This is a genomic window from Halosolutus halophilus (assembly GCF_022869805.1).
GTDB lineage: Archaea > Halobacteriota > Halobacteria > Halobacteriales > Natrialbaceae > Halosolutus > Halosolutus halophilus.
The window spans coordinates 3,618,727-3,732,783 of sequence record NZ_CP094974.1 but is presented as its reverse complement, the minus strand read 5'-3'; the positions used below and the strand labels follow the sequence as shown (position 1 = coordinate 3,732,783).

The following is a 114,057-nucleotide window of genomic DNA, read 5'->3' as shown; positions in this document are numbered from 1 at the left end:
CGCCACGTCGAATCCGTCAGATGGTTCGAGCAGCACTTCGGACGGCGATCGGTGTTCGTTTTCGAATACGAAGCCGGTGTCGATGAACTTCGTCGACGATCCGACGACCGTTACCGGCACGTCCGAATCGGCGGCGGTTGCGATGATCGGGTACGTCCCCACGCGGTTGTAGACGGTCCCTTCGATGACACAGTTCATGCCGACCATGACTCGATCACACGTGGGGAGAAAGTGTCCCGCAGCACTGTCGGTAATGAGCGTTACCGCTACACCATCGCGGTCGGATAGCTGGCGGGCGGTTCGCCGCCCGATGAACCGGGGCCGAGATTCCGTCACGTACAACTCGAACTGTTTGTTCGCATCGAGAGCGTACTCGAGAGTTGCCATCACCGTCGAGGAGTTCTCGTGGGTCAACAGCACGTCACCGTCCTCGATGACCGTCGCTGCTCGCTCCGCGGCATGGTCCTTGCTCGACTCGACGTCCGTGACGACGGCCTGGATAGCGGTCAGCGTTCGCTCTTTCGCTTCGTCGACGGCAGCAGGATTCGACTCGGTAACTTCGGTGACGATACGCCGTTGTGTCGTGTACAGCGTTGCGTGCGACGGACTCGCCCGATGGAGAGCCGCACTGTTCCGGCTCAGCGACCGGAGGTATTCTTCGACAGTATAGTACTCCCGTTCGGTCAACTCGCGGAGCGCTCTGGCAGCCTTCACCGCGACGATCGAGGCGCTTTGCGTCTGCATTTCCTCGATCTCGGTCACCGTCTCGTCTATCATACCGCTGACTATGGTACCCTCCTACATGGAGTTTCTCCTGGGCGACAAGGGATCGTGCTCTCGGGCAGATAGCCTCATCCGGATCCTTCCTGCGAGTCCGCAGCGAACACGAATTTGCCAGCAACGCCCTTTTTGCGAGAGGAGCGGTGAGAGCGGATAACCCGTTTCGGTCCGAGTTCTGCGACGCGTTCGTGGACTCGGAACGTGACTCGAGGAGGCTGAACGGAGACCCGTCCCAGCGATTCACACCGGAAAGAATCCTCGAAATCGGACTGTCGAGCTCGGCGTCACAAATATCATTTCCGTGATGTGAAAACTACATACGACGCGGCGTAAATTATGGACTATCGTGAATGGGTTGTGATAGCCGACCGCAATAGTGTTGTGGTGGTGATATGAGCGACAGTGATTTACATAGGTACTATTGTAATATATTTCGGATCAGTAAGTAGTCGTTATGTGCCACGACGGGGCTCACGCCCGCGAACGGGAGTCCTAGACACCTGACAACCGGAGCAGTCACGTGAACCCCGCTCCATTCCGGTGTGAGGTTCTGTCGTCGTGACCGATCGGCGAAGAGAGACCCTCCGCTGTCGACGCCACTGGCAGTCGAGGCTACAAACACCGGTGTGCAATGGACTCCGAGACGCAATTCGTACCGCGAGGCGGACCTGAACTACCGAACGAAACGAAGAGGCGGTGGAGTTACGGCTCGACACTCGGTCGAGACACGTCTGCGATCAACGTCAGATAGTCGGAAACCAGACGGGGAAGCAGAAATCGCTCACGGATCGTCTCGCGTCCCCGTTCACCGAACTGGCGGTTCCGCTCGTCGTCGAGCAGTCGGGTGACGCGATCGGCAGTCGCGGCGATGTCATCCGGTTCGACGAGGTATCCGTTGGCCCCGTCCTCGATCTGGAGTGGAATGCCACCGACGTTCGATCCGACGACGGGTGTCTCCTTCCACAGCGCCTCCGCGACAGTTAGCGCGAATCCTTCGCGTAACGACTTCTGAAGGACGACGTCGGCACCCCGCTGCAGGGCGTTGATCCCGGCGTCGGGAAGATCCGACAAGAGATGAACGTCAGGATCGTCGGACGTCGCCTCCTCCACCTCGCGATACACCACGATCCCTTCGGGATCGTCGTCGGGCCTGCTCCCGACGAGCGCGAGCTGGGTGTCGGGAATCGTCTCCGTCACGTCTCGATAGGCGTCTACCACACCCAGCGGATCCTTCCAGGGGTCGAATCGCGAGATCTGTACGATCAACGGTCTGTCCGTATCGAACGGATAGCGCTCGGGATCGGCCGCTTCAGCGGCCTCGCCCGATAGCTCTTCGAGCGGTCGGTTCTTCTCGGTAAACGGGTCGATCGCTGGGTGGACTACCACCTTTTCGACACCCGTTATCGACTCACCGTACTCCGGGAGGGTGAATACCGCTCGGTCGATCGGATCGAGGTACGACTGGAGGAATTCGAGGAACGCCGGCGCTGCCGCCGTAAGATCGATGTGGCACCGCCAGACGAAGGCCGTCTCCGGGAACCGCTCGGCCAGCGTCGGTGCCATCCCGAGCGTCTGTGGGTCGTGCAAGACGATCACGTCGTACGTCTCGCCGAGGGCCTCCGCGTTCTCGACGGTAACGGGCCGATAGGTCTCGCGCATGTCGTCGGTGAATTCGCTCTGTTCGCCCTGAAGGCCGTTGTGAATGGCCTTCGTCACGTCGAAGAATTCGGCCGTGGCGTCCATGACCAGCCAATCCGTCTCGACACCGACGTCGTTCAGGAGCGGCACCAGCGACTGGACGATCTCCGCGACCCCACCACCACTCGCCGTCGAGTTGACGTGGGCCACCCGCACGTTTGTGAGCTCCTCCGCTACTTCGCGGATCTTTTGGCGCTGTTGATCGTCGATATCCGACACGTAGGCTTCGATGGTCTTGTCTTCAAGGACTACGTTCTGCATCCACGATCACTGTTAGTCATTCACACCCGAGCGTTATTATTGTATGGTCGCACTGACGTCTGACGGACGATTCGCGGACGGGTAACCGTGCGCCGATTCACCGGAACCGATCGTGATCGTCGAATCTGGACCCACGTTTATTTTACTGCCAATCGTGGGTTTCGTATGGAACGATACGAACAACTCTATCGACTGTACGAGGACCACGACACCGACACCCTTCGCGCCCTGCAGGACCTCGTCGATCTCTTTCCCGCGATCGATTCCCGCGTCGCGCTCGATCGGTGGCAGGAGGTCAACGAGGAACTCGTCGACGGCAAGACGGAAGTCCGTGAATCCTTCCCCGGCGTCGGGGCGACGTTCGCGGACCTCGCTACCCGCGCGACGCGGGACCAGGCGTTTACCGCGCTCGACCTCTACGGCAAGTACGGCCGCGCAGTGAACGTGTTCGTCCTCGACGTCGACGAGACGCTGCGCTCGACGGGGAGCACCGACAACGAAATTCCGCGTGACACGCTTCATCTCCTGACCGAATTCCACGAGGAGGGCGTTCCGATCGTCATCTGCACCGGTCAGACCCTGGAAAACGTCAAAGGGTTCGCCATCCAGGGATTGGGCAGCGAACTCGTCCACTCGGGAAACGTAAGCATCGTGTACGAAACCGGGACGGGCGTGTTCACACCGGGACACGGCAGCGATACCAAGCAGTTGCTCTACGCGGAACTGGACGACGAGATCCAGGCCGTGTTCGACGACATCCGATCGCGCATCCTCTCGGCGGCCCCAGATCGGCTGCGCAAGGGCTGTCACCTCCAGGGAAACGAGTTCAACATCACGATGAAACCCAACTTCGAGACGGGATCGACCGCTGCACGGGAGATCATCGACGAAGCGCTGGTCTACGAACTCGATCTCCTCGGCGACGCCGTCACCGCTCTCGAACACGTCGATGACGTCGAGGACGAGACGTCTCGCGATTGGGCGCGCGCCTACTACGCCGAGCAGGACTCCGAAATTCGTCTGGTTCTCGAGCAGGAAGGAGCGATACCGGCTGCCGCTGCGGATGACGCTCCCGAGGACGTACGGAGCGTGTTCGATCGGATCGACGTCGGCTACTACGAGGGCGACGCCGCCGAAATCGGCAGCCTCGAACTGAGCAAGGTGGTCGGCGTCGAAGCGGCGTTCGACGTGCTCGGGATCGACGACCCGTTCGCGATCGTCATGGGTGACTCCAAGAGTGACCTGCGAGTCATGCGCTGGGTCGCCGAAAACGATGCAGGCCTCGCTGCTGCCCCGGATCACGCGTCACAGTCCGTCCTGAATCACGTTCTCGCGGCGGACGAACTCGTTTTCGACCAGGGATCTGCAAGCGACGTCCTCCGGATCGTGTACGCGCTGAACCGACTGGCGCGTGACCGGTGACGCCTCCAGTCGTCAGTCCAGCGCAGCTTCGAGCCTATCGACGTACTCGGTCGTTCCGATGTGAACGGGAACGCGCTGGTGCAGGTCGTCCGCGGGCACGGCGAGGATCGATCGTTCGCCGTCCGAGGAACGCCCATCGGCAGCCTCCGCAATGTAGCCGATGGGATTGCCCTCGTACAACAGGCGGAGCTTACTCTCGGGTGCCGATCGGAGTGGAGGGTACGCGAAGATCCCGCCGTAGGTGAGCACCTGGTTCACGTCGCCGATCATCGCACCACTGTAGCGGAGTTTGAGTTCCTGCTCGATCTCGCGGACGAAGGCTTCGACGTCGGCGGGCCACTCGGGGACGCGACCGCCGAACCCGTACACGCCGTGGTCGCCGAGCTCGTCAGGAATACGGACGTCCTCCCGGACAGTGTTCCGTTCACCGTTCTCGATGACGTACTCGGTAACGGTCCCCTCGGCGGCAGTGACCATCGTCGTTCGTGGCCCGTAGAGAACGTACGCGGCGCCGACGAGCCGATCACCGCTGGCGGGGAGCGGAGCATCGTAGACGCCGGCGATGGTCCCGGCCGCGTTGTTGGTCTCGATGTTCGACGAGCCGTCGACCGGATCGACTGCGACGCCGTACCCCTCGCCGTCGGTAACGAGTTCGTCGCGTTCTTCGCTGGCGTACTGGCCCACACCGTCGATGGGGAGCAATCGCTCCTCGAGCAGCCGGTCGGCGTAGACGTCGGCCGCAATCTGTTCCTCACCGCTCGGATTCTCCTCGCTCTCGAACTCGACGCGATCGACGAGCGTCGCGCGAATTTCGGGGGCGGTCGCGGCGACGACGTCGAACACCTCCTCGACAGTGGGGTCACTCATCGGCGTGTCCATCGTCGATTCCCGCGTTCGTCAGTGCGGTATCGACGGTTGCGTCCTCGAAGACGACCGCCTCCAGTGCGTCGAGAATCGTCATGGGTTCTTCGTGTTGCCAGACGTTCCTGCCGACTGCGACGATCCCCGCCAGCGTTCATCGTGGCCTTCACCTCCTCGAGGAAGTCACGATCGGTGGTCTTCGATCCGCCGAACATGACGACTTTCGAGCCCGCGGCTATCTGGACGACGTCCTCCATCGCGCTCTGTGAGCCGGGGTACTTGACCTTCGTCACGTCTGCGCCGAGTTCGAGTCCCAGTCGTGCGGCGTACTCGATGACCTTCGGCTTCGAGGCGTTTTTGACGCCCTGGCCGCGCGGGTACCCCCACATCACTACCGGGAGGTCGTACTCGCGGGCGCGCTCCTGGGCCTCGCGGAACTCCTCTGCCATGCCGACCTCGTTGTTCGCTCCGGCGTAGATCGTGAATCCGACCGACGAAGCGCCAACCTCGGTAGCGTAGTCCACGGAGCAGTTGACCGCAGTGTCGGGTTCGCCCATCCAGAGGCTCGAGGTCCCGTTGAGTTTCATCAGCAGGTCCACGTCATCCTCGTAGGAGGGGTAATACCCCTCGGCGATTCCCTTCTGGACGGCGAGCGAGGTCACAGCTGGATGCGTGGCGGCCTCGAACACCGGATCTGGATCCGCGCGTTCCGGCATCTCGGTGAAGTCCGCCGGCCCGTGCTCTATTCCGTGATCGTACGCCAGGATGACGATCTTGCCATCGCTCGCGAGGGGCTTGTCATCTATCGGGTACATCCCCTCTAGATTTGATACGCAACAGTATTATTCTATCGACGTTAATAATTTTTATATCATCGCCCAAAGAAAAACTCAAGAAAACGTAATTTATGGAGTGACTGATGGATATCGATCGTCCATCGTCAGCACCAGCGAGTTCTACCGTGACGACGAGGTCGAACTATCGTAAGGAAATTATTTACGTCTACAAAACATCTCACTTTCGAGTACAAAATAGTCTTTAGAGAGTTCTGGAGTCAAGTAAGTTCACTGATCAGATCGGAAGTGAGGACATAGAGCCGACCAACAACCGGGACGGAGACGGATCACGTTGCGATCGGCGAAACCGTGGTTCGGATCGACGGTCGACTAATACTGGCAGTACGCCGTTGTCGATCCAGAATCGAATAAACCGCTTTGCACACGGTTTTCCACGATAATGACTCCCTGATGGAAATCCTCTTGCGAGATCAAACCGAGAACCATGACGACGCAGACGTCGTGTTTCTCGTTGATGATGCGACGCATGTTCCGACTGCGTTCTGCCGACGCGGGCTCCGATCTCGGTACGGCAAACGGGAAAACTAAAATCTCGCTGAACATATATTCTAAAGTATGGAACGACCTACATACCTATTATTATATAATTCGAGTGGCATGGAAAACGGTCGGCGGATTGTGGCTCCATGCCTTCGCCGTCCGCCACGATGCTACAAACTACACACGACCTGCGTGGGTCTTCGACGGGTAGAGGGCAGCCACGGATTCGGAATCGTGGAAAGCCCGGAGCGAATTCGAGGTGACGATCACCGAGACGAACGATCCCGTGAGCCCGGATGAGACGTTCGAAGTGAGTGTTGCGATCGAAAACAGAAGCGAGATGAGAGACCGCCAGGAGATCGTCCTCGACGACAACGGTCAGGAGGGTGTCGTCGGCGAGTGGGTCGACCTCGCGAGCGGCGATTCAGACAGCGTGACGCTGCGGTGCGACACGGACGAGGACGATATCGGCGACGTATCCACAATGAGGACTCCACACAGGCAACCGTCGGGGAGATCGAGGGCGTACTCGAGGCGCCCATTCTCGTCGTCGAGCGTGTAGAGCCCGATGTATCGGTGCAGGACGTGGAGATTTACGACTTTGAACTGACGGTGGAAGTCGAGAACACCGGCCCAACGGAGACGATCTAGGACATTGTTCTACTAATCGGTGAACGGACTAACGAGGATCGGGATACGGAGACGGTCGACGTTACTGGTGAGGGAACGGAAACTGTGACGCTCGAGGGGGTTGCAGTACGGGCAGGTATCGGATGGGTATTTGGAGGAAAAGTCACTCTCATTCGGGGTAGAAAGCGACGTTTCAGCGTCGGTTGTTCGACATTAGTGGGCGGAGAGAGGCTTGTCAAGAACGAGCACGAGGGGATCGAAGAGGGGCACAACGAGTGTATTTGACCGGCCAGACAGGTTTATTTCGATATCTCTCCAGACCCGGTCACACCCGGGTCTGGAAATCGGTTCGGGCGACGGCGACTACAGTTCGCTATCAGGGACGACGACGACCTTGCCGAAGCCCTCGCGGTTCTCGAGCATCTCGTGGGCACGTTTGATCTCGCTCATCGGGAGCGTCTCGCGGATACGCGGCTGGAAAGTACCGTCCCAGACGAGTTCGAGCGCTTCCTCGGCCTGGCCTGGCGTTGCCATCGTCGAACCGATGACCGTAAGCTGGTTCCAGAAGATGCGGTTGAGGTCGGTTTCGAGGTTGCCGCCCGTGGTCGCCCCGCACGTGACGACCCGTCCGCCTTTCACGAGGCTTTTGAGCGAAGACTGCCAGGTCTGAGCGCCGACGTGGTCGACCACCATGTCGACACCGCGACCACCAGTTAACTCGCGGATTTCGCTGGCGAAGTCAGCCTCCTCGTAATTAATAGTGTGGTCGGCGCCGACTTCCTCCGCGTAGGCCAGTTTCTCGTCGGTGCTCGCCGTCGCGAACACCTCTGCTCCAGCGTGGGCTGCGACCTGGACGGCAGCGTGGCCGACACCGCCCGACGCACCGAGGACGAGGACTGATTCACCGGATTTCAGCCCACCACGATCCCTGATCATGCGCCACGCGGTCTGGAACACCAGCGGAGCGGCCGCGGCCGTCTCCCAGTCGATACCCTCGGGAACGGGTGCGAGGTTCGCCGCCGGCAGCGCGGCGTACTCGCTGTGGACGCCGCGAACGTGCTCACCGATGATGTGGAAGTCCGGCGCGAGCGTCGGATCACCTTTCCGGCTGAACTCGTCGTTCCCGCCGCTTTTTCCCGCGATCACACAGACCCGGTCGCCGGGTTCGAACCGCGTCACGCCCTCGCCGACCGCTTCGACGACCCCTGCGGCGTCGCTCCCTGGGACGTGGGGCATGTCGAGATCGACTCCCGGCAGTCCCCGGCGCGTCCAGATGTCCAGATGGTTGAGCGCGCCGGCCTTCACGTTGACCAGTACCTCATCACGATCGATCTCGGGGTCAGGAAACTCGCCGTATTCGAGAACGTCGCGGTCTCCATGCGTCTCAAATTGGACTGCTTGCATCACGTGAGGGGACCTACTCGACAATAATAAAACTAAGTATCGTCAATTGACGAATCCCTTCACGGAAAGTCGGTCAATTCGTCGACGTCTCCCGACTCTGGACGACAATCGATGCCAGTGAGCGGCAGGTTCAGTGTGAAACGAGTGAAATAATCGAACCACCCGTACTGCATACTGTATGCAGCACGCCCCCTCTTGACAGCAGTTCTGTGGTTCGTTCAGTTTCTGCTGAATAGAGGGCGCGTGTGTAGTACAGAGGTCACGTGAAAACCGCGTAATATAAATTGGTCGATACAGGTAGCAGGCCGTGCAGAGGGGCACACTGACGGTTCTTTATCCACGGAAACTGACAAAAGGTTCGGTTGCAGGGCAATCCGTCCGCTGGTCCTCCATCAGTTCGAGAGAGGGTTTTAATTCGTCGAACCGAGGACCTCTCGTTACAAGACGGTCCTCTGGATGCCACTCGACAAAACCATACTCTGCCAGTTTGGGAAGGTGAACGCGGCGTTTCTGGATGAGTTCCCTGTCTACTCCGGGTATCTCCAACTGCCCCGATAAAAACTGATCGAGGAGTGCCTCGTGGGCTTCGATCAGTTCCCGAGACGCGTCGGATAGGTCTGATACCCGTAGCGGTTCGCTGTCCAGTAAGTCGACGAGCAGTTGACGCCGCTGATCGTCCGACAACGCATCAAATACGTCACCGTTTTCCACCACGTCGTCCCGGACATTTTGGTCTGAGGAATGCGCAATCATGTGTGCTACCACGTTCCACACGCGGAAGAGTGACTGTTGTGTCCACAGTTACAGGCGCTTCGGATTAAACAGGTTGTCGCCGAGATGTGCGGGAAATAACAGCGTGGGATGATCTCGATCGTTCAGTTTCACCGACTTACCCGACGCTACTCCCGTGTCGCACCCGGTAGCTGTTCTTCGACACGTACGTCTCCCGGTCTATCAACGAGACAAACTCTTGCTGTGATCTGGCACGATACCCGGATAGGATCTATCCAAAAGGATACGGCAGGATATACGTGCCGGGTGATCAGTCCTCAAATAAATCCATTCCGAAGTGGTCGAACGGTTGAACGTGATAATCTTTGATGATCTGGCTGGAGATTATTTCGAGATCGAGGTCCTCGATACCCGTGAGGGTCTCGTCCGCCATATCGGAATCGACGGCCACAGACTCAATGTGGATGTTGTGGCTGCCGGTTGTCATCTCACGAACGTTGATCACACCGGGGAGATCTAACGCCTTCTTGGCCAGTTCGGTTCGTTTCGCAGTCGGCGCTCGACACACGATGAACAGATGGAGTTCGAATCCGGCCTCCTCGTAGTCGATCTCGGGGTGATAGCCACGAATCACGCCCTCCTCAAGGTACTCGATACGGTTTCGCACTGTGCTGGCCGAGGTTCCAACCATATCGGCCATCTCTGTAGCTGTGGCTCCTCGCGCGCTCTCTTGGAGAAGGTGGAGAATACCTCGGTCGACATCGTCGAGATTGTGAACCATGGGTACTGATACGGTCTCCCACTCCAAAGAGGTTTTTTCCAGCCATGGTGTACGATGGATACTTCCAGCAAGCAGGTGATTCGGCGTGGAATGGGGAGGAACAAATGTGGAGAGCCTCCGGCATACATCCTCTGTATTCAGCACCGTAAAACCATCCCAATTTTGAATAGTTTCTCTGAGAACCGCGCACACTTCCGGCCGTGATGACACAGCATCAGTCTGCGCCATCGACGTGGGCGGAACGACATCGACGAGAATACAAGGCGCGAGTAACCCGCAGTGCTAACTACTAACACACTCCGCTGTGTATTCCGACATAGGTGGGTTTGACACAGATGAGTGATACTGATGGCGACGAGAAAGAACCGACGACAGTCCACTTCATCGATGGAACAGCGGAAGTGTATAACGTCGTCGTGAGGCGATACGACTCAAAGTGGCTCTACGCATTGCGCCCGGAGACGGCGGCGAATCACTGCATATTAAATAGTGAGAACGTAACCCGAATCGAGGCCCAGACTGTTATCCAAATTGATGAGGGTGTCGGGTACTGTGATTTCGACTGGCGTGATAATGTCGAGACGTGGGTTGAACAGGAAAACTGGATCGCCACGCCGAATGACGTCGATTGATCGTCGGTCGTCGATCGCAAACACGGCCGTGAATTCGGTGACCTCCGCTGGAAAGACGAACGGTCTATCTACATCACTCGTGTACACGTTCTCTCTATTTAGCACGCCCTTCTTGACAGCAGTTCGGCAGTTCGATCAAGGTCTGCTGAATAGAAGACGCGTATCGGTCACGACACTGATTTCTCACTCGAAGACCGAACTATAGACGCGTCTGAAGACCAGTTCAAGTACGAGTCGATCGGAGTGATCCGGACGCCTTTCGAATCGCCGGACGGAATGCCGATCCAACCGGTTGGGGCAGATGCCGCAGTGGGAACTGTCGAGGTTGACGAGTCATACGCGGACGGTTTGCAGGATCTGGACGGGTTTACTCACTGTATCTTGCTGTATCATTTTCATGCATCTCCTGACACTGCTTCCTTGCAGGTTGAACCGTTTCTTGATGACGAAAAAAGAGGGGTCTTTGCCACGCGGGCACCACGGCGTCCGAATCCGATTGGACTCTCTGTTGTCGAGATCGATTCCGTCACAGATCACGAAGTGACTGTTAGGGGAATCGACGTAGTTGATCAGACGCCGTTGCTGGATATCAAACCGTTCGTTCCTAACTTCGATGTTCCGAGTGAGGCGGACACAGGCTGGCTCAACGCATCGAAGTCAACAGTCCAATCAAAGCAGGCCGATGAACGGTTTCTTTGATAGATCCGTCCTGACTAACTTTTCGTACGCAAAGCCAAGCTCATCGCGAACCGTGAAGTTCGCAATAAATATAATTTATGCAATATATGGGTCGGAGGGTCTTGATTGGGATCCTTCTTCCTCCACTGAGATGATCGGACAGTTCACCGCCGCGTTCGCCGCCCGAACGTTCCCGAGGAGCGAGTTGACTGGACCGTCGGCCGCGCTGGCAAGGTCTCCCGCCAGCACCAACTCGATTATCTCCTCGCGGTCGGTCAGTCGCCGACGGCGTCCTTCTTCGATCGCCGCTTCGGTCCATACGATGGGATGGACGTCCCAAAGTGGGCTGTAAAACAGCGAGCAGTCGGTCGGACCTTGTGGGTCGTGGCAGACCTGGTCGGAGCGAGTGACGTTGAGCGGACCACCCTCACCCGCAACGGCGGACCGGAGGCCCTGACGTTCCGGATTGTCTTCGCCCATCGGCCCGTTCACGATCGGGAATATCGGCTCGCGGGCGGAGCTTTCAAGATCCCGGTCGCCGGCCGCAGGAGCCCCACTGAGCGTCGGGGCGTGCGTCGCGCCTTCGAGTGCCGCCACGTCAGCAGGGTAGGCATCAGTGCTAAGGTAGAGTTCGCCACGCTCCTCGTAGAACCCCTCGACGAGCTCCAGGGTGACGGTCATCGATTCCTTGTCGATCTCGACCAGACCGTCATGCTCACCAGTGGAGTTCTCGACGTGCGGCGCGTTGAAGACGACGTTCCGACTCGGCGTCGTCACGAAGGGGCTGTACGCGTCGTCGCCCACCGAACCAGGTTGGGTGTTCTCGGCGTCAAGCGGGAAGCCGTCCGGTCCCGGTGCGACGTTCCGGTCGGAGGAGAAATCGACGGTTCCCGCGAAGCGAATTTGGGAATTGCGTGGCTCGAACTGCTCGGACATCCCCATACTCACCTCTTGGACTGCCGGCGTCTCGAGTGCATTCCTGAGTTTCGGTGCCCAGTTCAGGCCCAATCTGAGCGCGTGGTCGAGTCCAGAAGTCTCCGTGAGCACGTAGTGAACGTCTTCGTCGTCGGGTCCTCGGCCCTGAAACAGCGGGAGGGTGACGGTCTTGTCCTCGGCGTCAATTTCGATGGCGCTCGGGAGTTCTGCTGGAATCCCGTCCTGGTTCTGTGACGTGGGGGTAACTACGCTGGCTCGGGAGCTTCCCGCCACGCTGAAGCCAGCAACTCCGATTCCGAGTGCCCCGAGAAACGTTCGGCGATTCGGTTCAACCTTGTTCTGCCTCGGTGGGTTGGGTTGCGTCGTGGTCGTCCTCGAAGTCAAACCCGCAATATATTTCAGGAGTGGTTAAGAAATATAATATATGTATCGAGAACTTGCGCTTGCATCTGTGTTTATCGCGTCCGTTACTGTCGTTATGTTGATTGTCGAGGTAGCAGGGTTCTTGCTGACACTATCGGTTAGCCTCATGATTGCCGCCGTGAGCGGAGTGCTGTACCTCAACAGGTTACAGAAATCAACGATCCCCTGAGAGATTGAAGCGCACTCCGGTCACTGCTTCCCCTGTACTGAGGAGCAAGGGCCGTCCCTCTCTCTGATGGGGCTTCCACCAAAGCCAATCGGTGTAGATGTCCATCGTCTCGCTTTCGCTGTCACCGCGAATGTACTGGAGGACGTAGTCGGGCATCCCTCGCTTCCGCATCTCGGTAGTGAAGACGGTCCGGAACGTATGCGGTGTGAACTTCTTGTGGAACCGGGTTTCGCCCTCGTCCATTTCGTTGGCTTCGTCCGCAGCCTTTCGCACCGACTTCCTGATCCGCTCGCGCGTCAGTCTGGTGCCTCTGATCGGGGAGAAGACGAACTTCGTGTCTCTGCGGGATTGATCGATGTACTGGAACCGTTTCACTACGGCCACGACCTCCGCGTCAACGGGCACGACGGAACCGCATCCGTCACGAAGAGACTCGTCTCCCGATGGAGCGCGCGCACGAGTGACGCTGCATCGTCTCTGTTGAGGCGCTTGTGGGTCCTCTCGGATATGCGCGACAAGTACCGCGAGGCGCTTCGGTGGGGCGTATTCGACTCCCGCGAGGACTTCGACCTGCTCGTCCTCGCGCGGGAACTCGAACGCGGGCGTGGTCATCGAGGACCGGAGCATCATCTCGTGGGCCGACGAGTTCGGCCTCCCGTACGTACGGGGGTCTGTTCCCGACGCTGCTGACGGAGTACCTGCGCGCGACCGGCGTCGAGGGATACGAGTGAAGAGGGGTCTCGGCACGCACGACTCGCCCGGCATCCGAGTTCTGTTTTAGCCACAGGCCATTAGTGTGCTCGCGGATAACAGTCGTCCGAATGAGTGGTTCCCGGCCGAGCCGACGCAAGGAACCCGAGCTGGTGGCAGCCGAGTGCGAGGGCTCTGTCGATTTGCAGGTCGACGTCGGGGTGCTCGTCGCCCACGCGCCCGGGACCGACTCCAGCCGGCTCCGAACGTTCGCCACGCGGGCGGCCGAGGACGCAGTTGACGAACTGGCGTCGGCCACGGACGTCACCTGGCGGTTCTACCTCGAGGACTCCGCGCGGCTCGCCGACCACGACCGGCGCAGGCCGTCTGAGTTCCTCGACCGTGCCACTCACCGGATGGTCCAGGGGCCGTACGACATGGTCGTCGTCGTGACGGACGTCCCCCTCGTATCGAGCAGGGAGCGGTTCGTCTCTGGTCTGGCGTCCCCGCTCTCGCGTGTCGCCGTCGTCTCGACCCGGCACCTCCGCAGCGGACCCCGCGACCAGCCCCAGCGCTCGCTCGATCACGAGGCCGTCCGCTGGAACGCGGCGACGCTGCTGGTCCACCTCGTCGGACACGTGCTGGGCGCTCGTCACCGCGACGCCGATGGCGGAGTCATGGAGCCGTTCCGGTTCGTTCCCGACCGGCGGGCCGTCCCGCCTATGGACGCGGACGTCGAGACGCGCCTGCACCGAATCGTCGAGGAGATTCCCGCGGCCGAGGCCCGCCCGCGAGGACCACTGGCCCGGCTTGCCTTCCACGTGCGAAGCGCTATCCGGAACTCCGGACGGGTCCTGCAGGCGCTCGTCAACAGCCGGGCTCCCCTGCTGCCGCTGTCGTTGCCGAAGCTGTCGACGGCGGCGGTGGCGCCGACGCTCATCATCGTCTTTAGCGCCGAGTCTTGGGACGTTGGATTCCACATGGGGAACACGACCGCGGGGCTGTTCGCCGTCGCGAGCATCCTCACTGCCGCCGTCTACCTCCTATTCGCTCAGAACCTCACCTTCCCGCGAAAGCGCCACCAGATCGTCACCGAACACACGGCCCTGGTCAACGTCACGGTCTTTCTCGTCCTCGTGCTGGCGATGCTCGGCCTGTTCGCGCTCGTGTGGGTGATCATCCTCGTCATCGAGCTGGTCGTCTTCCCGCCGAACCTGATGTCCAACTGGCCGAGCCTCGAAGATCCGACGGTGGGATTAGTCGATCTCGTCCGGACGGGCGCGTTCATCAGCACCATCGGCGTCCTCTCGGGTGCGCTGGCAGGTGGGCTTGAGAGCCGGACTATCGTCAGTCACCTCACGCTATTTCTCGACCGACCGTAGCCCCCACCGCTCTCCCAGAGAAACGGCGCGTTGACCCGCGAGAGCGACCGACGATTCCGAGATCGGCATGTTCAGCCCACAAGACGAACACGCTGAAGTCCTCGATCATATGCTGGGGAAATGGGCGAAAGTGCATACCGGGCCCACGTCAGCGCCGACGAATCGGGATCTGGTTACGGAGGTTGCCTGTCCACAACGTGATGCCCTCGTGGAGATATCGGAGACAGATCACGAGGTCGGGCCAACAGCGAGTTCATACGTCCCGGCTTTCGGAGATCATAGCGTTGTCTACAGTTCGGTCGGGCACAAATTCCGGATCTACTACTGCGGAGGACAGACATTGTCCTCTCCGATATTCGTGATCGCACGAAGAGTATTATACTGAATATGCGAACTACTACCATGGTATGCGGCCGAGAATAGGCAGGGACAGGATCTTTCCGATCGGATCGCGGTTATCGGCGAATGAGGATACCGTCTCGAGCGCGGATCGGACTTGGGACCGCCGCAGCGATGCTGATCGACTCGGTCAGAACCCTCCGCCCGACCGATCGGGACCGAACCGCGATCGCCGTCCTCCTCGCCGCCGGCGTGTACGTCTACTACGTCGACCTCGGCGGGTCGACGCTCCAGTCCTACGACGAAGCGATCTACGCGTCGATCGCGCGGAGGCTGATCCGCGGCGGGTCGTGGTTCGTCCCTCGAGTCGACTGGGCCGCCGACGGGGCCGTCGTCGCCGAGATGCTCTTCCTGCAGAAGCCTCCGGGTGCGTTCTGGCTGCAGGCGATCTCGATGCGCGTCTTCGGTGCCACCGCGTTCGGTGCCCGCTTTCCGTCGGCGACGTTCGCGATCGCGACCGGCGTGCTCGCCTACGTTTTCGGTCGGGACCTCTTCGACCGCAGGGCGGGGTTCGTGGCCGGGCTGGTTTGGCTGACGACGCCGCAGGTGTTCGCGGGGATGAACGGCGGTCGGAACGGCGGAACCGACACCGCGCTCGTGTTCTTCGGCACCCTGTTCGTCTACCTCGTCTGGAAGGGCGTCGCCGACGATCGACGATACCTCGCGTACGCGGGGTTCCCGGCGGCGGGCGCACTCCTCGTCAAGGGACTGGCGGCCGGCACGTACTCGCTGGCGCTCCTCGCGCTCGTCCCCTTCGATCTGCTCGGGCGTCGACGGCTCCTCTCTCGAGAGGCGGCGATCGGCGCGGCGGTAACGCTCGTGCTGGCGTTGCCGTGGCCGATCCTCGCCTGGCTCCGTCACGGTAACCTGTTCCTCGAGGAACTCGTTTTCAAGCACGTGATCTATCGGGCGAGCGGCTCGTTCCCACCGTTCCACGAGACGACGTTCGGATTCATGTCCTACCCGTACTTCCGGAACCTTCCCTCGTACTTCGATCCGTGGCTGTACTTCCTGCTCCCGGCGGTCGGCGTCGTCGCCGTCGTCGCGGTCCGCCTTCGGGTTACGGAGGGGCGCTCGCAACCGCTGCGCGATACGACGTTCCTGCTGTGGTGGGCCGCGAGCGTCTTCAGCTTCTTTTCGGTCACCGGGAACCAGGCCTGGTACATCCTGCCGCTGTACGTTCCGGCGGGGCTGCTGGTCGGTCGCCTGGTCTCGCTGGTCGCGTCGCCCCGATCGATCGACCGCTCCCTCGCGGTCGGCGGCGTCGTCACGGGTTGCGTCCTCGCGGTGGTCTTTACGTTTCGACTCGACGTGACCTCGCTCGTACGGTACCGACTGCAGGACCACATTCCCGGCGGCATCGCGTTCGCGCTCGTCCTCGTCGTCGCTGCGATCGCGGTTATCGCCGAGCGGCCGCTCGACTCGACGCTGCGGCGGCGATGGCGCGACGTCGACGTCTCGCGGCTCCGGACCGTCGCGTTCGTAGCCCTCGCGCTCCTTCTCGTGTCTACAACCGCCGCACCGGTCGAAATGGGCGGCTCGGCGTTGGACGACCAACAGGAGGCCGCGGGGACGCTGATCGACCACCAGACGCCCCCGGACGCGACGGTCTTCGTCGTCCCCGAATCCACGCGGGCTGGCGGGTTTCACTCGCTGGTGTTCTACTCCGATCGGTCGATCGAGCCGGTCGAGGAGATGCGGGCCGAATCGAACGATCGAATCAGGTACCTGTTCGTCCACCGGGAAGCGGCAGCCGACCTCGATCGGGAGCGCCGCGTCGTCGCCACGCTCCACGACGAGGACGAGACGTACTACGTACTCGAGTTGGGGCCGCCCGACGGCGGATAGCCGCGGTCGTGCACCGGACGCCGGCGATCGGTCCGTCCGACTCCGACCGGCGATCGAACGGCGAGTACCGTTTCGAGAAGCGTCCGATCGATGGGGTTCGAACGAGAGAGGAGTGCGGAGTGGTGCGCTCCGAATAGAGGGGGTCAGTCCGCTACGAGTTCCGAATCCGCACCGCTCCCCGTCGTCACCACGACGTTTCCTCTGGCGTTCCGTCCTCGAGATGGGGGGCACACATATAAAGATACTAATTAGCCAATGGAAGTCGGATTCTCTTATCGTTCGGGCGCGGCACTTACGCTGTGCGCTGCTACCTGCAACCTATAATTCTCCACAGGATAAGTGAACTGAATTGTCGGTAATAGGTCGGCCTCGGCACTCAAGAAAAATTGCGGAAGTGTTAGACATAAAAATAACGGACGGTACTAGTCCTAGACACGGGTTCGCGACGGAGGTCGATCGTAGATGACGTGGAAGGATTCAATGGGGGTCTCGGAGTCGACGGCCCGGGTCCCAATCTACTGCCCCGAGGAAGAGAAGGAGACGTGGAAAGAGGAGGTCGAGAACCAGGGCTACAAATCCCTGAGTACCTACTTCTTCGAACTGATTCAGGAGGCCCGCGCCTACAGAGAGGCGGGATTCCTCTCACACCAACAGAACGAGGAACGCATCGAGGAACTCAACCAGCGGATCGAGACCCTCGAAACGCAACTGGAGAAGAAGGAGCAACGGGAGAGTGGTAAGGTACAGATAGACGATCCGGAGTTTCTCTTCCGGTTTATCGACACCCAGCACAAAACCTTAGAGGAGATTCTCAAGGCAATCGTGGAAAGCGGGGCGCTGAACGACCTGATACGGAAGCCGGTTGAGGACCAGTTGTACTTCCTCGCAGCGCAGGATCGCGTCGAGTACAAACAGGGCCACGGCTGGAAACTTAAGGGAGGTGAGGAGTAATGGCTGACGACTGGGAGCGCCAGGTCTTCGACAACAAACACAGCGAAATCCAGGAGTTCCTCACGAGCAAGCAAACGATGGGCCGGAGTCCGCGAACCCTGAACGAGTACAGCCGTGTCCTCAAGAAGGTCTACCACGAGCACTTCCCCGACCTCGCCCCGGCTGAAACCGAGGTTCGACACATCGAAGAGTACGTCGCCATCCTCGACGACCGAGGATTAGCCTCCAATACCAAACGCCGGTACCTCGAATGCCTCTCGGCCTTCTTCACATGGGCGATGAAGCGACCACGGTTCGAGGAGATCACGGGGAATCCCGCCGCGGTCGTTCTCGAAGAGTTCCCACGGGAAATCAGAACTCGACCGGACTGCGCCACCTGGGAGAACGGGAAGCAAATCATTCACAACATCACCAACCCGCGGAACAAGACTATCGCCATCGTCCTCGCGAAAACCGGGTGCCGGCTGACTGAAGCCCTCGAGATCGAGTTGGACGACCTCATGCTCGAGGAAGGGTTCATCAGGCTCAGGAAACGGAAGGGCGGCAAACAAACGGTCGTCCCTATCGACCAGGAAACCATCCGTGCGATTGAACGGTTTATGTATGTCCGCCCGGACGATCCCGGGACGGACTACCTCTTCGTATCAATCCGTGGAGACCGGGTCAGTCGGGAACGCGTCCGGAGAGTCATCAGGAAAGCCGCGGTCGACGCCGGGGTGATGCAGGAGGGCGAGAAACGGTTTCACAAGAAATTCACCCCACACACCTATCGAACGGTCTTCACCACGTTGATGCGGAACCAGGGGATGAGCGACCACGTCCTCCGGTACATTCGTGGCGACAGCAACAGCGAGACCATGGACATCTACACCCGCGTCGACAGGAACGAAGCCCGGGAAGATTACCTCGATTGCATCAAACCCTTGAACATCTGAAGGAGGTGAGAATCACCGATCGATCACGAAATCAACGAGTGGACGGATAGAGAAGGCAACCTACTCGGAGCATCAGTCTTCTTGACTCCCGAAGAAGTCGAGAAGCTTCGAGAGGGGGAACCAGTCGTCATCCGACCTTAGAACCGCCGCACAGCGTACAGTCGCTCGATTTCAAACCTGGATTCAAACCTGATTCCTCCGCTATTGGCTTCCGATTCTAACCTGGCTTCTAACCTGGCTCCGCCTATGGCCGTGGAAAAGAAGAGGGCTCTTACCGGACTCAGTGAAGCAGTAGTGTCTGAGTTGTGTCACAGTCTCTCGTGATGAATACAAGGTGCGAATGTGGCACGAGTAGGGGCCGACCAACGTGGACTGGTGGTTGTTCAACGCAGCGTATGTGATTCGCAGAGATAGGGCAATCGAGCTACTTAGCTATCGTGTTTCAACCGAGCGATTGTTGGCTGACTGTCCATTCACAGCTGTCTCGATACCAGTAAATAACCCGTGAGCGGTTATGTACAAACCAAAGATGATCAACATGCCAGAGAACAGGAAGAGGAAGAATACCTCGCGGTAGGCTGTTGCTGCCACGACGTACATTAAATAAGCAAATACAACGCCCGTCGCCGCTTGCAGAGAGGGTATTTCGTAACCCATACTCTCAATCGATACTCAACCGGGAAAAGGAATTCCTTTTGAACGAATATATGCTTTTGAATTATGAAATTCTCCTATAGTTCCGGGCATTTCAAGGCTCAATTCGCGGGTTCCCTACCGGGTAATCCAGAATCAATGGACAAAGAACCGAAGTTGCTGTGCTCCATACAACCTCTGTATCCAGCACGCATCTCTTGACAGCGACTCGGGAGTTTGGACAGAGTCTGCTGAAGAGACAGCGCGTGTCAGCCACGGGCCAAGAGCGAAATCCAGGTCGACCTGGATACTACAGTTCCTTTTTCATCTTGACGACGCGTCCTGTCACGCCGGTATCCTCGTGTCTGGAGAACTCGTGGACGTACTCGGTGACGCGGTCGTACCCATGAGCCTCGTAGAACGGAACTGCGGGCAGCGAGGCTGAGAGGCCCAGCACCGAGACGCCCTGCTCGCGGGCCCGCCGCTCAAGTTCCGCGTAGATTTCCGTCCCAATCCCTTCGCGGGCGACCCGCGGGAGTACGTAGACGGCAGTGACCTCTGCTCCGACATCAATCTCATAGTCGTCTAACGCCTCCCACTTCAGAGATCCGAACCCCACAACGACACCGTCGCGGTCGGCGACAACGTAGTCGAGTACGTCACCCTCAATCGCTGCCGTGTAATCGGCAGTCTTGCACCCGCTGGCCCATGCCTCGACCTGACGTTGACCGTACGCCTCCGGCCCGAGGCCGATGATCGACGCGTAGTGGACTATCCGCACCGCCTCAGCGTCCACTGGTTTTGCGTCACGAACGTGCATGCTGAGGTGTTAGACGAGTGGCAACAAATGAATTCGGACGCTCAGACGCCGACGCCGACCACAAAATCCGGGTTAGCGTCCTCCGGCATGACAGACCTGCTAAATCTATCCGCTGTATGCAGCACGCCAGTTCTGACAACAACTCGGTAGTTGATCCAAGCTCTGCTGAATACAGAGCGCGAATGTGGCACGAGATTGTGACCGATCTACGAACGTGGTGATCGCTCAGTACAGGGAAACAACATAGCACGCCAATTTGTATCGGACAAAATCAGCTAAGAAGAGCATCTGCCAGAGTAGATGCCACGAGCTGTAGAACAAAAGGGGGTCAAATAATGTAATGATAGAGCGTTCACAGAATATGCATCGGAGTCAAATCAAGCGTATCCTCGAGTTTTTCGTCATAGGGATCGTATTCGGTGTAACCGAAGACATTCTTGCAGTCTTGATCGCGACTGATGCAGAACTTACATTTGACATAGTTGGAGTGGTAGTCCTGATTGCAATCCCATTTGCTATTATCTCAGAACTCATTGTTGACCATCCAAAGTTCTTAGCTTTCGACAGAATATCGATGTTAGTGAATTCGTCAATTTTCGGTCGCTCTAGTATCCAAAACAGGAATACGCCCGGTAACCTTCAGGAAGAGACTGCTCCGTGGCCACACCATCAGTATCACTGTGATATCTGTAACACTGAGTTTGAAACAGGAGCATTACTCCAAGAGCATCTTGACCGCCAACATACCGGTGTACATATCTATTGGTCTATTCACGCCGATGAAGCAAGGTAGTAGCGTAGTGTGGCGTTCAGTTCGCAGATGTACTGCACAGCTGGTTCACTGATTTCAGCGTGAAACAAACGAAGCTATCGTACTGAACTCATACTCTGTATTCAGCACGCCGTTCTTGACAGCAGATCGGCAGATCATTCAGTTTCTGCTGAATAGAGGACGCGAATGCCGCACGAAGACTAACTCGATTTACGAAGGTGGTGATCGCTCAGTACAGACAGTCAACGTATCACTCGCGTTGCCAGATGTAGACCGCGAACGCTAGTAACCCGCCAAAGAACGTCGTTATCAGTAATACACCAACGGCGAGCGCCCACAGTGCAGCGTTCTCGTCCCCGCGTCCATCTGCATCGGTGTACACCCAGTAGGCCAGAACGAAGCCGAGTACGACAGGAACGACCAGAAAAATTCCGAATAAGACCAGTAGTTCGATACCACCGGGAAATCCGAACTGAAGGGGGACCATATATTCTTTTTTGCGCTAAGTTCACAAAAAATGTTCGAAGCGTCCGGTGGTCAGTTCGGATATCTACAGAACGGCTGGTTCATTGGCCTCGGAATAAAACAAACAAAGCCGTCGTGCTGAACGCATCCTCTGTATTCAGCACGCCCCTCTTGACAGCAGTTCGGTAGCTCGATCAGGTTTTGCTGAATAGAAGGCGCGGGCCGTGTTTAGACGCTAGTAATATTGCCTCTATGTCGGGAATTCTAGGAAATGAAGCGAGCACAGGTGGATGTGCACTCCAAACTGGCCCGCTTCACCGAACGATGCGTCGAATTGTCTCAAAAAGCTGTCGGAAGCGGTTCGAAAGAACCTCTCAGCAAAGGAAAGGGTGGCTACGCTGATTGGGTGATCGTAGCGATCCATGGTCTTCGGGAATACCTCGATCACTCCTACCGACGGTTGCTAGACGTTCTTCGAGAAATGCCAGCTATTGTCGCCAAACTCGGCCTTTCACCGGATGAGTTGCCGGACTTCACCACCGTTTGTGTTCGAAAACAGGATCTCAAGATGCCCGTCTGGCGGATGCTGCTGCAGCTGTCGGCGGAACTATTCGATACCGGAGAGGTACAAGCAATCGACTCAACCAGCATCGCTCATCGCTCGTCCAGCCACAACTACGCAAAGCGCGTCAAAGGAACGTTTGAGTCGGTTAAAACCGCTATTCTCGTAGACTGTTCTACGCGAGCTATTCTCGACGTACACTGCTCAATGAACCTACCACATGACACGCAGATTGCGTGGCAAGTCCTGAAAAGAAACCTCAGCAACGTGGAAACCGTCGTCGCCGACAAAGGGTTTGATTGGGATGAACTCCGGCAGATGCTGCGAAACGAGGGAATTAGACCGGTGATCAAGCATCGTGAGTTCTACTCACTCGACGCCGCACACAATGCTCGGATTGATGATGAAACCTACCATCAACGGTCTATCGCAGAATCGATGTTTTTCGCGTTACGCAAGCGATTCGGTTCAACACTTAAGGCAAGAACGTGGTTCGGACAGTTCCGCGAACTCGTCCTTAAGGCCGCCGTCAGAAACATCGAACAATCGCTCAGGGCCTAACTCAAATGATTTCGACCATCTAAACAAGACCGAAGGCGCGTATCTTTCATCCCACACTCACTGGTTGGTGAGTTCGTGGCGCGGTGTTTCGGTCATCCCGCCCATCGGGCTTCTCAAACAACCAACTCACAAAAAACACTTATTGACTATCGCACAAATCTTGTGCATGAACCGTCGTGCCCTCCTCACATCGCTCAGTGCGCTCGGTATCTCGGGTCTTCCCGGGTGTTCTAGTTTTCTAAACGACGACGTCCCCGCTGGGAGTCTCCAGTTCGAGAATCAAGATAACCTCCCACACGTCATTGGAATTTCGGTCGTAGGCGTTGGCGCTGAATCAGAGACGGACTCTGATGGATACAGCGTCTCTGGTGACGTGACCGTTCCACCTCAGCAACGAGAATTGACGGCCTCGTCGTCAGTCGCTCCCGGTGAGACGCAGACGTTCAAAAATATCTTCACTGAATCCGTCTACTACTTGGTTGAGTTCACACTCAACGGCACGGTTCCCGAGACAGGTGGGCAGATTCCATTCAATCCGTCACCGTCTACGCGAGAGTACGACAGCGTTTTAGGCGGAGTTGTATACGCATCTGGTGAGTTTTCGTGGCGAGTGAGTTCGACGGACAATGCTGGTCGATTCAAACAATAGGGCGAACACCCCTGTGGCAAGTGATAGATGCATCCTCTGTATCTTGCACGTCCATTCTGCTAACTGCTGGATAGGTCGAGCGAAGCGTGCGAGATACAAAGCGCAGATCTTGCAGAGTGGAACCGAATGAAACGGTCGGTAACTATGCACACAGAGGTACCGGCGAGACGCCCAACTCATCAGCTTCGATGGACACCACTGAGACGCGATTGATCGTGTTCTACTGGGTCTGTGTTGATGCGAGCACACGTGTAATATAGGCTCGTTTCCAGAGTAGCCAGCCTCCGTAACTGACCGCACTCAATCCAAGAACGGTGAGTCCGACCGCGTCCCAATTCGTCGTATCGAGAGCGCAAGCCAACGTTTCACGCGCACATGACCCGAACAGTTCTTGTGCAAATGCGCCCACGTATACCAGTCCAATTCCGACGGCTACTGACGTGATGGCGACCAATTTCTTCTGCATGAGGGTCCGCTTGGTAGGTGGATTGGCAATAATCGCCTCCCGAACGTCTGCCCGCGGCCCGGCCAACTGTGAGAAAATCGCAGCTCCGAGTAAGAAAAGTGCAGCAGGCGCGATCACGAATCCGATCGACATCATCCCTACAATCGAAAGTCCCGTCAACAGGAGCGCGGCCACCCAGACGAGCAGTGTCCGGTTCATCCACGCGCCAATCCCACCGACGAGGGCGAAGAGAACGCTGAGCATCACGATCCCAGCAAAGAACACATCTGCGAGTGGATTCGGAAGCAGGAGATACGTCACTGCGATGGTGGCAGAAAGGATGGCGAGCACGCTCAACAGGCGACTGACTGTTTGACTGGTGGAAGCCTGGAGTGCGGAGACCGTACACGATAGTGTCGGCCACACTACTTATATAGACGGGTTGGCAGTTCTACGATCTACCGTACCCTCCAACGGTCTTCCCATCATCAGTCACATGTTCCACGATACGTACACACTCTGTAGTTACCGATTTGCGGAACTCTCCCTCTGAGTCGGTCACGTCGTTTCTGACAAGAATCAGGTGGTTTGTTTAATGTGTGCTGAACTCAGGGCGCGAATGTAACACGAGATTCGGTTCGATTTGCGAAGGCGGTGATCGCTCAGTAGAGGAAAGACAAATAACAAATCATCACCGTCGTGCGCGAATGTGCCCGTCCAGTAGGTAAGTGTTCAACAGTTTGGACCGCAGAGGCCGTAGAACTGCGACGTATAAGCCGTGACAGCGGTGAAGACGGCGAAAGCGACAACAGCGATAACACGGGTCGTGCCACGAGCGTAGAGACGTCGAGCGACGAGCGTGGGGAACAGAGTGAGAATTAACGCGGGAACGACGGCCATAAAGACGAGATCGGGCGTGAACGTGTCGAGTCCAGTTTCATCGAAACCAATCATCGAAGCGAGTTGGATGGGAATGAGGAGGACGAATGTGAGAACCCAAGCGAGTGCAAAGCCGGTCTCCCGGAGACCGATATTATCGATGACCGATTGATGTGACGGCATGAATAACCGATAGAGAGAAGGTATTAAAAAGGAGAGGGATGATTCATCGGCCATTCAAAACGAAGTGAGGGGCTCCCATTCCTGATGCGTCTCCGCTGCTCAGTACGCATATTTACTGAACGGCTGATTCATTGGCTTTGGGATGAATCAAACAAAGCCGTCATGCTGAACTCGTCCCTGTATGCATGACAACATTCGGGTATAATTTTCAACCGTTGCTGAATAGAGAGCGCGTATCTCGCACAGAATTATTTCCTGATTCGACCAGATCGGATCGGTCAACACAGGCGGTCTAATTTGTGAGATGAGTGTCTTGGGGATTGTGCTATCGGCCTATGAGTCCCAGTATCCGTCTGCGAACGTCCTCGGCTGAGTCATATGTTTGGTCATCAGTTGAAGAGAGTACCTCCTCCAGGGGTTTCTTGCCGCCCTGAATTTCAAGTTCATAATCGCCATAGGCCTCAACCAACTCAGTTGTCGTGGTTGGATAGTCGTGCGATTTGAGCGCTTCATCAAGATCACCAAGCCGCACGCTTTCGTCATCAAACAGCGGCTCCTTTTCATCGCCGCGGGCTTTAGCCTCCTCTAATTCTCGCTCACGCTGGCGATTCTCTTCACGATCTGCTTGCTCATCTCGACCCTGTTTATCATCTGCCATATACAACAATAGGAGATCCAGACGAATATAACTCTCGGCGGTTGGTTCGCAGGCACATTCTATCGGCTAGTTCAGGATTCATTTGGAGAAAATAACGTAGCCCTTGTGCTGACTCCATCCTCTATATTCATCGATACCGAACAATCTCGATTTTGAATAGTTTCTCTGGGAACCGCGCACACTTCTGGCTGTAATGACACAGCATCAGTCTGAGTCATCAACGTGGGCGAAGCGACATCGACGAGCATTGACGACACGACATTCTCACGAAGATGTCCTCACCGACCGGGAGTTCGAGTTGTTACTCGAAGCCTGTTCGGAGTTACCCAGTCCCCGTGATTTCCAAGCACGGTTCATCTGTCTGGTCGCAGGTCGGCTCGGACTCCGTGGGGGCGAGATCTCACATCTCAATACCGACTGGTTTGACTGGGATCGAAAGCTTCTCCAGATTCCACAGTACGAGCCGTGTGCCTGTGGGTACTGTCGTCGCCAAGCAGCTTAGGAAGCGAACCACTGTGACGACCTCACCGAGAACGAGGCAGTAGAGGCCCGGTGGCACCCAAAGACGGTCTCGTCCGCGCGGGCGATCCCGTTCGACCTGTCTTTGCGTCTCGAATTGTGTCTCGAACGTTTCGCCAATCGTTACGATTCGTTTCCACATTCGCGCTCAACGATCAATAGGCGGGTGAACGAAGCAGCCGAGTCTGCCGATCTTCGAGGGCGCGTCTACCCACACTGTTTGCGAGCAACCGCTGCGAGCTATCACGCTTATCAGGGAGTTGCGCCAGTTCCTCTTCAGGCCTTGATGGGGTGGAGCAATCTCGCCACCGCCCAGAAATACATCCGGATTTCCGGAACAGCGACCGCAGATGCACTCTGGCAAGCGCATCACCGATAACTAACAGTCTACTCACGATTCTTGTAGCCTCTGCTGCATACAGGGCGCGAATGTGGCACAAGATTCAGGTCGATTTGCCACGCTGGAGATCGCTCAGTACAGGGTAAGCACGTGTCATTCAGCACGACAAAATATTTACTAAGACCAACAGAACATCGCCTCATGGATTCATTCACCCCCTATCATCTCCCCGTGATCCTTCTTGCGCTTCTCGGAGTGAGTGCTTTGGTACTGGGAGGATCGATGATGTATGGAGTTTCTGAATTTAATCCAGAATATCATTATTCAGTAAATGAGTATGGCGAATCATCGTCGAACTCTCACAGAGAGGTTATCCAATTTACTGACCTTTCCGAAACTGGCCAAGAAGTGTTCTTGGAAGCGTTAGACAAAGGAAGATATACCACGAATCAAGAGCTTTCAGAGTTCACTATTAGCTCTAAGTATCCGGATGAGAAGCGTGTAATATATCAGGATCAGACCTACGTCTTCAAGGGAAGTACGGATTACAACAGTTGGTGGGTACTCGTTTTCATAATCTACGGGTTTATTGCAGGGCTGGGTGTGATCGCTATGCTGCTTGGAGGCTTCTCGATGAAACACAATCGGTTTAAACTCCCCACTACCGCGCTCTCTGCTGCTCTTGTTATTGGTCTCCAACTGAACATAGAGTTAGAACTCATTGAACAACTACCCAGAGTCTCTGGAACAATATTTTTGGTACTCCTATGCTCCTCCGCACTGGTTTGGGGTCTTCTTTGGGGCATCGAGCGGCACTGGAGCCTGAGTTTTTCACAGCGAATGGATCAGTGATGGACCATACCGACGAAATTCCCGTCTCTTATCTCGTATCTTACGACATAATATTATCAGAGACATCTGCTACATTCGCACTCCTACGTTGCGGCTGTTTTGTTACTGACCTACTGGAACAAACGATGACCATTTGCTGAATACATCCTCTGTATTCAGCACGCTGTTCTTGACGGAGATTGGATAGCTTGCAATCCGCAGCGTTATTCACCTGACCTGAGCAATCCGCCCCGCTCTCGAACTGGGGCGCGACCGTGCCGTCAGCGCAGTGACGGCGCCGCGATCGGTGGAGGCGGTGAGCGGCCGGGTGCCGCCGTCACCACACGGTGGGGCCGGGCCTCGGCGGCACCGTTACGGCCGACCAGCAGGGTCGCCTTCCGCGCGGCGACGGCGTCCGCGCTGCTCGCGTACCAATCCGGCCCGTTCGATCGCCGTCACGACGAGGCTGTCCACGCGATCCGCCGGGAGCTCGCGGAGTGGGAGACGGTTCCGTGGCGTGATAGCCTCTGGACTGATGAAAGCGATCCACAACTCGCGGGTGAGGTCTCCAGCAACGACGAGTTCTACAACGTGATTCAGTACTGCGACATCCTCGAGGCGATCGGCCACGGCGTCGAGCAACACGATTTCGATCCAGAGGGTCACGTTTCACTTTCCGAGACACGGCACAGGATGAGCGCCAAAATTGGTCTGGAGCAATCGATCGAGCCACGGGACGGCGACCGGATCGAGTTACAGCTCCACGCTCGATCCGGTCACTCGGGATACCACGGCGTCAAGTACGATATCGGGGCCGAACGCCTCGTCTGTAGCAACGGGATGACCGCGTTCGTCGCCGAACACAGCTTTGAGCAGACCCACGGCGACCCGTTCCAACCACAGTTGGCGTACCACGCCGTCGACTCGATGGTGGACGGTGTCGACACGGTCGAACAACGCCTGGAAGAGGCCCAGGAACGCGAACTCATGAACCTGGACGAGGCATTGCTCGTGCTCTACGATCTCGGGATCGACGAGCCACTCGAGAACCCAACCCCGGATCTCCTGACCGCACTCCACGAGGAAGTCGAAGACACTGATGCGCCAACCCTGTACGAGACGTACAACGCTGCGAGCTACGCACTCACCCATCTGACCGAGGAAGCCATCCCTAAGTATGCCCTCGACGACGCCTACGAACAAGCGGCCGGACTCCTCAAGTACGGAGACGGCATCCCACACCCAGAGATTCTCGGTGAGAATGCGGTCACGAGCCGTGCAACCCAGTTGCTCGAATCCGACGATCCTCAAACGGAGGAATACTGGGAGGGCGAAACCGAGTCCATCCGTGAGCTTCTGGACGTCCACGAGGTCGACGCCTGACCGATCTACACGAGCCGGTTACAGCGTGCGAGACTCCTAGCCAGTTACTGCCAACAGCGGTGGGGAGGAAACAGGTAGCCCGCTTGGGTTACTCCATCCGAACCACCCTCTTCCCACAGATACCCGAGTCTCGGCATCGGAACAGCTCCTTGTGCGCCGAACACAGGATCATCCACGGGTAGAACGACAGGTCTTCGCCGAAATCTTCGGCCACGCGACGGCGCTGCTGTCCGGTTCCAAGAACTACCTGATGAAACACGTGGTCACGCTCTACAAGCTCTACGACCTGTTCAACGATCGGTCGCCACCGTACCCGAGCCTCCACGAACTCGAACTCCTGATATGGGACGAGAACATCAATTACGTCCGGAAGACGTCGAACTATCGCGACACCGTCCTCAACCGATTGGACGCGATGAACCTCGTTGCCGGAACTGTCTTCGACTGCAGCCACGGTCCTGCCCTGGACACGTTGCTCGAACAGAACATCGTGTTCGAGTTCGACGGCCTCAGCCGAGACCTCCAGAACTTCTTGATGGAAATCCTCTTCGCGTCCGTCTACGAGTACCGTTTGGCTCAGAACCAGCGAGACACTGGCCTCGAACACGTCTTTTTTCTCGACGAGGGAAAGCAGGTGTTCTCCATTTACAAAGAACGCCAGGATGCCGCGGGGATCCCTGAAATCGATCAACTGACCGCGAAGATGCGGGAATTCGGTGAAGGGCTCGTCGTCGCGGATCAGGAAGCGTCGAAACTCACCGACTCGATCAAGGCCAACACCGATACCAAGGTGTTGCTGCCGACTGGCGACCAGAAACAGTTTCGTGCGATCGCGGACTCGATGGCGCTGTCCGACCGCCAGCAAGAATTCGCACAACGACTCGGTGTGGGAGAGGCGATCGTTCAGGTCGGGAATAGAGATCCGGTTCCAGTACACCTCCGGAACTACAATGTGGAGAAGACGATCTCCGATCAGGACCTGGAGAAGCACCAACGCGAAGCGTGGCAGCAACTCTCACACGAACCGTGTGAAATTGCACCCCGGTTAGATCACATGCTCAGTGGTGGACGGACAGGTGATCGGACCAGGTCGGAGTCCAGCAACGATCACGGTGATGAGGGGGTGTCCAGAGACGCTGAACTCCTCCTCGAAGACGTGGTCGATCACCCGTTCAAACCGTTGCTCGAGCGATACCAGCAGTTCCCGAGCCGCTACAAGGGAAACAAGTTGAAGAACGAGCTCGTCGATCACGGCCTCGTCATCGAGAGAAAGGTCAAAGGTGGGGATCAGCGGAAGTTACTGGAGCTCACCCAGCAAGGACGGGAGTACGTCGAGAACAATCTCGACGTCGACCCCGGATTTGAGGGCCGAGGCGGTATCGTTCATCGGTACTGGCAACACCGAATCAAAGAGCGGTTCGAAGAAGCAGGCTGGACGGCCGACCTCGAAGGTGATGATGCGGATGTCTACGTCAGCATGGGAAACACAGACCTGGCAGTCGAGGTCGCGATGGAAAACAATCCACGGGAACTGGAGCACGTGGAAAAACACCTGGAGAACGATGTTGCTGTCTGGATCGTCTGTCGAACCGAGATCGTCAAAAAAGGACTACGACAACGGATAGCGGAACGCGATATCCAGAGTAAGCAGATCACGCTTCACCTGTTTCAGGACTTCAGCGAAACTAAGACACTCCCCGAATAGCCGCTCACCGAGGGTGTCATAGAACTAATCACAGCGGTTTGATTTTCCCGCGATTCGAGGAATGTTATAGTAGACTGAGCGTGCTTGTTGATCGCCGCATTCCTACCAGTTGGAGAGGGTGTTCGTAACCTCGTGCAAGATACACAGCGTAAACTGCGAATGATTTAATCGTAGAATATTTTCGGCGCAGATAGCTCTCGTTCGCGAGCCGTTTCGCTGTCGTACTCCGTGGAGTGCCGGGGAATGAGCGATTGAGGTCCTCATGGTAGATCGGGATGTAGCGCTGCTGGGCGAGAAAACCGGGCACGTTCAGTACGTGCAAACAGACAAGCGCTCCGTGGATGTCATCGGGTTCATAGTGGTCCGCGACCTCCTGAATGATTTTGATGCCGTTGAGTTCGTCGCCGTGTACCGTAGCAGTCAGAAAGACTGTCGGTCCCGCTTGCTCACCGTTGATGACTGTGACCGGAATCTCGAGCGGATCGTCGTTCCGACGGCGTACCTGAACTGCGTCTTCTCGCCCGGAGAGACCGTCTGGTCCCCAACTTCGAGCGATTGGTGGGTGTCGTCAGTCATGGGTCATCTCTCCGTGAGGCGTTGGTGTGTTCCTGTTGTACGGGCCGCTGGCTCGGACGGCCGATGAATCGAGGAACCGACTCGCGGTACGCCTCGTACGCCTCTCCGTACTGGTCTCGGAGCCACGGTTCCTCCGAGAGCGGCGCCAGCAGGAACCAGGCGATCCCGAGTAAGACCAGAACCGCTGTCATCCAAGATCCAGCGATAATCGCTCCACCGATGAGCATCGTGACGTAGCTGACGTACTGCGGATTCCGAGAATACCGATACGGTCCATCAGTGTTTAACTGCCCTTCGAGACCGGCACTCTCGCGGAATCCGAGCCGCCACACCGCCCAGAGAGAGACCAGCGCGCCAGCCAAGAGCAACAGTAGACTGGCAATCTGGAGGAGCGTCGAGGGACGGTACCAGCTCCACCAGTCGAGGTACGCCACTCCGAACAGACTTCCAACGTAGACGATCCATGCTGTCCAGCCGAGCCAGAACGTCCAGTTGCGGGTGCCGTGGGGCCAGAACCGGCCTGACTGGCTCCGGATACTCACGAGAAGCCCACCGAGCAGTATCCCTACGGACAGGAGTCCAAGGCCAAACAGCGATGTCTTGATGACGGGCATGGGTGAGATTGTGGGTTACGCAGGTACCGAGAGATCTACATTCCCTAGTCTACGGGCGTTAATCGCGACGATGATCGTCGACAGGGACATAAACACCGCGCCGATCGCCGGCGACAGGAGGATTCCAATGGGCGCGAGAATCCCCGCCGCAAGCGGGAGCGCGAACACGTTGTAGCCGGTCGCCCAGACAAGATTTTCTTGCATCTTCCGGTAGCTCGCCTTCGACAGTCGGATGAGCCGCACCACGTCCACCGGATTGTTGTCGACGAGGATGATATCGCCCGATTCGATGGCGACGTCGGTCCCCGATCCGATGGCGATACCGACGTCAGCTCTCGTGAGCGCCGGCGCGTCGTTGACACCGTCGCCGACCATCGCAACGAATTTCCCTTCCGACTGGAGCCGTTCAACCTTCGTGTCCTTCTCCTCGGGCAGCACCTCCGCGAAGTACTGGTCAATACCGAGTTCCTCGGACACAGCCCTCGCGACATCCTCGCTGTCGCCGGTGAGCATTGCCACTTCGATTCCCATCCCGTGCAGCGCCTCGATAGCCTGCCGGCTTGCTTCCCGAATGACGTCCGCCAGCGCGAACGCTGCGGCGATCTCGGATTCATCGTGGACCAGGTAGATGACCGTCTGTGCGTTCGAGCCGGCTTCCTCAGCGAAGGCAGCGATATCGTCGGGTCGTTCGATGCCGAGTTTCTCGATCAGGTTGGGGCCACCCAGATGAACCGTCTCGCCGTCGACGGTGGCTCTGACACCGAGACCGCGAAGGTTCTCGAAGTTCGAGACGCTCGCTCGCTGCACCTCCCGTTCCTCGGCAGCATCCCGGATGGCGCGAGCAATCATGTGTTCGGAGTCGCCCTCGACACCAGCGGCGATTTCGAACACGCGCTCTTCACTCCAGTCGCCTGCCGTCTCGACGCCGACGACGCCCTGTTCGCCCTTCGTGAGCGTGCCCGTCTTGTCGAACATCACCGTATCGAGGTTCCGGGATTCCTCCATAGCTATGCGGTCGCGGATGAGCATCCCGTTCTGGGCAGCGGTCGAGGTGTTGATTGCGACAACGAGCGGGACGGCCAGGCCGAGTGCGTGGGGACATGCGATGACGAGAACCGTGACCACGCGTTCGAGAACACCGATGTTGAACCCGACTGCGACGATCCACGCGACGGCCGTAATGCCCGCAACGGCGAGTGCGATGTAGAACAGCCACCCTGCTGCGCGGTCCGCCAGGAGCTGCGTGCGGGATTTGGACTGCTGGGCTTCATCAACGAGCCGCATGATGCCCGCCAACGTCGTCTCCTCGCCCGTCTTCGTGATTCTGATGCGGAGGCTCCCGTCCTGGTTGACCGTCCCGGCGACCACTTCCGAGCCGGGTTCCTTGCCCACGGACCTGGACTCGCCGGTGATCATCGATTCGTCGACGGACGACTCGCCCTCGGCGACCTCGCCGTCGGCGGGAACCGAAGCACCGGGACGAACGAGTACGACGTCGTCCTCGGAGAGTTCGGAGACTGGCACTTCCTCGGTATCCCCACTCTCGGTGACGCGCTCGGCGGTGTCGGGCATGAGCTTCGCCAGTTCGTCGAGCGCACCGGAGGCCTGTCGGACCGACCGCATCTCCATCCAGTGGCCCAGCAGCATGATGTCGATCAGCGTGACCAGTTCCCAGAAGAACGGCGTCGTCCCCTCGAGAAACAGGCTCGCGATCGAGTAGACGAACGCGACGGTGATCGCCAGCGAGATCAGCATCATCATCCCTGGCTCACGGTTCTCGAGTTCCGTTCGGGCCATCGAGAGGAACGGCACGCCACCGTACGCGAAGATCACGACTGAGAGGACGGGTGTGATCCAGACGCTTCCAGAGAACGACGGCGCCGTGTAGCCGAAGACATCCTGAATGAACTCGCTGAAGAAGATGACCGGCACCGAGAGCACGAGCGATACCCAGAACCGTCGTCGGAACATCTGCTCGTGGCCCGTGTGATCCGTATGAGCGGCGTGATCTTCGTGCCCTCCCTCGTGGACGTCCGCACCTTGGTCGTGTGCGTCGTGATCGTGTTCGCCCTCTCCAGTATGGGCGTGGCTGTGTCCGGGCTCGGCTTCGGGATCGTGGTGTGCGTGTTCGTCGGTGCTTCCGGGTTCCGTGGTAGTCTCGCCCGTCCGGTCGTGGTTCGTGTGCTCGGAGGAGTGGGGAGGCTCCGTGGTGGATGAGGGATCTGTCGCTCGCCTCCCTCCATCTGCTTCTAACTGGCAAATACGGCAGCAGTAGACGGGTCCCTCGGAATCAGTTTCCGACGAAGCGTCCCGTGTACGCACGTGGTCTAGATGGTTGATCATGGGTTGGGTGTTGGTGCCATTCCACATTATTCTGTCCGGGGCCTGATACTGCGCGGGACGATCAGGGCAGGCGGACTTGGAAGAGAACGACGGGGCGGTCGTCCGCGAACGTTCTGGGTGCTCTCAGGCGTGGGCTGTGTATCCAGCGTCTTCGACGGCTTGCACGAGGGCCGTGACGTCGGCGTCACCATCGACGCTCGCCTGTTCGGCCTCACGATCGGCAGTGACGTCAGTCACACCAGACACGTCTTGAAGTGCCTCTTCGACTGTCTGTTCACAATGGCCGCAGGTCATTCCCTCGACGGTGATCGTTTGACTCATTCCAGTGAGAGATACGGACGGCTCCTCTTTGTCGTTTGCTGCTTCGATACTGCTGTTCGAACGGCCGTGAAACGACGCATTCCAAAGTGTCTGCTGGGGAATCGTATTGTATCCTGGGTCCCTATCGCCTCGTATGCGGGACTTGGACGAAACCGACATGGAGATTCTCTCGCTGTTAGCCGAGAACGCCCGTCGCCCGTTCAGCGCGATCGGCGGGGAAGTTGGCCTCTCGGGGCCAGCCGTCTCAGATCGCGTCACACGACTCCAAGAGACCGGGGTCATCAACCACTTCACTATCGATGTCGACCGTAGCCAACTCAGAGCTGGTGTGCCGGTACTTGTCCAACTAGATATCTCATCTGAGTCGTTCGACGCGGTTCGTGAGCGGGTCAGAAACGACGACGCCGTCGAACACGTGTTCATTACGTCGGAGGGTGACCTCTGGTTCTATGGACGTGCAGAAGCACAGAACGTCCGGGCGTGGGTGAACACGCTTCTCGATGGTGCTGACTCGGTTGATTACACAGTCACGTTAGTCGACGAAGTCGAGTGGACGCCATCGATCGACGGCGTCGAGTTCGCACTCACGTGTGCCGAGTGCAGTAATACTGTGGATTCCGAGGGGGAGACGAGTCGTATTGGCGGAGAACTCTATCATTTCTGTTGTCCATCGTGTCAGAGTCGATTCGAAGATCGACACCAGCGTCTCGAAGAGGGCGTGTAGCGCTGACTTCGGTTTGGAACCGAAAGTAAACGCCGTTGATTACCCTCACTATCCAAGCAGAAACTCACCTAACGGAGTAGCCCCTCTAGTATGACAATGGAAACACGTACCGCACATCTCGACATCACAGGGATGACCTGTGCCAACTGCTCGGGGACAGTTGGCGACGCCCTGGAGTCACTCGACGGCGTCGTCGAGGCGAACGCCAATTTCGCCACGGACGAGGGCTCCGTCGAGTACGACCCTGACGAGGTATCGCTTGCAGAGATCTACGAGACGATCGAGGACGCCGGCTACGGTGCGGTGTCTGACACGGTGACCATAGGCATCTCCGATATGACCTGTGCCAACTGTGTGCAGACGAACGAGACCGCACTCGAGAACACGCCGGGTGTTATCGCGGCCGAGGCAAACTTCGCCACCGACGAAGCGCAGGTCAGGTACAACCCTGCGGACACATCACTCGACGCGCTCTACGACGCTATCGAGGACGCTGGGTACTCGCCGGTCCGTGAAGACAGCGACAGCGGTGAATCGGGTGAAGATGCTCGTGACGCTGCACGACAGGGTGAGATTCGAAAACAGCTTCGACTGACGCTGTTCGGAGCCGCGCTGTCTGCCCCGATGCTGTTTTTCCTCGCAGAGAAGTTTCTGCTCGGCGGGGGAATTCTCCCGGAGACGGTCTTCGGCGTCGAATTCGGGTGGGTCGAGTTCCTGCTAGCGACACCCGTTCAGGCTGTGCTCGGCTGGCCGTTCTACAAGAACTCGTACAACGCGCTGGTCAACAACAGGCGCGCCAACATGGACGTTCTCATCGCACTGGGTTCGTCCACTGCGTATTTCTACTCCGTTGCAGTACTGGCCGGATTGATCGCGGGGAGCTTGTACTTCGATACTGCCGCGTTGATCCTGGTGTTCATCACCCTTGGGAACTACCTCGAAGCCCGCTCGAAAGGGCAGGCAGGTGACGCCCTTCGGAAGCTCCTCGAAATGGAGGCCGAGACAGCCACCCTCGTCGACGAGGACGGTACCGAAGTGGAAGTGCCACTCGAAGATGTCACCGTCGGCGATCGCATGAAGGTCCGTCCCGGCGAGCAGATTCCGACCGACGGCGTCGTCATCGATGGGCAGAGTGCTGTTGACGAGTCGATGGTCACCGGCGAGTCGGTCCCCGTCGAGAAAGGCGAGGGCGACGAGGTCGTCGGGTCCACCATCAACGAGAACGGTGTGCTCGTCGTCGAGGCGACGAAGGTCGGAAAGGACACCGCCCTCCAGCAGATCGTTCAGACGGTCAAGGAGGCCCAGTCCCGCCAGCCAGACATCCAGAACCTCGCCGACCGCATCTCGGCGTACTTCGTCCCAGCAGTCATCGCGAACGCGTTACTATGGGGCACTGTGTGGTTCCTCTTCCCCGAAGCACTCGCCGGATTCGTCGACTGGCTCCCGCTCTGGGGAGCGGTTGCTGGCGGACCAGCCGTGGCTGGGGGCACTGTCTCAGTCTTCGAGTTCGCGCTTATCGTCTTCGCATCGTCCGTGTTGATCGCCTGTCCCTGTGCGCTGGGGTTAGCAACGCCTGCTGCAACGATGGTTGGGACGACGATCGGTGCCCAGAACGGCGTCCTGTTCAAGGGCGGTGACATCCTCGAACGGGCGAAAGACGTCGACACGGTCGTCTTTGACAAGACTGGGACGCTCACCAAAGGTGAAATGGAGCTGACTGACGTCGTCGTCTTCGATGGCGACGGACAGCCTCTCACAGACGGCGGCGACACCGCTACCGATGGCGGCCAACTAACCGCACGCGATCGTCTTAGTGAGGACGACGTTCTCCGGTTCGCAGCGACGGCCGAAAGTGGAAGCGAGCACCCGCTCGCGCGGGCCATCGTCGACGGAGCTGAATCCCGCGGTATCGACGTGACTGAACCAGACGGCTTCGAGAACGTTCCCGGCCATGGCATCCGCGCAACTGTCGGCGACAGTGAGGTGCTGGTCGGTAACCGAAAGCTCCTCCGCGACAACGGGATCAATCCTGCACCCGCCCAGGAGACGATGGAGCGTCTCGAGAACGAGGGGAAGACGGCGATGCTCGTCGCCCGCGTGCCCGCTGGCACGGACGAGGGCGAACTCGTCGGTGTGGTCGCTGATGCTGACACGATCAAAGAAAGTGCGACCGAGGCCGTGAGCCAACTGCAGGAGCGCGGTGTCGACGTGATGATGATCACCGGTGACAACGAACGGACCGCCCGCGCCGTCGCCGAACAGGTCGGCATCGACCCCGAGAACGTCCGCGCGGAGGTGCTCCCCGAGGACAAATCCGACGCCGTCGAGGCCATTCAGGACGAAGGTCGCAAGGCGATGATGGTGGGCGACGGCGTCAACGACGCGCCCGCGCTCGCGGTCGCCTACGTCGGGACCGCCATCGGGAGCGGGACGGACGTCGCCATCGAGGCGGCGGACGTGACGCTGATGCGCGACGACCCGCTCGACGTGGTGAAGGCCATCCGCATCTCGGACGCGACACTCCAGAAGATCAAGCAGAACCTCGTGTGGGCGCTTGGTTATAATACGGCGATGATCCCGTTGGCTTCACTCGGACTGCTCCAGCCCGTGCTCGCGGCCGGTGCGATGGCCTTCTCGAGTGTGTCGGTGCTGACGAACAGCCTGCTGTTCCGCCGGTACTCGCCCGACGACGACTACGAGCTGCTCGGGAGGCTCCGATGAACGGCTCGACGACCCGACAGTACGGTGCATCGATCGCCCTCGTCTCGGGCGTTTACTCGCTGATCTCGGCGACCGGCGGTAGCGGCATGATGAACTCGAACAGCGGGCTACTCATGGCACTCCTAGGCGCCATCGTGGTCGTCCACGGCGTCGCTCTGCTGACTCCCTACGCCGATCGGCTTGGCAACGCGAGCGGGCTACTGATGATCGGGTATTCGCTCGTGATGTTGCTCAATCAGACATTGGTCGGCGTTACCGGGAGTATGAACTGGGGAATGGGTGGTGGGATGGGGTCCGGTATGAACGGCGGGATGAGCGGTAGCATGGGCTCGTCGATGACTGCCGGGATGGGTTGGGACCTCGGGATGGTCGCGCTCGCAGTCCTGATGTTGATCAGCGGGATCATCATGACGAATCGCTCTAGCTCGGAGACAGGGATGTAAGCCCACCGTATGTATAATGAGTTTGTTCTCCTAGGTGAGTCTCGAGATACTGGAAATTAGCCGAGTAGATATCGTGCCCAGGGATACCGTTCGATCAGCGGAACGCCACCAATCTCGTACTGTTCGATGTACGCATCGAGACCAAGTATCCGCCCTGCCCCGAACGCGGCGACAGAGAGGAACACGAGCATGTACGCGAAATCGCCGTTGATATAGCCGTGTGCTACGTCCCAGTTCCCGAAGTAGAACATGAGCATCATGAACGCTCCCCAGAACGCGGCGAGGCGAGTGAGTACGCCGAATAGGAGGCCAAGTCCGATGAGCACTTCGCCCCACGGAACGGTGATGTTCACGAAATCAACGAACCACGGCGTGTTTCCCATCGCCACGAACAGATCTGCGAGTGGACTTCCGTTGTTTGGGACTGCCCCCGTTAGATAGCCGCCAGCACTGAAATCTCCAGAGAGAACCTTGTCGAGGCCACTCTGGAAGAACGCCAGCCCCATCATCAATCGAAGCGCGAAGATGAACCAGACACTCAGCGTGTGTAGGCGACCGCTTGCAGTGAACCCCCAATCGTACTTTCTAGCTGGACTTCGTGCGATGCCATATTATGGGCTGACTCTCGGACGACAAATAAACCCAGGCAGTACTTTGCCTCCTCAGTATCTCTAAATAGAGGCCAGCAGCCAGACACGTCACAAAGTCAGTTTGACCAGCGGCGTCCCTCGTAGTGTCCGGAAAAGACGGCTCTCTGGAGAGAGGTGGCTACTCCTCGGTAAGCAATCGGCGGAGCACCAGATGAAGGATTCCGCCATTTTCGACGTATCGAACGGCTGCCGGCGTCCCAACCTGTGCCGTGACCGGGAATTCGACGGTCGAGCCATCGGCACGTTCTGCGACGACGGTGAGTTCGTCGTTCACGTCTAGACCGTCGTCTAGGCCGTGAATCGCGATCCGTTCCGATCCATCGAGGCCGAGCGACTCCCACGAGTCATCGTCGACGAACTGGAGCGGCAAGACACCCATCCCGACGAGGTTGTCACGGAAGATGCGCTCGTAGCTCTCGGCGATCGTCGCACGGACACCCAGCAGATCCGTTCCCTTTGCCGCCCAGTCCCGGCTCGACCCTGTTCCAAGCTCCTCGCCGGCGAACACGACGAGGGGCGTGTCGTCCTCGCGATAGCGGCGGCTGGCTTCGAAGACCGTCGTCTGGTCGTCGGTTGGGTGATGGATCGTGTAGCCGCCTTCGACGTCGTCAAGCATCTGGTTCTCGATGCGAACGTTGGCGAAGGTGCCACGCATCATCACCTCGTGGTTGCCCCGGCGAGCGCCGTACGTGTTGAACTCGTGGGGTTCGACGCCCTGTTCAACGAGCCACTCTCCGGCCGGTTGCTCACGGCTGAACGGCCCGGCGGGACTGATGTGATCGGTCGTGACCGTATCACCGAGCAGCATCAGCGTGCGGGCGTCTTCGACGTCTGCGACGCCGGGCTTCTCCAGCGGGAAACCCCTGAAGAACGGTGGCTCGCGGATGTACGTCGAGGAGTCGTCCCACTCGTAGACGTCACCAGTCGGGGCGTCGAGTGCCGCCCAGCGCTCGTCACCTTCGAACACTTCGGCGTACTTCTCTTCGAACATCGAGGAATCGACACTGTCGTGGACCGCCGCGTGGATCTCGTCGGCGCCGGGCCAGATGTCAGAGAGGTAGACCGGATTGCCGTCGTCGTCGGTGCCGAGCGGATCGTGTTCGAGATCGATATCCATGCGCCCGGCGAGTCCGTAGGCGACCACGAGCGGTGGACTGGCAAGGTAGTTCGCCCGGATCTTCGGGTGGATGCGTGCCTCGAAGTTCCGGTTGCCGGAGAGGACGCTCGTCGTCCAGAGGTCCTCGGCGTCGATCGCGCGTTCGATCGGCTCGGGAAGCGGCCCAGCGTTTCCGATGCAGGTCGTACAGCCGTAGCCGACGACGTTGTAGCCGAGGTCTTCCAGATAGGGAAGTAGCCCCGAGGCTTCGAGGTATTCGGTGACGACTCGGCTGCCCGGTGCGAGACTCGTTTTGACGTACGCCGGAACGTCGAGCCCTCGTTCGACGGCGTTGCGGGCGAGCAGCCCCGCCGCGAGCATCACGGACGGGTTCGACGTGTTCGTACAACTGGTGATGGCGCTGACGACGACACTGCCGTGCCCGATCTCGGTCGACTCGCCGTTCACGTCGACTTCGACTCGGCCGGTGAGATCACCGACGTCTGGTTCCGGAAGATCGGGGTCGGGTCGGTCGTCGTCGGAACCGCTGCTCTCGCTGATCCATCGTGTGATCGCATCTTCGTCGATATCGTCGAGTTCGTCCTCGAATTCGCCGTGGACCAGTCCCCGGAAGTGCGTCTTCATGTCGCCCATTGCGACGCGATCCTGGGGGCGTTTCGGCCCGGCGAGGCTGGGAGTGATCGTCGAGAGATCGAGTTCGACCGTCTCGGTGTATTCGGGGTTCTGTTCACCGAACAGCCCCTGTGCGTCGAGATATTCGCGAACGAGTTCGATGTGCTGCTCGTCGCGGCCCGTGAGTTCGAGGTACTCGAGCGTTGCTTCGTCGACGGGGAACATACTGATGGTCGAACCCTGTTCGGGCGCCATGTTCGCGATGGTCGCCCTGTCTGGAACGGTGAGATTCGATACACCAGAGCCGAAGAATTCGACGAACCGATCGACGACGCCGACCTCCCGAAGCTGCTCAGTAACGTGAAGGACGAGGTCCGTCGCGGTCGCGCCCTCGGGAAGTTCGCCGGTGAGCCGGACACCGACCACCTCGGGAAGCTTCATCGTGATCGGCTGGCCGAGCATCGCCGCTTCAGCTTCGATGCCGCCGACACCCCAGCCGACGACGCCGATACCGCCGATCATCGGCGTATGGCTGTCCGTCCCCACGAGCGTGTCCGGCAGGAGCCACTCTTCTCCATTCCGCCCGCGGGCGTGGACAACCCGCCCGAGGTACTCGAGGTTCACCTGGTGGACGATACCAGTCCCCGGCGGGACGACGCGGAAGTCGTCGAACGCCTGTTGGGCCCACTTGAGGGAACGGTACCGCTCGCCGTTGCGCTCGTACTCCAGTTCGACGTTGCGCTCGTAGGCATCCTCGGAGCCGAAGTAGTCGACCTGCACGCTGTGGTCGATCACGAGATCGCACGGGACGTCCGGCTCGACGATGGTTGGATCTTTGCCCTTGCGATCGACCGCTGATCGGAGTGCTGCGAGGTCGACCACGGCAGGGACGCCGGTGAGGTCCTGCAGGACGACGCGGGAGGGCGTGAACGGGAGTTCGACGTCTGGGACGTCGGGTTCCCACGACGCGGCGTTGCGAACGTCCTCGGCGGTTATCGTCTCCCCGTCGACGTTGCGGAGAACGGACTCGAGGAGAACGCGGATACTGACGGGGAGCTGATCGAGTTCGCAGAGCCCCTCCTCTTCGAGGACTGTGAGGTCGGCCATCTTGTAGGAGGTGCCGTCGAAATCAAATTCGCGGATTGCGTCGAACGGGGACAATTCGTTCATACCTTGTCCTACGGTGACGTGGCTCTTGAATCGTCTCCCCCATGGACGGGGAGACGGTGTGGAAGGTCACAACAGACGATCGAGTGCATCCCTGATCGACGCGACCTCGACGACACGAATCCCCTGAACCGTCACGTCAGACGAACTGCCCTCAGAAACGATCAGTTTCGCCGCTCCGAACGCTCGCGCAGCGCGGGCCTTCGCTTCGATTTTACCGACGGGAAGCAACACTCCTTCGTTGTTCACGATGCCCGTGATCAGCGTAGTTCGTGGAGGGGACTGTCTCCGGAGGCTAGCGACTAGTGCGACCGTGAGGCCCGCTTCCCAGCTTTTCCCGCCGAGTGCGAGTACCTCTGAGTCGGGAGGATCGAACGTGACTCGTATCGACGTTCCCGCGAGCGAACGGCCAGTGAGACGCGTCGCCGTCTCCGTCGCCTCCCGGAGTGCGAGCTGTAAATCGTGACGGACCTCAACGTCGCCCACATCGACAAACAACTCACCATCACCCTCCGAAAACGCAAACTTGACCGGGAGTATGAGGCCCTCGCCAGACGAATCGACTGCTGGAAGATAATACTGTACCATGGCGGGAAGCGTCGCCCCACCGGCAAGCGTCGCTAGCGATTGAAACCCCTCGTCGGAGCGTGTGAGACCGAGAACTGCTCCAGCACCTCCGACACCACCGGTGGCGAGTCCGACAAGGAATCCGCGCCGTGACAGAATCTCGTCTTCGATCCGACCAATGACATCGCTTTCCGAATCGGAAGGGAGCTGGGTCGCGGTAGAGTCGTCGGAAGCCATGATACTGTACTATGGGCCTATCGAACGTCGTGGTATTGACTAACAGTCACACAGTAATAAAGCCTCTTCGAGGAACAATGTCCCCCCAGAACGGGTACGCCTATGCCGATTGCTCTCCGAGTATCAGAATACGCCCCCTCGTGAAATATGACGCGTCGATATCGGTCACTCGTTGGCATCACAGTCGTGAGCGCTATCGTGACCGGTGTCGGTGTCTGGGTCGCCTATTTGCTCGAAATCGCTCTATTTCAGGCGACGCCGAACATGACGTGGACACTACTGGTCGGACTCGTCGAGGAAGCACTCGTTCGCTTCCTCCCACTGATTCTCACGTTCTACGGCTGGAGTTACTGGCGGAGACGACTCCTCTCGAAAACCGAAGGACTGTTCGCTACCGTGACGTCCGGATTCACCGTCGCCGGACTCGAGGTACTGCTCAAACTCGAGTACTTGGCGCAGCTGGAGGCGACGGTCCGGTTCGATTCGCTGTTCCTGCCGCTGGTGTTTGTACACGTCCCGTTTGCGCTGCTCGCCGGGCGGTTCGTTTACGCGCTCGGAGAACAAATTCACGGAAACGAACCGATCGGAATCCCGTCGCTCTCTCGGCGAACCGTGACGCTGCTCGTCTTCGGCTATCTCGGCCTTGCACTTGCACACGTCGGCTACAATGTACTCGCCTAGTCGCACAAACAGAAACACGAGGAGGATTTAGTGGGCGAAAATCGCGTGTAAGCTACCGATTACCCATCGACGCAACGACGCGTGTTCACTCGTGGTCGTCGCCGAGAGCTGTGCTGACTATCCCGTTCAGTTCTTCGAGCTTCTCGCGAACGCGCTCGGGCTTGTCGGCCGGCGGGTCTTCCAAGGCGACCTGCTCGTGGGGATCCGGTTCACCGACGATGACGCTCCCGATCATGCCGAGGCTCTCGTGGGGCGTACAGTAGTAGTGGTAGACGCCTTCGGTCTCGAACGTGTGTTCGAACGTTGCGCCTTGTTCGGTATAGAGACCGCTATCCCATGATGCAGCACCATCGGGAACGAGCTGGGGCTGGTCCTTCGCTTCACCGCCCATTCCCATACCCATGCCGTGCTGGAGCTGGTCGTTGTCGGGATGGTACGCGGTCGTCGAGTGGCTTCCGCTCTCGTTGTGCCAGGTCACGGTCCCACCGACGTTCACCCGCACGACGTGTGGCTCGAAGTGATAGCCCCCGTCCTCAGTAATCATATTCACTTCGGCCGCATCGGACGGCGCCCCGACCGCTTCGTCGTGGCCATCCTCCTCGTCGCTGTGGCCGGACTCCGTGCCGCTGTCGTCGTGGCCACTTTCGGTCGGCGTTCCGCCGTCGTTGTTCTGCGTTCCAGTGCATCCGGCAAGCCCAACGACTGCCGCACCGCCAGTCAGCTGAAGCATCCGTCGTCGCGTGAGTGAGTCGGTCATGGCATCGGTCACCTTACACGTGAACCTACACACTCGGAGGATATAGACCGGCAAGCAAATTTGCTGGGTCAGCAAATCGGCGTTTCTTTATATACTCTTTACCAACAACACGGACTGTGAGTGAAGAGCGGGACATCTCGGGGATCCTCGAAATCCTGGAAGACGACTACGCACGCGCGATCCTCGAGGCGACTCGCCGAAAACAGATGTCTGCTAAGGAACTCAGCGAAGAGTGTGACATGTCAGTCTCGACAGTTTCCAGACGGGTCAATACGTTGCTAGAGTACGACTTGCTCATCGAGCGAACACACGTTGATCCCGACGGTCACCACTACAGCGAATACGAGGCCCAGCTCGACCGTGTTGAGGTACAGCTCCTCGAATCGGGATTCGACGTCCATATCGAACTCCGTGAAGACGCTCCCGACAGATTCGCTCGGTTGTGGAACACAATGAGGAACGAATAACCATGCACATCGGTCTCATCATCGCAAAGCTCGTTACAATGGCTCTCGGGTTCATTATCGCATTCCAAGCCTATCGCGGTTATCGACGTAGCAACAGTCAATCGATGTTGTACCTCGCGGTCGGCTTCGCCATCATCAGCTTCGGTGCGATCATCGAGGGAATCTTGTTCGACGTGGTTGGCCTGACGTTCCAAAATGCAGGAACGGTGGCAACGGCCATCGTCGCGATTGGTATGCTCACGATCCTGTACGCTCTGTACGGACGCGACTCGAAGAAATTGGAGGACTAAGTGAATGGTGGATACGACAACAGCAATTCTCCTGGTCGTCCGCACGCTCGTACTTGTACTCGGTATCCTGATCACGTATTACAGTTTCGAGGCATATCGACGAACGGGTACGTACTATATGCGAAACGCTGCAATTGGCTTTGGAATCATCACTCTCGGTGTGTTCATCGAAGGAGTACTGTTTGAGTTCGGAGGGCTCGATCTCGCTCTTGTCCACATCATCGAATCGGTCGCCATCGGTCTCGGATTCATTGTCCTTCTCATCTCGCTTCGCCGGTAGCCCAAGCCGCGTCTACACTCCTCGAATGGTCAAAACTGGCTCATCCGAGTTCCGGAGAACCCGTTCGGTCACACTTCCGATGAGCCGTCGTGAAATGCCGGACCGTCCGTGTGTTCCCATCACGATGAGGTCGATTCCGTGTTGATCGCAGTACTCCCCTATTGCCTGATGAGGAACGCCGTGGGTGATCTCAGCAGCGACTGAAACACCGTCGGCAGCTGCCCGGGATTGGACATCTTCTACGACAGTATCCCCGTTTTGCTCCAGTACTTGCTGCAGTTCGTCCCATGTCCATCCCGGACGAGACGCGTAGGCAACTCTATCGACAACGTAGAGGGCATGAAGTGTCGCATCGTATGTTCGAGCCAGTTCAAGAGCATGAGTGACGGCCTCCCGTGCGGGTTTACTCCCGTCCGTTGGAGCGAGGATATTCTCGAAGCCCCCCCGCAGTTCGGATTCCGACGTCGCCGCCACCGTCTTCGATTTGACGCTGAGGACAGGAATGTCGGTAGTGCGGACGATTCGGGTCGTTACACTTCCGAGCAGGAAGCGGTCAAGACCAGTATGTCCCCGGGTTCCCATACACACGAGGTCGATCTCATTATCGGTGATGTAGGACGCAATCTCGTGCGCTGGGATACCACGACGAACCTCAGTTGCCGCATCGAGGCCGTGTTCTGCGGCTCGAGTTGCGATCTGCTGGGTGGCGGCATCACCAGCGTCATACCACGTGTCCGGGAGCGTCTCCAGGTCGATTTCCAGCGCGGTCAGTTCCAGCTTCCGTTCGATCGGTGAACTGTCAACGACGTGGAGAGCGTGGACGGTTGCGTCGTATCGGCGAGCGAGGTCAAGTCCGTACTGGATTGCGGGCTCGACGTTATCGCTGCCATCGGTTGGAATGAGGATCTCGGTGTACATGATTGGATGTGTGCGTTGATTTTGCTACGGACTCTCGTCCGTCGGTTTGGGCGACTGATGGGCTGTCGACTCGATGCGGTCCTTGAAGAAGACGAGTTCCTTGTTCGTGTGATCGTAGAGTTTCGCCTTCCCATTGAGAGCTGTCGTGAACACCCATTTCAGCGCCCGTCCCCGTCGGTTGTTCGGGAAGTCCATCCAGACGACGTGTGACATGCGAGTCCCGTCTGCAGTCTCTTCGAGTCGAATGGTCCCTCCTTCGGGAATCCGAACGGTGACGAGTCCTCGAAGGAGCGGATAGTACGCCGTCCCCGCCCAGACCGCCACGTTGGGATGGTCGATATACTGGAATCGGCCATGCAGGTCGGCGTACATCCCGGCGACCTCTTCGGCCTGGTGGAACGTCCCGCCCTCGCGCGGGCGGTTGTCGGGCGTGTCGTATTCGAGCCCGTAGTGTTCCTCGGGGTTCGACGCCGTCCAATGGACTGGGGCGGTCACGTACTCCCAGATCTCCTCGGACGATGCGTCGATGACGATTTCGGCTTTGGCGGTGGCGTACATGGATTGACTCCACGATTTATGATGCGAAGGCGTTGTACAGCCACGCGAAGGCGTACATCAAGACGAAGCTGATCACCGCTGCCTCGACCATGCCCGCCACAGTCCCGACGACGGTCGGTTCGAAGAACAGGTGCCACTGCTCCATCGCTTCGACTGCGCCCTCGTAGACGCCGATTGCTCCGAACACACCGAGTAGGAGCATCGCGACGGCAGAGACAACTGCTGCTGCGCCCGCCAGTGCCAACGAATCGAGATGCATTACGTTGGTCGTGGAGTCCATTTCGTACGCGTCTTGGTTTGTGGTAGTAGTACTCATGACTAGAGATACGCTCTACTCCTTCATTCGGGTTTCTCTTACAATTCGAAAGGAAGAGTCTCCCTGGTAACACGGCGCAAGAATATCGTGGGGGAAACAGCGGTACAACCCCCATATCTGTGTGACCGGTCCGTCGGAAGATCAAGCAGCAACTACCGACCGGAATCGGTGACACGTAGAAACTGATGTGCTCGAACACAGTCCTCGAACGGTTGACCACAGCTGATAGCAAGAATCACCTTTGAATACAAGATTTACTCCGCCCACAGCCCCAGTTTCTTAAGAACAAATACCAAAACAGATGACTGCGATAGTCTAGATATGCAAGCCGCCCTCGTTGACGGAATCCTCGAGTCCTTACGAATAGGTGTCGGCTTCCTCTGGACCGCTGCGTGGGCGATCATCATGGGGCTCGTCATCACGAGTCTCGTTCAGGTTTACGTCTCGAAAGAGCGGATGGCCAAAGTACTCGGAGAGGGGAATCTGAGTGGCCTCACGAAAGCAACTGTATTCGGCGCGGCGAGTAGTGGTTGTAGCTTCGGTGCGGTCGCCATTGGGAAGGGGCTGTTCAAGAAGGGAGCGCACACGGTGAACTTCTTCGCGTTCATGTTCGCCTCGACGAACCTCATCGTCGAACTCGGCCTGATGATCCTGATCCTCCTCGGCTGGGAGTTCCTGGTTGCCGAACTCCTCGGTGGTGTCATTCTCATTGCTGTGATGGCGGTCCTCGTCCATCTGACCCTCCCCGAGAACCTCTTCGAGCAAGTGCGGGAGGAACTGAATCAACGCGACCACGACCAAGGAATCACCGAAGACCCGACCTGCGGGATGGAAGGAAAAGACGAGTACTCGCTGGTGACTGACGGCGGCGAGACGCTGAAGTTCTGTTCGGAAGGTTGCATGGAGACGTACCAGCAGGAAGCCGCAAGTAGCGGCGGGTGGCGTGACGAACTGCTCTCGTGGGGGGGCTGGTACAAAGTCGGGAACCAGTACCGCAAGGAGTGGTCGATGATCTGGACGGACATCATCGCGGGCTTTCTCATCTCGGGGTTCGTCATCGTCTTCGTTCCGCAGTGGGTCTGGAACACGCTCTTCCTCCAGGGCGATGGATTGTTGGTAAGCGCAGAGAACGCCATCATGGGTGTAGCGATCGCCGTCCTCAGCTTCGTCGGGAGCATGGGGAACGTTCCCTTTGCGGTTGCCCTCTGGGGCGGCGGCATCAGCTTCGCCGGCGTCATCGCGTTCGTCTACGCCGACCTCATCACGGTCCCCGTCCTGAACGTCTACCGGAAGTACTACGGCTGGAAGGTGATGCTGTACATCCTCGGTATCTTCTTCGTGACGATGGCGTTCACAGGCTTTCTCATGGAGGAACTGTTCAGCGCTCTCGGCATCGTCCCGAATCTCGCTGGCGGGGAGACAGCCTCCGAACAGACGTACTTCGAACTTGACTACACGTTCTACCTCAACATCCTCGCATTCGCGCTCTCTGGCTTCCTCCTCTACGTCTACCGACGCGGACTCGGTGCACCCGGGCAGTACCGCGACCCCGTCTGTGGGATGCGAACCGACGATAGCGGACCGAGTCTTACCCACGACGGCGAGACGTACCACTTCTGTTCGGACCGATGTAAGCGATCGTTCGAGAAGCGCCCCTCCGAATTTGCACAGCAACACCCACAGGTCTCAGAGACGGGGTCTTCCCAGAGCCATGAACATCACTGACCGCTATGTCTCGATACCGAGTATCGTGGCCAGGCGTCGTCGATTCCTGCCTCGGACAATCACAACTGGTACACCGGTGTCTCGCCAACTCTCAGGCATGAATGCGTACCACGTCCATTCGCGGTGGGATGGATGAATCGACGTCGAGCCGATGCAGTAGTCGGTCTCCTCGTCGTTGCCGTCGTAACCATCGGCGGAGCGCTCAGCTGGCAAGCGTATCAGCAACAGCAGGCCGTCGAACAAATGGGATCGATGATGGATACGTCGATGGGGGCAGTTCACGGAACCAATCCACTCTGGTACGTCCTCGGGACCATCCTCGTCTCGGCTGTCATCGGTGGTGGGTATCTGATGATTCGCGACGACCTCACCAGCACGGAGGCAGTCAATCAGCAACGGAGTGATGCATCGGATAGAATTGATCGAGAGAGCCCTGGGTCATCTGACAACACTGCTCAATCGAATGATGCCATCAACCCAGAAACCCAGCCTCGGGCTCGCGTGCTGGATTTGTTGCCGGACGACGAACGCCGCATCCTCGAACCGGTCCTCTCCTCACCCGGTCTCACGCAGATCGAACTCCGCGATCGCTCGGATTTCTCGAAGAGCAAGGTAAGCCAGACGGTCAGCGCTCTCGAGAAGCGCGGTCTGCTGTACCGCGAGCGGCAGGGACGGACGTATCGAATCTATCCGAGTGACGACCTGCAGCAGAGTCAGAACTAAACCTCTGCTGGCGCCTGTCGATCAGTGTTGTAGTTGGACGTCGTATCCCCTTCCACGTGTAATCGCCACGTCGCCAACATGCTTGCTGACTACGAAGCGGCGAGGCTCGAAGCGGACGAGGAGGAGATAGAGGGTCAAGAATCCCGTGACTCGGAACAGACGGCGAGGGATTAGCCCGGATTGCTGGCGACTCTCAGGAGCCGCCTCGCTCGATAATTGCCGATTCAGATCAATCCCACTCGCCGTCTCGAAGGTCAGCCTCGTGTTTGTCTGCACACTGATTACGGCATTCACTCATCCACTCCCAAATGAGAAGACTGGAGAAGGTCTATTCATCCTCATCGCAAACGTGTAGACAATGTCAGGTGCCAATTCGACCACACGGCGTAGAATCATGCAATTGACCGGAGCGACGGCCGTGAGCACCCTACTATAGTAGACGTTAGAAATAATTGCTCATTTTTGGAATGGAGAGTTGATCAAGTGCGGTATCGATCGCCGTTGTCAACTCGCCAAGTGAGTCGAAGAACCGGTTGTTGAGAGCCGTTTGTAACTGTCTCCAGCACTCTTCGACCGGATTGAGTTCCGGCGAATACGCCGGGAGCGTGACGAAGGCGAGGTCGTCACGGGCCGTCAGGTCCGTGACGGCCGACGCCTGAAAGTACGATGCTCCATCCAACACAACGATCAAGTCATCTTCAAACTCTTGGCATAATGCGAGAATGAAATGTTTTGCGTGATCGGCGGTAACGTACTCTTCAAATCGAGAGAAAAAGCGATCACCGTCTTCGGTGATCGCGCCCAAGAGACACGTCCACTCACGTTGTCCGGATAATTCGACAGACGGCCGCGTGCCGCGAGGAAACCACGCGGCACGCGGCTCAACTTGCACAGATTTCTTGGTTTGATCGATGCAGACTACCGTGGCATCCATTTTCCGCCGCTTTTTTTGAGATTCTCACGGAACGCTTCTTGCTCATCAGCATCAGATTCAGCGGCTGTACGGCGAGGTTTTTGATAGCTCAATCCCGCTTCGTTAAGCAACCGCCGACAACTCGGGATTGAGTACTCGACATCGTAGGTCTCGTCAAGGTATTGCTGGACGAGCGCCGGCGTCCACGCCGGCGCGTCAACGCCAACTTCTTCGGGAGATTCGTGGACAATTTCTTCGAACTCTTGTTGCTCTTGTTCTGAAAGCTTTCGATTTCTCCCAGATCGATGAGCATCAGTAACAGCCTGCTCAAGCGACTCGTCGGTGTCGAGTCGCTTGAGCCAACTGTAGATCGTTCGCCGCTGAACGTCGTACCACTCAGCTAGTTCAGTTTGCGTAAGACCGTTTTTGTACGCTATTGCGGCTAAGAGCCGTTGTGTCGGCTTCTTTCCTTCCACATTGTCGAGGGCAGTTTGTAGTTCCTCGACAGAGATCTCGTCGAGATGATCCACTACACTCAACAACAGTAATTGAGTAAATAGTTCTAACGGTTACTATAGCAGGGTGTATGCGCGGCGGCCCTCGCGGCGGTGGCCCTGGTGATGGCGGTAGTGGCGGCGATGGTGGCGTTAGTGAGATCGAGCCAGGAACAGACATCGAGTTCAGCGCGCAGGCCAGCCACTGGGAAGGCCTTGCGCCATCATCGATCGAAGGTGCAGAGAATCCGACGCTGGTCCTGCAAGAGGATGAAGACTACACGATCGGCTGGACGGAAGGAGATGGCGGTGGCCATAACATCGAGATCCGCGATGAGAGCGACGCGGTCGTCGATGACCTTTCGACCGAAGTGGTTTCCCAACCGGACGAGGACCAGATTCTGGCGATCACGGCGAGCAGTGAGATGGCTCAATACGTCTGCGACCCACACGAAAATACGATGCGAGGGGACCTTCAAGTCGAATGAGGGGAACAGTTAGACGAGAAACGGAGCGGTGACTGATCAGAAGCGTTTGGTCGAATTGAGGTGGTAGTCGAATGTTACCCCGCGCACGGTGGCGCGGGGAATCCTGCTCTCACGAGGCCAGGCTTCCTGTTTCCACGACGTGACTTGCATACACCTCTCGGAAGTCATCGGCGTCCGTAGCGGCCACAGTCTCTACAGGCGTGTCTTCGGGCCATCCCAGCCCTAGCTCAGCAAAGCCGCGCTTGAGGACGTTCATCGCCGCGTTTGCGTCCCTGTCCGTCTCGAATCCACACGACGGACACGAGTGTTCGCGCACCCAGATGGGCTTTGGTGTCTTCACACCACACAATGCACACTCCTTCGTCGTGCCTTCTGAGGTGTTCTCCTCGGAGACAAAGGCTATGATGACCAGAAGATTCGGACACTTGCCCACGAACACGAGGTGCGTCCGCTCATCAAGCACCGTGAGTTCTCGTCGCTCTATGAAGCGTGGAACGCTCGGTTGGATACCGATCTTTACGGTCAGCGCAGTCAGTCTGAGTCGGTGTACTCCACCTCACGCGGAAGTATGGTGCCTTCGTCCGGTCAAGACAGTGATGGAAGCAATTTCGTGAACTCACGCTCACCTGCGTTGTCCACAATCTTGACCGTGCCTATAAGCCTCGCGAGCAACTAGTACCTGTAATCCAGATGGGAGTGAATGACAACGAGTTCGTCGCGGACGAGTGGCCAAAGCTTCAGCGCCTCATGTACCGGAACTCGTGGAATGAGGAGATAGCGCGGCATCGGTCGCCGTACGTGTTCCGCGGAATTACCGACACCGACCACGACGTCAGGACATCGCTCCAGCGGTTCGTCGGCGAGTCGGGCAAGTGGGAATTAGAGATCCATCTACTCCGCAACTTCCGACAGTACGCGCGTCAGGAAATCAACCAGCCCGAATCCCCGTTCCATCTCATGACACTCGCCCAACACCACGGGTTGCCGACACGACTCCTCGATTGGACGTCCTCCCCGGCAGTTGCTGCATACTTTGCAACTGGCGGCTCACCTGACGCTGACGGCGTCCTATGGGCCGTCGATTATGGGGCCGCCCACGAACTCCTTCCCGACTACTTTCAGGAGTTTCTCGGCGAGATGGGGGCGGACATGTTCAACGCGGAGATGCTCGACGACCTCATGACGCAGGTGATCGAGGGTTCCAAGGAAACCGACAGCCAGGATACAGACCGTCGAACGGTTCCGATGCACAACGTCAGAGATATCCTTACAGAATTCTCGAAGCAACGAAGTGAGGATTATATCGTCTTCTTCGAGCCACCAGCAATCGATCGGCGTATCATCAATCAGGCGGCGCTCTTCTCGATGACTGCCAACCCCCGGACGTCCATGGACGAGTGGTTCGGCCGACATCCGGACCTCTACTGGAAGGTCATCATTCCCGCAGAGTGCAAGCGAGAGTTTCGCGACAAGTTGGACCAGGCGAACATCAATCATCGAACGTTGTTCCCCAGTCTCGATGGAATCGCGAGGTGGCTGAAAGAACATTACAAACCCAGTCGATCGCAGCGAACGTAGAGGCCACGTGGCCGAAGAGAACTGCTCTTTGTCGCAAGAAGTCGACGGTAAGCGTCGACCGTATCAACGCGTCCCCATTAATAGCACTCGTGACGGTTAGGTGAGTTGCTGATCGGGTTGTATGTGTAGTGGTCAGCGGTTATACTTCAAAATCTGTCTGAAGAATAGGGTTTCAACAGTGCCAACAAAATGTATTCCAAAGCGCCTACCACCACCCTCGTCGCCCCGACCGCTACACGAGATTAAAGAGGGCTAGCCCAATCCCTGGCGAATTCGGCAGGGATGAACGAGTCTATTCCTGAAAAACGTTTAGAGCGATCTATACACGTTCTCGAACGTTCTCCTGAGTGGATTCACACCCACGTCGATAACTCCCGAGCAGTCCTACGAGTAACCGAGGAGAAAGACAATGACCAACTTCACACTCGGCCGGTGGCTGCTCGTGGCGCTCGCGATCGTCGGACTCGCGTTCGCCGCACCCGTGGTCAGCGCACACGGCAACGAAACGACCGCAGACGACGCGCCCCCGGCTGATGGGGCCGCCGCCGACTGGGCAGCCTGGATGGAGGCGCAGATGACCGAGCACATGGGCCCTGGTAGCGTCGAGTGGATGGAGTCGCACATGGGTGTGACCGTCGACGAGATGGCTCAGGACATGGCTGACGACGACGGCAGGATGTACGGGCAGGGCCACTGCTGACGCCCCTGTCCGTTTCGATCGCTCCAACCGAACACCATAACTCACCAACTCAAGATAATGACGCAACTCACCACTCACATCGGACGCACTGCTCGTCGACTCGCGATACTCACCGTTCCGCTGCTGGTCGCGGCGACTGGAACGGCTGCTGCCCACGGTGGTGGGAGCTACGGCGGCGGCGGCATGATGGGCGGCGGCTGGGGCCTCTTCGGCGGAGCGATGGGGCTCTGGGGACTCCTCTGGATGGGGCTCCTCATCGCCGTCCCGCTCTACATCGTCTATGCGCTCCTCAACCGAGGTTCCGGCGGGAACGATGAGCAGTCGCTATCGGTTCTCCGCGAGCGCTACGCCCGCGGGGAGCTCTCAGACGACGAATTTGATCGACGGCGAAAACAGCTCGAACGTACCGGATGACCGGAACAGTTGCTGTTCCAGATGGTACACCACCCCTCCAACACCCGTCGTTGAGGCACCCAACCGTTAACCCCGTGGACGGGGTATGATATTCCATGGAATACACAATACAGACTTCAGTCACCGGCGATTTCGACGACATCGTCGACACCACGATCGCAGCGCTCGAAGACGAAGGGTTCGGCGTCCTCTGTGACATTGACATCCAGGCGACGCTCAAGGAGAAACTCGGCGAAGAATTTCGCCAGTACCGCATTCTCGGTGCATGCAATCCCCCGCTGGCATACGAGGGACTGACCGAAGAAATCGAACTCGGCGCACTCCTCCCGTGTAACGTCATCGTCTACGAAACCGATGACGGCGATATCGTTGTGAGTGCCGTCGATCCGCAGCAATTGGTCGGCATCGCAGGCAACGATGCGCTCGACTCCATCGCGACCGAGGTCAACGAGCGTTTCGAGCGTGTTCTCTCGGCCGTCACCGACGAACAAGAGTCCACGTTGGGGGCCTGATCTTCGATGGCTTCATCGAACCAGCTCGACACCACGACCATCGTTCTCCTCATCCTCGGAGCGATCATCCTGCTCCCGTTGCTCACAATGGGGATGGGCTTCGGCGGGATGATGGGTTACGGTGGGATGATGGGTCAGTATGGCGGAACTGGTGGATGGTGGCCGTTCATCGGGATGCTCGTCCCGCTCCTCATCCTCCTCGGCGGTGGCTACCTCGTCTTCCGGCGCATGAGCGAAACGCAGACGTCTCGAAATCCCGCAATGGAGGAACTCCGCGCGGCATACGCTCGCGGCGACCTCACTGACGAGGAGTTCGAAGCCCGCCGCGACAGGCTCGAACGGTCGGAGTAAACCAACGAGTACGCACTAAGGTGCGTACTCCCCACGCCTGTGTGATCGAATTCATTCGTGATGCTACTCCCGATCACCACTGTGTGAGCGCGCCTTCGAATCGAAGAGATGGAATCCTCTCAGCTTACGATTCTGAATAGCAATGTGTTTAAGTCCCAATACCGTAGTATACTGTGTGGCCGAAGTCATCCTCTTCACCCAAGAGACGTGCGGAGCATGCGCAACACAGCGGGAGAAAAACGAGGGCATCGAGGACGAATACCCCGACGTCGAGTTTCGAGAGGTCGACATCCAGAAAGATCTGGAAACGGCCGAGGAGTACGGCGTCCGGAAGACGCCGACGACACTCGTCTACGCGAACGGTGAACAGACCGCTGAATTCATCGGCATTGTCGACCGGAACGACCTGGAATCGGCTATCGAGAGCGCGACCCAGCAGTCATCTGGATTCGCCCAGCGCCTCGTCGATGTCGTGCGCGGATAACGAACCCAGCGACCGATTCACCTCATATGACGAACTATAGTCGACGATAGTCGACGTCAGTTCCTGAGAGTGCTCGGTGCAGGCGCAGTCGCCAGCGCAGCCCTCTCTCAGCCAGCGAGCGCACAGGAGACGCCCGTCGTGAAGATGGGCAACAACTATTTCGACCCGATCGGGCACCACGTCGAACCCGGCACGACCGTCCGCTTCGAGATAGCAGCCGGTGCACACTCGGCAACGGCCTACGAGAACCGGATTCCATCCGACGCCAGCGGATTCGATCGTGGGGTCATCTCGTCAGGAGGGTTCGAGTACACGTTCGAAGAACCGGGCACGTACGACTACTACTGTATCCCGCACAAGTCGGTCGCATCGTTACCGGCAACCCCGGCGGTCCAGCCGAAGAGAGTCCAATCCCGGACGGTGCCGTACCTGAGAGCGACGCGATCGTCGAACAAGGCGCGGTAGCGTATGGATCCAGCACCAGAGGTGGCGAGAACTCCGGTGGCGGAACGATGGGGTCTGGCCCGGGGATGATGAACGGTCGAAACGGCGGTATGATGAGCGGCCGGAACAGCGGCTGATTCGGCGGGTTGCCGTTCGTTGGTGGGGTACTCGGAATGCTCGGGCTAATCGGCGGACTCCTCTACTGGGCGCTAGGTTCAGGTGACGAACCTTCCGAGAGTGACGATTCCGCGATGGAACCCCTCCAACGACGGTACGCACGTGGCGAGATCGACGAAGCGGAGTTCCAGCGACGCCGTGAGCGATTGGTGAAGAATCAAGAGAACGGCTCTGTTGAAACCCCATTCTTCAGATGTGTTTTTGACTGAAACAACTGTTACGTAGATATGCGAACTGAACGCCACACTACGCTACTACCTTGCTTCATCGGCGTGAATAGACCAATAGATATGTACACCGGTATGTTGGCGGTCAAGATGCTCTTGGAGTAATGCTCCTGTTTCAAACTCAGTGTTACAGATATCACAGTGATACTGATGGTGTGGCCACGGAGCAGTCTCTTCCTGAAGGTTACCGGGCGTATTCCTGTTTTGGATACTAGAGCGACCGAAAATTGACGAATTCACTAACATCGATATTCTGTCGAAAGCTAAGAACTTTGGATGGTCAACAATGAGTTCTGAGATAATAGCAAATGGGATTGCAATCAGGACTACCACTCCAACTATGTCAAATGTAAGTTCTGCATCAGTCGCGATCAAGACTGCAAGAATGTCTTCGGTTACACCGAATACGATCCCTATGACGAAAAACTCGAGGATACGCTTGATTTGACTCCGATGCATATTCTGTGAACGCTCTATCATTACATTATTTGACCCCCTTTTGTTCTACAGCTCGTGGCATCTACTCTGGCAGATGCTCTTCTTAGCTGATTTTGTCCGATACAAATTGGCGTGCTATGTTGTTTCCCTATACGTAACACGGCCACCGGGAACCTATCACGGCTGGAGGGTTTCAACAGAGCCCAGAGAACTGAAGCCTATCGAATGCTGTGCGTGTGGAGGGCCTCACGCTCGCTGATCACGAGCCAGTAGTCAATCTCGCTGCCGGACGATCCGTACCGAAACCAGGTATCACCAGCGGAGAATTGCGAGCACAGCGATTTATGCCGATAGCTACCGTACGTTCGAGGAACCAATGGCTCGATGCTACATCTGTGATTCACGGTGCACCAGCGACGACGGGGTGTTCGTCTGCGAGCACTGCGGGTGCTGCTGTCACCGGCACTGTATGGAAGAATACGACACCGATGACTGCCCGAAGTGTGTGGGAGAGCCAATGATCGGGGCAATCGAATTTTAGTAGTTCAGGCACACTACCGCCGGTGACAGCCCGGAGTCGAAGTATGGATGTTCAACTGGCGAAATACTTTCTTGACTCTTCCCCGTGGCACGGGTATGTCTACGACCGTCGAACTCCCGGACGTCGATGAGACGTGCGCCTACTGCGGATCGCGTATCTTCGACCACGACCCAATCTGTGTGCGCGACTGTACCGACGACTGTGGATCGCCGACGTACTTCTGCAACTACGCGTGTCTCTCGACCTACGTGGACGAAAACAACTTGACGACTGGCGACGCGTGCCAGTGGTCTCCCGACGACTCCGACTGCTGCTGAGTGGACTCACCTCAGTCAGAACACAGAGCAACGTATCGGCTATCCCCAAGTCAGGAGCCATCACTGGAGCAGTACTGGTCGTCCAACTTTATGGACGCAGTCGACGAAGTCCGTAGTTGTTCACCATGTCCACCGAGCGCACCTCCGACGGCCTGCTCCGCATCGTCCTAATCGTTCTCGCAGTGATCGTCCTGTTCCCGCTGCTAATGATGGTATTCGCGGTGCCGATGATGGGGATGATGGGGTGGTGGTGGGGCGGCGGGATGGCTGGCGGCCTCTCACCTCTGTGGGGCATCGGGATGATGCTCGTCTGGCTCGTCGTCCTCGTCGGTATCGGGTACCTCCTCTATCGCGGCCTCGTCGGCCGCGTTGGACCGTCGATGAGCTCAGACCGCGCCCTCGAGGAACTCCGAGTGGCGTACGCTCGCGGTGATCTCTCCGACGAGGAGTTCGAGGAACGTCGTGCGAAGCTCCGCCGCGAGGAGTCGCAGTAATCCACCATCATGTCCCCGACAGTACAGCGGCGGAAATTCCTGACGGCGCTCGGAGCTGGCATCACAAGTCTCGCGGGCTGTGTCAGGAACCTTCCAGGCAGTGGTGGCGGTGTCGACAGAACGATCTACATCGGAGCCTACCACTGGGGCTTCGTCATCTTTGACGAATCTGGCGAGGAACTGGAGCGTGTCAGCCTGCAACGTAACGATGTTCTTCGGGTCGTTTCGTTCAACACGCTCTCGAGTCAAGCCATGCAATCTCTTCCATCATCGATCCGCGAGGCCATCCCCGACCACGAAGCGCTCGAAGAGCGAAACGAAGAGCGCATCCCGCCCCCTGCTGACGGCGACTTCCACGAACTGCTGGAAGAAGCAAACGAGCAGTATCCCGACCACAGCATCGCGATCATGCCATCCGGACAGGTTCACATGGCTGGTGGTATGATGCACCCAGTCGCGCTCCCTCAGAGTGCCACCAGACCTGCCGTTCGTCAACTCAGTGCGACGCGACGTGGCGATTACACGTTGAGCTGCCTGACCTACTGCGGCTACGGCCATCCCTACATGGAGATCGACGGCGGCATCATCGTCACGTAAGCATTCGTCGCTTACCACGAACCGACGGTCAACTGCTTCCAGTACTATCGTCTGACGAGCCCGTGAACTGCCTCGCTTGCTCGATCCAGGACGTCACTCGTGATTCACTGAGACCGAGTCGGTCAGCGAGCGAGACTGGTTCTGCGGCTGCGAGTTTCGTCACCGTCGTGATCCCGACGTCGTGGAGACGCGCCTCGTACGTCGGACCGATTCCGTCGAGCGTCTGTAACGATCGATCCTGGTCAGTCTCTGCTTCAGCTTCACCCTGATCGACCGTGGCCGACTCCTCAGATTGTGTTGCCGACCGCTCACGGAACCACGTCGCAACGCGGGGCCACAACTCCGCGTGAGCCTTTCCCGAGACGGCCATCCCGACGTGACCGGTCGGAAACTCATAGATGTCGGTGTCCGCACTCGGAATAACGTCAGTAAAGGGCTTGCTCGCCTCCGAAGGGATGAGACGGTCGAACGAGCCGATGATCTGTAACATAGGCATCGTGAGATTCTCGATGTCGACAGGGCCGCCGTCTAGTACCAGTTCGTTCTGGTGGAGTGCGTTCTCTTGGTAGATGTCCTCGATGAACTGGCGGTAGGCTTCCCCCGCGACGTCAACCCCATCGCGGACCCAGCGTTCCATCCGGCCGAAGTTCTCGACGGCGGTCCTGTCGTCGAGGTTGTCGAGGAGGATCGTGTATTTGCCGAGATACGTATCGACGGGGTTCATCTGGGCGAACCCCGCAGCGAGAAACTCCGCTGGGACGTTCCCGTACGTCCCGGTGATCGCTCCCGGATCGAAGTACTCCTCGCTTCCCCATTGTTCGAGGATGCCACCGGTGTCGGCGAAACAGAGGCCCGTCGCCATGAGCCCGAGATTGTTGACCTTCTCCGGATGGAGCGCCGCATACATTGTACTCAGCGTCCCGCCCATGCAGTAGCCGAGGATGTTGATGGCGTCAGTTCTAGTTCGCTCACGGACGACGTCGGCGCAGTTGTCGATGTATCGATTCACGTAGTCGCCTAGCGTCAGCGACGCGTCGAGCCGGGACGGTTCACCCCAGTCGATGAGATAGACGTCGAAGCCGTCCTCGAGGAATCGGCGAACTACACTCTTGTCGGGCTGCAGATCGAGAATGTAGGGCCGATTGATCAGCGCATAGACGACGAGGAGCGGTGTGTCGTGCGGGTCGTCTGTGAGTGGTTCATAGTGGAGGAGATCGAGTTTGTTCTCGGAGTAGATAGCCTCACTCGGGGTCTGTCCAACCTCGACGGAAGCGAGGTCACCGAGTCGCTCTGGAAGAAGGCGCATGGTCTCAGCGGCTTCCGTTCCCTGGGTTTGTATTCTGCGTTGAATCTTCAGTGGGGCCGTGAACGGATTCATGGTCTTGACCAGGCTATACAGACGAGTCACTCCGGAAGCGGATCGATCAGCACCGTTGCCGTCCCGTCGAGGACGATCTCGTCAGCGTCGTTTTCGATGCGCGTCGTGAGTCGATACCGGTCGTCTTCGAGTTCGTCGACGATCTTGCACTGGGCCGTCAGCGACTCGCCGATGTCGACCGGCCGCCGGAAGTCCAGATTTTGCGAGATGTAGATCGTGAGGCCGGGGAAACACGCGAGGGCAGCGCTAATCAGTCCGGAGACAAGCGTCCCGTGGACGATCCGGTGGCCGAACCGGGTCTTCTCGGCGAACGCGTCATTGAGGTGGAGGGCATTCGTGTCGCTGGTCGCTTCGGCGAATTTCCGGACGTCGTCGTCGGTGATAACTTTCGAGAAGCTAACGCGGTCGCCCTCCTGGAATGACGCAGGATCTTCGATGTCGATGTCGAACTCGCCTTTTGCGCGGCCATATGGTAGTCGTGGGAGAACGGCTCCACTCGCCTCGACAAGGTGCGGGTGTGGGGTTTCGACGTACTTCTTGGGGCCGCTTTCGAACAGTTCGAGGCAGTCCGTAGAACAGAAGCGAAATGACTCTCCCTCGTATTCGATAGTCGCTTCGGCGGCATCCGTCGGGATTTCCATTCCGCATACGGGATCAACTGGCATGGATTCGGTGATTGGATGACTGAATAACGTACTTCTTCGATGCCGAAGTTGTTCACCACCTACGAGGAACTGACGTTGGGGATCACTATCAACGTTCGCGTCGTTCCCAGCCACGCGGCCGAAAACTAGAGTAGAAGAATCGGGACCTCACGCGTTACTCAGTGCGTTGAATCGACCAATACCTGTCAAGAACGGTGTGCGAGATATAGAGAATGAGTTCAGCACGATGGTCTCATTTGTTCCACGCCCAATCTAATGAACCAGCCGTTCCGTAGATATGCGAACTGACCGAGGAGAAGAACAGGCGGGAAAGAGAACTCGATTATTCGATCGACTGGAGAAATTCGTCCAACGTATCCGTGAGCTCATCAACCTCCTCTCCGTTGATTTCAGCCGAGTACCGGACGATGACCACATCCTTCTCATCGGTATGATGGGCTTTATCAATTTTCTCAACACCTTTCCAAATCCCCGTGACTTCAACTTGGTCGTGTTCGGCGTGGTTGTACGTTTCACCACGATTTACGACTATATCTGAGTCAGAACCCGGCAACTCATCAGAATCACCCATACGAACCTGTGATAGCCGCTGGTCCTTGTCTCTGTTTCTGGATGCAGTATATCGTTCGCCTGTACTGAACGATCACTCCCGTTGCAAATCGGGCCAGATCTCGTGCCACATTCGCGCCCTGTATCTCGTACGGTTCTTTGAAGTATCTGGAAGGCTCCCGAGCGATCAATACGCACGTTTAATGAGCAGTAGTTCCACTGAAATAAGCAAATCACATGGTGACCCAAACACCTAACGGGCCGGTGTTTCTTGGTGTAGCACCCGATCCAGGTACCTTCGACTATGAAAAAGATGATGGCATACTAGGAGACGCTCCCGATTCGATAGACTTTATGTAGTTGCTGAGAATCAAATATTAGAGGTACTTCAGCAGAGGGATATAAGATAACCTCAGCCTTGATTGTTTCCCAGTTGTGACAGGGGGGTGTCGAATTGATCCCTGTTTGATGGGTGAAATCACATGGATTGTGACAGAAGCCTTCCAAGCTTATAGCCCGGGTTCATTCTTTTGGATGAGGCTTCCCTTTAGAGCGTTCACCGTCGATTATCGCGTCTAACATGGAGCGAGTCATCGGGACGGATGGATCTTGTCGACGAGCACGTAATATACTGGACCGGCAGGACGAGGGGCGAATAACACGGTCTATCGAGGATTGACCTATCGGCCGATCAAGGGTAGCGTCTTCATCACGCTGACCGGTTGAACTAGCCCCTGTTCTCAGAATTTGACGGATGTTTTCTTCCCTTAAATAAGCGATAGACTCTAGTCCATCCGTCTCGTAAAAACTAACGTCAGTTATGAGGCCTCGGCACTCATAGGGCTCGTCACAACCGGGTGCCGAGTCCGGCTCGGAGCGGGTGCGTCGTCATCGGCCGATCGGACCTACGCCCGTCGTTCAAAAGACGGTTTGGATCGGCGGCTCACGACTGCCCCGTCCGATCGCCCCTCGAACCGGGGAACGCGGCGTTGAACTCGTCGACGAGGTTCTGGAGGCGGCGGGTGCTCCCGGCGAACGTCTGCGGGGCTCGATCGGTCGGGGTGCGGGCGATTGCCGCGGGCGGGGACCGGGTGGTCGATCGGGATCGGGTAGTTTGCCGGTTCGGTTCGGGGTCGGTCTGTGATTGCTGGCGTCGTGTGTGCATGTCGGTCGGGTGGTGATCGGATCGTCGCAAAACGGTACGCTGCTCGGAAAACGGAGTCAGACTGCTACGTGTACGACCGACATCTGTACTCGTCCCTTTCGACCCTATCAACATAAACGTTCATGATGGATCAAATACGGCCGCCCCACCGTGTGAACGGAACGTCCACGCGGGTCGAGCGCACTGCGCTGTTGCTCTCGTCCAGAATCGACGACGGGAACTCGATCGAGTGCCGGCGATACGGAGCGATCGGCCGGGATTGGACCGACAGCGGCCGAGCGAACGCGACGAGAGCCCCTGAACGCGATTCGCGATCGCCGATTCCGTCACCGAGTACTTAACCTCCAGCCGAGAGGCGGCCCGGACGATGGGAGACGCAGTCGAGGCCGACGCGCCGGTCGGATCCGATCGGTGAGACCGCGAGGCACGAGGCCAAGACCCGGGACCCGCGACGATCTCCAGCACCACCATGGCGATCGTTTTTGGCGTTCGAGCCCGGTGACCCACCGTGGCCGAAGTTCCTGCGGAAGCGGAGCGACTGCTCGAGAGCGAGCCGATGATGGCCCATCTCGGCACCTGCGTCGAGGGGCGGCCCCACGTCGCGCCGGTGTGGTACCGGTACGAGGACGATACCGTCGAGATCGTGACGACGGGCCGGAAACTGGCGAACGTCCGCGAGAACCCCCGCGTCGCCCTCTCCGTCCAGGCCGACGAGGCGGGCGAGACGAAGTGGATGGTGTCCCTGCTCGGGACGGCGACGATCGTCGACGACGAGACGGAGACGGAGCGGGCCCGCGAACGGATCAACGAGAAGTACGGCGCGGAGCCGGACGCCTACGCCGAGAACGAACTCGTCCGGATCGACGTGGGATCGACGACCTACCGGACGTACTGAGCGGAGAGCCATCGGAGCGGACCCGGACCCGGCCCCGTGGCCGCCCGATCAGTCCCGACCGGGCGACGGTTCGCGGAGCCCCGGATGCGTCTGCAGCTCTCGTACCCGTCGCATCTGCGCCCGCAGGTCGGGCGGGCTCCCGGGAACCCGCGTTGGGGCGTCCTCGGTAGTAGCTTCGTTCTCGACCGTCTCGATCGACTTCGGGAACGGACGGAGGTCCTTGTGGATCGCGAGGCCGGCGTACGCGCCGTCGCCGATCGCGATCGTGGTCTGATTCTGGCCGTGGGTGACGTCGCCGACGGCGTAGACGCCGTCGACGCTGGTCTCCCGGCGGTCGTCGACGTCGATCGCGCCGTCGTCGCCGAGATCACAGCCCAGTTCCGCGGCGAGGTCGGCGTTGTACGAGGAGCCGTACATCGCGAAGCCGCCGAGGTAGTCTCGCTCGGTGCCGTCCCCGAACGAGAGGCCGCCGAGCCACGGCTGCTCGTCCGAATCGATCGTCTCGTCCTCGTAGGCCGAGACGACCGCCGTGTCGATTCGATCGATCGGGTGCGCGTCGAGCAGGGCGTCGGTCTCCGCGTCCCACTCCGGTTCTCGTCCGTCCAGCAGGAGGTCCACGTCGGCGGTGAAATTGAGCATCGTCATGGCGACGTGGGCCGCGCTCTCGGTGTGGCCGAGCACGAAGACGGGGCCGTCGCCGAGCGTGTACGCGTCGCAGTGGAGACAGTAGTGGAGTCCGCGACCCGTAAACCGCTCCAGTTCCGGCACGTCCGGGCTGCGATCGCGGAAGCCGGTCGCGAAGACGATCCTGTCCGCCTCGACGGTCGCGTGGGCTGCCTCGACGCGAAACCGGGGCTCGTCGTCGCTTTCGTCGCGGTCGGGAGCGTCGTCCACGCGACTCACGGACTCCACCGCATCGGGATAGAAGTCGCCGCCGTAGTGTTCGAACTGGTCGACCGCGTGCGTCGCCAGTTCGTGTCCGGAGACGTCCTCGGAGACGCCGAGCATATTGTGGACGTGAGAGACCGTCGCGTGACGGCCACCCTCCGTCTCGAAGACGGCCGTACGGTGGCCGAGTCGGGTCGTGTACAGTGCTGTCGTCATGCCCGCGGGGCCGCCACCGACGACGGCGACGTCGTAGGCCGGGGTCGAGTGTTCACGCATCGTTGTCGTCTCGGACTGCGGCGCCGGGACGGTTGATCCTGTGCCGTGAATATGCACTCCCGGCAGCGATCGACCGGTGCGCGCCCGTACTCGCTACTGCGCGTCCTCGACGCGCTCCCGTGCGGCGGCGACCACGAGCGGCAGCGTGATCGTCGCGTCGGCGTAGACCGAGACGTTCTCGGCGTCCTTCTCGAGTTTGCCCCACGATCGGGCCTCGTCGAGCGTGGCACCGGAGAGCCCGCCGGTCTGTTTGGGATCCATCGTCAACTGGACGCCGTAGTCGTAGGCGCCGGGCGTGACGAGCATCGTCTGGAGGGTGAAGTTCTTGGGGACGCCGCCGCCGACGAGGAAGGCCCCGGCCTCTTCGGCGTCGAAGGCGCGGTCGGTGAGGGCGGTCATGTCCGACAGCGCGTCGAGCGAGAAATCGGACGTCTGGGAGTACATCCAGGCTTGCAGGCCGAGCACGGAGTCCTGGACCGCGGGGCAGTAGATCGGGACGTCGTTCTCGTAGGCTGCGGCCGCGATTCCGGGGCCCTCGTCGACGTCGTCCCGATCGTTGACCGCGGCGTTCGCACGGCCGAGTTCGCGGGTGAGCCGTTCGATGCCGACGACGCCCTCGTCCTCGAGAACGGGGAAGACCTCGTCTCGCAGGTGCGACTCGAACGTCGCGAAGAACTCCTGTGGCAGGTAGACGTTGTAGATCCGATCGACGCCCTCGTCCCGGAGCGTCTCGTCGTGTTCCCGCTCCGTCTTGCCCTCGGCGTGGGCGCTGCCGTGGTGGTGTTTGCCGCCGATCGCCTCGATGGCGTCGTGGGTGAGGTTCGCGCCGGTCGTCACCAGCACGTCGATGTAGCCGTCGCGGATCAGGTCGGCGACGATCCGACGCATTCCGCTCGGAACCATCGCGCCCGCGAGCGAAAAGAAGACCGTCACGTCGTCGTCGAACATGGCCTCGGCCACGGTCACCGCCTCGTGGAGCGCCGACGCGCCGATCCCCGCGTCGCCGTACTCGTCGGCCAGTTCGCCGACGGTCATCCCCGCCCGTGCCTCGGCGTGCCCGATCGGATCGTGGCTGAACGTCTCCCGATCGGGGTCGTGGTGCGCGTCGTGCTCGTCGCCGTCCTCGTCCGTCATGTCCCAGCGTCGGTGACCCAGCGATTTGAACGCCGCGATTCCCGGGGACCGTGGCGTCGATCGGTCGTCTGCGATTCGGCCCCGTCTACAGCCCGGTCGGCACCTCGACGTAGGTCGTCTCGAGCCCCCACTCGTCGGCGAGTCCCTGCAACGCGCGGACGCCGAACGTTTCGGTCGCGTAGTGGCCCGCCAGGACGACGTGGATGCCGGCCTCCCGCGCCTCGTGGTAGACCTTCTGTTTCCCCTCTCCGGTGACGAGCGCGTCCGCGCCGGCGGCGACGGCCTCGTCGAGCCAGTCGGTGCCGCTGCCGGTGACGATCGCGACCTCGTCGATTTCGTCGGGGCCGAACTCGAGCACCTGAACGGGCCGTCCCCCGGTCTCCAGGTCGCTCTCGAGTCGATCGCGCAGTTCGTCGGGGGCGTACGACTCCGGTGCAACGCCGCGCTGGCCGACGTACTCGGGTCCGAGTTCGCCGAAGGGGGTCCGCTCTTCGAGGCCGAGACGGTCGGCCACGCCCGCCGCATTCCCGAGTTCCTGGTGGCCGTCCAGCGGCAGGTGTGAAACGTACAGCGCGAGGTTCCCCTCGATCAGGGGCGCGATGCGATCGTAAGTACGGCCGGTCACGCGATCGAACCCGCCCCACGAGAGCCCGTGATGGGTGACGAGGGCGTCGGCCCCGACGTCGATCGCCCGGTTGAACGTCTCGCGGACGCCGTCGACGGCGAACGCGACGTGTTCGACGTCTCCCTCGTCGGGACCGACCTGCAGGCCGTTCGCGCTCGCGTCGAGGTCGGCGTAGTCGTCGGTCCGTAGCTCCTCGTCGAGTCGATCGGCGAACTCCGAGAGGTCCATGCGCCCGGCTTTGACCGCGATCGGCTTGTACCCTTGCGAATCCGATCGCTTGCCTGCCGCGTGCCTGCTGGTCGCGACCTCGGCCGGCGGGGCGTTTACGGCACTCCCCGGCGACGGATAACTATGGCACGCCAGACCGTCTCCCACGAGGACGGCGCGATCTACGAGTTTACCCCGGATCTCGACGGGATCGTCACGGTCGATCCCGGAACGGAACTGACGATCGAGACGCGAGACAGCTTAGACGGCGCCGTACAGGCCGAATCGGACGTGATCGAGACGGTCCCCGAGGAGGTCAACGCCGCGACCGGACCGATCGAGATCGAAGGCGCGACGCCGGGCGACGTCCTCCGGGTCGAGATCGAGGCGATCCGACTCGCGGAAGAACAGGGCCGGGTGATCACCATCGACGGGTTCGGCCTGCTCGACAGGCACGACGACATCGAAGCGCCCCGCACGCGGATGACGCCGGTCGACGACGGGACGATCGAGTTCGACGGACTCGAGGTTCCGGTCGAACCCGTCATCGGAACGATCGGCGTCGCCCCTGACTCGGAGTCGCACACGACGCTGGTCCCGTACGACCACGGCGGCAACCTGGACACGACGGACGTGACCGCGGGGAACGCGATCTACTTCCCCGTCTTCCAGGACGGCGCGATGCTCGCGATGGGCGACTGCAAGGCCGCCATGGCCGACGGCGAGATGTGCGGGACGGGTGTAGAGATCGCCACGGAAATCGACGCGACGATCGAGGTGATCGAGAACGCCGCGATCGACCTGGAGCGCCCGCTCGTCGAGACCCCCGACGCGTGGAAGACCATCGCGAGCGCGGAGACGCTCCAGGCGGCCTGCGAACTCGCGAACCGAGACGCGATCGCGTTGCTCGCGGCCGAACACGGTTTCGACGCCACCGACGCCTACATGTTCTCGAGTCTCGTCGGCGGCCTCGAGATCAGCCAGGTGGTCGATCCGCTGGTGACGGTGCGCAACGCGGTGCCGAAGGAATACCTGTCGTCGCCGTTCTGAGACGATCGTCGGGCCTCGTCAGCCGAACGGGAACGGCGCCGCGACCCGGCCGACCCCGATCGTCCGCCGCGGACCGGTCGGGCGGGGGATATCAGTCGGCTTCGACGAACCGTTCGAGCGCACCCTCGATCGGGACTCCGTCGTCGATCGGCGTCGTCAGGACGACCTCGTTCGACTCCGGCCGATAGTCGACGACGTCGTGGTCGGCCAGTCTCGGGAGGTGCTTGTGGACGAGCGAAATCTCGATCCGCCGCCGGTCGATCGGATCGCCGGCGTCGCTCTGTTCAGTCCGTTCCCAGGCGGCGATCTCGTCGACGAGTTCCGTGACGGTGGCCCGTTCGCCCGGGTCCAGGTGTGAAAGCACCAGCTGGCGACGGCTGTCGGCGAGGAGTGCACAGGCCGTCTCTGGATCGAGCGCGGTCGGCTCCGGGTAGGTCATGCGGTTCGGATTCGGACGCCCTCCCACCAAACTGTTGACCCCAACTAGTTAGGAGCGTACCAGAACGTGACCGTTGCGGACGTTGATCGCTGTGCGAGGTGCCTCTGCGGACGGATTCGAAACGAGCCGTTCAGATCGGCGTTACGATCGGTCGACTGCACTGGAGAAGACGAATTCCCGCAAGAGTTTCCCCGCAAGTGCGGCGGCCTGTCCGTCGTCCCGATCGTTGACTTCCACGACGTCGAACCCGATCGCGTACGGGGCGACGTCGCGAACCACGTCGCGCATCTCGCGTGGCTCGAGGCCGAACGGCTCCATCGTGCCGGTGCCCGGCGCGTACGCGGGGTCGGCCGCGTCGACGTCGACGCTCAGGTACGCGTCCCGATCGGCGAGGGAACCGCCGACGGTCCACTCCGCGACGTCTTCGGGCGCCACCACGGTCACGTCGGCCTCGCTCGCGCGGTCCCACTCGGCCTCGCTGCCCGTTCGCGCGCCGAGGACGATCACCTCCTCGACGGCGTCGACGTCCTCGAGGATCCGCCGCATCACGCTGGCGTGGCTGAGCGGGTTGCCGTCGTATTCGTCACGGAGATCGAGGTGGGCGTCGAGCGAGACGACGACTTCGGGTTCGACCGCGCGTACGCCGGCCAGCGAGACGGTGTGTTCGCCGCCCAGCGTCAGCGGGACCGCGTCGTCACGGACGACGTCGCGGAGCGTCCCCTCCAGCCACTCGAGGTACTCCTCTTCGTCGTCCCACGCGCGGACGTCGCCGTGATCGGCGACGCCGCAGTCGGAAAAGTACTGGTCGGTTCGACGATCGTAGTCGTCGAAGGTCTCCGCAAACGTCCGGATGCGCCGGGGACCGAAGCGGGTCCCCGGTTGAAAGGTCGTCGAGGCGTCCAGGGGCGCACCGACGACCACGAAGTTCGCGCCCTCCGAGTCGGCCGCGTGGCCGGTGTCGTCGGACCCGTCCGTCCGGTAGTCGGTCGCCCCGGGAAACATCAGACGATCTTACGCTGGTCGTCCATCTCGAGGTACTCGATGTTGTCGTCCGGCGAGACGTTCTCGTCCTCGGGGACCCGCATCGTGATCGTCTCGTACGTTTCGAGATCCATGACCTGCATATCGTTACCGTCGACGGAGACGACCTGCCCCTGTTTGCGCTCGATGATCGGCACCCAGATCTTCGCGTCGACCGGCTGGGAGAGCGATCGCTTCTTGCCGTCGAAGACGCCGACGGCCTCGACCCGGGCCTTGGCGCTGCCGTGTTTGCCGGGTTTCGCGGTCGAGTAGGAGTTGATCTTGCACGCGGTGTCGTCGATCATGACGTAGCTTCCTTCCTGGAGATCGCGAACTTCTTGCTGCTGTTTCGCCATGTCCCGGCGTAATCAACCGACGGGCATAAACCGTTTGGAACACCGCCGGGACGTGTCACGTCGGCAAACAGCCGGATTACCCTACGGAACGCCAGCGCGCGATCGTCGGTGCCCGGTCGCGACGTCACTGCCGATCGTTACGACGGTCGCGGGCACCGATCGACTCACCACCGAAACCCCGCGGGCTCGGCGGGCGGATCGAGCGGACTCGCCGGCAACCCCTCTGCGACGTCGGGATCGTTGTAGATCCCGGGCGCCACGTCGTTCGGCCCGTCGGGATAGAACAGCGACGCGAGGAACTGGACGTGGCCGCGGCCGACGCCGAGTTCGAACTGACCGCCGCCGTACAGCCGGATCCCGCGCTCGTCGCAGTAGCGAATCGTCTCGCACAGGGATTCGATCGAGCCGAAGCGGGACGGTTTGACGTTCAGCCAGTCGGGCTCCCACGGGAGCGCTTCGACGTCCTCGACGCCGTGAATGGGTGCGTCCCACGAGACGCGGGCGCGAACGTCGGGGTCCTCGAACAGGGGTTCGGTCTCGTCGGTCAGGGCGGGGTCCTCGATCACGGCGTCGGGGAAGGCGTCCAGCACGAGGCCGTACAGGTCCGGATCCGCGGGCGCGTCGACGTCGGTCCCCTCGTACTGGCCCTTGAGATCGAGGATGCGAACGGCGTCCAGTCCGACGGTGTCGTCGACGTCCGCGACGAGATCCGCGTCCCACTCCGGGGTCGGGTCGAGTTTGAACCCGAGATCGGGCACTCGATCGCGCAGGTCGGCGAGGCGATCGGTCGTCGGCGGGTCGCCGAGTCGCGTACTGGAGACGAACCGCAGCGGGTCGAGCGATCGATCGATCGCGCTCGCGAGGTCCGTCCCGGCCTGTCGCAGGGCGAGATCCAGCGCCGCGCTCTCGACCGCCCAGCGTCGGTAGTTCCGGAATACCGCTCGATCGGGGGCACCCGCCGGAAACAGGTCGCGCTCCGCGAGCGCGTGGGAGAACGAATCGACGGTGTACTCGCCGGTCAGGTCGGGGAGGTCGTGCTCGGCCAGCGCGTCGTGCTCCGCCGCCTCGTACGTGACGTCTTCGCCGATTCCGACGACCGGGTCGTCGTCCGGCCCGGGGCCCGACAGCGAGATTTCGGTCGTAACTCGGGTGAAGTCGCTCGAGGTATCGCGCTCGAGACGGTCGATCGAGACGGAATCGATCGTCACTGGCAGGTCGGCGAGCCGCTCGTACTCCATACCTCCCCACTCGAGTTCCAGCGAAAAGAACGTTGGAGTCGACGGATTCGTTCCACGGTTCGGGAGACGGCCGAGTGGACGCAACGACCGTCGAATCGGTACGATCGACCGTCGGCTGGTCGAGCGGTCCCATCCGCAGACGAGAGCGTCGGAGAGCGGACGGGCCGGAGGTACTAGTTATTTCGCCGTGTGTGTGGAAACGGTACGCATGGCCACAGAACGCCCGCGAGACAGCCGTCACGAAGAGATCGAGGCGATCGTGGAGACGAAGGCCGGCGGCGTGACGGAGACGCGAGACGAGGCCGACAAGTACACCGTCGTTGGAGCCGCCCGGAGACGCACCTTCGCGAACTGGTTGACGCCCATCGAGGAACACTTCGTCTGTCATCGAAACGATATCCCGGATATCGACGCCGACGCGTGGAGCGTGGCTCTCACCGGTCAGGTCGAGGGGGACCTCTCGCTGGCCGACATCAGGGAGGCGTATCCGACGGTGGCGGTCGCACACACGATGGAGTGTGCGGGCAACGGTCGCGGCCAGCACCGACCCGAGACCGGAAGCGTCCAGTGGGGCTTCGAGGCCGCTGCTACGGCCTTCTGGACCGGGACTCCGGTCAGTTCGATCCTCCGCGAGTTCGGCGTGGAATCGCCGGACGGAAAGTGGCTCACCGCGATCGGGGGCGATCCGGCGGACGGGGACGACGTGTTCGCGCGATCGATTCCGCTCTCGAAGGCGCTCGACGACTGCATCCTGGCCTACGAGATGAACGGCGAGCCGCTGCCGCGAGAACACGGCTATCCGGTCCGCCTGATCGTTCCCGGCTGGTACGGCGTCAACAACGTGAAGTGGGTCGAGGAACTCCGGGTCATGAACTCGATGGTGGTCGAGGACTCACTCGACCGCGACGGCGAACACGCCTACTGGCAACAGACCGCCTATCGGATGCATCCCGAGGGGGTCGACCCCGATTCGAACGAGACCATCGAAACGGTCGATACGTGGGCGCAACTCGAGGGCGCAGTCGAGTACCCGTACACGTTCGACGCGACCGTGATGTCGGTGATCGGCACGCCGTCCGGAGACGAACCGGTGCCGGTGCGAGGGGACGACACGATCGAAGTGCGGGGCGTCGCCTGGGCAGGTGACGACGCGGTCGATCGCGTCGAGGTGTCGACCGACGGTGGCGAGACCTGGTCCGACGCGGAGCTGTTCGGGCCCGAGTATTCCGGCGCGTGGCGATTGTTCCGGTACGAGTGGAACGCCGAGCCGGGTGCGTACGAGTTGCTGTCGCGTGCGACCGACGACCTGGGCCGACGACAGCCGGCGACCATCTCCGGGCCGGACGCCTGGCGAGACGCCCTCGACGACGAGTTCCCCTGGAACGAGGGGGGATACGCCGCGAACGCCTACGAACCGAACGCCGTGACCGTCGAACTCCTCGATGCGGACGACCCATCGTCCGCCGAGTGAATACCGGGCGGATTGCCCGACGGGTCCGCAGCCGATCGGAAACCGCTCCGGGCCCGCGGTCGCTCCCGAAAAGAGGGAACCGATCGATCGCTCGAACGCGGCGGCCGCGACGCCACCGTCGTTATCGTCGGACCGGACTCCGTAGATACCACCGGGAGTGCACCCCCGCCACCGGACGGCGTTTCCGACGAGTAACCTCTGGGTTGGAGCGTCCCGGTTCGACCCCGATCGAGTAAAATTCCAATCGCTATCGTCTGTGGGCGTCAGTAGTCGGGAGGGTGCGAAGAGACGTAATTCTGAAAGAACGGGAAAGGTTCCGGTTCGGTGCGAGTTTGACGCACCCGTTCAGTCCGGTCGTGCGTGGCCGTCCGGCCCTGGGCCGCGTCCCGGTACGCTGTCGCCGTCGAATCCCGGGGCTCGCATCGCGCCCCGATCGTCGTGCAGGAACACGATCCCGCCGCCGATGTCGCTCGCGATCGTGAACCCGCGACCGCGGACGGCCGTCCAGAACGACGAGCCTTCGGGACGGTAGCTCGCGAGTTCCTCGGGGTTCGACGGGTCCGTGAAGTCGAACACCTTGACGCCGCCGGCGTACCACGAGGTGTAGAGCCGGTTCGCGGTCACGTCGAAGTTGTGCGAGGTGCGGAACGCGTCCACGTCCGGCGGATCGATCCGGGTCACCATCTCGGGGTCGTCGAAGTCGGTGACGTCGAACACCTTGATACCGCCGTAGTCGTCGTTGTCGGGGTCCTCGACGCCTGCGTCTTTGGGGAATGTCTCTGCACCCTGGAGAACGTAGTCACCGTTCGGGGTCGGCTGAACGTAGTGGGAGTTGCCCGGTGGGAGGAACGCGCGCTGCACCCACTCGGCCGACGGGAAATCGACGTCCTCGTCGGCGTCCGGCGCTTCTCCCATGGCACTGACCTCCACCGGATCGGTCGGATCGCTCACGTCGAGGATCCGCGTTCCGGCGTCCCAGTACGCGAGGTACGCCAGGTCGTCCTGCACGTACACGTCGTGCAGGAAGTTCGTCGGCTGATCGAGTTCCGGATGGTCGTTCTCGACGCGCCACTCCGAGAGCAGCGTCGGGTCCGTCGGGTCGCTCGCGTCGACGATCTTCAGCGCGCTGTCGTCGAAGGGGAACTCCCGGCAGATGTACGCGACGTCGCCGTCGAGGTAGTGGTTGTGGACGCCCGCCGGGAGTTCGACCCAGGTGCCGAGGAACTCGGGATCGGTGGGATCGCTGACATCGTAGAAGTGCGTTCCGATGTCTTCGTCCTGATCGCCGGCCTGACTGCTGATTGCGAGCAGATCTCCGTCTACTTTGACGTCGTTGACGCCGGTTCCGGGTACTTCGGTGTCGACAAGCAACTCCGGGCGTCCCGGATTGCGCAAGTCGACGATCGCGAGGCCGTCACCGGTCGCCACGAACGCGAGGGTCTGCTGCGTGACGACTTCGGTCGTGCCGTCGATCGCCTGCTCGCCGAACAGCCGGAGCCCGTCTCGCTCCGGTGGGTCTGCGCTCGCCGTGTCGATGCTCCCGAGGGCGCCTGCAGCGCCCAGGGCTTTGAGTGTCGTGCGTCGGGTGTATCGCTGGGCCATGGTTCTGATCTGAGATTCCGTTTGAGGGCTATTCCTCCTCGTCGACGTCGATCTCGGGGCCGCTGGGCGGGGCCGACCCCTCGAACGAGGGCGCTCGCCGCTGCCCGCGGTCGGCGTGGAGGAAGACGACGCCGCCGTCGTGGATGTCGGACCTGGCGCCGTAGATACCGCCGAGCGTGAACCCGCGACCGCGCACGGCTGTCCAGAAGGAGTACCCCTCGGGATTGTAGGAGTACAGCAGCTCCGGGTCGGTCGGGTCCGTGATATCGTGGACCCGGACGCCGCCGTTGTACCACGAGGTGTGGATGCGGTTGGCCGTCACGTCGAAGTTGTGCGACGTGCGGAGGCCGACGTCGACGTCCGGCGGCGCGATGAACCCGACCTGCTCGACGTCGTTCCAGTCGCTCGTGTCGAAGATCCGGACGCCACCGAACTCCTCGGTCGGGGGATCTTCCTGGAAGGCGCCGGGGAACTTCTCGTCGCCGACGAACGTGAGGTCGCCATCGGGCGAGGGCTGGACGTAGTGGGCGTTACCCTCGCCAGCGTAGTATCGCTCTACCGGAAACGGGTCCGGTTGCGGCGTGTCTGCCCCGGGAGCGTCGCCGAACTGAGCGACTAGCTCGGGGTCGGTCGGGTCGCTCACGTCCGCGACGACGACACCCGCGTCCCAGTACGCCTGATACAGGAGGTCGCCCTGGACGTACACGTCGTGGTTCGGATTGACCCCCGCAGCCGCGAATTCGGGGAAGTCGTCGCCGAGTCGGTATTCGCCGACCTTCTCGGGATCCGACGGATCACTGACGTCGACGATATCCGTGCGCGCCTCACTGAATACGTTCTCGTCCGACTCGTTGATCGTGAGATAGGCGTACCCGTCCTTCAGGAAGGCGTTGTGCACGCCGTGTCCGGCGTTCTGGAACGCCAGTTCGTCCGGGTTCTCGGGATCGCTGACGTCGACCGTCGTGATACCGGTCCCGCCGTTGTGGGCCATCGCGGCGAGGTCGCCGTCGACCTTCACGTCGAGGATGCCGCCGACTGAACCCTCGTCGTCGCCGCCGATCTCGTCAGGATCGGACGCCTCGATGTCGGCAACGAGTTCCGGTCGGGACGGGTTTCGCCAGTCGACGATCGCCATCCCGTCGCCGGTCGCCACGTAAGCGTGGTTCTGCTGCGTGACGACCTCCATCGCGTTGTCAGCAGCCTGTTCGCTGAACAGTCGCAGTTGCTCGTCCCGCTCACCGGGCGGGTCGGCGCTCGCAGCGTCGGCGCTGCCGAGCACACCCGCAGCGGCGAGCGATTTGATAACGGTTCGTCGTGACGGTGTCGGATCTAGTGGCATGTATTGTATCTCGTGGTTTCGCGGTCAGTTTCGAGCCGATACAGCGATCGCTCGAACGATCGGTCGATCATCTCTTTCCCCTCCCGCCCTTCGCGGCGCCGGGTGTGACCTTGAACGTGTAGACGCCGGTCTCCTGGTCGGCGACGAGGGTGAGGTCGCGCTCGCGGCTGTAGTCGGCGCTCCAGGCGACGGGCGGATTCTCAGGGATGAGCATCCCGTCGGCCTCGTCGACCCTGTCGAGCGTCGCGTAGCGATCGGTCGGGGTCGGGTCGGTCGGATCGGTGATGTCGGCGACCCACGCCCCCTCGCGGTACCCGCCGTCGACCAGCAGGGTCGTGTTGCCCTTCGGGATGACGTCGTGGTTGTGCGTCGTCCAGTCGAGGAACTCGATCGGTTCGTCCATCACCTCCGCGTTGGGCGAGTGCGTGAACCCGACGTGGCGGGGATCCTCGGGGGACCCATCGTCCCAGCCGACGTCGAAGATATGCTTGCCGCCGGGGACGCCGAAACCGATCTCGTCGCCCACGACCACGAGATCCCGTTCGGGATCGTAGTCGGCGTAGTGACAGTTCTCGAAGCCGGCCGTGCCGATCTCGGTGTACCCCGGGCGCCCGGCGTAGTCGAACCGCCCGAGTTCGGTCGGCGCGGCGGGGTTGCTCACGTCCATGACGACGTAGCCGTCGAGTCCGCCGCCGATGAACGCGAGGTGCGCCAGCTCGCGGTCGGGGTCGACGACGACGTCGTGGAGGTCCGCGTCCGGACCGACGACGCCGAGCGACTCCGCGCTCGTCGGATCGGTCACATCCCAGATGCCCATCCCGTCGTGTTCGGTGGTGTAGAGGATCGACGCCTCGGGGTGGGGAAACACGTTGTGCGTCGGACCGGCCGGGATCTCCCCGGCGATCACGGGGTTCTCCGGCGTCCCCCGGTCGTACCCGTAGTCGACGACCTCGACGCCGACGAACTCGGCACCGTCGACGTTCGGTTCCTGCGTCCGGTAGTAGAGGCCGTCGCGCGGATCGAACGCGACGTCCGCGTTCCGCACGTCTGCCGAGGAGGGGACGCGGTGGGCCTCGGTCGGATCGGTCGGGTTCGAGAGGTCGACGAGGAAGCTCCCTCCTTCCCCGAGGAAGCTACCGAGCAGCCCGTACTGCCCGTCGGATCGGATGACTCCCTCGGCGTACCCTCCCGGCGGGTCCGAGAGCAGCGAGTGACCGAGTTTGTGCAGGCGCCCCTTCTTCGGGCGACCCGATCGGTTTCGGTTTTGACCCGGGTCGGCGCTCGTCGCGCTCGCTGCCCCGGCGCCAGTGACGATCGCGGCACTTGCGCCCAACGCTTTCAGCATCGAACGTCGGTTCTGTCGCATCTGGAATCCACCCGTTCTGATAACCGGATAGCGGCGATATTAGTATGATTTTAGTAATATAATTAAGACACAGTATTGTCTACGTATCAGTAGATATCTAACCAAATTAACCGGCGGAGAGCGTTTGGAATGCGAACCTTATCGAATTTTCAAAGTGATCGGAAAATCGATACCGGAGCAGGGTACGAGAGAAACTGCGGACGGATAGAGGGCCTTACTGCACCAGAGGCGGCACGCTGCGCCGGTGGACACACGTACCGCGACGGGCGGCAACCGCGCAACGATGATCCACCCCTGAAAGATGACTGAAAAGCGTTCTCAACAAATCCCGCGACTCCCACCGTGTCCGTCGGTAGATCTCGGCGTCGATCGGTCCAGTTGACCAGTACGAAACTACCCGCAGAAATCACAGCCTGGAATCTTGTCGTATAGATCCTGCCGTTGTTTGCTAATAACTAATCATGTAAAACCGAGTTGTAGATAACGGCACCCACTCGACGCAGGGTGCTGAAAGCGACCGCCAAAGCAGTGAGATCGCCGGGGTCCTCTCTGTGAGTTCCGAGAGTGCTGTCGCACGGTCGTTACCCGAACTCGACGAATACGTGCAACCGCGATCGATTCCGGCGGTAGAGTTTTCCGAGAAACTCCGCCCGGATCTTCCCGAAACTACGCTCTGAGGGTTCGACGGGCAGTTTCCCGGGCGATCACCCGGGCGCGTCGTAACGAGCGGATCGAGGTCCGTTTCGACAGCAGTCATCCGCCCACGGAGCACCTTCCGAACGCCGACGAGCGGATCGGGGAACGAAACCCGAGGATTATCCCGATTACGATGGTCCTGTTCCGGACGTTCGCACGGTAACCCGTTTCCAGACTCAACGTCGAGCCAGAGAGCGACGGTCGAGCCGATAAGTGGAAATCGCCGGACGGAGTTACTGGTCCTCGATTCGTCACGGACGTCCACGACGTCCAGAACCGCCACTTTCGCCTCACATCGCCGTATCACGACCACGCAATGGGTCTGCCGGCTCAACATCTACGCAGGGCTGGTCGGCTTCTACGTCATCCGGATCGAGCGGAGGACTGGGAACTGACGTCTGCAACGCAATCCCGACGGATCGATAGCGAGACCACGTGGAAGAGGCGGCCTGAGCGATCGATCGTCCGAGTCGATCGGCGTCCGACGTCTCTCCGCCGATCGAAGACGTCGCGCACTCGCCGACTCCTATTCCTCTCGACGGCGCTGCCGGAGGTTCTGCCGCGTGAACTGTGGCTTCGCGCCGATCGACTTCGGCTCCCGGAACGATCGGTAGAGTAACACGACGACGAGAGCCGAGAAGACCGCCGCGACGATCGACGCCTCCGGGGCCTCCAGCGCGTAGAGGACGCCCATCGAGAACAGCGACATCGTCAGCAGCATGCCGTAGATCAGCCGTCGGGCGAGGGTGTCGAAGACGCCCTTCGAGTCCTCGACGCCGATGCGGACGTGGAGGTCGTCGCGATCGAGGCGATCGAGCGCGCGTTCGGTCTTCGGCGCGATCCGGGCCAGTGACTCGCCCGACCGGCGGAGTTGCTCGCCGGAGTTCTCGAGGTACTTGCGGATGGACTCCTCGCGGTAGCCCTGCTCGGTCAGGTAGTCGGTCGCGGTCGCGATGAAGTCGAAGTTCGAATCGAGCGTGACGCAGACCCCCTCGACGACGGTCGCGACCCGCAGGACGAGCGCGAGGTTCTTCGGCAGGCGGAAGGGGAACTCGTAGATCGAGTCCTCGATCTGGCCGACGATCTGCTGGACGCGGTACTGTTCGATGTCCTGCCCGCGGGCGTCTTCGATCGCCAGTTCCATCACCTCCGCCATCACGCCCCGATCGGCCTCGGGGCTCAGGGTACCGATCTCGATCAGCGCGTCGAGGATCGCGTCGATGTCCTGGTTGGCGACCGCGATGTAGAAGTCGACGATCTTCTCCTGGACGAACTCGTCGACCCGGCCGGACATCCCGAAGTCGTAGAAGATGATCCGACCCTCGTCGGTCACCGCGAGGTTCCCCGGGTGCGGATCGGCGTGGAAGACCCCGTCGTCGATGATCATCTGGAGGTACGATCGCTGCAGGTTCTCCGCGATGGCGGTCCGGTCGATCCCCCTGCGATCGAGTTCCGCGACGTCGTTGATCTTCGTCCCCTCGATGTACTCCATCGTGAGCACGCGCGGTCCCGAGTGGCTCTCGATCACGCGGGGGATGACGAACCGATCGTCGTCGTCGAAGTTCTCCCGAATTTCGGAGAGCATCGTCGCCTCGCGCTCGTAGTCCATCTCCTCGCGGATCGTCTTGGCGAACTCGTCGGCGAGGTTCTCGAGCGAGAAGGCCCGCGAGTCGTCGACGAAGTACATCAGGATCGGGAGCGACCAGCGGACGACCCGCAGGTCGGCCTCCACCAGGTCCTCGATGCTCGGGCGGCGGATCTTGACCGCGACGTCGTGGACGACCTCCCGCGCTGTGCCGTCGTCCCGAACCTCGACTTGCCCGTCGACACGTGCCCGGTACACCTGTCCCAGGCTCGCGCCGCTGATCGCGTCGGTGTCGAACTCGACGAACCGCTCCTCGACGGGGCCGAGTTCGTCCTCGAGGACCCGTTTCGCCTCGACCCAGTCGGCCGGCGGTACCTCGTCTTGCAGCGCCGAGAGCACGTCGATGTACTCCGGCGGGAGCACGTCGGGACGGGTCGACAGCAACTGGCCGAGTTTGATGAACGTCGGGCCGAGCGTCAACAGCGACTCGAGCAGGACCTCCGCACGGTGGCGATGCGTCGCGGGATCGACCCGTCGACGGCGACCGAACAGCAGGAACCGCCGCCGATCGCGCGCATACGCGAGCAACAGCGGGAGAAAGTGCCACGCGACGATGACGAAACGCTTGTAGGCGCGGAGCTGAGCCAGTCTCGGTCACCTCGGGTTAGACGTCACCGTCGACGACATCGATCGTCGTTTCGTCGACCTCCGTTCGCTTCGGAAGTCGCAGTTCCAGGACCCCGCGTTCGACCGTCGCTTCCGACCCGGAATCGGTCGCGTCGGTCGGAAGGGGCAATTCGACGTCGAGAAAGAGCGACCGATTCTCCTCGAGGTAGTGGTAGTCGTCGTCGGGATCTTTCTCCCGGCGTGCCTCGATCGAGATGTGACCCTCCTCGATCGACAGGTCGAGCGAGTCGGTGGAGACGCCGGGTACGTCGAGCACCAGCAGGTAGGCGTCCTCGCTTTCGAGGAGGTCGAAAAAGACGTCTTCGGAGAGGTCCCGCAACGCGTCGCGGAGCGCTGACATAACTGATAATTCGAACGCCGATACGAAAAAGGCCGCGGTCGCGGTCGATTCGGACGGCACCGGTCGAGTGGCCTCGACGGCGTTCTAGAGGAGCCACGCGATCGCGAGGCCGCTCGCGGCGATCGCGGCCACCACGGTCCCGCCCCCCCGGAGTCCGGCACGGAACCCGAGCCGTCGTTCGGTGCTGTCGGAGACGACGAACGGATACCCGAACAGTCGGTGGCGCAATCGGACCCAGCGACTGTCGGCCAGCACCCGTTCGTCGATCCCGACGGCGGCGTTCACCTCGCCCGAACGCCGGGAGGCGGTCGTATCGTACCGCGCGGTGCCGAGCACGTGGATCTCTTCGCCGGGTTCGAGGACGCGCTCCCGGAAGCGTCGATCGGTCCCCGTGCGAAGTTCGAACAGCCGCAGGTCCAGCCGCCGGTTCTGGCTGTCGACCTCCTCGGTCCGGTCGATGAACTCCCGGATCGGGGCCGGCGGGCGGGAACCGCCGTCGACGGCGATTCGGGCGTGTTCCTCCAGCCGGAAGTCGGCACCCGGCGGCTCGATCAGCACGCTTCCCGACCCGTCGGCGAGTCGAAACGGGACGTACCGGTCGCCGGACGCGATCGTCGTCCACGACCGCCCGTGCTTCGAATCCCGGGCCTCCTCGACGACGTACTCGTATGCGAGACACGCGGTGTCAGTGAACGGCGATCGGAGGCGGCCGCGTTCCGGTCTGGCGGTTCCCCGGAGCTGAATCGAACCGCCGTTCGGCGCGTCGAGCACCGCGTCCGGGCGCGATCGGAGCACGCGGGATGCGAGCCTGAGTTCGCGGACCCCGTAGACGAGCGCGAGGAGGGCGCCCGCGGCCACGATCAGGAGCGCGACGAGTGTGAGGGGACCGATCGACGGCACGGCCATACGGTGACTCTCCCGGACAGTACGGTAAGTGTATCGACACGTCGGCGGCGACGTGCGGGCCCCTACGCTTTTGGCTCCCGGGGACCCGACTTCAGGGTATGGAAGGTGCCGATCGGGAGCGCACGGAAGCCGGGTTCAAGGTACGGACTCCCGTCGACGAGGCGCGACGGGTCCTCAGGGACGCCGTCGTCCCCGACGGTGACGACGCGGGGCCGCGTACGGGGATCGAGACCGTCGAAATCGAGCGCGCCGACGGGCGGACCCTCGCCCAGTCCATCACCGCCGCACGGAACGTGCCCCACTACCAGCGGGCGGCGATGGACGGCTACGCGGTCCGCGCCAGCGACACCTTCGGCGCGAGCGATCGGTCGCCCGAAGTCCTCCGGATCGCAGAGCCCGCTGGCGGAGACGGCGAGGAGGGCGGCGACGGCCACACCACCGCCGATCGGATCGCGCCCGGAACGGCGGCGCGGGTCCACACCGGGAGCGCGCTCCCCGAGGGCGCCGACGCCGTCGTGATGATCGAACACGTCGCGGAACTCGAGTCGATGGGCGAACTCGAAGTCGAGGACGCCGTCGCGGAGGGCGAGAACGTCGCCCCGATCGGGGAAGACGTCGAAGCGGGCCAGACGCTCTACGATCCGGGCCACCGACTCCGCCCGTCGGATCTCGGCTTGCTCCGATCGGCGGGCTACGCGCGGGTCGACGTCGCCCAGCGGCCCACCGTGGGCGTGGTCCCGACGGGCGAGGAACTCGTCGCGGACGATCCCGATCCGGGCGAGGTGATCGAGACGAACGGTCTCACCGTCTCCCGACTGGCCGAGCGCTGGGGCGCGCGGGCGACCTACCGCGACGTGGTCACGGACGACCCCGAATCGCTGCGGGTCGCCATCCAGCGCGACCTGACGAAGGACGTCGTCGTCACGACCGGCGGTTCCTCCGTCGGCGAGCGCGACCTCATCCCGGAGGTGATAGACGACCTCGGGGAGGTGATCGTCCACGGCGTCGGCCTCAAACCGGGCCACCCCGTCTGTCTCGGCGTCGTCGAGGAGACGCCGGTCCTCGCCTTGCCGGGCTATCCCGTCGCCTGTATCGTCAACGCCGTCCAGTTCCTCCGGCCGACCCTGCGCTGGCTCGAGGGAACGACGCCCGATCCCCACCCGAGCGTGCGGGCGGAACTCGATCGCAAGATCGCGAGCGAACCGGGTACCCGGACGTTCGCGCGGGTCCAACTCGAGAAACGTGACGCCGGCGGGCACGACCCCGACTTCGCGGCGATCCCGACGCGAGCCAGCGGCTCCGGCGTCCTCTCGAGCGTCGCGCTGGCCGACGGCTGGGTCGTCGTCGACGACGATCGGGAAGGGATCCCGGCCGGCGAGACGGTCACCGTCGAGAACTGGGAAGTAAATCCGTAGCGTCTCGCGATCGGTTCGATCGGAACGGGTGCGACGATCGGGGACCGGCAGGCCTCAGTGAAGCGTCCCCTCGCGGTGCTCGTCGTCGTAGGCGAACAGTGCGTAGCCGACCTCTGCCGGGGAGAAGCCCGTCTCCGCAGCGATCTCGCGGATCGGTTCGATCATCGCGACGTAATCGGCGGCGTCGAACGACTCCTTTCGGCCGTCGAGGTAGTCGAACCGATCGAGCGTCGCCCAGACGCGCGTGTCGACGACGGCGTGGGTCGACGGATCGAGCGCGGTCAGCACGCACGAGGCCGTCGGGGCCTTGAATCCCGAGAGCCCGGTCAGCAGTTGGATCTTCGAGAAGTCGTCGTCGACGGCGAGCACGTTCGCCGTAACCGTCCGACACCGATCCTCGGGGTTCGACTCGACGTGGTAGGCGCTTCGCGTCGAGGATTCGTAGGCGATTTCGTACAGTTGCTCGCGAGTGAGATACCCCTGTTCACGGTACTGCACACCGAACGATTCCAGTCGGTCCGGCAGGACGCCCTGCGTCTCGCCGTACCGGTCCAGGTAATCCGCGACGAGGTCGCGATCCACGTTCGTGGCCATCCGATCGATCGGACGTGTCACGGATCCGAGAACCTTGTCATCTCGAGGGCACCGGCCGAACGTCGGTCGCCCGCTGGCCCTGCTGGTGAGGCCGGGTCCTACTGGATCGCCACCCGGACCGCGTCGGCGAGCTGTCGAACGCGGGCGACGTGCTCGTACGATCCCTCGCGAACGCCGTTGGTGACGTACGAGAAGCCCACGTTCGCCTCGGGGTCGGCCCAGCCGACGCTGCTCCCGAGACCGGCGTGGCCGAACACGTACTCGGGAGTGAGCGAGCCGTAGGGATCGGCCGTCGTGCCCCCCTTCCAGAACCCGAGCGCGAACCGACCCGGTCGCCCGAGCGTGCCGTCCGCGTCCGTCTCGGCCTCGAGTGCCGTCATCTCCTCGACGATCTCCGTCGAGAGGATCCGGGTCCCGTCGAGTTCGCCGCCGTTGGCGAGGCAGGCGTAGAACCGGGCCATGTCGCTTGCGGTTCCGAGACCGGTCGCGGCGGGGATGACCGACCGGTGGACCGCCTCGGTATTGAACGGTGCCGCCACCTCGGTGTGGTCGCCCAGCCCTTCCCCGGGGTCCCGACAGCGATCGAACTCCTCGAAGGCGACGAGCGTGGCCACGTCGTCGTCCTCGTCGTCCCGGAGGCCGATTCCGGTATCGTCCATCCCGAGCGGGTCGAACACGCGCTCGGCGGCGGCGTCCTCGATCGGCGTCCCGGTCACCCGGCGCACGAGTTCCCCGACCAGCCAGCCGAACGTGAGCGGGTGATACGCCGGCCGCTCGCCGGGCGAGAACACGGGGTCCATCGCCTCGATCTGCTCGACGCAAGCGTCCCAGTCGTCCCAGAGATCGGGGCGCTCGTCGATCTCGCCCTGCGTGAGTCCCGCGGTGTGACTGAGCACCTGCCGGACCGTGATCTCCGCCTTTTCCGTTCCCTCGTCGGCGAACTCGGGCCAGTGATCGACGACGCGGTCGTCGTACGAGAGGTCCCCCTCGTCGACGAGGCCGTGCAACGTGACGGCCGCGTAGGGTTTCGTACTGGAGAACAGGACGTGTCGCTGTGCAGTCGTCGTCTCCTCGCCCTCGGGTCCCGTGACCCCGCCCGCGAGGTCGAGCACCTCCTCGCCGTCGACGTAGACGGCCAGTTGCGCGCCGTGGTGCAATCCGAGTTCGAGTTGACGGTCGAACAGCGCGGCGATGCGCTCGCGATCGGTCGCAGCGAGACGAGACATAGGTCGGCACTCTCGGTGCGAACGCTTAATCGTTGTCGTCTGGGAACACGTCACAGACGGATCGGACCGACCGGGCCGCCCCGTTCGACCGACGTTTTTACCCCCGGCACGCGAAGGGCCGGTATGGACCGCAAGGAGTTTCGCGACCTCGCGACCCCCGAGGAGGCACGCGAGGCGATCGCCTCCCTCTCGCTCGAGGGTGGCGTCGAACGCGTTTCGCTCGCTGACGCCCGCGGACGGGTGCTCGTCGCCCGCCTCGACGCCGAACTCGACGTGCCCGGCTTCGATCGGGCGAGTCTGGACGGGTACGCCCTCCGGGCGAAGGACACGTTCGGGGCCGACGAAGCGGACCCGGCACGGTTGACACTCACGGGGACGGTACACGCCGGCGAGAAACCCGCGATCGAGGTCGGCGAGGGCGACGCCGTCGAGATTTCGACGGGCGCGGTGATGCCAGCCGGTGCCGACGCGATGGTACCGGTCGAACGAACCGATACGGAGGGCGACGAGGTTCTTATCCGCACCTCCGTCGCCCCCGGCGACAACGTCATGTTCGCCGGGGCGGACGTCGCCGCGGGGGAGCGCGCGCTCGGCCCCGGGACGCGGATCACGCCCCGAGACGTCGGCCTGCTCTCCGCGCTGGGGATCGACGAGGTCCCGGTCAGGGCCAGGCCGCGGGTCGGCATCGTCTCGACGGGCGACGAACTCGTCCGGCCCGGCGAGGCCGTCGACAGCGATCGCGGCGAGATCTACGACGTCAACAGCTACACGATCGCCGCGGGGGTCGAGGACGCCGGCGGCGAAGCCGTGCTGTATCCCCACGCGGGTGACGATCAGGACGAGATGGAGCGCGTGCTCCGCGAGGCCGCCGCGGAGTGCGACCTCGTGCTCTCCTCGGGGTCGACCAGCGCGAGCGCGGTCGACGTCATCTACCGGGTCATCGAGGAGCGAGGGGAGTTGCTGCTCCACGGCGTCGCGGTCAAGCCGGGAAAACCGATGCTCGTCGGCCGACTGAACGCCTCCGAGGACCGCTCGTCTTCCGGTGGCTCCGCGTACGTCGGACTCCCGGGTTACCCCGTCTCCGCGATGATGGTCTTCCGGACGTTCGTCGCCCCCGCGATCCGCGAGGCTGCCGGGCTTCCGGAACCCGACGCGGCGACCGTCGAGGGCCGGATGGCCAGACAGGAGCGCTACGGCGAGGGACGGCTTCGGCTGATGCCGGTGGGAACGGTCACTGACGGCGACGGCGAAACGCTCGTCTACCCCGTCGACAAGGGCAGCGGCGCGACGACAAGTCTCGCCGAAGCGGACGGCGTCGTCGCGGTCGATCCCGGAACCGACTACCTCGACGAAGGTGAGTCCGTCACCGTCCAGCTATTCTCCCCGGACGTTCGCCCGCCGACGCTGCTGGGCGTCGGCGAGGACGATCCGACCCTCAACCGACTGCTCGACGATCTCGAGAACCCACGCTATCTCTCGGTTGGCTCTCGGCCCGGTCTGCGACGGCTCCGGGAGGGCGTCCCCGACGTCGCCGTCGTCGCCGGCCCGATCGATCGCGAGATCGAGGCGGCGTCGCTCGGGGGCTGGGACCGCGAGTGGGGACTCGTCGTCCGACCGGGGAACCCCGACGAGATCGAAGGGCTGGCCGACCTGGTCGACCGGGAACTGCGGTTCGTCAATCGCACGACCGACTCCGGCCTGCGTGCGAGCCTCGGGGGGGCGATCGCCGACCTCGCGGACGAGCGTGACGCAACTCGCCACGACCTCGTCGAGGCGATCGACGGCTTCGACCTCGGACTTCGGGCCCACGAGAGTCCCGCCCGGAAGGTCATCGCCGGCGACGCCGACGCCGGTCTCGGACTCCGCACGACCGCGGATCGACTCGACCTCGGGTTCGTCCCGATCGACGACCAGCCGGTGCGCGTCCTCGCGAATCCGGACCGACGCGAGAAAGCGGGCGTCCGGAACCTCGCTCGTGCGCTGGAATCGGCCGACTATCAGCAGTAGCGACTGTCACGATCGGCTCGACAGCAGTTTTTACGTGGCCGCGGTGTACGTGTCGTGATGTCGACTATAGCCGAGTTCCGGCTTCCGGCGCCGGATACGTCCCTCGCGGTCGTTTTCGACCGCGTTCCCGAAGCGACGGTCGAACTCGAATCGGCCGTCTCCCGGACGCACCCCTGTCTCTGGGTATCCGGTGTCGACCACACCGCGGCTGCAGCAGCGTTCGAGGCGGATCCGTCGATCGAGGCGTACGAACTGCTCGTCGAAGCGGACAACCGACTACTGTACGACGTCACGTTTACGAACGAGACGATGAGTCTGTGCGACCAGTTGCTCGCCGACGGCGGCTCGTTGCTCGAGGCGTGGGGCACCGACGGCTGGTGGCAGGTCAGGGTCCGGTACCACGATCGAGAGGCCCTCTGTGCCGTCCACGATCGGCTCGTCGAGCGCGGCGTCACCGTCGATCTCCGGCGGGTAACCGACGTCTCGAACGCGGTCAGCAGGGAGACGCAGCTGACCCCCCAGCAGCGGGAGGCGCTGGAGGCCGCACTCGAGCGGGGGTACTTCGAGATTCCGCGGGACATCTCGATGGAGGAACTCGCGTCCGAACTCGGAATCTCCCACCAGGCACTCTCGGAACGGCTGCGACGGGCTTACGAGACGCTGGTCGACGAAGAACTACAGCCCGCGACGAATCCGCCGTAACCGACCACGACGTCGACCGCCGTTTCGGACGATCGGTCAGTACAGGTCGTCGAACGACTGCACGCGGTAGTCCCCGAGCACACACTGGCCGCGCCGATCGTGGCCGAGCCGTTCGACGTGAATCGCGTCGAGACCGGCGTTCCACGCGGCACCGACGTCACAGGCACCGTCACCGGCCAGCACGCCTCGATGACCGTTGTGTGCGACGCCGAGATCGCGCATGACCGACTTGACGGGGCCGGGATCGGGCTTCCAGCCGGTCTCTTCGGTACAGCAGAGGCGAGCGTCGAACCAGTCGCGGATGCCGAGGTTGTCGAGTACGGGTTCACAGAGGAACTCCTGGCAGTGGGTGACCAGGCCCACCGGTTCGTCGAGATCGGCGACGAACGCGGCGTCGTCGTGGAGATAGGTCTGTTCGGCACGGACGAGCGGATCCTCCTCCTCGTGAAACGCCGTCCAGAACTCGTCGGGATCGATTCCCCACTCCTGAAGCTGGCGATCCCGGGAGCCGGTCAGTCCGTGCCAGAGGATCTCGGCTTGCCGATCGGTGAACTCGCGATCGAGCCGATTCCCGACCCGATCGAACACCTCTCGGGTGTACGACCACTCGACGTCGACGAGCGTGCCGTCGAGATCGAGCAGCCAGAACTCGTAGTCGGAGACCATCGGGACACAGATGTACGGGATTCTCCAGTAAATGTTTATCGCTTACGTGTCAGCGGCGACGGCCGACCAGTGACGGCGGACACCCGTCGACGATCGGTCGGGCCGCCGGTGTCGATCGCCGCGGACGTCACTCGCCGTCCGTGACCCTGATACTCGAACCGAGGTACTTCGAGAGGACCTCGGAGACGTTCTCGGCGTTGAACGCGTCGAGATCGGCCGCGATCTCGGTTTTCAGCGCCTCGAAGTACGCCTCGTCGACCTGCAGTTCGCGAAACGAGACCGATTCGATCCGATCGCGGGGCAGCCCGAGCCACTCCGCGGCGAGTTCGCGGCCGTACGCGTCGTCGCCGATCTCGCCGCGCCAGAGCGTGTCCCGGAAGAACAGCCACCCCTCGCGACCCGGTTCCGGAGCCTCGCGCGCGACCGTGACCGTCGTCTCGTCAGTTGCCGAATCGACGGTGACCCCGTCTCGCGGTGACGCGAATCGGAGCGTGACGCGGAAGACGTACTGTCCGTGCATCTGATTCGAAAGCGGACGATCCGGAGCGGGTCAGGAGGTGCGCTCGGACTCGATCAGGGTCGCCATCTCGACGTCGTCGTCCGTGATGCCGCCTTCTTCGTGGGAGGTCAGCCGGATCTCGACCTCCGAGTACCGGATGACGATCTCGGGATGGTGAAACTGCGCTTCGGCGATCTCGCCGACCATCTGGGCGAAGTTGACACCACGAAGGTACTCGTCGAACTCGTACGTTCGAACGATCTCGTCACCCTCGCGGTCCCACTCGTCGGGGAGTCGGTCGGCGATCTCGTCGTCGGAAAGCAGGTCGGCCATGTGGAGCCGAACGCAAGCCAACCAAATAACGATTGTGCCCGGTACGTCCCCGACGCGGGACCTCCCGAGCGTTCCGATCGGAGCCGAGCGTCAGTCGTCGTCGATCGCGCCGATCTGGGCGTCGGTCCGATCGGAGCCGAGCGTCCCCACGACCGACGAGGGAGCCAGTGGGCCGTCGTCGCCGAACTCCGGATCGAACAGTTGCAGGGCCGTGTTGATCGTGCTCCAGTCGTCCTCGGCCGCGGCCTCCCGGAGGCTCTTCGTCGGCGGGGCGAGTAACTGGCTGACCAGCGAGTCGGCCATCGCCTCGACGATCTCGCGTTGCTCGTCGGAAAAGTCGTCGTCGAGCCGCGAGAGAGCCGTCTCGAGTTCGCGTCGCTTGATCCGCTCGGCGGACTCGTACATCGCGGCGATGACCTCGTCCGCGCGGGCCCGTTTGTACTGGTCACAGAGTAACTCGAACTCGTGGTCGATCATCGACTCGACCTCGCGCGCCGCGTCGGAACGCTGGATCCGGGTTTCCTCGGTGATCGACTCGAGATCGTCCAGGTCGTAGACCGTTACGGACCGGAGCGATCCCGTCGCCGGGGCGACGTCCCTGGGCTGGCCGAGATCGACGATCACCCGGTCCGGATCGGCGTCCTCGGGGTCGTCGGCGTCGGGAGCGGCGTCGTCGGTCGCGAGGTGCTGGGGCTCGAGTACGGGTTCGTCGCTGCCGGTCGCGGTCACGACCACGTCCGCCTCGGTGACGACGGTTTCGAGCGACTCGAGCGGAGCGACGCTGGCCTCGGCAGCGAGTTCCGTGGCGAGGTGTTCGGCGTGAGAGACGGTCCGGTTCGCGACGACGACCTCGTCCACGCCGGCGTCCGCGAGGCTTCGGGCGGCGAGCCGTCCCATCTCGCCGGCACCGACGACCAGCGACGTCGCCCCCTCGAGTGACATCTCGGTTGCGGCGAGTTTCGTGGCCGCGGAGCCGAGCGAGACGACGCCCTCGTTGATCGCGGTCTCCGTACGGGCGCGTTCGCCGACGTGAATCGCCTTCGTCACGGCGGCCTCGAGCATCGACCCGATTCCGCCCGCGGCGCGAGCGTCCTCGTAGGCCGTCCGAACCTGTCCGATGATCTGGTCTTCGCCGAGGACGACCGATTCCAGCCCCGACGCGACACGCAGCAGGTGACGCAGGCTCTCGTCGTGGTCCGTCACGACGAGTGCGTCGTCGTCGGTCACCGCGAAGAACTCCTCGACGACGGTTCGTCCGACGGCGGCGTCGGCGCTGACGACGTAGGCCTCGACCCGGTTACACGTCGAGAGCACGAACGCCTCGTCGATCTCCGGGACGGAGAGCAGCCTGGAGACGCCTGCACGCTGGCTCTCGGGGGTCGCGGCAGCGAGATCGTCGACGCTGCCGCTCTGGTGTGTCACGCGAGCGGCCGTGACGACCCCGGCCGACCTCACGGCCGATCACCTCCCGTAGACGGTTCCTCGCCGAGCACGTCCTCGATCACTTGGGGATAGTTGGAAGTACCGGTACGTAAAGCTGTCCAAACATCCGGCGAATTGACGACGTCGGTGACGATCTCCCGGCGGCGCGTCGGCGGCACGTCCCGCGCTTTGAGTTCCGATCGGAGCGCCGAGCAGAGCGCGGCCATCTCGCCGGCACCCGAAAGGGTATCCTCGAGTTCCTGCCGGAGATACTTGCTCAGGGCGGGCGCCGTCCCGCCGGTCGCGATCGAGACGACGACCGGATCCTCGCGAACGGTCGCCGGAACGACGACGCTCCCCGGATCGCGGGCGCCGGACTCGTCCGCACGGTTGACGAGGATCCCTCGCTCCCGGGCCACGTCGGCGACGGCCGCGTTGACCGCCTCGTCGTCGGTCGCCGCGACGACCAGCGCCGGGTCGACCCGATCGAGCCAGTCCGCGACGGCCGATGAGTCCGGCGCAGCCCGGACCAGTTCGGCGTCGCCGAAGTCCCGATCGGCGAAGGCGGGACTGACGACCACCACCTCGGCCTCGCGGGCGAATCGGCGGGCCTTGCGGGCTCCGACCGGGCCGCCCCCGAAGACGAGTACCGTCGCGTTCGAGAAGTCGTGCACGAGTGGAATCATTGTGCGATCAGGGATCCATCCGGTTTTACTCGGTCACTCAGTCGGCTGTCGTGTTCGCTTCGGCGCGCTCCTCCAGACGAATGCCGGTCTTCTTCAGTATCTGCGTCGAGAACAGCGAGTCCCAGTCGTCGTCGGCCACGTCCCAGTAGTCGGCCATCGTCTCGCGAACCTGTTCGATCCGGCGGTCGCTCTCGTCCTCGCTGCGGCCGTGGGTCATCGCGAAGAAGTTGTACGGCCAGACGCCCTCGTGGCGCGGGCGCTCGTAACAGTGGGTCACGAACGGGAGCGCGGCGACCGCCGGCCCGACCTCGCTCACGACGTCGTCGGGGACGTTCCAGACCGTCATCCCGTTCTCCGTGTAGCCGAGCGCGTAGTGGTTCGGGACGACGCCGATCCGGCGGATCTTCCCCTCGCGTTCGAACCGTTTGATCGTCTCCCGGGTCCACGCCGGGTCCTGCTCGATCGCGTCGGCGACGTCGGCGTAGGGCGTCTCCGAGAGCGGGAGGCCGTCCTGAATCTCGAGGACGAGATCGCGTTCGGACGGCGACAGCGTCGCCGCGTCGGTCGGCGTCACGTCGGGGCCGAGATCGGAGCAATCGATCCCGGCGGGGTCGTCGCCGGAGCCGTCGAACGGGCCGTCGACGTAGAACTTGGCCTCGACGCGGAACTCCCGCTGTTTTGGCAGGTTGTACGTCTCCTGGCCCGTCTCGTTCTCGATCGCGTCGAGCACCTCCCTGACCCGATCCTCGTCGGCTACGCTCACGACGAACCACACGTTGAGATGCGGGTGCTCGCGCTCGTAGTTGTGTGCGACTTCGCGGTGGGCGTTGACCTGCTCGACGACCTCGTCGAACCGGTCCTCGGGCGCGTGCATCGCGACGAGCGTCGCCGCCCCGCCGATTTCCTGGGCGTTCACGAGCGGCCCGAATCGCGAGAGGACGCCGCGCTCGTCCAGGTCACGAATCGTCTCGAGTAGCGTCCTCGCGTCGATGTCGACCCCGCGATCGCGCATGGCGGCTGCGGCGGCTTCGAAGGGGTGATCGACGACTGGAAACCCGCCCTGGAAGGCGTTGACGATCGCCCGTTCGCAATCAGTGAGGTCGACGGCCGTGCTCATACGGGATGATCAGGAGTCGCGGTGTATAAGCGAACCGGGACCGATCGGGTGGCGAGAACCGGGATCGACCGACTGGCGGCGATGGTCGGCTATCGGTCCCCGCGATCGTCTGTCGTCCTAGTTAGCCCGACGACTCCGCCCGGACGGTGATCGGTACTCGACCTCGCGTCCGATCGAACGGCTACTCCCCTTCGACACCGGTGACCTCGAATCCCAGTTCCCGGACGTCGTCGAGGATCGCCTCGTGGTCGGCGCTCGCCTCGTAGTAAATGACGATGTCGAAACTCCCCTCGCGCAGGAGTTGCTGGCACTCCCAGACGAACTCCTCGTCGTCGAGGGTCAGTCCCTGATGCTGGTTCGACGAGAAGTCGGTGTCGTCGTTGCCCGAGTAGACGTAGCAATCTTTCGGATCGTACCCCGAGTGCTCAGCGATGATGTCACCGACGTCGATCGTCGCCTGCATCATCTGGACGTCTTCTTGCCCGCTGTAGTCGGTGTGGACGATCGCGCCGTTGAGTTCGATGTCGCCGGGTTCGAGGAGCGCCTTCGTTCGCTGGTAGAGGTCGTCGTCGATTGCGTCTGCCATTGCTCGGATCGACGGGGGCCGGACGGATAGCCGTCACGATTCCCGAGCGCCGGCCTACTCGTCATTTGACGGGTCTTCGTCGGCCCCGTTCGGCGGAGTTCCGCCGATCACGGCCGCAGTGTGTGTCACGCTATCACTGTCGTGGAGTAACACACAAGACACATAGTCATCGATGACGTCCAATAGACCGATGAAGCGGTGGCTTCGCCAGCGCGTCGACGCTGCCTACGAGCAATTGCTCACCAGAGAGATCTCCGGCGCGCCGACCCACGTCGCAGTGATTCAGGACGGCAATCGACGGTACGCCCGCCGAAACGGCGAGGACGAGACGGAGGGCCACCGTGCCGGTGCCCGGACGACCGAACAGGTCCTCGAGTGGTGCCAGGAGATCGGCGTCGAGGAACTGACCCTGTACGCCTTCTCCACGGAGAACTTCGAGCGCCCGCCCGAGGAGCGCGAGGCCCTGTTCGACCTCCTCCGCGAGAAACTCCGGGAGTTCGCCGACGCCGATCGGGTCCACGAGAACGAGGTCCGCATTCGCGCGATCGGTGCCGTCGACCAGTTACCCGAGCGGGTCCGGGACGCCGTCGATTACGCCGAACGGCGCACCCGCGGCTACGATCAGTTCGTCCTCAACATCGCCCTCGCGTACGGCGGCCGATCGCAGTTGCTCGAGGCGGCACGGGGCGTCGCCGCCGACGTCGAAGCGGGGTCCATCGATCCCGCCGAAATCGACGTCGAGACGATCGAACGGCGACTGTACGACGACCCCGTCCGCGACGTCGACCTGATCATCCGGACGGGCGGCGACGAGCGCACCTCGAACTTCCTGCCGTGGCACGCAAACGGCAACGAGGCAGCCGTCTTCTTCTGTACGCCGTACTGGCCGGAGTTCTCGAAGACCGACTTCCTCCGGGGCATCCGCACCTACGAATCCCGGGAAGAGTCCTGGCGGCGGACCCGCGCCCGCCGGGCGCTCGCCCTGCTCGGTGCCGTCAGCGACCACGACCTCCCCGAGGCGCGGTCGATCGTCGCCCGGTTCCGGGACTCGCTCCCGATCGCCGAACGACCCGACGAGGACGACCTCGAGACGATCGAGGCGGGGACGACGGCCGCCGACTGACGGCGCGATTCCGTCGATCGCAACGGACAGCGTCCCGATCGAGGCGTCGCGTCGATCGAAACCTCCAATTCGGGCGGCTACGAACCTCGAGTATGGACCGCCGTCTGTTCGCGTCCGGGACCGGAACGATCGGGGTCGGACTCGCCGTCTTCCTCGCGCTCGCAGTGAACGGTGCTCTTCGACATCCGGCGGCGGCGATCGACCACACGACATCGGTCGAGTTCCTCGCGATCGGCGGCGGACTCGTGCTCCTGCTGGTCGGCGTGCTCGCGACGTTTCTGGCCGTCGTCCGCCCGACGATCGACTCCGACGCTGCGTCCTGACGGGCGGACTACCGACCGAACCGTCGCGATCGGTTGCAAAACTCTCGGACGGCTCGCAGGAAATCCCGCTTGCGGAAGTCCCGCCAGTTGACGTCGGTGAAGTACAGTTCCGAGTAGACGGACTGCCAGATCATGAAGTCCGAGAGCCGTTCCGCGCCGGTCTTGATGACCAGGTCCGGTTCGGAGGGAAAGATCAGGTGTTGCTCGACGCGTTCGTCGTCGATCCGATCGGGGTCGAGGTCGCCCGCGTCGACGCTCTCGGCGAGGTTCCGGACGGCACTCGTGAACTCGTGTTTGCCGCCGAGTCCGATGCCGATCTGGATCGGGGCGTCGGCGGGCGTCCTGTCGCCGGGGCCGCGGACGGCGACCTCCCGTGGCGCGTCGATCGTCTCGAGTTCGCGCCGCAGGGTCGGCACCGCCGCGGTGTCGAGGACGCTCACGTAGACGGTCACGCGAGAGGCGTACTCGAACGCCCACTCGAAGAAGTCCGTCAGGGTCTCGTAGGCACCTTCCTCGAGGAGATCCCGTTCGGTAATGATCAGCGCGACGTGCTCGGGGAGGTCGCCGTCGTGGTGACGGATCCGGTACGCAAGATATTGTTCGTACAGGCCCACAGTCGGTGTTTTTCGTCGAGTGCAATACGGGTTGTGGGTTCGGTCGCCGCCGTCGCGATCGCAGAACGTGGAGCCGAGCGCGAAACGCCGTTTTTCGGCGGACTGATCAATCGGAACGGTGACCGATCGAGGATACGTGTCAGAGGCGCTGAAGTCGGTGAAAACCCACACGAGCCCACTTCACGAAGGTTCAAGTGAACGCCACAGAAAGGATCGGATATCGTGACTGCACCCGTTCGGCGAGCCGGCGTCTTCGCGGTCCTCTGTACGCTCACGCTCGCCGTCCCGATCGTCGGTCCGCGGGCCGCGACACCCATCGCTGCGGTCGTCCTGCTGTCCATCGCTGCGGTCGTCCTGCTGGGAGCGTTCGCCGTCACAGACGGACCGCTCTTCGACCTGCTCGCCTACCCGGGCGACTACGAGGACAACCGCCTCTACGGACTGATAACGTTCGTGCTCGCGGGGGTTGCGCTGGGACTCATCTCGGTCACGTCCTCGATGTCGGTCACCGTCTTCGTCGGAACCGTCCTCCTGATCGGGTACGGGAACGTCGGCGAACAGCTCGCCCGCCAGCGAACGGACGACGACGTCGTTCACGTGACCGCGTTCTGTCTGTTCGCGACGACCGTCGCAGTTGCCGGAATGGCCGCCTCGATGAGCCTCGAGCAGGGGGCCACGGTCGTCGCACCGCAGTTGCCGGCGATGCTCTTTCTCGCGGCCTGCGGCGCGTTGCTCGCCGCCCTGCTGCGTGACGTGCTCTTCCTCTACGACGATCCGGTCGTCATGCTCTCTGTCGGTCTCCTCCTGTGGTTGCTCGCGGAACTCGAACCCGCACTCGGGATCGTCGAGATCCTCGCCGCACTGGCGATCACCGTCGCCTTCGGCTACGCCTCCTACGCCCTCGAGACGGCCTCGATCGCGGGGATGCTCACCGGCATCCTGCTGGGCCTGCTGACGATCGTACTCGGCGGCTACGGCTGGTTCGCCGTCCTCATCTCCTTCTTCGCGATCGGCGGGCTCTCGACGAAGTTCCGCTACGAGAAGAAAGAAGCCCTCGGCGTCGCCGAGGACAACAACGGAGCTCGCGGCAGCGGCAACGTGCTCGGGAACGCGGCGGTCGCACTGGCAGCCGTGCTCGGCTACGCCGCCAGTTCCGCAACGTTGCTCCCCGGCGACCCCGAACCGACCCTGTTCCTCTTCGCGTTCGCCGGATCGGTCGCCACGGCGATGAGCGACACGCTCTCCAGCGAGATCGGCAGCGTCTTCGAGACGCCGCGCCTGATCACCACGTTCGAACCGGTCGAACCCGGCACCGACGGCGGGGTCACGTGGCAGGGAGAGGTCGCCGGGATCGTCGGTGCGGCCGTCGTCGCTGGCATCGCGTACGCCCTCTTCGCCGACGTCGACCCCCTCGGGGCCGCGATCATCGTCGCCGCCGGCTTCGTCGGGATGACCGTCGACAGTCTCCTCGGAGCGACCCTCGAGGGGTCCGTACTCGGCAACCAGGGCGTGAACTTCCTCGCGACGCTGTCGGGGGCGCTGATCTGTGCGCTGCTCGTGCTCTCGTTCGCCGTGCTCGGCTGAGGCCGTCCGGTCGACCGCGTTTTCCGATCGGGAACCCACCCGCTGGAACGGACCTCGTTTCGACGGCGCGGTTCGATCGTGACGACACGACGTTCGGTCGGCCGAGCGATAGCGGGGAATCGTCGACGGGGCGCTCGGACCGGTTCGATCGGGCACGCGCGACCGGAACTCGCCGTCGCGCCCCACGCCGAAGCGATCGATCTCGACGGTCACGTCTGAGTCCACGGCGATCGGCCCCGGCGGCTCCGAAACGGGAGCCGGGATCCGGAGTTCAAAGGCTCCGATCAGTCGTCCGAGAGCGACCCGACGTCCGACGAGGCGGCGTTCCCCTCGATCCGGCCGTCACCGTCGTCGGAATCGACGTGTCGGACTGCACGCGACTGATTGGATCCTGCCTGATACGTCACTGAGAACGTCATCAGTACCCAGCAGCCGAGCAAGAGAAGGGCGAACGCTGGCGGAGGTGACATCGTGCGTCGAACTCGTGGCTACCGACCTATCAACTTCTCGCCTGCGAACGGCTCTGAGAGACGAGCACAGGGATCACGGGGGCCGTTCAGGTCGACGTCGAATCCGTCTCCGGGGACGTCTCCGCGACGTCGTCGATCGCGTGAATCCGGACGTTCGTGGGGCGTTTCGTGAACTGGCCCAGCGATCGCGCGATGATCCGATCGACGCCCCGATCAGCGGCGAGGTCGAGCAGTCGCTGGCCCAGGATCTCGTCGAGGAGCACGGTCGTCGGCACCGGATCGAGGTCCTCGAGGGCCCCGTAGGCCTCGCTCGCCGGTGCGTCCTCGATCACGCCGGCATCGGCGTCGAGGAACCGGGCCGTGTCGGTTCCGGCGCGGATGACCGCCGTCGCGTGGTCGTAGATCGTCTCCGGGTCGTCCGTAGCGGTGGACTCCTGATCGTCCTCCGCGGACGGTTCGGCCGTCGTGTCCGCGTCCACGTCTGCGTCCCCGGTTGGCGCCGTCCCCTGGTCGTCGTCGGTCGACTCCGGAACGGGTGTCACCGGCCCCGGATCGGGCGATGCCGTCGCCGCCCCGCCGCCCGTGTCCGCCGTCGAGATCGTGGTCGGTTCCTCCGCGCCGGCCTGTTCGGACGTGCCGTCGTCGAGCGACGACGCGCTCGTGCGTTCGTCCGGCGGCGGTGCGGGCGTCGAACTGCCGTCGGTCGCGGCGACGGCCTCGCGGGGTTCGTTCATCCCGGAGACGGTGTCGTAGGGGACCTTGTTCCGGAGCGCGGCGAACAGCTGGTGGTGATCGAGTTCCTCGACGGACTCCCCCGACGGCGCGAACGCGACGTAATCGACGTCACCCACCTGCGAGAGTTCCTCGAGGATGAGATCGCCGCCCCGATCGCCGTCGAGGAAGGCCGTGACCGTGCGATGACGGGTCAGTTCGGCCACCGCATCGGGGACGTTCGTCCCCTCGACCGCGATGGCGTTCTTGATGCCGTACTTGAGCATGGTGAGAACGTCCGATCGACCCTCGACGACGATGATCGCGTCGCTGTCGGTCACGCGCGGGCCGGCGGGCAGTCCCTCGTACTCGGTGATGTCTTCGACGCGGACGTGCTGGCGGACCTCCGCGAGGATTTCCTCGGAAGACATCACGCTGTCGTCGAACCCCGTCCGGAGGAGTTCCTTCGCGCGATCGACGACTTCCTTGCGTTTCGCCGCCCGGATGTCCTCGATCTCGGTCACTTCGACGTCGGCCCGGCAGGGGCCGACGCGAGTGATCGTCTCCAGTGAGGCGGCCAGCGTGGCCGTCTCGACCTTGTCGAGGCTGGTCGCGATCGTGAGATGACCGTGTGACTGGCCGCCTGTACTCGAGACGTCGACGTCGATCCGTCCGACTTTCTGTGACTGGCGCAGATCGCGGAGATCGAGTTCGTCGCCGAGCAACCCTTCGGTCTGGCCGAAGATCGCACCGACGACGTCGCTCCGCTCGACGACCCCGTCGGCCGTCACGTCCGCGTGAATGAGGTATTTCGAGGTATCTTCCATTGGAGATCCGTCCCCGCGAGGGGACGATACGTGCGTCCGGAAACCGGTTTACGTAGAATGTGGTCGGTGACGGGCAAATACCTGTTGACCTGTGGCACGATCCGGCCGTCAGTACGCCGGCCGGTACCAGTACCAGTAGGCCGTGACGGCGAGCAACACGACGAGTCCCCCGAGGAAGAAGAGCAGCCCAGGCGGAATCGTCCCGAAGACGGTCTCGACAGCCTCCGCCCCGCCGTCTAGGTCGAGGGGGCCGCCGGGATCGGTCGCGTTTTCCGACCCGCTGGGATCGACGTCGAAGTCGGGATCGATGGAACTCCCATCGTCGGCGTCCGCTACGCCCGGATCGTCGGCGTCCGCCGTTCCCGGATCGTCCATCTCCTCAGCCGCGTCGGATTCTTCCTCGACGTCCTCGGTAGTGAAACCGTCGTCTGCGTCGTCGGCGGATTCGTTCCCGGTGTCCTCGCCGCCTTCGGTCACGCTCGTTGGCTCGCCGTCGTCAGCATCACCGGCACGGGGCGCGACTGCCCCGTCGCCGGAGGCCGATTCGGCGCCGCCGGCCTCGAACCGGCGGGTGAGCGCGTACTGGACGAGGAGACTGCCGCCCGCCAGCGCGCCGATGCCGCCGATCAGCCGCGAGATGGCCGTCTTCAGCTGTGACGCCGTGGACTCGTCGCTCGTGACGATCAACGGCCCGTCGGTGGTCGCGTAGACGCTCATCTCGTTGCCACGAGAGGAGTACCAGGTGTCGACGACCTCGACGAGGCCGGCGTCTTCGAGTTTCTCCAGGTGGTAGCGAACGTTCTGGATCGAGGAGTCGATCGTGTCGGCGACGTCGCTCGGCGTCCCGGGTTCGTCGTCGAGTCGCGCGTAAATCTCGCGAGCCGTCGTCGACGAGAGAGCACTGAAGACTGCGTCGGCGTCCTCGCCTTCGAGGTCGACGACGCGCGGTTGCCCGTCCCGCGTCGAGGGCTCGGATCGGAAGGGAAACAGACGGGCCATACTCGTTGACTTTCATTCGTTGGCCGACACTTATACTCCTTTTCCTCGGTGAAATCGCTCTTTTAGTTAGTCGAATCGCCCGACCGCGGTGCGGTCGAGAGCCGGTCCGTGAGCCGTGCCATCGATCGGCAAACGGAAAGGATTACCGACGCCAGTCCCGACACCAGAGTATGCGTCGTCTCGAACTCTGGGGCTGGATCGCGATCGGGATCGTCCTCAGCGCACTGGCGATTCCGTGGTTCCTGTGGGGGTCGGCGACGATCGTCGCCGGCCTCCCGCTGTGGCTGTGGTGGCACGTCGGCTGGATGCTGCTGGCGTCGATCGTCTTCTGGGCCTTCGCCCAGCGGGCGTGGGGGATCGGCATCGAACCGAGCCGCGAGGTCAGGACCGGGGACACGACCGGTCCCGATCGCGGGCGGGACGCCGGTACCGGAGGTGAGACGCGGTGAGCCTGGCGCTCCAGCTCGGGATAATCGTCGGCTACCTCCTGCTGGCGCTGTCGATCGGGCTGGTCGCCTACCGGCTGACCGATCGAACCGCCGAGGACTTCTACCTCGCGAGCCGGACGCTAGGGACGGTCGTCCTCCTGTTTACGACCTTCGCGACGCTGCTGTCGGCGTTTACGTTCTTCGCCGGGCCGAACATCGCCTACCACCAGGGGCCGGAGTGGATCCTCGTGATGGGGCTGATGGACGGGATCATCTTCGCGATCCTCTGGTACGTGATCGGCTACAAGCAGTGGCTACTGGGCCAGCAGTACGGGTTCGTGACGCTGGGCGAGATGCTCGGCGATCGGTTCGCCTCCCGACGGCTCCGCGGACTGGTGGCGGGAGTGAGCCTCCTGTGGCTGTTCCCGTACGTGATGCTCCAGCAGGTGGGGGCCGGCACGGCGTTACAGGCCCTGACCGAGGGGGCCGTCCCCTACGCGGTCGGCGCGGGGTTGATCACGGCCTTCATGATCCTCTACGTCGTCGTCGCCGGAATGCGCGGCATCGCCTGGACCGACACCCTCCAGGGGGCGTTCATGCTCGTCACGACGTGGGCCGCGACGATGTGGGTGCTCGCGATCGTGGGCGGCCCCGGGGTCGCGACGGGCGCGCTCGAAGCCGAGGCGGCCGGCCATCTCGCGCTCGGGGGCGAGTTCTACACCCCGCAGTGGATGCTCTCGACGGCGATCGTGATCGGGTTCGGCGTCGCGATGTTCCCGCAGGTTAACCAGCGCTTTTTCGCGGCGGGCTCGAAGACGGTGCTCAAGCGATCGTTCGCGCTCTGGCCGGTCCTCTGTGTCCTGCTGTTCGTTCCGGCGTTCATGCTCGGCGCGTGGGCCCGCGGCCTCGACGTCGCGGTTCCCGAGGGCGGGAACGTCCTCCCCGCGGTGCTCGCGGAGTTCACGCCCGTCTGGTTCGCCGCGCTGGTCATCGCCGGGGCGATGGCCGCGATGATGTCCTCCTCGGACTCGATGCTGCTCTCGGGATCGTCGTACTTCACCCGGGACCTCTACCGCCCCTTCGTCGATCGGTCCCTCTCGGATCGGCGCGAGGACTTCCTCGCCCGCGTCGGCGTCGTGCTCTTTGCGACCGCGTCGTTCGGCGCGAGCCTCGTCAACCCCGCAACCCTGTTCGAACTCGGCGACGCTGCCTTCAGCGGGTTCGCGCAACTCGCGCTGCCCGTCGTGGTCGCGCTCTACTGGCGACGGACGACGCGAGCGGGAATTACGGCCGGGATCGTGGTCAGCCAGGCCTTCTACCTCGCGAGTATCTTCGTCGCGGCCGTTCCGGGCGCGTACGCCGGCTGGACCGCCGGCATCGTCGGGATGGCGATCGGTCTCGTCGTCACCGTCGGCGTCTCGCTCGTCACCGCACCTGCACCCGACGAACGCCGGGCGCTCTACTTCGACGGACTCGGTGCGGACTGAGGGGCCGTTCGATCCCGCTCCCCGAGAAATTGCCGGCCGGAACCGGCACACCGAAAGCGGAAATGGATCGAGAGCGTAGGCGACCGCCATGACGATCACGCTGCCCGAGTCGCTGGCCGGGACGTGGCGACCCGCCGGCACCCGGACCGGGACGACGTCCGTGCTGGTCGCCTCGATCACCGCCGAGACGACGCTGTACGAACCGATCGAGACGGCGTCGACGCTGGCCCAACTCGGCGCGAGCGATGTTCCGATTCGATCGCTGTTTGCGGTCGATCTCGCGTTTTCGCCGCCGCTGTCGGCGCTCGGCGTCTCGCCGAGAGCCGTGTTCTCGGTGGCGGCCCCGAAGGCCAGAGGACAGTTCGTCGACACCATCGAGGACGAGGGGTTCGTGGTCGAGGGTACCCGGGAAACGCACTCGTTCGAGGCCGCCAACGGCACCGAAGGGCGGTGGTTCGTCCTCGACGTCTCCTACCCAGTCGCACCCGAGGTGGCCGCGATCGGCCCCGATCGACTCCCGGCCGAGACGCACGTCGCCGTCTGGCCAACCGAGACGACCTACGGGATGGCCGGGGGAACGACCCCCCTCGAGGTGCCGGCCGACGTTGCGGCGACGATCGGCGAAGAGCTACGGGTCGAACCGGACCGCGATCGCGAGCGGATCGCGCACCTGGTCCGATCGATCGATCCCGAGTCGTCCGCCGAAGAGTGACGAACTGCACCAGATCCCGTCTGGACCCTGATTTCGACCGGATCGGTATCGTTGCCCGGTACGCTTATCCATGACGACCGTTTGTGAACGGTCATGACAGCAGACAGACGGTGGCCAGCCACCGGCTGGCAGAGGACGCCACCGTCGGCACGAGGGACGCTGTCGGATACCAGCGTGGCGTCCTACAAACTCGACTCCCGCTGCAGGTTCGTCGCCGTCGACGAGGCGTTCGCCACGCTGACCGGCTACGAAGCCGATCGCCTCCTGGACGAACACGTGTCGCTCGTCTACTCCGACGCTGGAGGGGATCGCGTCGAGACGCTGGTTCGGACGCTTACGGAGACGATCCGCGATGGCACGGCCGCGAGGACGGCGCGGGCCGACGGCGACGCCGGAACTGCAGGGAACGACGTCGGAACCGAGGGCGAAGACGAACCCGCGGGTGACAGCCACGACGGGACCGCGGAACGGCGAGCGAACGGTGCGCGCGCCACGCTCGATCTCACGCTCCGGACCGACACCGGCGAAGAGGTCCCGTGTACGCACCAGTTGGAGGTCAGCAAACGCGACGATGGAACGGAGTGGGTCGTCGCGACCGTTCCGATCGATTCCGACGCTACCGAGAGTCCCGTCGCGGGAGGGCACACGACCGCCGACGAACGGGTACCCGAACAGGAGACCGACGACCCGATCGGCGGATCCGCCGAGGATCACCGGGCGGCGCTTTCGACGGCGATCGATCGCATCGGGGACGGGTTCTACGCGCTCGATGCGGACCTGCAGTACACGCACGTCAACGAACGGGCGTGTGACCTGCTCGGCCTCGACGGTGCGGCGGACGGGCGCGACGACGACCCGGCGCTGTTCCAGGCCGCCCACGAACGCGCGATGGAACTCCAGCGGCCGATCGCGGTCGAGGAGTATCACCCCCCGATCGACGGCTGGATCGAGGCGCGGCTCTACCCCGACGAGACGGGCGTCACCGTTCACGTATGCGACCGAACGCCGTGGCGAGTGCGCGAACACAGGCTCGAGTCGGATGGCAAGCGGTTCCGGTCCGTCTTCGAGGACGCACACGACGCGATCCTCCTCGGCGACGAAGACGAGATCGTCGCCGCCAACCCGGCCGCCTGCGAACTGCTCGACACCAGCCGATCGGCGCTCCGGGGCCGATCGCTGATGGAGTTCGTTCACGACGACCACGACGTCGAAACGGCGTGGGAAGAGTTTCTCGACACCGGCCGGTTCCGCGGTTCGTTCTCGCTGGTCCGGCCCGACGGCGACGAACGCGTCGTCGAGTGTAACGCCGTCGCCGACGTCCTCCCCGGGATCCACCTCTCGATTCTCCGGGACGTCACCGAGGCCCGCACGCGGGAACGCCAACTCGAGCGACAGCGTGAACGGTTGACCGCACTCGATCACGTCCATACCGTCGTGCACGACCTCAACGACGCGATCGTCACCGGTTCCTCGAGGACCGACCTCGAGCGGGTCATCTGCGAATCGCTCGCCGAATCGCCGTCCTACGAGTTCGCCTTCGTCGCCGCCGTCGACCCGACCGACGGAACGGTGTTCGAGCGGGTCGAGGCGGGCGTCGACGGCTATCTCGAGTCGATTCCGCTCTCGACCGATCCCGACGACCCCGCCGGTCTGGGCCCGCTCGGTCGGGCAGTCCGGACGCAGGAACTCCAGGTGTCGAACGACGTGCTCACCGACCCCGACTTCGAACCCTGGCAGGAGGACGCCCGGAAACACGGCTACCGGGCCGTTGCCGCGGTTCCGATCACGCACGACGGCGCACTGTACGGCGTCCTCGGCGTGACCAGCGCTCGCAGCCGGGCCTTCACCGACGAAGAGCGAACCGTCGTCGGCCAACTCGGGGAGATCCTCGGCCACGCGATCGCCGCGCGCGAGCGCAAACGGGTCCTGCTCGGCGAGACGGTGATCGAACTCGAACTCGTCATCGACGACGCGGTCGAATTCTTCGACGGCCCCTCGATGACCGACCAGTCGGTCCAGTTCGACCGCGTCGTCAGCATCGGGGACGAACAGTACCTCGAGTACGGCACCACGTCGGTCGACACGTTCCCGGATTTCGAACGACTCGTCGAGTGCGTTCCCCACTGGGATCGCGTCACCGCGCTCGACGAATCGGGCGACGAGGTCCGATTCGAACTCGAGATCACGTCGCCGCCGATGTTCTCGGTCATCGACGGCTACGGCGGCTACGTCGAGTCCGCTGCGATCCACGACGGGACCTACACCACCACGCTTCACTTCCCCCAGGACACCAACGTCAGGGCCGTCACGGACGCGATCGAGGAGGTCTATCCCGGCGTGCGAACCATCGCCCGTCGACAGGTCACCCCCTCTAACGCGTCGATCGGACAACTGCAGTCACGCCTGGCTCACGAGTTGACCGATCGGCAGCGCAGCGCCCTCGAGACCGCCTACTACGCCGGCTACTTCGAGTGGCCTCGCAACAGTTCCGGCGAGGAGATCGCGACCACGCTGGACGTCTCGCCCGCGACCTTCCACGAACACCTCCGGTCAGCACAACAGAAACTGATCGCGGCAATCGTCGAGGAACCGGACACGACACGAACGGCGGCGACCGACGACTGAGTATCGCGATCGACTCGCACGGCGATCGAAATCGGGCGGATGTCAACTTGTCTCAGTCGCACCGAACTCGTATTGGAGTTATGCTCAATTCTTCGCCCAGAATAGGGGTCATTCAATAATTAAATCTCGGATAAATCCATGTTTTGTCTCCACAATAAGCTTTATTACCAGACATACAGTCAATACTGTTGTGAGGTGATTCCGACTGAACGTGCAGACGAACCGAACGCGAATCCGAAGTTAGTCAACCCTTGTGGCTGTGGCCTGTGATCACACCTCCCGGTGTGCGCTCATGTTCACTTCTCGCCGGTCGGATCGTCGGTGATCCCGCCGGCGTGCCGACGTGACCGTCCTCGCGCTCGAGCGATGAACCGGGGCGGTCACCGTCTCTCACTTTCAGTTCCGGCTCTGTTGAACCGCAAGCCTTCGGATGTGTTTCGGAATCCAGTCTCGAATCGCCCGATGAGAGTGTCTCCCACCAGATAACTGCTGAGTATCCTGTACCTCTCGAAGTGACCGACCGGTCGCGTGGAGTCGGACGGCAAACGCCCTGCTGGGCGTCGCCGTCCGCTCGCATGCCCTAGATTAATTTCTTTCCGTCTTGTAGCTCTCGCCGATCAGGTCTGTGTGCTGGACGATCACCTGAACTCTCCGACTTGCTCGTTCCTCAACCGATCTAACTGACCAGTGTCCGTATGAACCAGCAAACTCGCGTCACCGTCGCTTCGGTCGTCATCGTCCTCCTGATCGTGTCACTCGGCGTCCAGGCGGCCGTTGTCGATCGCGATCCGAGAGTCGTAACCGACGACGAGAAGTACCCCGGGAACACGCTCGTCGGCGTCCATTCGTACAACGACAACGGCCGAGTTGTCGAGCTGACGCCCGACGGCGAGGTCGCCTGGGAGTGGTCGGTGCCGGACTCGCGGGTGTTCGGCGTCGAACAGCTCGACGAGGGGACGGTGCTCGCGGCCGTCGCCGTCAGGACGCCCGCCGAAGACTGCGACGATGAGTACCTCGAGTACGAGGAGGAGGACGATCACTGCGTCCACAATCGAGTCGTCGAGATCGACAAGGAGTCGAAGGAGGTCGTCTGGGAGTACGACTGGTACGACGAGTTCATCGCCGACCACGAGGTCCACGACTTCGAGCGCCTCGAGAACGGCGAGACGGCGATCGTCGACATGGGGAACGATCGCGCGTTCACCGTCGACCGCGACGGTGAGATCACCTGGGAGTGGCAAGCAGAGGATCACCTGACGCCCGGCACGCCGTTTTACGAGGAGTACGGCGGTCCCGAGAAGGACGGGGAACACGACGACTGGACGCACGCGAACGACATCGATCGACTGGAGAACGGCAACTTCCAGATGAGCATCCGCAATTTCGACGTGATCGTCGAGGTCGATCCCGAGACCGACGAGGTCGTCGACGTCGTCGGCGAGCCGGGGAACCACAGCACGCTCGAACGACAGCACAATCCCCACCGCATCGAATCCGAGGGGACGATGGTCGTCGCCGACAGCGGGAACGACCGCATCGTCGAACTCGAGGTCGATTCCGAATCGCGCGTCTGGCGCTACACCGGCCCCTCGAGCGAGCGCCTCCAGTGGCCCCGGGACGCCGACCGACTGCCCAACGGGAACACGCTCATCACCGATTCCCGGAACAACCGCGTGCTCGAGGTCGATCCAGACGGCGAGATCGTCTGGCAGTTCGACGATCTCGATGGGAAGGTCATTCCGCTGCCGTACGAGGCCGATCGCATCGGGGTCGACGAACGATCGGACGTCCCACCGGGGGACGAACTGACCGCGGTCGACGGCGAGCCCGGCCCCCTCGAGTCGACGATTCGGAAGTGGGAGGGCATGGCCCAGTACGTCTTCCCGACGTGGATGCACCTCCCGCAGGTGTTACACGTCGTCGGCATCGCCCTCGGGGCGCTGTGGCTCTGTGCGGAGGGGGGTATCTTCGGCTGGCGCCGGATCAACGGCGGTCGGTGATCAGGACGGGGATCGCCTGCGGTTCCGATCGCTCCGATCTCGGTCCGGACTCGGTCTCGACGCGTTCACGTTGGTCGATGCTGGAGCGGATCGCTCACCGAGTCGCCTTGTACGTGAGAAACACCGCCGTGCCGAGCGCTGCGGCGTACCACAGCGTCCCTACGCGGATTACGATCGTGGCGGCGGCCGCGACGGCTTCTGGATAGCCGAACGTGAGTAGCACGCCGACCATCGACGCCTCCGCCGCCGCGATCCCTCCGGGGAGCATCGATACCGCGCCGACGACCGATCCGAGACCGAAGACGAACAGGCCGATTACGACGCCCGCCTCGACGCCGAAGCCGTCGAGTACCAGCCAGAGCGCGACGCCCTCCAGTCCCCACGCCGCGAGGCTGAACAGCGTCGAGACGACCAGCGGGCGGAACTGGAACAGGCGGTACGCGCTCTCGTAGAACTGCTCCAGTTCGGCGGCGTAGTCGCCGACGACCGGGAGCAACTCGAGTCGTCCGAGGATTGCTAGACTCGCCCGTCGCCACTGGAGCAGGCCGATACCGGCCACGATGGCGCCGAGGACGACGACAATGGGGATCGACGATCGGCTGTAGATCAGCAACCCGAGCGCGGCCATCGTACCGAGCGCGATGAGGTCCGTGATGCGCTCGGCGCCGACGACGGAGGTGGTCTTGCTCGCGGGCACGCCGCGTTTGTCCCGGAGGAACCACGCCTTCCAGATCTCGCCGGCTTTCCCAGGCGTGACGACCATCATCAGGCCGCTGAAGAAGGCGATGGCGCTCGCGTCGAGCGGGACGTCCATCTCCAGATGCCGGAGGTAATAGTGCCACTTGGCAAAGCGGAAGCCGTAGCCGACGGTCGTCAGGCCGATGACGGCCCCGAACGTCCGCCAGTCCACGGTGGCGAGGGCGCTCGTCACGTCGCCGACGTCCGCGTAGACTGCGAGGCCGAGGAAGACGACGACCGAGAGCAGCGCCGTCAGCCAGACGCCGTGGTCGCGGACGACCGCCCGGCCGCGATCGACGATGGTCTCGCCGTAGTCGCTCATCGCCGCAGGAATCCCCCCGAGGTAAGGCTCGTGACCGCGCGACTGGTGGCGGTGCGGAACTGGTGGAATTTCGTCGCGACGTGCCCCGTGAGGTACCGTCCGCGACCGCTCGGCCGCACGCACCCGTCGCGGACGGCGTCCGCGAGCGCCCCGTCGCCCTCGACGCTGGTGTACGCGCGGCCGACTTCCATCGGGAAGTGAGCGTCGCTCCCGCCGGTCACCGCCAGGTCGTGGGCGGCCGCAAACGCCGCCGCGCGCTCGTTGAACCGGGAGCGGACGCAGCGGGAGTTCACCGCTTCGACCCCGTCGACGGCGTCTGCGAGGGCGTCGAGGTCCGTCTCGTAGTACTGTCGAAGGGTGTCGAACGGGTGCGAGAGGACGGCGACGCCCCCCTGCTCGTGGACGTGGTCGACCACCGTCAGCGGATCAGTCTGGGGCGGCGCCTCCGCGACGTCGAGTGCCAGGAGGTGCCCCTCGGTCGTCGTCACCTCGACTGCGGGGACCACGTCGAGATCGTCGGGTGCGGCGTCCCGAACGGCGTCGACGTTGGCGAGCGTGTCGTGGTCGGTGACGGCGATCCCGTCGAGTCCGGCGTCGGCCGCTGCCGCCGCCACGCGATCGGGGGACGCGCTCGAGCAGGGCGAAGCGTCCGTGTGCACCTGGAGATCGTATCGTCGTGTCATGCTCGTCTCGATGCGGAGTGGTGTGAGGGAGTCACGCGATCATTCCGAGTAGTCGGGCCGGAACCTCGTAAAGGACCGCGACGATGAGAAGGCCCCAGACGACGAGATTGATGAGAAACGGTCGATCACCGAAGAGGAACTTTGGGTCGCCGCCCAGGTTCTGCGTGTGGGCGAGGAAGTGATAGCGGAAGGCGGCGAAAAAGGCGAACGGGAGCGTGGACATCATCCACAATCCGCCCCGGAAGAACGTGTAGAGCGAGTAGGAGACGACCAGCGCGGCGAGTACGACGACGAGTAACTGGTCGAGCGTCTCTTCGGTGTACTCGGCGAGGGTAGAGCGCGACGCGGCCGGATCGTTACTGACGGCCATCTCGTGGCGGCGCTTCCCGAGCGCGAGCATGAGCGCCCCGAGGAACGTACAGACGACGAGCCAGGGGCTCAGGTAGACGTCGATGGCGACGACGCCCGCGATCGCCCGCAGGACGAACCCGATCGCGATGACCATCACGTCGACGATGACGATCTCCTTCAGAAACGAGGAGTAGAACGCGTTCTGGCCGAGGTAGGTGAGGACGACGAGGAGGAACAGCGGGCCGATGTACCAGGAGAGTGCGAGTCCGCCGACGAAGAGCACGAACGCGAACGTCACCGCTACGGGGACCGATACCTGTCCGCTGGCGATGGGTCGGTGTTTCTTCCGGGGGTGATTTCGGTCCTCCTCGACGTCGAGGATGTCGTTGCCGATGTACGTCGTGCCCGCAACGGCACAGAAGGCGACGATCCCGAGGGCGACGTTTGTGACGGCGACCGGATCGAACAGACTCTTGGAGAAGACGAGCCCCAGGAGCAGAACGCTCTGCTTGTACCACTGCCAGGGGCGCATCTCCTTTACCAGGCCGGAGACGGTCACCACGAACCGACTCTGGTCGGGGTAGGCGCGGGCCATCTGTCTCTATCGCCCCACACAGGACAGCAAAAAGATCCGGCTTGCTTGTGATCGATTTACGGTTATACGGGTACGCTAACCGGCAACGGGTGACCAGCGATCGTTCGTCCGAACTGAAGGCGGTACTACTGGTCGGTCGGATGATTCGTTTCGAGAAGAGAAACCGAGCGGGCGGGGTGTGATACCCCCCTTCGAATGCCACGCATCTGCCGTGTGCTACTCCCAAGAACCGCTTACTCGAGCAACTGGGGCTGGTCGGGAAGACCAGTAAAGTAACGTACCATTGCAGTTCGAACCACTGCCCCGCTAGCGGGCGAATTCCACGATTTCACGATCGAAAACGATTGCTCGTTGCGAACTCGACGCTCGTTCGATTGCACCACCACGTCCTCAGTTTCGGCGTTGTATAAAGAGAATCCGGCCAGTACAAGCCCCGCTAAACGCCGATACACTATTGAGGCGCCGTATTGACGTCCCGTTTGATATCACGATGAGCGATAGTGAGCGCGCAAGCGACGACGCGAGCGGCTCGGTTCTCGTCACGGGAGGCACCGGATTCCTCGGCCTTCACACGTGCCAGTACTTCCGCGACCAGGGGTGGGACGTCACCGCGTTCGACCTCAAGCCCTTCGAGGAGGAAGACGACACGGACGGCATCGACTTCGTCGAGGGGGACGTCCGGAGCGAGGGAGACGTAGCCGATGCGCTCGAGGAGAGCGGCGCCACCTCCGTAGTGCACACGGCAGCCGCGCTCCCGCTGTGGGACGCCGATCGCATCCGCGAGACGACCATCGACGGAACGCGAAACGTGCTCTGGGCGGCGAACGAGCGCGACGTCGATCGGGTCTGTTACATCTCCTCGACTGCGGTGTACGGAACCCACGACGAACATCCCATCACCGAGGAATCGCCCCTGGACGGCGTCGGACCCTACGGCGAGGCCAAGATCCAGGCCGAGAAGGTCTGTCAGGACTTCCGCCGCATGGGAATGTGCGTCCCTATCCTCCGCCCGAAGACGTTCATCGGACCGCAGCGACTCGGCGTGTTTCAGGTGCTGTTCGACTGGATCGAAGACGGCGCGAACGTCCCGCTCGTCGGCTGGGGGAACAACCGCTATCAGCTGTTGCACGTCCACGACCTCGTTACCGCCGTCGAACTGCTGCTCACCGGAGACGAGGAAGCGGTCAACGACACGTTCAACGTCGGTGCCGACGAGTTCGGCACGATGAAGGAGGATTTCCAGGCGCCGATCGACTACGCGGAGACGGGCAAGCGAACGATCGGGACGCCCGCCTTCCTCACGGTCGCGGTCCTCCGCGTACTGGAGAAACTGAACCTCTCCCCGCTGTACCCGTGGGTCTACGAGACGGCCCACGAGGACTCCTACGTCTCCGTCGAGAAACTGAAAGGCCTCGGCTGGGAGCCCGAGTACTCCAACCAGGAGGCGCTCGTGGAGACGTACAGGTGGTACCTCGAGAATTACGACGCCGACGAGGAGGCCGACGAGACCGGTCTCGACCACCGCGTCGCGTGGGACCAGGGCGCTCTCGCCGTCGCGAAAAAAGTCTCACAGCGAATCTGAAATGGTCGTCCGTTCCCGCATCGAGTCTCGTTCCAGTTGGCTCGCCATCCTCGGTTCGATCGTCGCCGTCCTGTTCATCGGCGGATTCGCCGCGTATCTCCTCACCGAGTGGCCGACGATCGCGACCGACCCGGCGTTCTTCCAGCACACGGGCTGGTACGTCCTCGAGGGCGGCGTTCCGTACCTCGACGTCTGGGACGTAAACCCGCCGGTCCCGTTCGGAATCACGGCCGCTCTCGCCGCCCTCTCCGGCGGAAACATGCTCGTTCTGCACGGGCTCAGCGTGACGCTTACGGTGCTCGTCGCCGGCGCGAGCGTCCTGCTGGTCGGCTGGGTGGCGTACCTCGTGACCGGCGAGAACGCGGCGGCGGTCGCCGCCGGCCTCACGATGCTCGTCGTCCCGGAACTCTTCCTCCTCTCCCCGGAAGGCGTTCGGGCCCAGATTTACGCGTTGTTTTTCGGCACACTGGCGCTCGCGCTGGCCCTCCGCGATCGGCCGTTTCTCGCCGGGGCCGCCGCGGCGCTGAGCGCCGGGTCGTGGCAGTCGGGGATGGTCTTCGCGCCGCTGGTCGTCGGGATGGCGTACCAGCGAGCCGGTGGGAAGAACGCGCTCCGGGCGATCGCCGGCGGCGGCGTCGTGACCGGGATCGTCGTCCTGGTATTCGCGGCCGCGGGCGCGCTCGTCCCCATGGTCGTACAGACGGTGGTCGCGCCCTTGACCGCTGGATCGTCGTACACCCTGGCCGAGCGCGTCTACACGATACTGCTGGTGTTCGGCTACGGGTCGGTACTGCTTCCGGTAGCTCTCTACGGCTGGGCCCACGCCGCCGTCCGCGACTTCCGGGGGCTGTGGTGGGTGCCGGCGGGCGGCCTGTTACTCGCCCTTCAGGTGCTGTTCGTCGACCTGGACGGCTCGACTGACGCGTTCCTCTGGCTCGCCTTCGTCGCGATCGGCGTCGCCGTCGCCGTCGAACGGGTGATCGCGCGCCGATCGGGTCCGACGGACCGCCGCAGTGACGACGCGACCCGGACGAACCGCCATCAGTGGACAGCCGTCGCCGCCGTCGTCGCCGTCGTTGGACTGCTGGTCCTCTCGGGGGTCGTTTGGCACCAGGATTCGCCGTACCCGCAGTCGACGCTGCAGACGATGCAACAGGACGCCGAAGCGGAGGGGGAGCCCCTGCCGATATCGCCGGCCGATGGGGACGTCCCGTCGATGCAGACCATCTACTGGGAGCAACTGCAACCCGGAACCTGCCACTACCGGTTGAGCTGGAACGAAGTACGATGGGTCGCGATGACCGACGATCGACTGGACAGACAACGGTGTGACGGGTGGCCGAGCCGAACCGATCGCGGCTAGCGGTTCGGCATCTCCAGCGAGGTGCTCACCGGTCGAATCGTTCGTATTCGATCGGACTCGATCGGCGACGAAGGCGCCGTCGGCGATTCTATTCGTCTATTCTGGTCTGACGTGCGCTCGAACCGGACAACCGTAATTCCGTTGTACCGGTTCTCCACCACCGGGCCGCGGTACTCGGAGCGGTTCTCCACCGCCCGCAGAATCCGCTGGTCGGTCGACGAATCGGTATACGAGAGTACGATCCAGACGTCGTCGTGTCCGTCGACGGCCGCCCGTATTTCGTCGGCCGACGCGTCGGGCGTGATCCGAACTGTGGCGACGTCCGACCGATCGAAGTAGTACCCGAACGTCCGCTCCGTGAACGGTCTGCTCACGAGGACGACGTCGTCGCCGTCGACGGTCGACTCGACGTCGGCGGCGGCCTCCCGCCACTGCTCTTTCTGGTCTGCCTGGTAGTACGTCGGGAGCGGCATGACGAGGCCGACGAGGAGCATCCCGACGACGACGTACCGAAGCGTCGGGCGAGAGACCGTCCGAACGCCGTTCGCGATCAAGAGGAAAAACGCCAGCGACGCCCCGATCGAGTACCGATCCACGAAGATCGGCGTGACGACGTACGAGAGGCCGATCGGGACGAGTATCGGGACGACGAGCCAGAGGAGAGTCACGTAGACGGCGTTTACCGGTGCGTCCTGGCGGTTGGTTTCCGCCGCCGTACGTCGGTCACTCGAGATGGCAAGTACCAGACAACCCGCGACGACGAGCGAGACGAGAATCGGGAGCGACTCATCGAACAGGTAGCCGCCGAGATACGCGGCGAACGTCTGCCAAACGGTCTCGGCCGTCGGCAGCGGAATCCACGAGACGTTGCTCGCTTCGCCGGCGTGCGCTGCCGTCACGCGGCGGAACAACCGCACCGCCCACGGAAGGAGTAGAACGGCGGTGATCCCCTGGAGGGCGATCCAGCGGCGGACGGTCAGTCGCGATCGGGGGACGATCCGGACGAGCGGCCGAGAGAAGACGTACGCGTTCTGCGCGAGGATCGCGAACAGCCCGAAGACGTGCGTATAGCCGAGGAGGACCGCGGAGACGACGTACCCGATATCGCCCCGAACACCGCCTTCGTCGGCCGATTTCGCCGCCTGTATCCGTACGAACCAGTAGAACGAGAGTGCGGTCAGCAGCGCGAGCAGATTGTACATCCGTACCTCCTGAGAGTACCAGACGTGGAACGGTGAGACGGCGACGAGCAACGCTGCGATCGCCCCGACTTCCCGATCGAAGAGCCGTCGACCGACCCCGTAGAGGACGACGACGGTGGCAACGCCGACGAGGGCTGACAGCAGTCGCGTGGCCAGTTCGGTCGTTCCGAAGACCGCGGTCCAGCCGGAAAGGAGGAGATAGTAGAACGGCGGGTGGGGATCGTTCCCCGGCACGCTGATCAGGAGTTCGTACGGCGTGTTCGACGTTACGGTAGTCACCGAGACGACTTCGTCGACCCAGTAACTCTCGGATTCCAGCCGAAACAGCCGAAGCGCAGCCGCGAGGAGAGCGATCGGATAGAGTTCGACCGGGACTCGCGTCAGGGGCCGCTCCCGGTCTATCTCCGTGACCTTCTCGATCGTCGGGGGCAGCGACATAGTCCCGATTGCAACGATTTGGCGTATGAATGTTGACCGGCTACGGCGAACGGGACTCGCCGTCCAGCGTACCCGATCAGCAGGGAAGTGACCGGTATCCCGTCCGAGTGAGACACCTCGCGAACTGCCGGGATCACCACTATACGTATTGGTCTCGAATGTCTGACGCGATGGCCGACGATGCCGACGGTCCGGTCTACTACGTGATCAGCGATCTTCACATCGGCGGCGACGAGCAACTGGGTAAGGTCGACTTTCTCGACGAGTTGCTCGAATTCCTCGACCGCCTGGAGACGATCGACGAAGACGCGGAACTACTGATCAACGGCGACGCGTTCGGACTGTGGGAGTTCACCGAACTCGACGGCCTGGAGAAATTCGACGTCCTGACCGAGCGCTATCCCGAACTGTTCGAACAGTTGCGCGCGACCGGCGAATCGGTGCCGATCACGCTGCTTCCGGGCAACCACGACAACGAACTCGCCGCGTACGACGAGTACGTCGAGCGATTGGCCGAGTACAACGTCGATCTCGTTCAGTCCGAGTCGCTCACCCGACGGGTCGGCGATCGGACGATCCACTTCGAACACGGCCACCAGCAGGATCCCAACAACCGCTTCGAGGACTACGGCAATCCGTACGAAACCCCGATCGGGTACCACTACAACACGCACGTGACGAGTCGGGCGGGCCAGCTATCCGATCGGGGGCGGTTCAACTGGTTGAAGGACGTCCAGGCGGTCACGCCGACCGATCGGGTACCTCGCTGGCTCCTCTCGAAGTACTTCTACCGGGAGATGAACCCCGTCTTGCGGTACGCCGCGATCCCCTTCCTGTTACTGTTCAATGTCAGCGTCGTCCTCGCGGTGCTGGCGGGGCTGGACGTAGCCGGCATCTGGACGATGCCGGTCGAGACGACGGATACGGTGCTCGCCCAGTTGGGCCTGGTCGGGGAGGCCGTCCACTTCCTCCTCGTCGTCAATGCGGCAGTCGCCGGCGTGATCCTCCTCGTTAGCATCCCGATCTACTTCCTCCTCCGTGACGTCGGCGAGACCGTCGATCGGTTCGGGGTTTTCGAGACGGACCTCACCGTGGATCCCGACGAACCGTACAAGGAGGCCGCTCGCGACGTGTTCGCCGACCGGCCTGAGACGGCAATTTTCTGCTACGGCCACACCCACCGACCGAAGCTGACCGAAGTCGAAGACAGGCTGCTCGTCAACACCGGGACGTGGCTGAAGCGCCTCCACCGCCGGGACGTCGTCGCGGGGGTGCTCCCGCCGGTGTTCTACCCGTCGTATCAGCTGTGTATCGTTCGCATTACCTCCGGGCCCGACGGCGTGGTAGTCGAGTACGAGGAAATCGAGAAACCGAGCCCCAGCGCGGAAGAAATCACGCTCACCGAGCGCCTGCTCACGCT

General features: G+C 61.9%; 111 protein-coding genes and 7 pseudogenes (2 of these 118 cut by a window edge). 54 read left to right on the top strand and 64 right to left on the bottom strand.

The window, feature by feature from the left end; translation table 11 throughout:
* Positions 1-777, bottom strand: partial view of an eIF2B alpha/beta/delta subunit family protein gene (locus tag MUG98_RS18350; RefSeq protein ID WP_265108867.1) — the 5' portion only. It extends 75 nt beyond the left edge of the window; 777 of the gene's 852 nt are visible here — the first part of the coding sequence; its start codon is at positions 775-777; its stop codon lies beyond the left edge, outside the window.
* Between the two features lie 705 nt (positions 778-1,482).
* Complete coding sequence (locus MUG98_RS18345) at positions 1,483-2,739, bottom strand: glycosyltransferase (protein ID WP_265108866.1); 1,257 nt, start codon at positions 2,737-2,739, stop codon at positions 1,483-1,485.
* Between the two features lie 165 nt (positions 2,740-2,904).
* Between MUG98_RS18345 and MUG98_RS18340 the strand changes: the two genes are divergently transcribed.
* Positions 2,905-4,161: an HAD family hydrolase gene (locus MUG98_RS18340; RefSeq protein ID WP_265108865.1), complete on the top strand. Its 1,257-nt coding sequence runs from the start codon at positions 2,905-2,907 to the stop codon at positions 4,159-4,161.
* Between the two features lie 12 nt (positions 4,162-4,173).
* On the opposite strand, the gene MUG98_RS18335 is transcribed toward MUG98_RS18340, so the two are convergent.
* On the bottom strand, positions 4,174-5,028 hold the full coding sequence (locus MUG98_RS18335) for a class 1 fructose-bisphosphatase (protein ID WP_265108864.1): 855 nt from the start codon (positions 5,026-5,028) through the stop codon (positions 4,174-4,176).
* Positions 5,021-5,837: pseudogene (locus tag MUG98_RS18330) on the bottom strand (class I fructose-bisphosphate aldolase). The gene MUG98_RS18335 and the pseudogene MUG98_RS18330 overlap by 8 nt, the downstream one beginning before the upstream one ends.
* Positions 5,838-6,618: 781 nt before the next feature.
* Here MUG98_RS18330 and MUG98_RS18325 point away from each other — a divergent pair.
* On the top strand, positions 6,619-6,921 hold the full coding sequence (locus MUG98_RS18325) for a hypothetical protein (RefSeq protein ID WP_265108863.1): 303 nt from the start codon (positions 6,619-6,621) through the stop codon (positions 6,919-6,921).
* Positions 6,922-7,352: 431 nt separating this feature from the next.
* On the opposite strand, the gene MUG98_RS18320 is transcribed toward MUG98_RS18325, so the two are convergent.
* From MUG98_RS18320 to MUG98_RS18310, 3 genes are all read right to left on the bottom strand, one after another.
* Positions 7,353-8,393 (bottom strand): zinc-binding dehydrogenase, encoded by a 1,041-nt coding sequence (locus MUG98_RS18320; RefSeq protein WP_265108862.1) that lies wholly within the window; start codon positions 8,391-8,393, stop codon positions 7,353-7,355.
* Positions 8,394-8,726: 333 nt separating this feature from the next.
* Entirely contained in the window at positions 8,727-9,146 is a 420-nt protein-coding gene (locus MUG98_RS18315; protein WP_265108861.1) for a DUF7344 domain-containing protein, read from the bottom strand.
* A gap of 289 nt (positions 9,147-9,435) precedes the next feature.
* Positions 9,436-9,906, bottom strand: coding sequence for an Lrp/AsnC family transcriptional regulator (locus MUG98_RS18310; protein WP_265108860.1), 471 nt, complete (start codon positions 9,904-9,906; stop codon positions 9,436-9,438).
* Between the two features lie 335 nt (positions 9,907-10,241).
* Here MUG98_RS18310 and MUG98_RS18305 point away from each other — a divergent pair, with 335 nt between their 5' ends.
* Together MUG98_RS18305 and tsaA are read left to right on the top strand one after the other, a co-directional pair.
* Positions 10,242-10,538, top strand: a complete 297-nt coding sequence (locus tag MUG98_RS18305; protein WP_265108859.1) for a hypothetical protein — start codon at positions 10,242-10,244, stop codon at positions 10,536-10,538.
* 276 nt (positions 10,539-10,814) lie between these two features.
* On the top strand, positions 10,815-11,237 hold the full coding sequence (gene tsaA / locus MUG98_RS18300) for a tRNA (N6-threonylcarbamoyladenosine(37)-N6)-methyltransferase TrmO (protein ID WP_265108858.1): 423 nt from the start codon (positions 10,815-10,817) through the stop codon (positions 11,235-11,237).
* A 75-nt stretch (positions 11,238-11,312) separates the two neighbouring features.
* Here tsaA and MUG98_RS18295 read toward each other — a convergent pair whose 3' ends face one another.
* Together MUG98_RS18295 and MUG98_RS18290 are read right to left on the bottom strand one after the other, a co-directional pair.
* On the bottom strand, positions 11,313-12,425 hold the full coding sequence (locus MUG98_RS18295) for a hypothetical protein (RefSeq protein WP_265108857.1): 1,113 nt from the start codon (positions 12,423-12,425) through the stop codon (positions 11,313-11,315).
* A gap of 304 nt (positions 12,426-12,729) precedes the next feature.
* Positions 12,730-13,119 carry a site-specific integrase gene (locus MUG98_RS18290; protein WP_265112487.1) on the bottom strand — a complete coding sequence of 130 codons (390 nt, stop codon included), beginning with the start codon at positions 13,117-13,119 and terminating at the stop codon, positions 12,730-12,732.
* A 120-nt stretch (positions 13,120-13,239) separates the two neighbouring features.
* Here MUG98_RS18290 and MUG98_RS18285 point away from each other — a divergent pair.
* The 5 genes and pseudogenes from MUG98_RS18285 to MUG98_RS18265 form a co-directional block, all read left to right on the top strand.
* Positions 13,240-13,475: pseudogene (locus MUG98_RS18285) on the top strand (PIN domain-containing protein); the annotation flags it as partial.
* Between the two features lie 90 nt (positions 13,476-13,565).
* Positions 13,566-14,816, top strand: a complete 1,251-nt coding sequence (locus MUG98_RS18280; protein ID WP_265108856.1) for a zinc metalloprotease — start codon at positions 13,566-13,568, stop codon at positions 14,814-14,816.
* Positions 14,817-15,281: 465 nt separating this feature from the next.
* Entirely contained in the window at positions 15,282-17,063 is a 1,782-nt protein-coding gene (locus MUG98_RS18275; RefSeq protein ID WP_265108855.1) for an ArnT family glycosyltransferase, read from the top strand.
* A 462-nt stretch (positions 17,064-17,525) separates the two neighbouring features.
* Entirely contained in the window at positions 17,526-18,014 is a 489-nt protein-coding gene (locus tag MUG98_RS18270) for a hypothetical protein (protein ID WP_265108854.1), read from the top strand.
* Entirely contained in the window at positions 18,014-18,949 is a 936-nt protein-coding gene (locus tag MUG98_RS18265; protein ID WP_265108853.1) for a tyrosine-type recombinase/integrase, read from the top strand. Before MUG98_RS18270 ends, MUG98_RS18265 begins: the two co-directional genes overlap by 1 nt.
* Before the next feature lie 432 nt (positions 18,950-19,381).
* On the opposite strand, the gene MUG98_RS18260 is transcribed toward MUG98_RS18265, so the two are convergent.
* The 3 genes from MUG98_RS18260 to MUG98_RS18250 all read right to left on the bottom strand — a co-directional run bounded on the left by MUG98_RS18260 (position 19,382) and on the right by MUG98_RS18250 (position 21,661).
* A complete protein-coding gene (locus MUG98_RS18260) occupies positions 19,382-19,606 on the bottom strand; it encodes a hypothetical protein (protein ID WP_265108852.1) in 225 nt (74 codons plus the stop codon).
* Positions 19,607-19,892: 286 nt separating this feature from the next.
* Complete coding sequence (locus MUG98_RS18255; protein WP_265108851.1) at positions 19,893-20,402, bottom strand: GNAT family N-acetyltransferase; 510 nt, start codon at positions 20,400-20,402, stop codon at positions 19,893-19,895.
* A 1,022-nt stretch (positions 20,403-21,424) separates the two neighbouring features.
* Positions 21,425-21,661, bottom strand: coding sequence for a hypothetical protein (locus tag MUG98_RS18250; protein ID WP_265108850.1), 237 nt, complete (start codon positions 21,659-21,661; stop codon positions 21,425-21,427).
* A 270-nt stretch (positions 21,662-21,931) separates the two neighbouring features.
* On the opposite strand from MUG98_RS18250, the gene MUG98_RS18245 reads away from it, so the two are divergent.
* Positions 21,932-22,762 carry an IS5 family transposase gene (locus MUG98_RS18245; RefSeq protein WP_265112486.1) on the top strand — a complete coding sequence of 277 codons (831 nt, stop codon included), beginning with the start codon at positions 21,932-21,934 and terminating at the stop codon, positions 22,760-22,762.
* Positions 22,763-23,631: 869 nt separating this feature from the next.
* On the opposite strand, the gene MUG98_RS18240 is transcribed toward MUG98_RS18245, so the two are convergent.
* From MUG98_RS18240 to MUG98_RS18230, 3 genes are all read right to left on the bottom strand, one after another.
* A complete protein-coding gene (locus tag MUG98_RS18240) occupies positions 23,632-24,213 on the bottom strand; it encodes a hypothetical protein (RefSeq protein ID WP_265108849.1) in 582 nt (193 codons plus the stop codon).
* A gap of 375 nt (positions 24,214-24,588) precedes the next feature.
* Positions 24,589-24,918 (bottom strand): hypothetical protein, encoded by a 330-nt coding sequence (locus MUG98_RS18235; RefSeq protein WP_265108848.1) that lies wholly within the window; start codon positions 24,916-24,918, stop codon positions 24,589-24,591.
* A 325-nt stretch (positions 24,919-25,243) separates the two neighbouring features.
* Complete coding sequence (locus MUG98_RS18230) at positions 25,244-25,576, bottom strand: DUF5789 family protein (RefSeq protein ID WP_074854621.1); 333 nt, start codon at positions 25,574-25,576, stop codon at positions 25,244-25,246.
* Positions 25,577-26,261: 685 nt separating this feature from the next.
* On the opposite strand from MUG98_RS18230, the gene MUG98_RS25440 reads away from it, so the two are divergent.
* Positions 26,262-26,474 carry a site-specific integrase gene (locus MUG98_RS25440; RefSeq protein ID WP_345779778.1) on the top strand — a complete coding sequence of 71 codons (213 nt, stop codon included), beginning with the start codon at positions 26,262-26,264 and terminating at the stop codon, positions 26,472-26,474.
* 162 nt (positions 26,475-26,636) lie between these two features.
* Entirely contained in the window at positions 26,637-27,287 is a 651-nt protein-coding gene (locus MUG98_RS18225; protein WP_265108847.1) for a DUF7979 domain-containing protein, read from the top strand.
* 351 nt (positions 27,288-27,638) lie between these two features.
* Here the strand turns inward: MUG98_RS18225 and MUG98_RS18220 are convergent, their stop codons facing one another.
* The gene (locus MUG98_RS18220; RefSeq protein ID WP_265112565.1) at positions 27,639-27,932 is read right to left on the bottom strand and encodes a hypothetical protein; all 294 of its coding nucleotides are present in this window, start codon (positions 27,930-27,932) and stop codon (positions 27,639-27,641) included.
* On the opposite strand from MUG98_RS18220, the gene MUG98_RS18215 reads away from it, so the two are divergent.
* The gene (locus MUG98_RS18215; protein ID WP_265108846.1) at positions 27,858-28,649 is read left to right on the top strand and encodes a DUF945 domain-containing protein; all 792 of its coding nucleotides are present in this window, start codon (positions 27,858-27,860) and stop codon (positions 28,647-28,649) included. The two genes, MUG98_RS18220 and MUG98_RS18215, sit on opposite strands and share 75 nt — an antisense overlap.
* A 151-nt stretch (positions 28,650-28,800) precedes the next feature.
* Complete coding sequence (locus tag MUG98_RS18210) at positions 28,801-30,354, top strand: ATP-binding protein (protein ID WP_265108845.1); 1,554 nt, start codon at positions 28,801-28,803, stop codon at positions 30,352-30,354.
* 184 nt (positions 30,355-30,538) lie between these two features.
* On the opposite strand, the pseudogene MUG98_RS18205 reads toward MUG98_RS18210, so the two are convergent.
* From MUG98_RS18205 to MUG98_RS18190, 3 genes and pseudogenes are all read right to left on the bottom strand, one after another.
* Positions 30,539-30,930 (bottom strand): annotated as a pseudogene (locus MUG98_RS18205) (M14 family metallopeptidase); the annotation flags it as partial.
* Positions 30,927-31,544 carry a methyltransferase family protein gene (locus tag MUG98_RS18195; RefSeq protein WP_265108843.1) on the bottom strand — a complete coding sequence of 206 codons (618 nt, stop codon included), beginning with the start codon at positions 31,542-31,544 and terminating at the stop codon, positions 30,927-30,929. The pseudogene MUG98_RS18205 and the gene MUG98_RS18195, both read right to left, overlap by 4 nt.
* Positions 31,545-31,559: 15 nt before the next feature.
* Entirely contained in the window at positions 31,560-33,515 is a 1,956-nt protein-coding gene (locus MUG98_RS18190; RefSeq protein WP_265108842.1) for a heavy metal translocating P-type ATPase, read from the bottom strand.
* Between the two features lie 24 nt (positions 33,516-33,539).
* Between MUG98_RS18190 and MUG98_RS18185 the strand changes: the two genes are divergently transcribed.
* Positions 33,540-33,761, top strand: coding sequence for a hypothetical protein (locus MUG98_RS18185; RefSeq protein ID WP_265108841.1), 222 nt, complete (start codon positions 33,540-33,542; stop codon positions 33,759-33,761).
* A 249-nt stretch (positions 33,762-34,010) separates the two neighbouring features.
* On the opposite strand, the gene MUG98_RS18180 is transcribed toward MUG98_RS18185, so the two are convergent.
* On the bottom strand, positions 34,011-34,208 hold the full coding sequence (locus tag MUG98_RS18180; RefSeq protein WP_265108840.1) for a heavy-metal-associated domain-containing protein: 198 nt from the start codon (positions 34,206-34,208) through the stop codon (positions 34,011-34,013).
* 133 nt (positions 34,209-34,341) lie between these two features.
* Between MUG98_RS18180 and MUG98_RS18175 the strand changes: the two genes are divergently transcribed.
* From MUG98_RS18175 to MUG98_RS18165, 3 genes are all read left to right on the top strand, one after another.
* Positions 34,342-34,932, top strand: a complete 591-nt coding sequence (locus MUG98_RS18175) for an AsnC family transcriptional regulator (RefSeq protein WP_265108839.1) — start codon at positions 34,342-34,344, stop codon at positions 34,930-34,932.
* 96 nt (positions 34,933-35,028) lie between these two features.
* On the top strand, positions 35,029-37,653 hold the full coding sequence (locus MUG98_RS18170) for a heavy metal translocating P-type ATPase (protein WP_265112485.1): 2,625 nt from the start codon (positions 35,029-35,031) through the stop codon (positions 37,651-37,653).
* Positions 37,650-38,096: a hypothetical protein gene (locus MUG98_RS18165; RefSeq protein WP_265108838.1), complete on the top strand. Its 447-nt coding sequence runs from the start codon at positions 37,650-37,652 to the stop codon at positions 38,094-38,096. Before MUG98_RS18170 ends, MUG98_RS18165 begins: the two co-directional genes overlap by 4 nt.
* 56 nt (positions 38,097-38,152) lie before the next feature.
* Here MUG98_RS18165 and MUG98_RS18160 read toward each other — a convergent pair.
* The 3 genes and pseudogenes from MUG98_RS18160 to MUG98_RS18150 all read right to left on the bottom strand — a co-directional run bounded on the left by MUG98_RS18160 (position 38,153) and on the right by MUG98_RS18150 (position 42,446).
* Positions 38,153-38,706 (bottom strand): annotated as a pseudogene (locus tag MUG98_RS18160) (DoxX family protein).
* Between the two features lie 158 nt (positions 38,707-38,864).
* Positions 38,865-41,645 (bottom strand): aconitate hydratase AcnA, encoded by a 2,781-nt coding sequence (acnA, locus tag MUG98_RS18155; RefSeq protein WP_265108836.1) that lies wholly within the window; start codon positions 41,643-41,645, stop codon positions 38,865-38,867.
* 66 nt (positions 41,646-41,711) lie between these two features.
* The gene (locus tag MUG98_RS18150; RefSeq protein WP_265108835.1) at positions 41,712-42,446 is read right to left on the bottom strand and encodes a twin-arginine translocation signal domain-containing protein; all 735 of its coding nucleotides are present in this window, start codon (positions 42,444-42,446) and stop codon (positions 41,712-41,714) included.
* A gap of 264 nt (positions 42,447-42,710) precedes the next feature.
* Here MUG98_RS18150 and MUG98_RS18145 point away from each other — a divergent pair, with 264 nt between their 5' ends.
* Positions 42,711-43,127 (top strand): hypothetical protein, encoded by a 417-nt coding sequence (locus MUG98_RS18145; RefSeq protein ID WP_265108834.1) that lies wholly within the window; start codon positions 42,711-42,713, stop codon positions 43,125-43,127.
* Between the two features lie 85 nt (positions 43,128-43,212).
* Here MUG98_RS18145 and MUG98_RS18140 read toward each other — a convergent pair whose 3' ends face one another.
* A complete protein-coding gene (locus MUG98_RS18140; RefSeq protein ID WP_265108833.1) occupies positions 43,213-43,884 on the bottom strand; it encodes a cupredoxin domain-containing protein in 672 nt (223 codons plus the stop codon).
* Positions 43,885-44,000: 116 nt separating this feature from the next.
* Here MUG98_RS18140 and MUG98_RS18135 point away from each other — a divergent pair, with 116 nt between their 5' ends.
* The 3 genes from MUG98_RS18135 to MUG98_RS18125 are packed head-to-tail and all read left to right on the top strand — an operon-like array spanning position 44,001 to position 44,921.
* Positions 44,001-44,351, top strand: coding sequence for an ArsR/SmtB family transcription factor (locus tag MUG98_RS18135; RefSeq protein ID WP_265108832.1), 351 nt, complete (start codon positions 44,001-44,003; stop codon positions 44,349-44,351).
* A 2-nt stretch (positions 44,352-44,353) separates the two neighbouring features.
* A complete protein-coding gene (locus MUG98_RS18130) occupies positions 44,354-44,641 on the top strand; it encodes a DUF7521 family protein (RefSeq protein WP_265108831.1) in 288 nt (95 codons plus the stop codon).
* A gap of 4 nt (positions 44,642-44,645) precedes the next feature.
* A complete protein-coding gene (locus tag MUG98_RS18125; protein WP_265108830.1) occupies positions 44,646-44,921 on the top strand; it encodes a DUF7521 family protein in 276 nt (91 codons plus the stop codon).
* A gap of 12 nt (positions 44,922-44,933) precedes the next feature.
* Here the strand turns inward: MUG98_RS18125 and MUG98_RS18120 are convergent, their stop codons facing one another.
* The 3 genes from MUG98_RS18120 to MUG98_RS18110 are packed head-to-tail and all read right to left on the bottom strand — an operon-like array spanning position 44,934 to position 46,656.
* The gene (locus tag MUG98_RS18120) at positions 44,934-45,839 is read right to left on the bottom strand and encodes a universal stress protein (RefSeq protein WP_265108829.1); all 906 of its coding nucleotides are present in this window, start codon (positions 45,837-45,839) and stop codon (positions 44,934-44,936) included.
* 24 nt (positions 45,840-45,863) lie between these two features.
* The gene (locus MUG98_RS18115; RefSeq protein WP_265108828.1) at positions 45,864-46,397 is read right to left on the bottom strand and encodes an SRPBCC family protein; all 534 of its coding nucleotides are present in this window, start codon (positions 46,395-46,397) and stop codon (positions 45,864-45,866) included.
* A 16-nt stretch (positions 46,398-46,413) separates the two neighbouring features.
* Positions 46,414-46,656, bottom strand: coding sequence for a hypothetical protein (locus tag MUG98_RS18110; protein ID WP_265108827.1), 243 nt, complete (start codon positions 46,654-46,656; stop codon positions 46,414-46,416).
* A gap of 378 nt (positions 46,657-47,034) precedes the next feature.
* Here MUG98_RS18110 and MUG98_RS18105 point away from each other — a divergent pair, with 378 nt between their 5' ends.
* Both MUG98_RS18105 and MUG98_RS25435 read left to right on the top strand, forming a co-directional pair.
* Positions 47,035-48,438, top strand: coding sequence for a permease (locus MUG98_RS18105; RefSeq protein WP_265108826.1), 1,404 nt, complete (start codon positions 47,035-47,037; stop codon positions 48,436-48,438).
* Between the two features lie 132 nt (positions 48,439-48,570).
* Entirely contained in the window at positions 48,571-49,161 is a 591-nt protein-coding gene (locus MUG98_RS25435; protein WP_345779777.1) for a helix-turn-helix transcriptional regulator, read from the top strand.
* 442 nt (positions 49,162-49,603) lie between these two features.
* On the opposite strand, the gene MUG98_RS18095 is transcribed toward MUG98_RS25435, so the two are convergent.
* Positions 49,604-50,604, bottom strand: a protein-coding gene (locus MUG98_RS18095; RefSeq protein WP_265108824.1) for an IS630 family transposase whose coding sequence is annotated in 2 segments (ribosomal slippage) — positions 49,604-50,112 and positions 50,112-50,604 — 1,002 coding nt in all. Because the reading frame shifts where the segments join, the coding sequence is not laid out codon by codon here.
* Between the two features lie 56 nt (positions 50,605-50,660).
* Here MUG98_RS18095 and MUG98_RS18090 point away from each other — a divergent pair.
* On the top strand, positions 50,661-51,056 hold the full coding sequence (locus tag MUG98_RS18090) for a plastocyanin/azurin family copper-binding protein (RefSeq protein ID WP_265108823.1): 396 nt from the start codon (positions 50,661-50,663) through the stop codon (positions 51,054-51,056).
* Positions 51,057-51,165: 109 nt separating this feature from the next.
* Here MUG98_RS18090 and MUG98_RS18085 read toward each other — a convergent pair.
* A pseudogene (locus MUG98_RS18085) lies at positions 51,166-51,432 on the bottom strand (zinc ribbon domain-containing protein); the annotation flags it as partial.
* Positions 51,433-51,435: 3 nt separating this feature from the next.
* Here MUG98_RS18085 and MUG98_RS18080 point away from each other — a divergent pair.
* The 12 genes and pseudogenes from MUG98_RS18080 to MUG98_RS18025 all read left to right on the top strand — a co-directional run.
* Positions 51,436-51,650: pseudogene (locus tag MUG98_RS18080) on the top strand (IS5/IS1182 family transposase); the annotation flags it as partial.
* Between the two features lie 96 nt (positions 51,651-51,746).
* Positions 51,747-52,634 (top strand): FRG domain-containing protein, encoded by an 888-nt coding sequence (locus tag MUG98_RS18075; RefSeq protein WP_265108822.1) that lies wholly within the window; start codon positions 51,747-51,749, stop codon positions 52,632-52,634.
* 409 nt (positions 52,635-53,043) lie between these two features.
* Positions 53,044-53,334, top strand: coding sequence for a hypothetical protein (locus MUG98_RS18070; protein ID WP_265108821.1), 291 nt, complete (start codon positions 53,044-53,046; stop codon positions 53,332-53,334).
* A 57-nt stretch (positions 53,335-53,391) separates the two neighbouring features.
* The gene (locus tag MUG98_RS18065; RefSeq protein WP_265108820.1) at positions 53,392-53,748 is read left to right on the top strand and encodes an SHOCT domain-containing protein; all 357 of its coding nucleotides are present in this window, start codon (positions 53,392-53,394) and stop codon (positions 53,746-53,748) included.
* Between the two features lie 95 nt (positions 53,749-53,843).
* On the top strand, positions 53,844-54,260 hold the full coding sequence (locus tag MUG98_RS18060) for a DUF302 domain-containing protein (protein WP_265108819.1): 417 nt from the start codon (positions 53,844-53,846) through the stop codon (positions 54,258-54,260).
* A 6-nt stretch (positions 54,261-54,266) separates the two neighbouring features.
* On the top strand, positions 54,267-54,611 hold the full coding sequence (locus MUG98_RS18055) for an SHOCT domain-containing protein (RefSeq protein ID WP_265108818.1): 345 nt from the start codon (positions 54,267-54,269) through the stop codon (positions 54,609-54,611).
* A 175-nt stretch (positions 54,612-54,786) separates the two neighbouring features.
* Positions 54,787-55,095, top strand: coding sequence for a thioredoxin family protein (locus MUG98_RS18050; protein WP_265108817.1), 309 nt, complete (start codon positions 54,787-54,789; stop codon positions 55,093-55,095).
* A gap of 69 nt (positions 55,096-55,164) precedes the next feature.
* On the top strand, positions 55,165-55,560 hold the full coding sequence (locus MUG98_RS18045; RefSeq protein WP_265108816.1) for a plastocyanin/azurin family copper-binding protein: 396 nt from the start codon (positions 55,165-55,167) through the stop codon (positions 55,558-55,560).
* Between the two features lie 152 nt (positions 55,561-55,712).
* Positions 55,713-55,925: an SHOCT domain-containing protein gene (locus MUG98_RS25275; RefSeq protein WP_320443087.1), complete on the top strand. Its 213-nt coding sequence runs from the start codon at positions 55,713-55,715 to the stop codon at positions 55,923-55,925.
* Positions 55,926-57,017: 1,092 nt separating this feature from the next.
* Entirely contained in the window at positions 57,018-57,239 is a 222-nt protein-coding gene (locus MUG98_RS18035; RefSeq protein WP_265108815.1) for a hypothetical protein, read from the top strand.
* A gap of 125 nt (positions 57,240-57,364) precedes the next feature.
* Positions 57,365-57,733 carry an SHOCT domain-containing protein gene (locus MUG98_RS18030; RefSeq protein WP_254767492.1) on the top strand — a complete coding sequence of 123 codons (369 nt, stop codon included), beginning with the start codon at positions 57,365-57,367 and terminating at the stop codon, positions 57,731-57,733.
* A 9-nt stretch (positions 57,734-57,742) separates the two neighbouring features.
* A complete protein-coding gene (locus MUG98_RS18025) occupies positions 57,743-58,330 on the top strand; it encodes a cupredoxin domain-containing protein (RefSeq protein WP_265108814.1) in 588 nt (195 codons plus the stop codon).
* A 28-nt stretch (positions 58,331-58,358) separates the two neighbouring features.
* Here the strand turns inward: MUG98_RS18025 and phaC are convergent, their stop codons facing one another.
* From phaC to MUG98_RS18005, 4 genes are all read right to left on the bottom strand, one after another.
* The gene (phaC, locus tag MUG98_RS18020) at positions 58,359-59,708 is read right to left on the bottom strand and encodes a class III poly(R)-hydroxyalkanoic acid synthase subunit PhaC (RefSeq protein WP_345779776.1); all 1,350 of its coding nucleotides are present in this window, start codon (positions 59,706-59,708) and stop codon (positions 58,359-58,361) included.
* Positions 59,709-59,734: 26 nt separating this feature from the next.
* Entirely contained in the window at positions 59,735-60,373 is a 639-nt protein-coding gene (locus MUG98_RS18015; protein WP_265108812.1) for a MaoC/PaaZ C-terminal domain-containing protein, read from the bottom strand.
* Positions 60,374-60,695: 322 nt separating this feature from the next.
* Positions 60,696-60,944: a hypothetical protein gene (locus tag MUG98_RS18010; protein WP_265108811.1), complete on the bottom strand. Its 249-nt coding sequence runs from the start codon at positions 60,942-60,944 to the stop codon at positions 60,696-60,698.
* Positions 60,945-61,865: 921 nt separating this feature from the next.
* Complete coding sequence (locus MUG98_RS18005) at positions 61,866-62,087, bottom strand: hypothetical protein (RefSeq protein ID WP_265108810.1); 222 nt, start codon at positions 62,085-62,087, stop codon at positions 61,866-61,868.
* 508 nt (positions 62,088-62,595) lie between these two features.
* Between MUG98_RS18005 and MUG98_RS18000 the strand changes: the two genes are divergently transcribed.
* A complete protein-coding gene (locus MUG98_RS18000; RefSeq protein WP_265108809.1) occupies positions 62,596-62,982 on the top strand; it encodes a pyridoxamine 5'-phosphate oxidase family protein in 387 nt (128 codons plus the stop codon).
* Between the two features lie 48 nt (positions 62,983-63,030).
* On the opposite strand, the gene MUG98_RS17995 is transcribed toward MUG98_RS18000, so the two are convergent.
* The 3 genes from MUG98_RS17995 to MUG98_RS17985 all read right to left on the bottom strand — a co-directional run bounded on the left by MUG98_RS17995 (position 63,031) and on the right by MUG98_RS17985 (position 66,133).
* On the bottom strand, positions 63,031-64,146 hold the full coding sequence (locus tag MUG98_RS17995; protein ID WP_265108808.1) for an NAD(P)/FAD-dependent oxidoreductase: 1,116 nt from the start codon (positions 64,144-64,146) through the stop codon (positions 63,031-63,033).
* Between the two features lie 93 nt (positions 64,147-64,239).
* Positions 64,240-65,280, bottom strand: a complete 1,041-nt coding sequence (locus tag MUG98_RS17990; protein WP_265108807.1) for a deoxyhypusine synthase — start codon at positions 65,278-65,280, stop codon at positions 64,240-64,242.
* A gap of 85 nt (positions 65,281-65,365) precedes the next feature.
* Positions 65,366-66,133: a Nif3-like dinuclear metal center hexameric protein gene (locus tag MUG98_RS17985; RefSeq protein WP_265108806.1), complete on the bottom strand. Its 768-nt coding sequence runs from the start codon at positions 66,131-66,133 to the stop codon at positions 65,366-65,368.
* A gap of 123 nt (positions 66,134-66,256) precedes the next feature.
* On the opposite strand from MUG98_RS17985, the gene MUG98_RS17980 reads away from it, so the two are divergent.
* On the top strand, positions 66,257-67,162 hold the full coding sequence (locus MUG98_RS17980) for an acetamidase/formamidase family protein (protein WP_265108805.1): 906 nt from the start codon (positions 66,257-66,259) through the stop codon (positions 67,160-67,162).
* A 91-nt stretch (positions 67,163-67,253) separates the two neighbouring features.
* Here MUG98_RS17980 and MUG98_RS17975 read toward each other — a convergent pair whose 3' ends face one another.
* The 4 genes from MUG98_RS17975 to MUG98_RS17960 form a co-directional block, all read right to left on the bottom strand.
* Positions 67,254-67,601 (bottom strand): DUF7344 domain-containing protein, encoded by a 348-nt coding sequence (locus MUG98_RS17975; protein ID WP_265108804.1) that lies wholly within the window; start codon positions 67,599-67,601, stop codon positions 67,254-67,256.
* A gap of 141 nt (positions 67,602-67,742) precedes the next feature.
* Positions 67,743-68,603: an agmatinase gene (gene speB, locus MUG98_RS17970; RefSeq protein WP_265108803.1), complete on the bottom strand. Its 861-nt coding sequence runs from the start codon at positions 68,601-68,603 to the stop codon at positions 67,743-67,745.
* Positions 68,603-68,977: a translation initiation factor IF-5A gene (locus MUG98_RS17965; protein ID WP_265108802.1), complete on the bottom strand. Its 375-nt coding sequence runs from the start codon at positions 68,975-68,977 to the stop codon at positions 68,603-68,605. The genes speB and MUG98_RS17965 overlap by 1 nt, the downstream gene beginning before the upstream one ends.
* A gap of 164 nt (positions 68,978-69,141) precedes the next feature.
* The gene (locus MUG98_RS17960; protein WP_265108801.1) at positions 69,142-70,215 is read right to left on the bottom strand and encodes an enolase-like domain-containing protein; all 1,074 of its coding nucleotides are present in this window, start codon (positions 70,213-70,215) and stop codon (positions 69,142-69,144) included.
* Positions 70,216-70,423: 208 nt separating this feature from the next.
* Here MUG98_RS17960 and MUG98_RS17955 point away from each other — a divergent pair, with 208 nt between their 5' ends.
* Entirely contained in the window at positions 70,424-71,686 is a 1,263-nt protein-coding gene (locus tag MUG98_RS17955; protein WP_265108800.1) for a sulfite oxidase, read from the top strand.
* Between the two features lie 345 nt (positions 71,687-72,031).
* Here MUG98_RS17955 and MUG98_RS17950 read toward each other — a convergent pair whose 3' ends face one another.
* The 6 genes from MUG98_RS17950 to MUG98_RS17925 form a co-directional block, all read right to left on the bottom strand.
* Positions 72,032-73,288, bottom strand: a complete 1,257-nt coding sequence (locus tag MUG98_RS17950; protein WP_265108799.1) for an LVIVD repeat-containing protein — start codon at positions 73,286-73,288, stop codon at positions 72,032-72,034.
* Between the two features lie 28 nt (positions 73,289-73,316).
* A complete protein-coding gene (locus MUG98_RS17945; RefSeq protein ID WP_265108798.1) occupies positions 73,317-74,627 on the bottom strand; it encodes an LVIVD repeat-containing protein in 1,311 nt (436 codons plus the stop codon).
* Positions 74,628-74,694: 67 nt separating this feature from the next.
* Positions 74,695-75,993 (bottom strand): LVIVD repeat-containing protein, encoded by a 1,299-nt coding sequence (locus MUG98_RS17940; protein ID WP_265108797.1) that lies wholly within the window; start codon positions 75,991-75,993, stop codon positions 74,695-74,697.
* A gap of 1,222 nt (positions 75,994-77,215) precedes the next feature.
* Entirely contained in the window at positions 77,216-78,862 is a 1,647-nt protein-coding gene (locus MUG98_RS17935; RefSeq protein ID WP_265108796.1) for an ABC1 kinase family protein, read from the bottom strand.
* Between the two features lie 76 nt (positions 78,863-78,938).
* Positions 78,939-79,301: an Hsp20/alpha crystallin family protein gene (locus MUG98_RS17930; RefSeq protein ID WP_265108795.1), complete on the bottom strand. Its 363-nt coding sequence runs from the start codon at positions 79,299-79,301 to the stop codon at positions 78,939-78,941.
* An 84-nt stretch (positions 79,302-79,385) separates the two neighbouring features.
* Complete coding sequence (locus MUG98_RS17925) at positions 79,386-80,207, bottom strand: E3 ubiquitin ligase family protein (protein WP_265108794.1); 822 nt, start codon at positions 80,205-80,207, stop codon at positions 79,386-79,388.
* A gap of 98 nt (positions 80,208-80,305) precedes the next feature.
* Between MUG98_RS17925 and MUG98_RS17920 the strand changes: the two genes are divergently transcribed.
* Complete coding sequence (locus MUG98_RS17920; RefSeq protein ID WP_265108793.1) at positions 80,306-81,622, top strand: molybdopterin molybdotransferase MoeA; 1,317 nt, start codon at positions 80,306-80,308, stop codon at positions 81,620-81,622.
* Between the two features lie 54 nt (positions 81,623-81,676).
* On the opposite strand, the gene MUG98_RS17915 is transcribed toward MUG98_RS17920, so the two are convergent.
* Positions 81,677-82,216 (bottom strand): hypothetical protein, encoded by a 540-nt coding sequence (locus tag MUG98_RS17915; RefSeq protein ID WP_265108792.1) that lies wholly within the window; start codon positions 82,214-82,216, stop codon positions 81,677-81,679.
* 98 nt (positions 82,217-82,314) lie between these two features.
* Positions 82,315-83,442, bottom strand: a complete 1,128-nt coding sequence (locus tag MUG98_RS17910) for a serine hydrolase domain-containing protein (RefSeq protein WP_265108791.1) — start codon at positions 83,440-83,442, stop codon at positions 82,315-82,317.
* 123 nt (positions 83,443-83,565) lie between these two features.
* Between MUG98_RS17910 and MUG98_RS17905 the strand changes: the two genes are divergently transcribed.
* The gene (locus MUG98_RS17905; RefSeq protein ID WP_265108790.1) at positions 83,566-85,449 is read left to right on the top strand and encodes a molybdopterin biosynthesis protein; all 1,884 of its coding nucleotides are present in this window, start codon (positions 83,566-83,568) and stop codon (positions 85,447-85,449) included.
* A gap of 57 nt (positions 85,450-85,506) precedes the next feature.
* The gene (locus tag MUG98_RS17900) at positions 85,507-86,151 is read left to right on the top strand and encodes a helix-turn-helix domain-containing protein (protein ID WP_265108789.1); all 645 of its coding nucleotides are present in this window, start codon (positions 85,507-85,509) and stop codon (positions 86,149-86,151) included.
* A gap of 36 nt (positions 86,152-86,187) precedes the next feature.
* Here the strand turns inward: MUG98_RS17900 and MUG98_RS17895 are convergent, their stop codons facing one another.
* The 7 genes from MUG98_RS17895 to MUG98_RS17865 all read right to left on the bottom strand — a co-directional run bounded on the left by MUG98_RS17895 (position 86,188) and on the right by MUG98_RS17865 (position 91,460).
* Complete coding sequence (locus MUG98_RS17895; RefSeq protein WP_265108788.1) at positions 86,188-86,817, bottom strand: HAD family hydrolase; 630 nt, start codon at positions 86,815-86,817, stop codon at positions 86,188-86,190.
* Between the two features lie 127 nt (positions 86,818-86,944).
* The gene (gene lwrS / locus MUG98_RS17890; RefSeq protein WP_265108787.1) at positions 86,945-87,337 is read right to left on the bottom strand and encodes an LWR-salt protein; all 393 of its coding nucleotides are present in this window, start codon (positions 87,335-87,337) and stop codon (positions 86,945-86,947) included.
* Between the two features lie 30 nt (positions 87,338-87,367).
* Positions 87,368-87,649 (bottom strand): 4a-hydroxytetrahydrobiopterin dehydratase, encoded by a 282-nt coding sequence (locus MUG98_RS17885; protein ID WP_265108786.1) that lies wholly within the window; start codon positions 87,647-87,649, stop codon positions 87,368-87,370.
* Between the two features lie 90 nt (positions 87,650-87,739).
* Complete coding sequence (gene hemA / locus MUG98_RS17880; protein WP_265108785.1) at positions 87,740-89,104, bottom strand: glutamyl-tRNA reductase; 1,365 nt, start codon at positions 89,102-89,104, stop codon at positions 87,740-87,742.
* Positions 89,101-89,757, bottom strand: coding sequence for a precorrin-2 dehydrogenase/sirohydrochlorin ferrochelatase family protein (locus MUG98_RS17875; protein ID WP_265108784.1), 657 nt, complete (start codon positions 89,755-89,757; stop codon positions 89,101-89,103). The genes hemA and MUG98_RS17875 overlap by 4 nt, the downstream gene beginning before the upstream one ends.
* A gap of 37 nt (positions 89,758-89,794) precedes the next feature.
* Positions 89,795-90,874 carry a siroheme decarboxylase subunit beta gene (ahbB, locus tag MUG98_RS17870; protein WP_265108783.1) on the bottom strand — a complete coding sequence of 360 codons (1,080 nt, stop codon included), beginning with the start codon at positions 90,872-90,874 and terminating at the stop codon, positions 89,795-89,797.
* Positions 90,875-91,055: 181 nt separating this feature from the next.
* On the bottom strand, positions 91,056-91,460 hold the full coding sequence (locus MUG98_RS17865; RefSeq protein WP_265108782.1) for a DUF5778 family protein: 405 nt from the start codon (positions 91,458-91,460) through the stop codon (positions 91,056-91,058).
* Between the two features lie 190 nt (positions 91,461-91,650).
* On the opposite strand from MUG98_RS17865, the gene uppS reads away from it, so the two are divergent.
* Together uppS and MUG98_RS17855 are read left to right on the top strand one after the other, a co-directional pair.
* Positions 91,651-92,583, top strand: coding sequence for a polyprenyl diphosphate synthase (gene uppS, locus MUG98_RS17860; protein WP_265108781.1), 933 nt, complete (start codon positions 91,651-91,653; stop codon positions 92,581-92,583).
* Positions 92,584-92,675: 92 nt separating this feature from the next.
* The gene (locus MUG98_RS17855; protein ID WP_265108780.1) at positions 92,676-92,906 is read left to right on the top strand and encodes a hypothetical protein; all 231 of its coding nucleotides are present in this window, start codon (positions 92,676-92,678) and stop codon (positions 92,904-92,906) included.
* 8 nt (positions 92,907-92,914) lie between these two features.
* Here MUG98_RS17855 and MUG98_RS17850 read toward each other — a convergent pair whose 3' ends face one another.
* A complete protein-coding gene (locus MUG98_RS17850; RefSeq protein WP_265108779.1) occupies positions 92,915-93,520 on the bottom strand; it encodes an undecaprenyl diphosphate synthase family protein in 606 nt (201 codons plus the stop codon).
* Positions 93,521-93,742: 222 nt separating this feature from the next.
* Between MUG98_RS17850 and MUG98_RS17845 the strand changes: the two genes are divergently transcribed.
* A complete protein-coding gene (locus tag MUG98_RS17845; protein WP_265108778.1) occupies positions 93,743-95,104 on the top strand; it encodes a DUF92 domain-containing protein in 1,362 nt (453 codons plus the stop codon).
* Positions 95,105-95,388: 284 nt separating this feature from the next.
* Here the strand turns inward: MUG98_RS17845 and MUG98_RS17840 are convergent, their stop codons facing one another.
* The 3 genes from MUG98_RS17840 to MUG98_RS17830 all read right to left on the bottom strand — a co-directional run bounded on the left by MUG98_RS17840 (position 95,389) and on the right by MUG98_RS17830 (position 98,111).
* Complete coding sequence (locus MUG98_RS17840; protein WP_265108777.1) at positions 95,389-95,574, bottom strand: hypothetical protein; 186 nt, start codon at positions 95,572-95,574, stop codon at positions 95,389-95,391.
* Positions 95,575-95,660: 86 nt separating this feature from the next.
* A complete protein-coding gene (gene dnaG / locus MUG98_RS17835; RefSeq protein ID WP_265108776.1) occupies positions 95,661-97,112 on the bottom strand; it encodes a DNA primase DnaG in 1,452 nt (483 codons plus the stop codon).
* A gap of 108 nt (positions 97,113-97,220) precedes the next feature.
* Positions 97,221-98,111 (bottom strand): helix-turn-helix domain-containing protein, encoded by an 891-nt coding sequence (locus MUG98_RS17830; protein ID WP_265108775.1) that lies wholly within the window; start codon positions 98,109-98,111, stop codon positions 97,221-97,223.
* A gap of 170 nt (positions 98,112-98,281) precedes the next feature.
* Between MUG98_RS17830 and MUG98_RS17825 the strand changes: the two genes are divergently transcribed.
* From MUG98_RS17825 to MUG98_RS17810, 4 genes are all read left to right on the top strand, one after another.
* Entirely contained in the window at positions 98,282-98,560 is a 279-nt protein-coding gene (locus MUG98_RS17825; protein WP_265108774.1) for a DUF3311 domain-containing protein, read from the top strand.
* Positions 98,557-100,026: a sodium:solute symporter family protein gene (locus MUG98_RS17820; protein WP_265108773.1), complete on the top strand. Its 1,470-nt coding sequence runs from the start codon at positions 98,557-98,559 to the stop codon at positions 100,024-100,026. The genes MUG98_RS17825 and MUG98_RS17820 overlap by 4 nt, the downstream gene beginning before the upstream one ends.
* Before the next feature lie 88 nt (positions 100,027-100,114).
* Positions 100,115-100,738 (top strand): DUF6517 family protein, encoded by a 624-nt coding sequence (locus MUG98_RS17815; protein ID WP_265108772.1) that lies wholly within the window; start codon positions 100,115-100,117, stop codon positions 100,736-100,738.
* Positions 100,739-100,831: 93 nt separating this feature from the next.
* On the top strand, positions 100,832-103,363 hold the full coding sequence (locus tag MUG98_RS17810) for a bacterio-opsin activator domain-containing protein (protein WP_265108771.1): 2,532 nt from the start codon (positions 100,832-100,834) through the stop codon (positions 103,361-103,363).
* A 441-nt stretch (positions 103,364-103,804) separates the two neighbouring features.
* Here MUG98_RS17810 and MUG98_RS25570 read toward each other — a convergent pair.
* Positions 103,805-103,936: pseudogene (locus MUG98_RS25570) on the bottom strand (IS6 family transposase); the annotation flags it as partial.
* 122 nt (positions 103,937-104,058) lie between these two features.
* Here MUG98_RS25570 and MUG98_RS17800 point away from each other — a divergent pair.
* The gene (locus MUG98_RS17800) at positions 104,059-105,363 is read left to right on the top strand and encodes an aryl-sulfate sulfotransferase (protein ID WP_265108770.1); all 1,305 of its coding nucleotides are present in this window, start codon (positions 104,059-104,061) and stop codon (positions 105,361-105,363) included.
* A gap of 94 nt (positions 105,364-105,457) precedes the next feature.
* On the opposite strand, the gene MUG98_RS17795 is transcribed toward MUG98_RS17800, so the two are convergent.
* From MUG98_RS17795 to MUG98_RS17785, 3 genes are read right to left on the bottom strand one after another with little or no spacing between them, the layout of a single operon-like run.
* On the bottom strand, positions 105,458-106,423 hold the full coding sequence (locus tag MUG98_RS17795) for a lysylphosphatidylglycerol synthase transmembrane domain-containing protein (RefSeq protein ID WP_265108769.1): 966 nt from the start codon (positions 106,421-106,423) through the stop codon (positions 105,458-105,460).
* A complete protein-coding gene (locus tag MUG98_RS17790; protein WP_265108768.1) occupies positions 106,420-107,106 on the bottom strand; it encodes a PHP domain-containing protein in 687 nt (228 codons plus the stop codon). Before MUG98_RS17790 ends, MUG98_RS17795 begins: the two co-directional genes overlap by 4 nt.
* A gap of 31 nt (positions 107,107-107,137) precedes the next feature.
* Positions 107,138-108,052, bottom strand: coding sequence for a decaprenyl-phosphate phosphoribosyltransferase (locus MUG98_RS17785; protein ID WP_265108767.1), 915 nt, complete (start codon positions 108,050-108,052; stop codon positions 107,138-107,140).
* Between the two features lie 490 nt (positions 108,053-108,542).
* Between MUG98_RS17785 and MUG98_RS17780 the strand changes: the two genes are divergently transcribed.
* Positions 108,543-109,634, top strand: coding sequence for an NAD-dependent epimerase/dehydratase family protein (locus MUG98_RS17780; protein WP_265108766.1), 1,092 nt, complete (start codon positions 108,543-108,545; stop codon positions 109,632-109,634).
* Between the two features lies 1 nt (position 109,635).
* Positions 109,636-110,997, top strand: coding sequence for a DolP-mannose mannosyltransferase (locus MUG98_RS17775; protein WP_265108765.1), 1,362 nt, complete (start codon positions 109,636-109,638; stop codon positions 110,995-110,997).
* Here MUG98_RS17775 and MUG98_RS17770 read toward each other — a convergent pair.
* Positions 110,994-112,637 carry a glycosyltransferase family 39 protein gene (locus tag MUG98_RS17770; RefSeq protein WP_265108764.1) on the bottom strand — a complete coding sequence of 548 codons (1,644 nt, stop codon included), beginning with the start codon at positions 112,635-112,637 and terminating at the stop codon, positions 110,994-110,996. The genes MUG98_RS17775 and MUG98_RS17770 overlap by 4 nt on opposite strands.
* A gap of 170 nt (positions 112,638-112,807) precedes the next feature.
* On the opposite strand from MUG98_RS17770, the gene MUG98_RS17765 reads away from it, so the two are divergent.
* On the top strand, positions 112,808-114,057 hold the 5' portion of the coding sequence (locus MUG98_RS17765; RefSeq protein WP_265108763.1) for a metallophosphoesterase. Its footprint extends 100 nt past the window's final position; the window shows 1,250 of its 1,350 coding nt (coding positions 1-1,250); the start codon lies at positions 112,808-112,810; the stop codon falls past the right edge of the window.

Coding starts and splice junctions, on each gene's coding strand:
- MUG98_RS18345 (WP_265108866.1), bottom strand. CDS start 2,739: ATGCAGAACGTAGTCCTTGAAGACAAGACCATCGAAGCCTACGTGTCG.
- MUG98_RS18340 (WP_265108865.1), top strand. CDS start 2,905: ATGGAACGATACGAACAACTCTATCGACTGTACGAGGACCACGACACC.
- MUG98_RS18335 (WP_265108864.1), bottom strand. CDS start 5,028: ATGAGTGACCCCACTGTCGAGGAGGTGTTCGACGTCGTCGCCGCGACC.
- MUG98_RS18320 (WP_265108862.1), bottom strand. CDS start 8,393: ATGCAAGCAGTCCAATTTGAGACGCATGGAGACCGCGACGTTCTCGAA.
- MUG98_RS18315 (WP_265108861.1), bottom strand. CDS start 9,146: ATGATTGCGCATTCCTCAGACCAAAATGTCCGGGACGACGTGGTGGAA.
- MUG98_RS18310 (WP_265108860.1), bottom strand. CDS start 9,906: ATGGTTCACAATCTCGACGATGTCGACCGAGGTATTCTCCACCTTCTC.
- MUG98_RS18305 (WP_265108859.1), top strand. CDS start 10,242: ATGAGTGATACTGATGGCGACGAGAAAGAACCGACGACAGTCCACTTC.
- tsaA (WP_265108858.1), top strand. CDS start 10,815: ATGCCGATCCAACCGGTTGGGGCAGATGCCGCAGTGGGAACTGTCGAG.
- MUG98_RS18280 (WP_265108856.1), top strand. CDS start 13,566: ATGAGTGGTTCCCGGCCGAGCCGACGCAAGGAACCCGAGCTGGTGGCA.
- MUG98_RS18275 (WP_265108855.1), top strand. CDS start 15,282: ATGAGGATACCGTCTCGAGCGCGGATCGGACTTGGGACCGCCGCAGCG.
- MUG98_RS18270 (WP_265108854.1), top strand. CDS start 17,526: ATGACGTGGAAGGATTCAATGGGGGTCTCGGAGTCGACGGCCCGGGTC.
- MUG98_RS18265 (WP_265108853.1), top strand. CDS start 18,014: ATGGCTGACGACTGGGAGCGCCAGGTCTTCGACAACAAACACAGCGAA.
- MUG98_RS18260 (WP_265108852.1), bottom strand. CDS start 19,606: ATGGGTTACGAAATACCCTCTCTGCAAGCGGCGACGGGCGTTGTATTT.
- MUG98_RS18255 (WP_265108851.1), bottom strand. CDS start 20,402: ATGCACGTTCGTGACGCAAAACCAGTGGACGCTGAGGCGGTGCGGATA.
- MUG98_RS18250 (WP_265108850.1), bottom strand. CDS start 21,661: ATGGTCCCCCTTCAGTTCGGATTTCCCGGTGGTATCGAACTACTGGTC.
- MUG98_RS18235 (WP_265108848.1), bottom strand. CDS start 24,918: ATGCCGTCACATCAATCGGTCATCGATAATATCGGTCTCCGGGAGACC.
- MUG98_RS18230 (WP_074854621.1), bottom strand. CDS start 25,576: ATGGCAGATGATAAACAGGGTCGAGATGAGCAAGCAGATCGTGAAGAG.
- MUG98_RS18225 (WP_265108847.1), top strand. CDS start 26,637: ATGGATTCATTCACCCCCTATCATCTCCCCGTGATCCTTCTTGCGCTT.
- MUG98_RS18195 (WP_265108843.1), bottom strand. CDS start 31,544: ATGCCCGTCATCAAGACATCGCTGTTTGGCCTTGGACTCCTGTCCGTA.
- MUG98_RS18190 (WP_265108842.1), bottom strand. CDS start 33,515: ATGTTCCGACGACGGTTCTGGGTATCGCTCGTGCTCTCGGTGCCGGTC.
- MUG98_RS18185 (WP_265108841.1), top strand. CDS start 33,540: ATGAGCGGCGTGATCTTCGTGCCCTCCCTCGTGGACGTCCGCACCTTG.
- MUG98_RS18180 (WP_265108840.1), bottom strand. CDS start 34,208: ATGAGTCAAACGATCACCGTCGAGGGAATGACCTGCGGCCATTGTGAA.
- MUG98_RS18175 (WP_265108839.1), top strand. CDS start 34,342: ATGCGGGACTTGGACGAAACCGACATGGAGATTCTCTCGCTGTTAGCC.
- MUG98_RS18170 (WP_265112485.1), top strand. CDS start 35,029: ATGGAAACACGTACCGCACATCTCGACATCACAGGGATGACCTGTGCC.
- MUG98_RS18165 (WP_265108838.1), top strand. CDS start 37,650: ATGAACGGCTCGACGACCCGACAGTACGGTGCATCGATCGCCCTCGTC.
- acnA (WP_265108836.1), bottom strand. CDS start 41,645: ATGAACGAATTGTCCCCGTTCGACGCAATCCGCGAATTTGATTTCGAC.
- MUG98_RS18150 (WP_265108835.1), bottom strand. CDS start 42,446: ATGGCTTCCGACGACTCTACCGCGACCCAGCTCCCTTCCGATTCGGAA.
- MUG98_RS18145 (WP_265108834.1), top strand. CDS start 42,711: ATGACGTGGACACTACTGGTCGGACTCGTCGAGGAAGCACTCGTTCGC.
- MUG98_RS18140 (WP_265108833.1), bottom strand. CDS start 43,884: ATGACCGACTCACTCACGCGACGACGGATGCTTCAGCTGACTGGCGGT.
- MUG98_RS18130 (WP_265108831.1), top strand. CDS start 44,354: ATGCACATCGGTCTCATCATCGCAAAGCTCGTTACAATGGCTCTCGGG.
- MUG98_RS18125 (WP_265108830.1), top strand. CDS start 44,646: ATGGTGGATACGACAACAGCAATTCTCCTGGTCGTCCGCACGCTCGTA.
- MUG98_RS18120 (WP_265108829.1), bottom strand. CDS start 45,839: ATGTACACCGAGATCCTCATTCCAACCGATGGCAGCGATAACGTCGAG.
- MUG98_RS18115 (WP_265108828.1), bottom strand. CDS start 46,397: ATGTACGCCACCGCCAAAGCCGAAATCGTCATCGACGCATCGTCCGAG.
- MUG98_RS18110 (WP_265108827.1), bottom strand. CDS start 46,656: ATGCATCTCGATTCGTTGGCACTGGCGGGCGCAGCAGCAGTTGTCTCT.
- MUG98_RS18105 (WP_265108826.1), top strand. CDS start 47,035: ATGCAAGCCGCCCTCGTTGACGGAATCCTCGAGTCCTTACGAATAGGT.
- MUG98_RS25435 (WP_345779777.1), top strand. CDS start 48,571: ATGAATCGACGTCGAGCCGATGCAGTAGTCGGTCTCCTCGTCGTTGCC.
- MUG98_RS18090 (WP_265108823.1), top strand. CDS start 50,661: ATGCGCGGCGGCCCTCGCGGCGGTGGCCCTGGTGATGGCGGTAGTGGC.
- MUG98_RS18075 (WP_265108822.1), top strand. CDS start 51,747: ATGGGAGTGAATGACAACGAGTTCGTCGCGGACGAGTGGCCAAAGCTT.
- MUG98_RS18070 (WP_265108821.1), top strand. CDS start 53,044: ATGACCAACTTCACACTCGGCCGGTGGCTGCTCGTGGCGCTCGCGATC.
- MUG98_RS18065 (WP_265108820.1), top strand. CDS start 53,392: ATGACGCAACTCACCACTCACATCGGACGCACTGCTCGTCGACTCGCG.
- MUG98_RS18060 (WP_265108819.1), top strand. CDS start 53,844: ATGGAATACACAATACAGACTTCAGTCACCGGCGATTTCGACGACATC.
- MUG98_RS18055 (WP_265108818.1), top strand. CDS start 54,267: ATGGCTTCATCGAACCAGCTCGACACCACGACCATCGTTCTCCTCATC.
- MUG98_RS25275 (WP_320443087.1), top strand. CDS start 55,713: ATGCTCGGGCTAATCGGCGGACTCCTCTACTGGGCGCTAGGTTCAGGT.
- MUG98_RS18035 (WP_265108815.1), top strand. CDS start 57,018: ATGTCTACGACCGTCGAACTCCCGGACGTCGATGAGACGTGCGCCTAC.
- MUG98_RS18030 (WP_254767492.1), top strand. CDS start 57,365: ATGTCCACCGAGCGCACCTCCGACGGCCTGCTCCGCATCGTCCTAATC.
- MUG98_RS18025 (WP_265108814.1), top strand. CDS start 57,743: ATGTCCCCGACAGTACAGCGGCGGAAATTCCTGACGGCGCTCGGAGCT.
- phaC (WP_345779776.1), bottom strand. CDS start 59,708: ATGAATCCGTTCACGGCCCCACTGAAGATTCAACGCAGAATACAAACC.
- MUG98_RS18015 (WP_265108812.1), bottom strand. CDS start 60,373: ATGCCAGTTGATCCCGTATGCGGAATGGAAATCCCGACGGATGCCGCC.
- MUG98_RS18010 (WP_265108811.1), bottom strand. CDS start 60,944: ATGGGTGATTCTGATGAGTTGCCGGGTTCTGACTCAGATATAGTCGTA.
- MUG98_RS18005 (WP_265108810.1), bottom strand. CDS start 62,087: ATGCACACACGACGCCAGCAATCACAGACCGACCCCGAACCGAACCGG.
- MUG98_RS17995 (WP_265108808.1), bottom strand. CDS start 64,146: ATGCGTGAACACTCGACCCCGGCCTACGACGTCGCCGTCGTCGGTGGC.
- MUG98_RS17990 (WP_265108807.1), bottom strand. CDS start 65,280: ATGACGGACGAGGACGGCGACGAGCACGACGCGCACCACGACCCCGAT.
- MUG98_RS17985 (WP_265108806.1), bottom strand. CDS start 66,133: ATGGACCTCTCGGAGTTCGCCGATCGACTCGACGAGGAGCTACGGACC.
- MUG98_RS17980 (WP_265108805.1), top strand. CDS start 66,257: ATGGCACGCCAGACCGTCTCCCACGAGGACGGCGCGATCTACGAGTTT.
- MUG98_RS17975 (WP_265108804.1), bottom strand. CDS start 67,601: ATGACCTACCCGGAGCCGACCGCGCTCGATCCAGAGACGGCCTGTGCA.
- speB (WP_265108803.1), bottom strand. CDS start 68,603: ATGTTTCCCGGGGCGACCGACTACCGGACGGACGGGTCCGACGACACC.
- MUG98_RS17965 (WP_265108802.1), bottom strand. CDS start 68,977: ATGGCGAAACAGCAGCAAGAAGTTCGCGATCTCCAGGAAGGAAGCTAC.
- MUG98_RS17960 (WP_265108801.1), bottom strand. CDS start 70,215: ATGGAGTACGAGCGGCTCGCCGACCTGCCAGTGACGATCGATTCCGTC.
- MUG98_RS17955 (WP_265108800.1), top strand. CDS start 70,424: ATGGCCACAGAACGCCCGCGAGACAGCCGTCACGAAGAGATCGAGGCG.
- MUG98_RS17950 (WP_265108799.1), bottom strand. CDS start 73,288: ATGGCCCAGCGATACACCCGACGCACGACACTCAAAGCCCTGGGCGCT.
- MUG98_RS17945 (WP_265108798.1), bottom strand. CDS start 74,627: ATGCCACTAGATCCGACACCGTCACGACGAACCGTTATCAAATCGCTC.
- MUG98_RS17940 (WP_265108797.1), bottom strand. CDS start 75,993: ATGCGACAGAACCGACGTTCGATGCTGAAAGCGTTGGGCGCAAGTGCC.
- MUG98_RS17930 (WP_265108795.1), bottom strand. CDS start 79,301: ATGTCAGCGCTCCGCGACGCGTTGCGGGACCTCTCCGAAGACGTCTTT.
- MUG98_RS17925 (WP_265108794.1), bottom strand. CDS start 80,207: ATGGCCGTGCCGTCGATCGGTCCCCTCACACTCGTCGCGCTCCTGATC.
- MUG98_RS17920 (WP_265108793.1), top strand. CDS start 80,306: ATGGAAGGTGCCGATCGGGAGCGCACGGAAGCCGGGTTCAAGGTACGG.
- MUG98_RS17915 (WP_265108792.1), bottom strand. CDS start 82,216: ATGGCCACGAACGTGGATCGCGACCTCGTCGCGGATTACCTGGACCGG.
- MUG98_RS17910 (WP_265108791.1), bottom strand. CDS start 83,442: ATGTCTCGTCTCGCTGCGACCGATCGCGAGCGCATCGCCGCGCTGTTC.
- MUG98_RS17905 (WP_265108790.1), top strand. CDS start 83,566: ATGGACCGCAAGGAGTTTCGCGACCTCGCGACCCCCGAGGAGGCACGC.
- MUG98_RS17900 (WP_265108789.1), top strand. CDS start 85,507: ATGTCGACTATAGCCGAGTTCCGGCTTCCGGCGCCGGATACGTCCCTC.
- MUG98_RS17895 (WP_265108788.1), bottom strand. CDS start 86,817: ATGGTCTCCGACTACGAGTTCTGGCTGCTCGATCTCGACGGCACGCTC.
- lwrS (WP_265108787.1), bottom strand. CDS start 87,337: ATGCACGGACAGTACGTCTTCCGCGTCACGCTCCGATTCGCGTCACCG.
- MUG98_RS17885 (WP_265108786.1), bottom strand. CDS start 87,649: ATGGCCGACCTGCTTTCCGACGACGAGATCGCCGACCGACTCCCCGAC.
- MUG98_RS17875 (WP_265108784.1), bottom strand. CDS start 89,757: ATGATTCCACTCGTGCACGACTTCTCGAACGCGACGGTACTCGTCTTC.
- ahbB (WP_265108783.1), bottom strand. CDS start 90,874: ATGAGCACGGCCGTCGACCTCACTGATTGCGAACGGGCGATCGTCAAC.
- MUG98_RS17865 (WP_265108782.1), bottom strand. CDS start 91,460: ATGGCAGACGCAATCGACGACGACCTCTACCAGCGAACGAAGGCGCTC.
- uppS (WP_265108781.1), top strand. CDS start 91,651: ATGAAGCGGTGGCTTCGCCAGCGCGTCGACGCTGCCTACGAGCAATTG.
- MUG98_RS17855 (WP_265108780.1), top strand. CDS start 92,676: ATGGACCGCCGTCTGTTCGCGTCCGGGACCGGAACGATCGGGGTCGGA.
- MUG98_RS17840 (WP_265108777.1), bottom strand. CDS start 95,574: ATGTCACCTCCGCCAGCGTTCGCCCTTCTCTTGCTCGGCTGCTGGGTA.
- dnaG (WP_265108776.1), bottom strand. CDS start 97,112: ATGGAAGATACCTCGAAATACCTCATTCACGCGGACGTGACGGCCGAC.
- MUG98_RS17830 (WP_265108775.1), bottom strand. CDS start 98,111: ATGGCCCGTCTGTTTCCCTTCCGATCCGAGCCCTCGACGCGGGACGGG.
- MUG98_RS17825 (WP_265108774.1), top strand. CDS start 98,282: ATGCGTCGTCTCGAACTCTGGGGCTGGATCGCGATCGGGATCGTCCTC.
- MUG98_RS17815 (WP_265108772.1), top strand. CDS start 100,115: ATGACGATCACGCTGCCCGAGTCGCTGGCCGGGACGTGGCGACCCGCC.
- MUG98_RS17810 (WP_265108771.1), top strand. CDS start 100,832: ATGACAGCAGACAGACGGTGGCCAGCCACCGGCTGGCAGAGGACGCCA.
- MUG98_RS17800 (WP_265108770.1), top strand. CDS start 104,059: ATGAACCAGCAAACTCGCGTCACCGTCGCTTCGGTCGTCATCGTCCTC.
- MUG98_RS17795 (WP_265108769.1), bottom strand. CDS start 106,423: ATGAGCGACTACGGCGAGACCATCGTCGATCGCGGCCGGGCGGTCGTC.
- MUG98_RS17790 (WP_265108768.1), bottom strand. CDS start 107,106: ATGACACGACGATACGATCTCCAGGTGCACACGGACGCTTCGCCCTGC.
- MUG98_RS17785 (WP_265108767.1), bottom strand. CDS start 108,052: ATGGCCCGCGCCTACCCCGACCAGAGTCGGTTCGTGGTGACCGTCTCC.
- MUG98_RS17780 (WP_265108766.1), top strand. CDS start 108,543: ATGAGCGATAGTGAGCGCGCAAGCGACGACGCGAGCGGCTCGGTTCTC.
- MUG98_RS17775 (WP_265108765.1), top strand. CDS start 109,636: ATGGTCGTCCGTTCCCGCATCGAGTCTCGTTCCAGTTGGCTCGCCATC.
- MUG98_RS17770 (WP_265108764.1), bottom strand. CDS start 112,637: ATGTCGCTGCCCCCGACGATCGAGAAGGTCACGGAGATAGACCGGGAG.